Below are 115343 nucleotides of genomic sequence, written 5' to 3' on the forward strand. Positions count from 1 at the left end.
GACACAGAACTATTCAATTCTCCGAGCGATACTTGACTAGAAATACCACGACGATGAAAACTATCCATGATCAAACTATTAGTTGTTAGACTATGATGACCCACTTGGGTATAGAATCGACCGGTTTGCGCTGCAATTAAGAATTCGCCCATATCGACTGATTTACCGCGTGCGGTAAATTCTTTTTCGCTAGTATAGAGTAAGTCCATCTGACCAGTAAGTTCCCAATCGTCTCCCTTAATTGCGGTGGCTAGCACGCTGCTTCCTTGTGCTTGTGTTCGATAAGGAAGGTCCATGAGGTTTCTCTGTGCAATGCGATGGTCAATATTTAAATCAACCTGTGCTTGAAAACTTGCCTCTCGATAAAGAGTCGATTGGCGCACTTCAAATTGCCAATTTCCAATTTCTTCTATTTCGCCATCGGACTTGAATTGGGTAACAGTAATTTGATTATTGCCATACGCCAGCGGTTGAATCGGATTAAACTTAATAACGAGGGGCGCGCTTTCATTAAACTCAATCATTGCGGTGATATCGATATCGTTCAGTTCAAAAACGAGTTCTTGAAACTGTTCCGTATTAAGCGAACCGATTACTTTAAACTCAAGTACATCTGAAGGGGTTTGGAATGATTGATTGTTTGCATTTTCAAACTTAAGCGTGAGATCATTTGCTTGCGCGTACGGAATACTCATAATCGCAATTGAAGAAAGTAAACAATTGCGACCTCCTGCTAACAACCGTTTTTGCCACTGTACTTTCCGAGCCATGCTACTTATCCATCGTTATAGCGTTAGACGCTTAGCCATCTTACGCATTTAATTGTCAGTTTATAGTCAGTCATAAGACATACAGCTTTGATTTATTGTATATCAATGCCGGTTAGTCGCAAAGCGGCAATCAATGGTTCAAAAAAATTTTCACTGATTGAATGGTTCGCGAAAATGATTGATTTTTAAGAATAAAGATTGAACCTCATGTCCGTTTGACTCGACACAAGAATATTAATACCAGAGCTTAATAGGACCAGACAATGAAAATATCTCAATGCTTAATACTTACGACTTGTTTATTGGCCTCAGTTTCACAGCCTATCTCTGCTGATACTATCGATGTCAAAATTCCCACTGCCTTAGTAATTGGTGCGATGAACAATCAACTGATGGGTACCCAAGTAAATATCGATACTTATGGGAAAAGAAAAGGTACTAGCTGGTACCACGCCAATAGCTATGTTTTGACGCCCGATGGTAAAAAGCATTTAATTAACCTGGGAGAGGCTACGGTAAAATTGAAAACCAAAAAAGGTAAAACGATGCGGATGTGGCGCGGGTATGTCAATGATTTTGCTTCCTCTGAGTTGAGCGTCAAAGCAAACGGAAATCAGTTGCTTTTTAATGCCAACTTTGAAAGTCAAGGCAAGGAAATTATTATTAAGTGTATTAATGCTTTTGGTAAACAATGCGTCAAGATAAAACGCGACGGTGAAGTGAATAATGCGCAGGTCAAAGCAACATTAATTCCGACGATATTAGATAATTCAATTAGCTTTAAAAAAGATCCAAAGGTCGAATTCAAGGCTGATTTTAAGATAAATGGTGCTTGTAGCAAACTAGGTGGTTTGTGTCAGAAGATCTTTGACTATAAAAAAGCGATTAGAAAAACCGTGCAAAAACAGCTGAAAAGTTCGTTAAATCAAAATAGAAAGAAGATCGCCCAAGCCGTTAAAAAAGTCGTTCAAGATAGCGTGGGTAAAGTTATTAATACTAATCAATGGAAGCTAAAATCGATTAAACAGCAAGGCGGAAACTATATTGTGAGCGTCGAGTACCCTGATCCCATTAATGCTTCTACTGTTGAGGTGAAAGGATTTAAAGTGACTAAGAAGTTTGCTCAGTCAAACTGTCCAACCAAGATTAAGTTTGATGCGACTATCCAGACGAAATATGCAGTTGCGGGTAAAGTTTGGCTTGAATATGAAGATGGTACACGAAGTAAAAAACACAATTGGCAAAACGGAAAAAATAAAACAACGACTTCATCCTTTTATCGCACATGGAATAAGAAATCTGGTAAGAAATACACTGGCTGGAGTAAAATGATGATTAGTTGGAAAGATCACAAAGGGAAAACATTTTCTAAATCGTCAAAGAGTTCTCCATTTAGCAGAACCTGTGTAAAGCCTAACCCAACCAAGACGTTTAAAACTGGTGGATGAAAAGAAGGGAAAAAAACTGCCCCTTAAAGTCCTATCATTGATAGGGTGGGGCAGTGGTTCAAGTACATTGAACGCTAGCGAAAAAAACTAACAAAGTTAACCATAGCCTTAATTGATAATCTGTTTCATATTGGTCATATAACGCCGTAATGTCGCGCCAATCGTCTCAACGGGATGGTTTCGAATAGCATGATTGATAGCGACTAATTTTTGATTGTCTACTGAGTGAGATTTTATTTCTAGTCCACCGCCGATATCTTCGGTTGTAACATTATTCATGAGTTCTTTTTGCAGCAATGGGATAGCGGCATTAGCGAATAAATAATTGCCATACTCTGCCGTGTCTGAGATAACAACATTCATTTCATAAAGGCGTTTACGGGCTATTGTATTGGCGATAAGCGGTGTTTCATGAAGCGACTCGTAGTATGCTGACTCCGGTAAAATGCCCGCTTCAGTCATAACTTCAAACGCTAGTTCGACGCCAGCTTTTACCATGGCGACAATTAAGATTCCTTGATCAAAGTAAGTCTGCTCATCTATATCATTATCGCTTAGTGGCGCTTTTTCAAAACCCGTTTCGGCAGTTTCCTGGCGCCACTTTAATAGGTTCTGGTCGCCATTTTGCCAGTCTTCCATCATGCCTTTGGAAAACTCGCCCGAAATGATGTCATCCATATGTTTCTCGAAAAGTGGGCGAGTTAAGGTTTTTATGTTTTCCGATAACTCATATGCCCTTAATTTCGCTGGGTTAGAAAGGCGATCCATCATGTGAGTTATTCCACCAATTTTAAGCGCCTCTGTGATTGTCTCCATGCCTTGCTGAACCAGTTTACCGGCGTAGCTTTCATCAATACCTTCGGCGGTCATTTTGTCATAGGACAATATTGAAGCGGTTTGCAGCATGCCGCAAAGAATAGTTTGTTCGCCCATTAAGTCCGATTTAACTTCAGCGACAAAAGAAGATGCTAAGACACCTGCGCGGTCACCACCGGTCGCCGATGCCAGCGCTTTAGCAATCTTAAAACCATCACCTTGCGGATCATTTTCTGGGTGAACCGCGATTAATGTTGGCACTCCAAAACCGCGTTTGTATTCTTCGCGAACTTCAGTGCCAGGACACTTTGGGGCACACATGACGACAGTAATATCAGAACGAATTTGTTGGCCTTCCTCGACGATATTAAAACCATGAGAATAGGCGAGTGTTGAGCCGATTTTCATCAACGGCATCACTTTCTCAACGACGGCAGCATGCTGTTTGTCAGGTGTTAAGTTATAAACCAGATCGGCAGTCGGTAAAAGCTGCTCAAAGGTACCAACGTTAAAACCAGCATCAGTCGCTTTTTGCCACGATGGACGTTTTTCCTCGATGGCCGCTGCTCTTAGTGCATAACTTACATCCAACCCTGAGTCACGCATGTTCAGTCCTTGGTTAAACCCTTGCGCCCCGCAGCCCAAAATAACGATCTTTTTTCCTCTAAGAAATTCACACCCGTCATCGAATTCTGATTTCTGCATAAACCGGCAAACGCCCAGTTGAGCGAGTTGTTGTCGTAAGTTGAGACGGTTGAAGTAGTTAGCCATGTGAATTTCCTAATTAATATGGTCAATATTTCATTAGTGATTACTATAAATGGGTAAAATAGTTGCGTAAATTGACATATGTTGTATATAGTGTTGCAAAAAGTGAAACAATAAGGTCGGCAACTGAAATAACAAGACTTGGAGTTGGCACACCAGTTTAAATGGAACAGCATTAAACCCTTGAAGCAACATTGATGAATATCAGAAACTTACAAATATATCTGCATCTCAGTCAGAGCCTCCACTTTAATAAAACCGCAGTCGCGATGCATACCAGCCCCTCTACGTTAAGCCGTATTATTCAGCGTCTTGAATCAGAAGTAGGGCAGCCATTATTTGAACGGGATAATCGTCACGTGGCCTTAACCCGTGCGGGTAACCGGTTTGCCGAGTTTGCCAGTAATGTCATTTCACAGTGGCAATCGCTCAAGAATGAACTTGACTCGCAAAGTAGTGAATTAGCCGGAGAAATTGTCATTTACTGTACGGTAACTGCGGCCCATCTATATTTGCCAGACCTACTAGAGAAATTCAGAGCGCTGTATCCGAAAGTCGAAATTACTTTGGAAACAGGGGACGTCGCTTACGCCTATAAAAAGGTGGCTGACAAATCAATCGATTTTGCCTTTGCTGTCGCTGAGGACCAAATAGAGCAAAAGTTTGCATTTCAGCACTTGCATCATATTCCGTTCAAGTTTATTGCACCGAGACAACAAACTCATTTCAGCCGTTTCTTAAACCAAGGCAAGGTCGACTGGGGTAAATTGCCTTTTGTCATGCCTGAGTCAGGGCCTGCTCAACAACGATTAAAAGACTGGTTTCTACGGATGAATATTGATCCACCAATACAAGCACAAGTTTCAGGCCATGAAGCGATTGTGAGTATGACTGCCCTTGGGTGTGGGGTAAGTGCGGTCCCTCTGCCGGTTCTCGAAAATAGTCCGGTGAAAGATAAGGTGCAGGTTATCGCGACACCGTTGCCGCTAAAAGCCTTTGATTTAGGGATGCTGACATTACAAAAAAGACTTGAGACTCCGCTGATGAAGGCCTTTTGGGCGATAGTAACGGAGTAATTTTGTGGCTAATTCAGCGATTAAAAAAGGATACCAAGATCTAGTCGCTGCTGTTACTGGGATTTGATTGATGTTGACGGTTTAGCAACTCAATCGCAGTGTAATATCCCAAATAAGCGGCAACCAACAGAACCCAAAATGAAGCCCCATCGAGCTCTTTCATCCAAAATAACGGCCAAGTGACCGCCTCAATGATGTTCATAATTGATTGAATGATAAATTGGACGAATAAGCTGATAATGGTTTGAATGACACCGCCATTGAACCCCTGGAAGTTGGCAATAATATCAGTGATCTCTCGATATTCGCTAACCGCATAAGTCAGTAATCCCACCATGCCATAAAATCCGCCGCCAAAAGTCATCCACTTTTCTTGGAGTTTGTTTTCTTTGTCCTTGGGCAAGTCTTTTAACCCATCAAGCTCGAAATCATCGCCCAAAATGGGCGCTTTACCTTTCTTTATATGACGCCGGTTAATCCATAGAAGAACTAAGTAGGTGAAGAGAAAGAGTGGCAATGCTGCGACAACAAGGGAATAGATGATTTCGGTGACCATTGCCAATTGCTAATTTTGTGGTTGTTTGAATTCGTACTTTAATTGAAGTTTGCACTTGATAAAAGCTACTTAAATGAGTAGTATTTGCTTGGATAGTCAATTATGTTAATTCACAGGAGCAAATCCGATGGCAGTGGTGACCTTATTTATGTCTGATAGAGATAAAAGCAAAACCTTTACCGATAAAAAAGAAGCGGATAATTACGACAAGATGTTGGAACTCGCCGAGAGTGTTAGCATCTGGATGGAAAAAGAAATTGAAGGACTCAATGAATCGCAAATTGAGAGTATTGGTCTGTTGTTAGCCAAAAATAAAGACAACTTACTTAAAGCACTTAAAGGCAAACCGGAATTACTGCTGGAGAAGAGCGACTCTGAAGATTCAGAAAATGTTACCCCCATCAGTGCTAGCGCTTAGGACTGTTTCACTCGAATTCAAAGCGTTGTGCTAGTCGATTTCGAAACGTCACAAGTTTACATTTGGTATTGACCAAACCTGAAGTTTCCAGTCTACAAAAGCTCTATCGTTGATAGGGCTTTTTTTGCGACTTAAACTGACTGGCAAGGCTTATACGCAACATCCAGTGCGTTGCAAAACTAAAAGGTTTATACTCGAATGCAAGGATAAAACGCTTTGAGGTTAACTTATGCTAGTCAAGAAATTACTAATCACTTTTTTAATTACCTTTTCGAGTGTTTGCTGTGCAAACAGTGTGACAGTTGGTAATGCCCAACATCTTCCGAAATATGTTTTAAATGAGTTGGAAAAGATCGTACAAGAATCTGGCGAAGAATATGTAGAAATATCCAGTAAACAACGAAGCGTTAAAAAGCAAGTTGAAATAATGTTGGATTATTACATCGAATGCACGAAAGCTTCAGCAAAAAGTAAACAACAAGGTTGCGGTATCGAGCGAGCTAAAAGAGTTTACTCCCAAGATTGTCACGGTGGCTTTGAGTTATATCGCGCAGATTTAACACGAACAGAAAATATTCAAAATATGACCAAAGGACTTAAAGCGGCATTGATTAAACTGGGAGATGAACGAACTTGCATGAATCATGTCGTTATTCCTGGGATGCGTACCGCGTTAATTGCGGTTGATATCAAACCATCCTCGGTCAAAAACCGTGTGCGCTTTTATGAGGCGATAAAGTCGAATCCTAATGTAGTGAAATTTTATTATCCGCACGTAACAGGAAAGCCCAAGTCAGCAGTTTACGATGATGCTTTTCATATCGAGTTTAAACGCCAGTGAACAGTGAGCTTAATACAGATAGCCGACTTTTTGTTTATGGAACGTTAGCACCTGGTCGAGCAAACCAGCATGTTTTGGCGAATTTAGCAGGAGAATGGCATCCAGCCAGAGTCAAAGGAAAGCTTGTCGAAAAAGGTTGGGGAGCAGCTCAAGGTTACCCTGGAATTATTCTTGATGAGCGTGCTGGTTCGGTTTCTGGTTTTCTGTTTCAGTCTGCCTCATTGATCGACCACTGGCAGGTTCTTGATGACTTTGAAGGCGCAGGATACCAGAGAGTGAAAAACAATGTTTGGCTTGAAGATGGATCGGTTTTACAAGCATTTGTTTACGAGCTTAGCGAATCTTAAAGGATTTGTCTCCTTTTGACCGATTGTAAGATCGGTTAAACCGCTCCACTGAGAAATTCTGAGTGGGTCAGAATAAAGCGCTAGGTGATAATGTTCGATAACAATGATAGTAGAGAGTTGTAATATTCGTTGTTCGATCTAAGCACAGCGATGTTCATAAGACACTTCGTTTTCTTCATCGACACCACGTAAGAAAGCGCGTCGAACGCAACGGGATATCAGGTGATAGAAACCGGCGTTTTCAGTATCAATCAGATCACTGCATTTGATGGCTGTTCTTGCTCTTTAGTAAATGAATTTAAATTATCGGGAATGAGAGCCAGTAAATGAAGGCGAGAACAACACCAAGGCCGCTCAGAGATTGGAGATTGGAGATTGGAGATTGGAGATTGAAGATTGAAGATTGAAGATTGAAGATTGAAGATTGAAGATTGATTGATTGTCGATATAGTGATTGTCAATATGAGTTAGTCAGTATTAGTTAGCCAGTATTAGTTAGATTTTCCATCGACTAAAATCTAATTTGCCAGATTGCATCTTCACAATTTCAATTTAACTTATCTTAATTCTTACTACCTTCATATATTCAAACTCGAGTCCCGCGACACTTTCAATCACCGGGTAATAGGTCATGTTGACCCTTTGACCTTTGCCCAAGGTTTTGTACTTTTGTTTTCGGTTGAATTTAAAAGGAACATCGCAACCTTCGATCATGACACTATTGATAAACCATTCACCTTTTTCACGTTGGTTATGACTAATAACCTTCATATTATCGGAATGCGTTAGTTTTTGATGCTTCTTTGTGAGTTTATCGGGATCGGTTTGCATGTTGAATTTATTAATTTACGGACTAATTAAGTTTTAAGTTGCGAGCTTTAGAAGTGACCAAAAAAGAAGGGGGTAATAGTAAGATAAAGGACAACACCAATAAATAGAATCACCGCAGTATACTTAATGGGGTGCTTGAGGATACTCTCTAACCAAGAGGCGGTTTCACCGTTTTCTTGAGCGACTCTTCTCGCCTCGACAGCCTTGGAATATCGTTTCTCTTGGTATTCGTCGACAATTTTTTTGGCAGTTTCAAATTGAGACTCATCTTTCAACCAAATACCGGCAAAGGACAGTCCCCACATACCAGCACTGGTTTCATAAAAGTCTATTTCACTATGTTCAAGCACTTCGCGAACTTCTTCCGCCTCATCATCGGGAACGCCATTGAGTTTAAAGAGTAACTTTGCCATTAATCAATTCTTTAGGTTAAAAGAGAAAGTAGTTATTCCTGTTATTGTATCAGGACGGACGACAGAGGTGAAAGGTTAAAATTTTCCGTTGTTTCAGAAGAGTGACTTGAAAGTTGATTAACTGATTAATTAATTGAATTGGCCTTCGGCGTGAGCGACCTTAGCAAATATCAGCGAAATATATCAGTTTAGTTTTTTAGGGGGCAGCGCTAAGAACTAAGAACTAAGAACTAAGAACTAAGAATTAATTTGTTCGTGCTAATGCTTAAAAGTTGCAACTAACTCTTTCAATTCTGCTGCTAATCTCGCCTGATCATTTGAAGCTTGCGACGTTTGCTCTGAATTATTTGTGTTTTGCACCGCTCGATCATTAATATCCACAATTTTCACATTGATTTCCTCTGATACCGAGTTCTGCTCTTCAGCAGCAGTTGCTATCTGAGTACTCATATTATTAATCTGTTCCACCTTGCCGGTGACCACATTCAGCGCATCGCCTGCTTGCTTGGCTTGTAGCATTGTTTCTGATACTTGAGATTGACTTTGCTCCATGACTTCGACAGCCATTGTCGAGTTAGATTGTAACCTTTCGATGATTTGATTGATCTCTTCTGTCGATTGTTGAGTTCTTCCTGCCAAAGTTCTCACTTCGTCGGCAACTACTGCAAACCCTCGACCCTGTTCTCCGGCGCGAGCGGCTTCAATTGCCGCGTTGAGAGCGAGTAAATTCGTTTGTTCTGCAACGCCTCGAATAACCTCCAATACTTTGCTCACATCATCGCTATCTTTGTCGAGTTCATCTTGAATTTTTTTGGCTTTGTCGATTTTATCGACAAGCTGCTCGACTGCTGCAACTGCATTTGCGACTGTCGTTTTGGCGGTTGCTGTCTCCTTGTAAGCTTCGTCAGCATTCTCTGAAGTCTCAGAAATATTATTTGCGACCTCTTGAACCGATACTGACATTTGATTGACTGCGGTTGCGACTTGTTCAATCAAGTTTTGCTGTTCTCTTAGGTTTTCGGCAGAGCTTTGATTAATATGAGAAAGTTCGTTTGATGCGGATGAAACTTGCTCGGAAGCTCTGTCTATTCGCTCTAATACTTGCGAAAAACTTTGCATCATTGAGTCAAATACCGCGGCAAGTTGTGCTATTTCATGTCGACCTTGCATATTACAGCGGATGCTAACATCCTTATTTTCGCTTGCTCGACGCATAATTTCAGTCAGCCTTTGAAGCGGGTCATAGACGGAGCGGTAAGCCATGTAAATCATTAGCATCATTACCAGTACCACGATAGTCGCTAAAATAATATATTGCCGATTAGCGTCCTCTATTTCGCTGGTTATAAAGACTTTTAAATCATCTGAAGTGGCTTTGAGTAATGTTTCACTTTGGTGAATGGTTTCTCGCATATTTCCGAGTTCACCGGAATTCGAATCTAATCCAAGTTGTTGAGACAATTCTGCAAACTTTGAGAATTCACTTGAATAGTTTTGCATCGCTTGGTTAATTTGAGATTTAGTCGAACTATCAATTGATGAGGCATTAAGCGCTTGATTGAATGCGTTTAAGTCTTTGTTAAAACTTTCGAGATACTTCAAATCCCAGCGGAGCATAAAGTCCTTTTCACGGCGTCGTAGCATCAAAATGTCAGCGAGCAACTCCCAATTTTGTTGCGCTTTTACCAATGATTCAGCTTCATGAACTGCAGCGCGCAAACTTCCATAGGCTCCCGTTTTAGCGGTCAATCCTTTTTGTACTTTAAGTGAAGCAACCCTTGAAAATTGGTCGTTATAGCTTTGAAAAGTGGGTAACAATTTAGCAGTGAACCCATTATCGTTAAAACCAATATCCTCAACTTGTTGAACCAACTCTTGTGTCATTTGAGTGAGTTGTTGGTAGTTCCCCTGAAAACGCTCGACATATTTAGTGTCGTTACGCGCCAAAAAGTCTTTTTCATTTCGCCGTAGTTGCAGCATCATGGCATTGATTTGAGTGGTGAGTTGAAGGGTTTTATTCGCGGTGTCAATTTGATTCGCCACATTAATTTTTAATAAAACCATCAACACTACGCTAACAAACGCAACCACTGACATAGCGAGGAGTTTTTGCTTGATCGTGAAGCTATTTAATAATTCACCCATGCTTTTTGCATCCGAATAAAGGTTAACTCAATCCTGTACCTCTCCTGAGAATAGTACATTTTTAGGGTTTGTACACAATTTATACGGCGAGCTATCTTTCTAAGTTATTGATTTGTATAGGCTGTAAAGTGCAATGTCGTGAATTGATGATAAATCGAATTTAGAGCAGAAGATAACTGGCGATAGAGAATCGCCAGTCACAACGAACAGCCGGTTTTTAACTCACTAGATAAAATGCTTTGGTTGAAGCAGTGCCTGCTGCTCTTTTAGCGCTAGAACTTGTTCTTCCCAATAACGAGTCGTATTAAACCAAGGAAAGTTAAATTGAAAGCTGGGGTCGGTCCAGCGGCGTGCCAACCATGCGCTGTAATGAAGCATTCGCATTGCGCGTAAGGGTTCAACCAATGTGAGTTCTCGATCGTCAAATTCGCGAAAGTCTTCGTAACCTTCTAACAATAAATTCCATTGGTGACGGTTTTCTGTCTCGGTTACCAGCATCCACAAGTCCTGCACCGCAGGTCCCATCCGACTGTCATCAAAGTCAACAAAGTGAGGACCATCATCGGTCCACATTACATTGCTTGGATGACAATCGCCATGCAGCCTAAGCAAGTTGAGCGGTCCAAAGTTTTCAAAGGCCGCAGAACAGTATTCGACGATCAAGTTGGCGGTTGTTTGATAAGATTCTTGAATGTGAGCCGGTATAAAGTTTTCTCGAATTAAATAGTCGACACTGTCGCGAGCAAAATTTTCCCAGGTGAGAGTGGGCCTAGATTGATAGGCGGACGCTTCGCCCAACATATGAATCCTGCCAATAAACCTGCCCAACCAGATTAGCGTGTCTTCGTCGTCTAAGTTAGGCGTGCGGCCCCCTTTGTTTTCGAAGACGGCAAAGCGAAAGTTATCAAATTTGAAAAGCGTTTCCCCGCCAATTTGTAATGGCGCAACGACCGGAATTTCAGACTCCGCGAGTTGTAAACTGAATTCATGCTCTTCGAGGATTTGTTGATCACTCCAACGATGCGGCCGATAAAACTTAACTACATATTTTTGTTCTTGGTAATCGCGGAATTGATAGACACGATTTTCATAACTGTTTAGCGCGAGCAAGGCTGCTTGCGGTTCGAGATCAACCGATTCAAGTGCATCGAGCACTTCATCGGGGGTCAGCTGATAAAAATCTTTCGCATGATCTTCAATCATTGGAGAGAACACCTAGTGCATTTTAATCTCAGCCCAGCGTCTTTGTTGCCAGAGCCGAGCAAACCAAAATGTTTGGCCAAGTCGATACAACCCTTGAGTCAACCAAATGGCGGTTAATCCCATTCCCATATACGGGCCGATTACCCAAGCAATTGGCAAAAAGATTAACCATTGGCAAACAATCCCAACGATCATGGTTGTTTTAGTGTCACCTGCGCCCTGCAATGAAGACATTAAGACTAAGTTAACCGCATCAATAATGATTGCGATGCCCACGAGTTGTAATGGTACTTTGGCGACGTCGATTACTTCTTGTTCATGAAGAAATATACTTAACAGCAATTCAGGAACAAAAAACATCGGGATGCTGATCAAAGAAACGCCGACGATGGCAATTTTAGAAGTATCCCATGCCCATTGATGAGCATCGTCAACATCCTTTCGCCCCAGCGCTTGGCCCACCAAAGTGGCGGAGCTCATTCCAAAAGCGATTGATGGCAAAATTGCTACGAGAGTTAAAGTCGTTAATACATTGGCGGCGGCTAACTCGGCAGTACCTATTTGGCCAACGATCCAGAATAAAATCGTAAAACCTAATGCAAAAAATAATTGTTGTGCCGAGGATGGTAGGGAAATCCGAATCACACTGTAGAAGGTTTCTTTGTGCGGTAAGTGCAAACCAAAACCATACTTTGAGGTGTAGCGCATAGTAAGGTAGAAGTACATTAAAGTCCCACCAAACATTGATAAGCTAGTGCCTAGTCCTGCGCCTTCAGTGCCCAGTTCTGGAAAGCCCCAGTTACCGAAAATCAGTAAATAGTTCAGCAAAATATTGAGGCTATGCATAATTAATAGCGTCTTAAAATAATAACTGGTCATTTTTATCGCGCTTAAGTAGCCACGAAAACTAAAGTTCATACCGACTGCCATAATGCCAATGAGACGCGCGTCGAGATATTGAACGCCGTGCTTAACGACTTCAGGGTCGTCATTTAACATCGCCATGATGGGTTCCGAGAGCCAGGTTAGAATGATGGTCAATGGAATTGCCGCAACGAAAATTGTCAGAAGTGCGCCGTTTAAGGGATTGGCGGCCTCGCTTTCTCTTCCTTCTCCGACCCGTCTAGCAACCATTGCTTGGACACCGGAAGCCATTCCCATGAACACAGCAGCAGCAACAAAGTTCATAAAACTGGCCAGACCCACGGCTGCAAGTGGTGTAGAGCCGAGTTGGCCAACCATCGCCGCATCAACAATATTTAAAATGTTTTGCGACATCATTCCACCGATTATCGGTAGTGCGATTTGAAAGATTTGAGATGAGCGATCGCGTGAAACCAAATGAACTCCAAGAACCTAAAATAATTCGAAGGTAACCCTTCATAAGGGCGACAGTGTATCACTTTATCTGTGATTAATATCGGGAAACTTCTCCCAATGTGTTACAGCATTTAACGTTATTTGTTGTTGCTTGTTTAAGTTTAGTTGCGGTTTTTCGCGTTAGTATGAATAAGCGCGGGCAACAGTCCAGACATCGACACGAGCAATGCCAGCTTTCAATAAACAGCGGGTCAATTCAGTAACCGTTTTGCCGGTTGTCATAACATCATCAACCAGGGCGACGTGGCTCGCATCAATTGCTCTAACCCTAAATGCGCCCTTCAAGTTCTTCGCTCGTTCAGCGGCATCCAAGCCAACTTGCGGCTGGGTGGCTTTTTGCCTGTCGAGCCCCTGCCGGTGTAAGGGAATTTGTAACTGTTTTGAGAGCTTAGCGGCAATGAGCTGAGCCTGATTAAAACCTCGTTGTTTTAGTCTGCTATGGTGCAGCGGTATCGGCAATATTGCATGCGGTAACAGGTCCGATTTATAGGCTAAAGTGATTTTTTGGCTCAAATAATCGCTCATCAAGTTAAGGGATTGTGTTTGATGATGAAACTTTAGCTCGGTGATAAAGTCACTGATTGGCGATTCGTAATGAAAGGCCGATACGGTTTTTTCAAACGGGGGACTAGAGGTTAAACACTCTCCACACCTAAAGCGGCTTGAATTAATGCGAGGGTTTGTCATTGGCATGGCGCATATGTCACATGCGCTTTCGACAATGGGCAGCCGTTTGTGACAATCAGGGCAAATAAGGGGAGCTTGAGAATTGTTTGTGGCATTTCTAACATTGACCAAGCTGCCACATAGCAAGCAATCTGAAAAGAGTATCATAATTTCAGTTGATTGATTAAAATGTAGCCAGTTGTAAACTTTTGGGCGTCTGTTTGCTTGACAAACGTTTGACCCCCATTAAGATCCCTGCGTAACGAGGATATGGCGATTTAAGTGAAAATCGGTCGATGGCGGTAGCGGTTATTAACCTAAAGCGTTGATTTGTATCGATTATTCGATAGGTAAAGTCCATTTCAGTTGTCCCAGGCAGTGAAAGTAAATCTCTGATTACAAAATTAAATCCGAATCGCCGAATTAAGCCACAACTAATCCTTTAGTTGGGGATAAACGATTAAAATATGTGAGTTATTATGCAAGAAAAAGCTTCTGTGTCCAGTTTGAGTCAATCAGCGGAGCTTCGTCATGACTGGACGGTAGCTGAGATTCAATCGCTTTATGATATGCCATTTAATGATCTGCTATTCAGGGCGCAAGCCGTCCACCGGCAGCATTTTGAACCGAACCTGGTTCAAACTTCGACGTTAATGAGTATCAAAACAGGTGCCTGTCCAGAAGATTGTGCTTATTGTCCGCAAAGCGGCCACTATAATACCGGACTTTCTAAAGAGCAGTTGGTCGCCATAGATGAGGTCGTTAAATCGGCCAAAAATGCAAAACGCACAGGAGCTACTCGTTTTTGTATGGGAGCTGCATGGCGAAGTCCTCGTGGAAAAGATTTTCCAGTCGTGCTCGAAATGATAAAAGCCGTCAAGAACCTCGGTATGGAAACTTGTGTCACATTAGGAATGTTGAACGACGAACAAGCAGACCAACTCAAAGATGCCGGGTTAGACTATTACAATCATAATTTGGATACCTCAGCAGAATATTACGATCAAATTATCACCACCCGTACTTTTCAAGATAGACTTGATACCTTAGCTAGAGTCCGCGATGCTGGCATTAATGTGTGTGCAGGTGGCATTCTGGGGATGGGGGAAACTCTTAACGATCGACTCGGGCTAATCAAAGAACTCGCTAATTTGCCGGAACATCCACAGAGTGTGCCGATTAATCAACTCATTGCGGTCAAGGGCACGCCACTTGAAGATGCTAAACAACTTGATCCTTTCGAGTTTATTCGAATGATTGCGGTTGCGCGTATCGTGATGCCCAAATCTTATGTTCGTCTCTCTGCTGGTCGAGAAGACATGTCTGATGAAATGCAGGCGATGTGCTTCTTTGCAGGCGCCAATTCGATTTTCTATGGTGAAAAACTGCTTACCACTGAAAATCCGGATATGAATCATGACTTGGAACTATTCGCTCGTCTGGGTATTGAGCCAGAGGGGGGGACGCCAGAAACCAATCCTTGTCCCCGGAAGTTAGCGGAAGAGCAAGCGCAAATAGAGCAAGCAGTCAGTAACCAACAAGGTAAAAAAGCCGCGCCGCTTTTTTATGACGCTGCAAACTAGTCTCAGGCAAAACGAGCAAAAACGAGCAAAATGGCTGCGCAGCAAAATAAACTTGATTTGCTCAACCTGGAGCAAGTGTTAAGCCAACGCCAGCAGAACGATATGTGGCGAGAGCGGAGTGAGATCCATTCGGCTTGTTCGACTGAAGTTAAGTTAGTGAAGCAAGGGCTCAACCACTTTGAGGGAGTTAACTTTGCCAGCAATGATTATTTGGGATTGGCAAATAGCGACGAAGCCAAATCTGCGGTTGGCCGATTAGTTAACCAACTTGGTTTTGGGTCGGGAGCATCTCACTTAATTTGTGGGCATCACCTTGCGCACGAACAACTCGAAAAAGCCTTAGCTGAATTTTTACAAAGAGAGTCGGCGCTAACCTTTTCGTCAGGGTACGTTGCTAATCTCTCAATCCTGCAAACTTTGGCGAAAAAGGGTGACTTAATTGTTGCCGACAAACTGAATCATGCTTCGCTTATTGATGGGGTCCGATTAAGTGACGCTCAATCCAGTCGCTATCCTCATGGCGACTTATCGGTTTTAGAGTCTCGTTTAAAAAAAGCCGCAGCTAATAAATTTGTTGTCACTGATAGTGTTTTTAGTATGGATGGCGACATTGCACCGCTAAAAGCGATCGCAGAAGTGTGCCAAAAATATGATGCGATTTTGATTGTTGATGATGCACATGGATTTGGCGTTCTTGGAAAGCACGGGCGAGGATGCTGCGAACATTTTGACCTCAACCAAAATCAAATTCCCATATTAATGACAACTTTAGGTAAATCGTTAGGAGGTGTTGGCGCTTGTGTTTCGGGGAAAAAGTTGTTGGTCGACTATTTAATCCAGTTCGCACGCCCGTACATTTATACGACAGCGATACCGGCGATAAATGCGATTGGAAACTTAGCGAACCTATCTTTGTTAGAGGGAACCCCTGAACTGATTCATAAACTACATAAAAATATCGAACTCTTTAAAGCTGCATGTGATAAAAAAAATATTCCTTTATTAGCGTCTTCAACAGCAATACAACCGATACACATCGGTGACCACAAGCGATTAATGAGCGTTAACAAAGCATTAATGAATAAGGGCTTTTTAGTTGGAGCGATACGTCCACCGACGGTTCCAGTTAATGGCGCAAGGTTGAGAGTGACACTCAGTGCGGCACACACAGAAAAACAAATCGCCGGTTTAGTGATCGCTTTAGCACAAGTGCTTTAGTATGACCGAATCGAGAAGTTAAACTTAAACAATAGCGAATTGAAACCAAAAATGAGCTTAAAACCCTACGTCTTCACATCTGGCAAAGGCCCCAACCTAGTATTAATTCACGGTTGGGGATTGCACGGTGGTATATGGGAAACCGTATTACCTATGCTAGAAGAAAGTTTCACCATACATAATATTGATTTACCGGGATTTGGTCGCAGTCCTGTTCATAATGGTGAGTACACTTTAGATTATTTGGTGGAAGCGGTTGCTGAAGTGATGCCAGACGACGCCAATGTTATTGGTTGGTCTTTAGGAGGTTTAGTGGCTACTGGCATTGCGCTTGATATACCTAAGAAAGTCAATCGTTTGATTACTGTTGCGTCCAATCCTTGTTTTGTGGCGACCGATGATTGGCAGTATGGTATGCAGGCTAAAATATTGGAATCATTTATTGATTATCTAGAAGAAGATTATGAAACAACGTTAATACGGTTTTTAGGTATTCAAACTATGGGAAGTGCAACTCAAAAAGAGGATATTAAAAAGCTCAAGGAAGCGGTTTTTTTACATGGACAGCCATCAAAAAAAGCGTTACGAGGTGGTCTTCAAATTTTACATGATATGAATTTGATTGGACGCTTAGCTCAATTAACCCAACCTGTGCTTAGGATGTATGGAAGGCTAGATTCGCTTGTCCCCGCAAAAGTGGCCGATGATGTTGCTGGATACTTGCCAGAAAGTCAGTCAATTGTTTATCGCAAAGCTGCCCATGCTCCCTTTTTGTCAGCCAGCGATGATTTTGTTGACGATGTAAAAAAGTTCTTTACAAAAGACTCAGCTGGTGACGTTCAATGACCCTCTCTAAAAAATTAATTGCGGAATCGTTTAGTAAGGCGGCTACCAGTTATGATGCAGCTGCATTTCTTCAAAAGGAAGTAGCAGATAGAGTATTTGAGCGCTTGGATCTAATGCGTGTCGATCCTAAATTAATTCTCGATGTAGGATGTGGGACGGGCTATTGTTCTCGCGAACTAAGAGATCGTTTTTCGCGTGCTAAAGTCTACGGGATCGATATCGCCCCTGGAATGATAAAAGTTGCCAAAAATCAACAAAATTTGTTTAGAAAAATTAACTATCAAGTTGCTGATGTTGATCAATTACCTTTTGAAGATAATCAATTCGATCTCGTTTTCTCTAGTTTGACGATTCAGTGGCTAACCGATTTAAAACATACTTTTAAAGAGTTAAATAGAGTGTTAAAACCTGGTGGACTGGTTATTTTTTCAACCTTGGGACCTGACACGTTATACGAATTACGAGATAGCTGGCGTGAGGTTGATCAGGGTGTTCACGTCAATGAATTTATTGACATGCATATCGTTGGAGACCATGTTTACAATAGCCATTTTGATAATACCGTAATGGACCGCGATGTTATTACGATGACTTATCAAACCATGATTGGCTTGATGCGAGACTTAAAAGCGATCGGCGCGCATAATATTGATAGTAACCGCGCACGGGGAATGCTGGGAAAAACGAAGTTCAAATTGCTCGAAAAAGCGTATGACAAATTCCGTTGGAAATCAGGGGAACTTCCCGCTACCTATGAAGTTGTTTACGGACACGCATGGAAAAAACACGGTGAACCATCAGGCGATTATCATACCTATAAAGTCGATCCAAACAGGCTTTAGCTCAATACCATTGTCGATAGTTCAGGCTTGTGATTAATCGTCCAAAACCAAAGTCGGCGGATGGCGAGTTATTCAATCAGTTCAACGCGTCAGTCAAAATCGATATCTAAAATCGACCTTTAAAATTCAAGCGAAAGACTGACGGCGCTTTTATAGAAGTCAGTCTATCCGAGTAAAAGTTAATAGAGCTCGCACAGACACAACAAAGCTTTAGGTTATCGGTTAATTTTCGGGCCGTCGATTAGCAGTCAATTTATCGAGCGCTTCTCTTTTTATCGTTTATTGCTTGCGTAAAAATACCAGGCTGTCGTCAGTACTGGATTTTTTGTCAAATTTATAGCCATCGAGATTAAACGCCTTTAACCCTTCAGGATCATCGATTTGATTTTGGATAATAAATCGAGTCATCAGTCCTCGTGCTTTTTTCGCGAAGAAGCTTAATATTTTGTATTGGCCGTTTTTGAAATCTTTAAAAACTGGCGTGATAATACGGTAAGGCATGTCTTTTTCTTTTACCGCTTTGAAGTACTCGTTAGAGGCTAAATTCACGATAATGGGTTGTGCTTGTTTCTTGAGTTCTTTTTGAAGGTGATTGTTTAGCGTATCTCCCCAAAACTCATACAAATTTTTACCAGCATCATTAGCAAACTTGGTTCCCATTTCTAATCGATAGGGTTGTATTAAATCCAGTGGTTTCAAAATACCGTAAAGACCAGACAGTATTCGCAAATGTTTTTGCGCGTATTTAAAGTCATCACTCGACAGTGTATCTGCATCTAATCCTTGGTATACGTCCCCTCGAAAAGCGAGTAGCGCTTGACGAGCATTCTCAGGGGTGAAGGGCGGTTTGAAAGATTGAAAACGGTCAAAATTTAACGTCGCTAGTTTGTCGCTAAGCTTCATTAAACTGGCGATTTCTTGAGGTGCGAGTTTTTTCAATTGAGCAACCAATTGCTGAGATTCAGACAAGTACTTGGGTTGCGACTTCTGCTTGGTTGCAAGCGGACCTTCAAAATCTAGACTTTTGGCAGGAGAGATTACTGTAATCATAGATGGCTTCGTATCAATTAAGGTTGGTGTATAAAATCATTAAATAGCGTCGGGGCGTAAGAATAACAAAAAAAGCCCGTGCCCGCGCTGGGTGTCGAACTTTTTTTTAGGTTTGATTAATCTTTAAACAGATTCGGAATGTTTGCCCACCGGAAGCTTTCGCAAAAGTCCCGCGATACCTTGGTTTAGCTGCTGCTGAGTTTCGTTTAAATCTGCTGTTTTCCTCGCGGCACTAATTCGATAAATCGGCTTTTCTGCTTCTCTATCGATAACATTAATGGTTAGGTGCGCTTGCTCTTTAGTATCATTGATGAACTCTGTCGGTTTACTCCGACCTTCCATTGATTCTAACTTGAGGCCTTCTTCAGCTTGGTAGCTCAAGACAAACTGAATCTCAATATCCGCGTCGCGAATTTTAAATTCCAATCCGCGTTGATTCATGGCTGCCATAATCGCAGCGGTCAACTTCTTCTGTGCGTCGGGAGTTTTTGATTTAACTTTGAGAGGATTAATTGTGTAAGTGTGGTAATGATCAAAAGGTGCAGCATGATCCACTGCGACGTCTCCACCGCCGACATTAGATTCTGATTTATCACCATCTTCTAATCTAAATCGTAGCGCTAAATTGTTCGCAGAATCAGCTTTTCTCAGGGCTTCTTTGCGGGAAACTTTACCATCTTTTACGAGTAGGTACAGAGCATCGTCAAATGTCTGATTAATTTTACCTTTCGAGCGAGTCATCGCTTCCTTGATATCTTCAATTTTTCCTTTCTCAATTAACTGCGCGATAAAGGGGGTATTAACCATTATCTCAACGGCAGCAACGCGTTTTTCCTCTAGACCAATACAAAGTCGTTGCGCAATTATTGCATTTAAATTGAGAGCAATATCCTGGAGAATGATTTTATGCACTTCCTCTGGAAAAAAATTAACTATTCGCTCAAGAGCAAGGTTCGCATTGTTGGCATGCATGGTAGCAAGACATAGATGACCCGTTTCGGCATAGGTCAGTGCTTGACGCATCGTCTCCTGGTCACGAATTTCGCCGATAAGAATAACGTCGGGTGCTTCGCGCATCGCGTTTTTTAAAGCGATTTCAAATGAATCGGTGTCAACGCCAACTTCTCTTTGGTTGACCAATGATTTTTTGTTTTTATGAACAAATTCAATGGGGTCTTCTATCGTCAAAATATGACCGCCGTGGTTTTCATTCCGATAATCAATCATCGACGCGAGCGTGGTCGATTTTCCGGTGCCTGTGGCGCCTACCAAGAGAACAAGACCCCTTTCTTTACAAATGAGTTCTTTAAGAACTTTGGGTAATCCGAGGTCGTCTATTGATGGAATTTTCTTCTTGATATAACGCACAACCATCGCTGGCTCGCCGCTTTGTTGGAACACATTGACTCTGAAGCGACCAACCCCTTCGAGTTTTAGTGCGATATTGAGTTCTTTTGTTGCTTTAAACTCGGCAATTTCTTGTTCTTTTAAGATCGAGTAAATGAGCGAATGGTTGTCTTCACTGGTGAGCCGATGATCCCTTACAGGTTTGATTTTCCCTTCAACTTTGATTAAGGGAGGGGAATCGACGCTGATAAATAAGTCAGACGCTTGATTGACTACCATTGCACCGAGCAATTCCACCATATCCATAGATAAGCCCCATGATTTGTTATTATTGAGCGGTTATAAAAGAGATAATAGCGAGTTTTAGTGCAAAAAACATCCGGTGCGAAGCTAACTTTGTATAGTAAATATCTATAAAATAGATATTTATGAGGCATTTGGATACAGATTCCTTTGATTCTTCTGATTGAATTCTCATTATTTGCGGCTTATATTAGTTAATATAGATATAGGTTTCCACGTGTTGAAACCGAAAAGTTCTTTGCTTTTATTCATGATCTGTCAGGGAGAAAGCTGTGATAGATAAAAACTCAATCGCAGAGACCTTGAAAGAAGTATTGCCGCCAGGTGCTGAAGTCGAGTTTGATTTTCAAGGTGACGATTTTGTCGCGAGCTTTTGTTGGTTACTCAACAATGATCCTAAGCGACCTTTTAAACGGTCGAAACGGGTCGAGTTTGTGGTGTCACCAGAAGCCCTTGAAGACTTCAGTAATGTCGGCAACAAGAAAGAAGCTCGCCTACAAATGAACCTGGAAATGTATTTAAATCATATGCTTGATGAGTTCGAACCGGACCATCAGGCACCCGAAGGCTTCGCCGAGCCTACCGAGAAATGGCGAATAGACTCAATGTATTTTCTTGAAACACTCGAGTCTATCCCTGGGATTAAACGCCGCTTGTTTTAGCTCATCTATCAAGTATCCTTAACGCTTATTGTTGCCTGCCCCAGGTGGGCTCAGAGATGCTGGGCTCAGAGGTGCTGGGCTCAGAAATACAGAGGTTCAGAAATGGCGCTAGTTTGTTTTAGTCACGGAAAAGACAGTGCTCCCAAAGCAACTAAAATATCAGCACTCAGCGAGGTAGCAAGAAGTGCAGGGCATCACTCCTTGAGTGTTGATTATCGCGGTATTGATGATCCGCAAACTCGAGTTGATAAACTTGAGAAAACCCTACAGTCGCCGGATTACCGTTCGGCAGAGCTGGTTTTAGTTGGTTCGAGTATGGGCGCTTATGTCAGCTTGTTTGCAAGTACTCACTTCAAGCCTGTTGGTTTATATTTAATGGCTCCTGCTGTTTTTATGCCTGGCTATGAACAAGTGCCGAAAGCCCCCGAAGCTTGTTTAACCCAAATTGTTCACGGGTGGTCCGATGAAATTGTGCCGGTGGAAAATGCTATCCGCTTCGGCCAGGAAAACAACGCCGAAACCTTATTGCTGGATGACGACCACCGCTTGAGTCATTCGTTGCCTGTGTTAGAGTCGCACTTTGCAGCGTTTTTAGCGAGGCTATCCATCTAACCGAGTTAACCCATAGAACTAATTCCTTCCCTAACAAAGCCTTCCTTTCAAAAAAAGCGGAAAAACCGCTAAATAACTACCAGCTATTTTCCATTTGACGGTAGCTTGATTACTATATGGACGTTTAGACGTCTATATGGTTTTGGTTATGCCTTTAGTGGCTTTTAATAATTTGCCGACATACGCTCGCTTGAAAGCGGAGCATCATGATGTTATCGAGCGTGAAAGAGCGGAACATCAGGATATTCGAGAGTTGCATATTGGCTTGTATAACCTAATGCCGGATGCCAGCTTGCAAGCAACTGAACGCCAATTTATGCGGTTGGTTGGAGATTGTAATCAAATCGTACAATTCTATGTTCATTTGTTTACCGCAAGGAGGATACAGCGGGGACATGCTGCCCAGCAGTGGATTGACGAATACTATACGGACTTTGAGTCGATTAAAAAGCACGGCTTGGATGCACTGATTATTTCCGGCGCTAATCCAGAACGAGCACAACTCGACCAAGAGGATTTTTGGCCGGAGCTCACTCAAGTCATTGATTGGGCGAGCGAAAACGTTACCTCTAGTTTGTGTGCCTGTTTAGCGACCCACGCGACGTTAAAATATTTATATGGTATTGACCGACGGCCCCTTGAAACAAAGCGTTGGGGGGTTTTCTCTCATAGAGCTAATAAAACGGCTCACCCGCTCACCCGACATACTAATACGCGCTATGACGTGCCACATTCGCGAAACAACGAGGTCAGCGCCGCTCAGCTAGAATCGCATGGTTTAAAGCCTTTGGTAGAAAGTGAACAAGGCGGTATTCATCTGGCTGTGAGTCCCGATGGAATTCGATTTGTTTATTTTCAGGGTCATCCAGAGTACGATGCAGTCAGTCTGTTGAAAGAATACAAACGAGAAATTGATCGCTGGTTTAGCAATCAACGAAATGACTATCCGCCGTTTCCAGAGAATTACTTCAATGAGGAGTTGCAAGCATTTTTGGACAATTTCAAAAAACAATGTGAATTGGCAAAAAGTAGCCCGGGCGCAATGCCAAATTGGCCTGCGACTTGGATTGAAGAGCGTTTGGAAAATACTTGGCGGGATACCGCCTTGTCAACATTTAATAATTGGCTTGGACTAGTTTATCAGTTGACTCACTTGGAGAGAAAGTTGCCTTTTATGTCTGGGGTCGATACCGACAATCCACTGATCGCAGTCACTAATTAAGCGAAATTGTCGTCTCGGGGGCTTGTTCACAAGCGAGCAATGCACTAACCTTGAAATCAATATCCGCTTAATTTGTGAGATTTCAGTCGAATTCAGGGAGACCGCATGAATAAGCAACAGATGCTTGATATTCTCAATGAACTTAAGGTAGAGCTTGCTGAAAATCAACAGCTTGATACTCATCAAAAGCAAACTACTGAGGCATTGATTGAGGAAATTTGGGCACAAGTTAGTGCACCAGAAAACCAGTTGAGTGGTGATCAATATTTACTCAACAAGTTTAAAAATGTTACTGAAGAGTTTGAAATCAACCATCCGAAGTTGACTGATATTTTTGGTCGTTTGTCGGATTTGTTATCGCGTATGGGGCTGTAATACTGCAGGTTGAGGTGTTCTCCTACGCATGTGTGAGCTTTGTCTCACAGTACAAGGTGGTTTTGGATTACAATACATCCGCTAATCACAGTGTATGATGCGCAAGCATCAACAATGCGTTATTTTTAGGGAAGCGAATATGCGCAAAGAAGATCCTTACTTTAAAATTTATGATCGATCAGACAGGCTGTATCAAACAGAGTCAGGATGGTTTTTCTCGGTTCGTCAGGGAGCGGCTTTTGGGCCATACGAGTCTCAGCAAAATGCTAAAAAGAATTTAGCGAGTTTTGTTGAAATCATTCAAGATCAATCAATCGCAGGCTACGGAAGCTAACGAAACGTTAGTAGCCTCGCGCTATCAAGACTGCAATCGGCAGTCGTCAACTTTAAAGTCCCCGAATTAACCAGGGTAGGTTTTTGTCGCTGTGTTATAATCGGGGTTTTTAATCTAAAGAGTTTAATTTAATGAGTAATGAATTTGTAAGCCATGAGCAAAAGGCGAGTTACGGTGTTGGTCTCAATATGGGCGCTCAACTTTTACAGCAAACATTTGATGGACTAGATATCGACGCTGTCGCCGCTGGAGTAAAAGACGCTTTTACTCGTTCTCAACTGGCAGTGCCCCAGGAAGAAATTCAAGCGGCATTCGAGGTTATCAGTAAAGTGATGGAAAAGAAACAAGCAGAGCTTTCAAAACAACAAGCGGAAGCTGGGCGTGTTTTCTTAGAGGAAAACGAAAAGAAAGAAGGTGTCCAAGTTACCGAGTCAGGCTTGCAATATGAGATCATTACCGAAGGCGCCGGTGATAAACCCACTGCCACATCGACCGTTCGCACCCATTACCATGGTACTTTAGTGGACGGTACCGTTTTTGACAGCTCTTATGAGCGTGGTCAACCAGCTGAGTTTGCCGTTAATGGTGTGATCAAAGGTTGGACTGAGGCGTTGCAAATGATGCCTGTGGGATCTAAGTGGAGATTAACGATCCCCTATGAACTGGCTTATGGCGAACAAGGTGCTGGCGGAGCGATTGCTCCTTACTCGACCTTAGTGTTTGACGTTGAGCTATTGGAAATCGTTAGCTAAGGATTAATGGCCAAGCGTCAAGCGCGAGTAACCACGTGCCAAAACAAGTACTTGGTTTGGTTTACCCAAAAAGGGCACTAATAAGTGCCCTTTTTTGTGCAAACCAATGAGTCCTATGGGTTAATCATATAACTTCTCACGCAGTTTCAACTTATTCTGGCAGTAGCCATTTCTCTAGCTCGCTTCGATTGGTAACCACTAGCTGCTGTGCCGCAGGAATAGGATGCAATTCTGACTTGTCAATTCTCAAGAGTTGAAGATAATAGGTCACAAGCGGCGCGCGAGTTTTGATTATCATTTGACCGTTCATCATAGCAAAGTCATGCTCGATGACTTTCTGTTGGGCGTTATTCAGTCGCTTGTCCGGTTCTACAATTATTTCGACAAATTGATTCCAATCCTCGTCATCTGCTTCTGACTGCTGAGCTTTGAGAGTGATCTCAGAAATGTCCGTCATTCTTGAAAGGAGAAAATCCTTGAACATATTTGTTTCTTCACAAAATGCTCTGACATGCCAGCGATAACCGTTAAACACCAGTGTGTGAGGAGCTATCATACGATCTCTCGGTTCGGGTTTTGATAGAGAGGTGTATTGGATTTCGACGCGCATTCTGTCTCGCGCAGCTTCAATGATTGGGCGAACGAATTCTGGTTTTACGTTTCTGAGCGGTGGTGAGATACTAGTGATGTTCGCCTGGCTAATATCCAGGTATTCGATTTTTGAACTCAAGTCCTGTCGACTGGCCAATAAATAGAGATATTCATTGATATCGCCTTTGGTCACTACGCAAGAAAAGCTTTCAGATGGACGGTAGCCTTTCAATTTGGTGTCATATTCTAAGTTGTTAGGGGCTATTTCCGAATTATAGAAATTGATATCTTTGCTTGCTTGTTGACGCCCGATTCCAAATGCTTGCCTGAGATGGTTTGTGGTTAACCGTCCTTCCCACAAAGCAATGGTTTCGATTAAGCGATATCTTAACAGTAAATCCCAACGTTGAGACCAGTCCGTGTCGCTAGACTGTCTTGCCATATTCTGAGCCTTTAAGCATTAAACAATTTATTAACCGCAACCCATAAAACGAATGTTTTTTATCGATTTTATTCGGTTTCCTAGACATGTTGTTAAAGGCTACATAAGATAGTCATCATAAACAAGCAAAACCATTTTGGTTTTTTCTATCATCGCTAATAATAAAACCGTTAACGCCATGAGTGACTCCAAGCCTAACAAAATTCAATGTCCCAATTGCAATACTTCGATTGATGTTAATCAGGTACTTGCTCAGCAACTCTCTGAAGAACTACGCAGTCAGTATGAGGCCAAGGCAGAAAAAGACCGTAAACAACTGAATGCAAGTTTAAATGCGATAGAAGTTGAGAAGCAAAAGCTCAACGAAGAGAAGCAACGCCATCAGCAAGCGGTTGAAGCGGAAGTTAAACAACAACTTAAATTTCAAACTGATAAAATCCGCCGTGAAATTATTTCAGAGGTTACTGAAGAGCAGGGCGAACGCTTAAAACTGCTCCAGCAAGAGCTGAATACTAAGTCAGAACAACTGAAGGCTTTTAATAAAGCGAAAGCTGAAATCGAAAAATTGAAGCGAGAAAAGGATGAGCTTAAAGACAGTGTTGAAGCGGAAGCAGCTAGAAAATTAAATGATCAATTAGCGGTAGAAAGACAAAAGATAATTAAAGCCGAGAGTGAACGAAGCCAATTAAATTTGTCTGAAAAAGAAAAAGTGATTGAGCAGCTAAAAGAGCAATTAGATATTGCTAAACGAAAAGCCGAACAAGGTTCAACCCAACTTCAAGGTGAAGTACAAGAGTTAGCGATAGAGCAGTGGTTGGTCGAGCATTTTCCACTTGATTCGATCGAAGAAATTAAAAAAGGTGCGCGGGGTGCAGATTGTCTCCAGGTTGTTAATACTCATTCACGACATAATTGTGGGACGATTTATTACGAGTCAAAGCGCACGCAAAATTTCCAACCCAGTTGGATTGAAAAATTTAAGAATGATATTCGAGAGAAAGGTGCCGACATTGGTGTTTTAGTAACTGAGGCGATGCCTAATGACATGCAACGAATGGGAATGAAAGATGGTATTTGGATTTGTACATTCGATGAGTTTAAGGGGCTATGTTTGGTGCTTAGGGAGTCGGTTATTCGAATGAGTCGAGCGATTGCTGTGCAAGATAATAAAGGCGATAAGATGGCTATGCTATACGATTTTCTTACTGGAAATGAGTTTCGTATGCAGGTCGAAGCAATTGTTGAAGGATTTACCCAAATGCAAGAAGATTTGGTTAAGGAAAAGCGCGCTATGAGCGGAATTTGGAAAAAGCGCGAAAAACAAATAGAAAAGGTATTATTAAATACGACCCATATGTATTCGTCGGTCCAGGGAATTGCGGGTTCGGCAGTAAAATCTTTACCAATGTTAGAATTAGGAGACGATGAAGCGCTCGACTGACTGGTTCACTTATTTCCGGTAATAAGAATTTAATTTTGTTATTCCTCTGAGTAATGTAAACGTGATCGGTTGCAAAATACCGACAATTTCTGTGTTTTTCACTATTGTGCAAAATCTATTCAACCTGTATCATCCGCGTCAATTTTAGGGCTTGATTAATTCAAGCCAATAACCAACGCATAATCAACCACTTGCATTGTACACAATGTTTAAACCCGGTTTTGGTTAGGTCGTCGGTTAGAATCATCTGGCTCGGTTTGATCGACAGGAAAGACTGCAGTACCGGCCACCGAATAACTCAATAAGAGGTAAAAGTAAGGTATGTCGCAAACTTATAGCGTTGTCTTTGCAGGAGAGTTAATCGAAGGATTTGAAGTTGAATCAGTCAAAAAAGCATTTGCTGATATCTTTCAAGTAAAAGATGAAAACGTTCAAAAGTATTTCTCTGGTAAACCTCGTGTTGTTAAGAGAAATTTAGATGAAGAAACTGCTGCACGATATCAGCGAGTTTTTGCCAAATATGGTGCTAATGTCGAAGTACTCAAAAGCGTTAACCAAGCCGTTGCAAAAGACATAGAAAGTATCAAACGTCCTGTAACGAATGAAGCCACAGCGACTAAAACTGCAGTGAATAAGACTGCAGCAACTGGGACTGCAGCGACTAGGACTGCAGCGACTAGGACTGCTGCGTCTAAAATGCCCGCACCGAAAAAAGTGACCCGCTCTAAGCTTGACAAAAAAGCCGTCGAAAACACGATTCAAAAGTTTCATGCACCAGTCGACCCGAGTGCTAATCTAATCGCCCAAGGTAGAGAACGTCAAGCAGCTAAAATGAGCCGAATTGAAATCGCCGAGGAATCTCGAAGTACTTCAATTTTTTATGCAGGTCTAGCGGCAATTGGCTTCGGCTTAGTTGATGGAGCGATGACTTATTTGGGGGGCAGTTTTGAGGTTTTAGAATTATGGACCTCGGTTCTTGCAGTAACCATCGGTAGCATTATGTTGTTTTCAAGTAACGCCAAATAATCATTTCATCTCGTTCTAAGCGCCGAGTTAATACTCGGCGTTTTTATTTCCCCATGGCTATAAATTGATCTAGATCTAAATTCCGCGTTCGAATGGTCACAATTTGTTCATATTTGGATTACACTGGTCGCATAATCGGAGGGAACATGGCAGCGCTTGATACTGATACTGGGGTGATCACTGAGCTTCTCGATAGGTTTAATCATCTCCATTTACCGCGAGTAATGGAAATTAAAGACCGACTCGATGAGGGTCAATTACTCCTAGAAACTGATATCGAGTTTCTTACGGTTGTCCTTACTGATTCGCAAAACATGCGAGGCTATATTGAACGAAACCCTGACTTTAAGCCTTTGGCGGCTAAAATTTCTCATTTTTATTACCAAATAATTGAAATCGCAACCGAAAATGAGCATCAGGGTAAATACGCTGATTATTAGTCTTATTGAACGATATTCACGGTGAAAGGAATACCAGGCCACAATTCAAATTGAAGGTCGACGCGCCAGTTCTCCAATAAGTTATTCATCTCTTTAAGTTGGCTAAAGTTTGAGACCGAGTCGAAAGAGAGCTTAACGTTTCTTGAGCCGCCCGAAGGAATCTCAAAACCACTCAAATCAACCGTTGAGATGAGAACGTCATCTTTCTCAATAAAAATCTGACTTTGCTCAATGACAATATCGTAGTCAGTGGGATTTTTAATGGTTAAATCTACTGAGAACTTAGCGACGGAATCGCCTTCAAATATTGCCTTAAAAGAGGGGAGTTGATAGTCAAATGAAGACCAATCGACTGAATACTCGGCTTTAAGTATTTGGCTCTTATAGTGCAAACTCGAGATCAGTCGTCCGTGCAGAAAAAGCATCACGAAACAAGTTATGAGAACAGCGCTATAAAACCTAATTTTATTTTTCTTTTGTGGAACCAATGTGCGTCCAACGATTGGCAAAAGCTGTGATGCAATGCGAGTACCAGCTGGAATCGATAAGGTCAAGAAAACAAGGTTAGTAAAAAATAAAATGGCCGAAATTTTAATCAGATCGAGAGATTCGAGCGTAAATACAAAATGACTAATCACTATGGCGGGTAAACTAAATAGCGCCCCAAAGCTCAATACTAGAATCGGTTTTTGGGCCAAAACCTTTAAAACAAGACTATAGCGAGTTCGATGTCTTTGCAAAGTTGGAGAAATAAAGTCGACACCAAAAGTAAAAAATAAAAATAGGTAACTTAGGATAATTGCGACAATATTTGTCCAAGCATATGGGTAATAACCAATCCACAAGATAACCAGTTGACTGGTCATATAAAAGATAAGTAGTTTGGTTTCTTCCCAGGCTTGCATCCATAATGGAAACTCGCGAACTTCGCCATTTTGGTACCCAGCCTCAAATTCAAATTTTGCAGAGTAGGTTTCCTTGATAGGAAACAGAAACATCGAAGCAATAACGAGTGATGCACCGAGAATCATATTGCCGATAACTATTTTTGCTTGAGACTCAAAAAGAAAGTTTGTTAACTGTTCGGATACTTGGTGCCAAGAAGAAGGAAAAAAGTGGTCGAGTACTAACTGTTTTAACGCTTCTTGGTTCTCGATGAGCAGCCATATAAACAGTCCGAAAATGGTTAAACCAGTCACGAGATAAATACACATCCATTTAAATGACTGCTTACGGATGTGTCGAAGTGATAAAGGGGCGCGATACAAAGATTCTGTTAGCTGCTGAATAAGGGTCATTGATTCACTTATTGGTTTATAGAGTTATTAATGTCGTTTATGCACTAAAAATAGTTTGGTCTATGGCGCCTAGAATGACTGGGACTAACTCGCCGTAAATTACCCAATATGGCGTTGCTGTCTCAATGATCTTTTATGCTGACTCGCACTATCTCGCTTATCGCTGGCAATTAATACGAGACCTTTAAAGTTGCCTTTAAGTTTTGAGGCTACGTAGTCTTTTTCGATTGCCAAGATTAGTTTTTCATGACGATCTGGAAATAACACTTCTACTGCTTGTGCGACATACTCATACAGCTTTTTCAAGTTTATTTGGTGGGTTTGCCCGGTGAGTTCAAAAATCCAATCAGTAATCGCCATAAAGTCATCGAATGGATTGTCGATCAGTAATAATGGTAAAGCATGCTTAAATCGTCCGGAATTTCCAATCATATCCCAATAACGTGCAAATCGATTAACGCGTTGCATGGTGACAAAATCAACGCGGTCATTGCTAAGAATATTGAATGGGGGCAATGGATTAAACCGTAAATCATACTCCTCAGTGTGACGAATAATGGGACTTCCTTTTAATCTTTTTAAGATTCCCATTTGAATTTCATGTGGGCGGCAAGCATACAACTCATTAAAGCTTGATTTAAATGTTGCTAAAGTCTCTCCGGGTAAACCAAAGATTAGATCCGCATGAATGTGTGCAGTAGTATTATTTCTTAACCAGAGTAAATTATTTTTTGAGCGCTCGTTATTTTGTTTTCTGCTAATGAGCGTCTGAACTTCACTATTGAAGGTTTGGATGCCGACTTCAAATTGTAAGCTTCCCTCCGGAAATTTAACCAATGTTTCTTTTAGTTTTTCAGGTAAATGATCCGGGATAACCTCGAAATGGAGGAATAAATTTTCGTCCATCCGATCGAGAAAAAAGTTCATTATTGCAAGAGTGGTAGAAACTTTGAGATTAAACGTACGATCAACAAATTTGAAATGTCTAGCGCCTCGTTGATAAAGAATATCCATCTCACTGAGAAATCGCTGCAATTCAAATGGATAGGAAGTTTTATCAAGCGCAGACAAACAAAACTCACACTTAAATGGACATCCCCGCGATGCTTCTACATACAGTAGCCGATGCTTAAGGTCTTCGTCAGTATAATATTGATACGGTAGTTGAAGCGCCTTGAGCTCAACCGGTTTTGAGCGAAGTATTTTTTTCTCAGGTAATTGATGACTTAAGATATCCTCACACAGTTTATGGAAGCTCAGATCGGCTGCGCCCGTTACGACATAATCAGCAAATTTAAAAATAGATTGCGTTTCGGTTTCATAACTCACTTCAGGTCCGCCGAGTACGATCTTAATCTCTGGAGCGATGGTTTTAAGTTGACTGACAACATCTAAAGTTTCAACAGCGTTCCAAATATAAACTCCAAAGCCGATGATACTCGGTTTACTCTCAAGCAGTTGCTCCACAATATCAATTGCCCGAGTTTTGATGGTAAATTCTTTAATTTCAGTTTGCGCTTGCAAGCCCTGCATATTGGCATAGAGATAACGCAAACCCATACTGGCATGGATGTATTTAGCGTTAAGTGTTGCGAGAATTATTTGTGCCACGACAATTAACCAAACCTGTTAGTCTTCGACTCTCACGCCCCAAAGGTCGTGATCGTCAGAATGAATAATTTGTACCCAAACCTTATCACCTGGCTCAACGTCAAACTCATCAGTTAGATGTACGACTCCATCAATTTCAGGGGCGTCAGCATAGGTGCGGCCAATAGCTCCGTCTGGCGTTACTTCATCAATTAGAATTTGATACTCGTTACCGATTTTTGCTTTTAATTTGTTAGCGCTTATTTCTGCTTGTACCGCCATAAACCGAGCTAGGCGCTCTTCTTTAATCGGTTCATCAACCGGGTCTGGTAATTCATTGGCTGTCGCACCTTCAACTGGTGAGTACTTAAAACAGCCCACTCTATCCAGTTGAGCCTCTCTAAGGAAGTCAAGAAGCTCCTCGAATTCAGTTTCGGTTTCTCCGGGGAAGCCGACAATAAATGTCGAACGAATAACAAGTTCTGGGCAAATTTTTCGCCATTTTTTTATTCTTTCTAATGTCTTATCGATATTTCCTGGCCGTTTCATCAGTTTCAAAATTCGCGGACTCGCGTGCTGAAAGGGAATATCTAAATAAGGCAGAATTTTGCCTTCGGCCATTAGCGGAATGACATCGTCAACGTGTGGATAAGGATATACATAATGTAAGCGAACCCAGACACCCATCTTTGCGAGCTGCTCGCAAAGCGATAGCATTTTAGTTTTCACCGGCATACCTTCCCAAAAACCGGTACGGTATTTTATGTCGACACCATAGGCTGAAGTATCCTGAGAAATGACCAGTAGCTCTTTGACGCCGGCGTTAACCAATCGCTGTGCTTCACTTAATACATCACCGATTGGCCTAGAGTCTAAATCTCCGCGCATTGAAGGAATGATGCAAAAAGTGCAGCGATGATTACAACCTTCCGAAATTTTCAAATAAGCAAAATGTTTTGGGGTCAGTTTAACGCCATGATCGGGAATAAGATCGGTAAACGGATTATGAGCAGGTTTGTCCACATGGTCGTGAACTTGATTGAGGACCTCTTCGTAGGCGTGAGGGCCAGTTATCCCGAGAACATTGGGATGAATTTCACGAATTTCATTTTCTTTAACACCGAGACAACCGGTAACCAGTACTTTGCCGTTTTCAGCCAATGCTTCGCCAATCGTATCAAGAGATTCTTGGACTGCCGAATCAATAAAGCCGCAGGTATTGACGATTACTAATTGCGCATCATCATAACTCGGTACAACTTCGTAGCCTTCAGTGCGTAGTTGGGTCAGGATCCGCTCTGAATCCACCAGATTTTTGGGGCAGCCCAAAGAAATGAAGCCAACACGCGAGGTGTTGTTTGCAACGGCTTTCTTCTCATTATCTGTTTGATTTAATTGAGAATTTGGATCGAAAGTTTCGACGCTCATAGTGACTTTTCTGATTTTAACCACAAACAAAAAATTGGTCGCGGATTATACTGGAAAAGGCCTTATAATTCACCCTCAGGCTAGATTGTGATTATGCGAATAGTGTGCGGGGCAGTGATTCAATGACAGGAAGGCACGAACAAGCCCAGCTTAAACACTCAGCTTATTCGTGATTGATGGGGTAACGCGATATTAGAATTCGTATGAAATGCCTGCAGAGAGTGTCCGCCCCGGTTGGGTAAATTGGTTAAGATCGGAACCTGCTGCTTGCCCCGCAATACTCTCATAGGGAACGTATTCCTTATCTAGCGCATTTTCGAGTCCCGCTGTGACAGTCCAACTTCCGGTATTGTAGTAAGCAAATAAGTCGACTAAGCCATAGCCTGAACTTGTTACCAGGTTATTACCTGAATCGTCCGTTGGTACATCTGTCATTGCATCGACTCCTCTCAAGGCTAAGGCAAAATCCCACTCCCTGACACCGTAGTTAAGGATCAAGCTTGCTTGGAGTGGGCTGATTGAGGTTAAGGGCTGATTAGTGGCTTTATTTTCACCATCGGTGTAGGCCACGCTTGTTGTAATGTTAACTGCATCAGTCAAGTAAATCGTCGCGACTAATTCTGACCCCTTAACAGTTGCTTTTTCGAGGTTTTGAAATTGGAAAAACGATTGTTCTACGCCAGGAATAAAAGTAGGTTCTGTGCGGACTAGAACGGTCTCAATAAAGTTATCAAAGTCAGCGGAGAATACATTGAACTGCAATCTCAAGTTATCATTACGCAAGCGGAATCCAATTTCATATGAGTCACTTTCTTCTGGCTCTAAATCAGCATTAGGCAATATTTGATAAAAAGGGGCGACACCATGGCTTTGGTAAGCTTGGTCATGTGGCGGAATTTTAAAACCACTGACATACTGGAGATAGCCAGACAAGTTATCGTTAAATTGATAACGCATCGCAACTTTGGGTGAAAACGCTGACTCATCAATATTGTCCATTAATGTGTCGTCGTAGAGCGGATCCGACTTCGCTTCAAGACGGTAATAGTCTAATCGAGTGCCGAGAGCGAAAGACCACTTGCTGTTTGCAATGTCGATGTTATCTTGAATAAATAATCCCGCAAGCGTGGTGTCAGCACCTGGAAAGGCTCTTTGGGCTTGATTTTCGAATGCGATACTCGAATCTGCATTAATGCGTGTTTTTAACCTCGGACGAACCGTATCGTATTGATCAAGGTCGATCCCATAAACGAGTTGGTGGGTTATCCCGGCGCCTGTGATTGATTTAGAAAATAAACTTCGAATGCCGACAATGTCTTGTTCGAATCGATAATCATTGAAGTCGACGTATCCTAATGCGTTTTCTCGCACTTGGTCACTGGCTTGTTCATAGCTTGAAAAATAGGTTTGTGCATGCCAACTATCGTACCATCCCGTTGACTCATCTGAGTCATAATCGAGACTAACAGCCCAACTGGTATCTTTGTCTTCGGTCTCATTGGAGCCTACTTCGATCACTTGCGAGTTTTCTTGTCCAAAATAGTCCAAAGTTAACTTCATTGTTTGCGTACTGCTAATTGTGTTTTCTGCTTTAAGCAAAATCGCTGCTGAATTGGCCGAGTATCCGGGCAGCGATTCATCAAAGTTTTGAACTTCAGAACCGTCTCTGAGCGTTGCGACTCCACTAACGGCCCAATTATTCAATCTGTTGGCACCGGTCACGCCCAGTTTTGCTTGGCTACTTGTCCCGGTATAACCGGCATCTTGCTGGATATAGGTATCTTCTCCGCTCAAATAGTCGGATGGATCTTTCGTGCTGATTACGACGATTCCGCCAAGACCATCCGACCCATAAAGCGAGGAGGCCGCACCTTTGGCAACCTCAACTTGCTGGATACTATCCGTGTCGAAATACCCACGCCCCACAATAAAGCCGCCGCCTCCAGCGTAGCCGTCGTTAACGCGTCTCCCATCTTTTACATAGACCAATCGATTGCCGCCGATACCGCGAACGGTCAGCGTTTGCGGATCTGCGCCGCTGCCTGTTGTTGTGATACTGGGATCATAGCGAAACATGTCTTTTAAATTTGAGGCGAGCTGCTTTTTAATCTGTTCATCGGTAATGATTGAGACGCTACCGATTACATCTTCAAGTTTTTGTTCAATTCGCGAGCCAGTCACCACTAAACGTTGATCTTGTTCTTGTGCAGCACTCGTTAATGGGTGCAATAAAGCGGCTGGAAGCAGCAGCTTCATCAATATTGCGGTTTTATTTGTCGGCCGGTTAATCCCGCTAAGGGGGTGAGTGATAATTTTCATAGTACCCTCAATGATAATGATTCTCATTTGTGTTGTTGGAAGCGCGCATTAAAGCAATGTCAAATCTAAATGTCAATACAAATGATAATTGTTATCATTCGCATAAAGGTGTAAGATGTTCACCATCAAATAATCACTCAAGGTAAAAATAAACATGCGGATTTTTATAGCAGTTGTGCTGGCTATCTTTTTGGCTTTTGTTGTTTTGCCAGCAAAAGCGGTTAGCAAGTTAGTGACAGCCGGTGGAACGGTTACCGAAATCGTTTTTGCTCTCGGTGCTGGTGAGCAGGTCGTTGCCACTGATCAGTCATCAACTTTTCCAGAGGCGACTCAATCATTGCCTTCTGTTGGTTACTATAGGGACATGGCGGCTGAAGGAATCTTGTCCACTGGCTTAGACACATTGCTGGTTTTAGAGGGGGGTGGCCGCAGTGAAGCGCTCAAACAGGTGGAAGCTGCTGGTGTGAAAGTTATTCGCTATTCCAAGCCAAATACTATCCAAGGTTTGCTCAATCTGGTCAGTAGCATCGGCAAGGATATTGGAAAAGACAGTGAAGCAAAGGCGCTGATTCAAACAATCCAATCAACCTTGCCCGAAGCGGCATTAAACACGACTTCCCGTGCTTTGTTTCTTTTATCAGCGGGAGATAGGGGGCTAATTGCTGCCGGTAGTGAAACTGTTCCACAATTATTGTTTGACTATGTGGGCGTTAAGAATGTCGCAAGCCATGCCGGGTTTAAAACGGTCGGATTAGAATCGCTGGCTGTTTCGCAACCGGATATCTTGATAGCGCCGGCGCACAGCGTTGCAGGGATCGGCGGTCCGAAAGCTTTTTGCAAGCAACCCGCATTAGCATTACTAGAAGCTGCCAAGCGCTGTCGTTTACTGGTGATGGATAGTTTGCTGGCGCTTGGTATGACACCGAGAGTCGCTAGCGCGATTAAGCAACTCGACAGTTTTATCAAGGAAAACCCATGATAGCAGCAGTCGATTATTTCGCTCATCGAAAACAAAATTCGCTCCGTTGGCAAAGCCTGTTTGCCGTATTGGTTTTTACCTTTGCGATCATTACATTGGGTTTTGGCCCGGCGGGATGGGATTGGCGATTAGCGTTTGCTTGGCTGCTTCCAGAACATTTTACCCAGTTTTCTGAGCTACAACTCAATGTGGTTACTCATATTCGCTTACCGCGATTTTGTCTTGCGCTAATTGTTGGGGCAGTTCTCGCGCAGACGGGTGCTGCAACGCAAGCGTTGTGTCGCAATCCGCTTGCCGATCCGTCCATCATTGGGGTCAGCGCCGGAGCCGCAGTCATGGCAGTCGCAGTGATCGCACTCGCCCCCAAAATAGGATTCAATCCGGATGTCTGGCTGCCTTACGCCGCTTTTTCTGGCGCATTGCTCGTGACTTTCTTGGTTTACCATATGGCTCAGCAAAATCAAGAAATCAGTGTCACGAGTTTGATTTTAGTTGGCGTTGCACTTAATGCATTGTCTTTCGCATTGATTGGATTATTCAGTTTTTATGCAGACGATAGTTCGTTGAGGTTGATTAATTACTGGACCATGGGGTCTTTGGCTGGCGCTGGCTGGTCTGGGCTCTTACAGTCTTTACCGTTAATTTTAATGAGTTTTGTCGGCCTCTATTCAAAACGGGCAGAGCTTAATTTGCTGCTATTAGGAGAATCCGAGGCACGATATTTAGGTGTCAATATTCAGCGGCTAAAAATGCAAATTGTAATCTATGTAGCACTTGGTGTTGGGGCTGTCGTGGCGATGACTGGCATGATTGGTTTTGTTGGCTTAGTCGTCCCTCATATGACTCGCTTACTAGTCGGCGCAAACATGCGCTATATGCTGAGTGTTTGTGCTTTGTTGGGGAGCGTGGTGTTACTGTTTTCTGACTGGTTAGCAAAAATTGTGGTCGCACCGACAGAACTACCCATTGGAATTATCACTGCGCTTATTGGCGCACCAGTTTTTATTTATTTATTACAGAAAAACCGCATGAGAGGGCACCATGCTTAATTTTTCCAAACTAACAGTTTCTCTCGGTAAAAGACAAATTTTTAGCAACCTGAATGGCCAATGTGAGGGTGGTCAATTTGTCGCACTCGTTGGCGAGAACGGTGCTGGAAAATCAACGTTATTGCATACACTCGCTGGGGAAAGGCCTTATTCTGGTGAGGTTATTTTTAAGAATAAATCAATTGATCTGTGGGATATTGATCAACTTGCGACTCAACGAGCAGTACTTACTCAGCACCACAACAGTGCATTTGCTTTCGCAATTCCAGACATCATTGCCATGGGACGGCACCAACTCTCCGAAACTCGCCAAGCCTGCGTAGATAAGGTGCAACAATATATTCAATTGATGACACTTGAGGGTTTACTTGATCGCAACATTCAACAGTTGTCAGGGGGGGAGTTGCAACGTGTTTTTATGGCCAAATGTTTAGCTCAGTTAGATGCGTTTAGCGAAGGTAGTCGTAACAAACTGATGTTACTCGATGAACCCACTTCAGCACTCGATTTAAGGCATCAACATCGGTTGCTGCAGATTGTAAAGTCATTTACCCAACAAGGTAACACTGCCATCGTAGCGATTCACGATTTAAATTTAGCGGCCTTATATGCTGATAGTGTTTTATTACTGCATGAGGGTCGTTTGCAGGCCTATGGTGAACCTAAAACCGTATTTCAGCAATCAATATTGGAAAGGGTTTATCGATCACCGATGCATATCAGCTCTCATCCCACTCTTAATCATCCAATGATTTTTTCAGAACCTCAGGAGTTAACTCATGAAATCAAAAGCTTTAATAGAGGCTAAGTTACTTGTCAGACAATCCGATGTCGGTGTTATTTCGACAATTTCGAAGAAAATTGACGGTTATCCTTTTGGGTCGGTGACACCATTTATTTCTGATAGTGAAGGCAAACTTTATCTGTACATAAGTGATATCGCGCAACATTCCATTAACTTGACTGCCAATAATAAAATGAGCGTCACGATTTTTAACCAGGGTAAGTCTGGCGATCAAAATGAAAACGCAAGAATCACGATTGTTGGAGACTGTACAAAGGTTGCTGAACAAATGCAGGAGGAGATGCTAAGAAAGTACATCCTTCGTTTTCCTGATGCTAAAACATATCAAAAAGCTCACGTGTTTTATATGTGGGAAGTCAAGGTAGAACGAGTTCGTTACATTGGAGGCTTCGGAAAAATTTTCTGGATCAAAAAGGAAGATTGGACTGGTCAGCCTGTACCTTGGGACAAAGTTGCGGAATCCGCTATGATTAGCCACATGAACGATGATCATCAAGATGCGATGGAATTGATTCTGCATCAGCATTATGCGATTAAAGATCCAAAAGTTATGATGTCCGGAATCATTACTGAAGGATGTTATTTGTACAGTAATTCTAAAAATTATTTTGTGCCTTTCAATGATATATGTAGTGAACAGAGTGATGTTCGCAAGCAGTTAGTCGCGCTAACCAAAGCGGCGCGCGCGGCATAACGTCAACGACGACTGCAACAATGGTTGCAGTCATACAACACCTCATCGACTGATTAAATATTGCTCAGCAAATTGGCACTTACCATGCCTATAGGACGATAATCCTAAATGTAAAAAAATATAATTTGTTAAGTTTCGGTTCATTTACAAAATGTAAGATGCCCATCAAGAAGTAATTAGGAACATCTTGTTTCATTCTTAGCTTGAGTTTCTGAATGCTTTCATTACAATGCGCCGGCAGTACACGACGTACTGTTGTTAGAAATAAACAACTAACAGATTTTGATTAATCGAAGGAAATTAAAATGAAATTCAATTCAAAAGCGATTGTTTTAGGGTTAGGTCTTGCAAGTTCTGCTGCATTTGCCAATGACTTTAATGGTGAAGTTGGTCTTGTGTATGCGGATGTTGAAGGTCTTGATGTTATTCAAGTAACCGGTACTTACTATTTTGATAGTGTCGATCTGTCTAACACAGCCTGGGCTGAGGCTGAATTTATGGGAAGAAACAGTAATGTTTCTGTCCAGTATACTGATTTCGATAGCGACGTTGACGCAATGGGAATTAACTTAGAATTCTTCGGCGAAGGCAACAATAACCTTTACGGTGCAATCGGCTTTGTTAGCATTGATACACCATTTGGTAGTGACGATGTAGTGGTTGGTGAGTTAGGTTATTTTGTCGATGACAACTGGTTGGTGTCGATTCAAGCGACTGACGACAGTGATAATCCGATTTTCTTAAAAACTAAGTACGTCGGCGATTTGGGTGATGGTCAGTTTTTCAATGTTGAAGCAAGCATTGACGATGAAGAAAATGACTTAGAAGTTTCAGCTGACTACTACTTTACCAATGCATCAAGTTTTGGTCTCCAGCTTTCACAGGCTGAAGGTTTTGACTACGGTTTAAACTTTAAGCACTTCTTCAATAAGCAATTTGCGCTTGAAGTGACTTATGCTTCAACCGATTTTGGTGATGAAACTGGTATCGGTATTACCGCTCGTTTCTAAGCTAAATAAGGTTTCAAAAGTAACCGCTTAAAAGCCTCTTTTTAGAGGCTTTTTTGATCTTAAGTAACCTAAATTATGACTAAACATTAGGGCGTAAAATGCGCTCAAGACACAATAATTCGTCAATCGCGTCTAATAACGGTTACAATGTGCTGTATAAAATAACAGCATCTTTTAAAAGCGCAGAGAAAGTTCCGAGTAATTGTTCAAGGATTGCGAATTTGCATGATTTCTCAGTTTTAAATAATTATTGCAATAAGCGAGCTTTTTTAACGTTGGTTTACTATGTTCTTTAATGAGGGTAATACAAAGGGGTTTCCATATGCAGTGTCCAAAGTGTAAAAATTCAGATCTCAAACCAACGAAAATTGATGAAGGTTTATCTGCGATGGGGTGCGGTCGCTGTAATGGTGCCTTTATTTCGTTATTGTATTACCGTGATTGGGCGGAGCACGCGGGAGAGATGCACGATGCGCCAACAGTAGAATTGTTAAAAGGTTTTGAAAGTGAAGACTCTGCCGCGGCGTTATCGTGTCCCAAATGTAGCCGTTTAATGACCAAATATCGAATATCAGGCTGTTCTAATAATCGCTTAGATTTGTGTACTTCTTGCGATGAAGCTTGGTTAGATGGTGGGGAGTGGGAATTGCTAAAGGCGCTAGAGCTGAGTACCGAGATGCCGATGGTTTTCTCGGAGCAATGGCAGCGTCAAGTGAGAGATACGGTTTCTGAGGAAGCGCGTCGAGAACGTTTTACTCGGATACTAGGGGCTGACGATTTAGAAAAAGCACACGAATTCAGACAATGGATAAAAGATCATCCTAAACGAAATGATATTATGTTTTACGTCAATCATGAATGATGAATACCCAAGCGAAACTGCGACGTAGTTCGCAATGAACGTTAACCCAATAAAAATTTAAATATCCGAGAAAAACATGTCTTCAGAAGATTACACGCTTGCCAGCTTATTGCGCTTTTTACGCCAATCCACGATCGAAGGACTACTTAACCCTGCAGTAGCCAAAAGCCGTATTAAAGCCGTCGAAGAACTTCAAGTTGAATTAACGGATGCGGAAAAAGCTGATATTAAGCTAATTAATGTAGACCTGCTGTGCGCCCGGTTTCATAAGCTGCATGACTCGAGTATCCGTCCGGAGGTTTTGGAGCTTTACAATAAAAGGGTCAACGCTGCGTTAGTGGATTATTTGGCTTGGTTGGATAATCCAAAGTCTTTTTTCTCAATTGGTGGCGACACTATCCGCAAAGACAAGCGTTATAAAATGTCAGAAAAAGAAGTGTCTTTTGAAGAAAAAGCACTAGAAGAAATTACTCTCACGACTGCGGACCAACACAAAGATATTTTTTCTATTCCCTTGCGTGATGATGTGACGGTATTTGTTCAGAACCTACCCCTTGATCTCACTAAAGCTGAAGCTAAAAAAATTGCCAATGTAGTTAAAGCGCTTGCAATCAATGGAGAGGATCAATAATGATAACGAGTAGTCGCACTTTACTGATTGCACCGCTAGCGATTTTCGGCTTATCAGGTATCTCGCTCTATGCGTATTTTGTTTTATTTCCCTCCGAAACCCCCTTTCATGACAACCTCCTACCAGAGCTCATAGGGTTTTGCTTAGAAGGTTTTTTCCTCGTGGGTTTATTATCATTAATTCAGTCGGCACGTGAGCGAGCTAGAAGGAAAGAATTGTGGCTGAGTCTCCGCGGTGTAATGCGCGGAATGTTATCCAATTTAGATATCGCATTTTTATCACCGAATACAGAACCGACGGATACGAAAGAGTTAGAGCAAAGTGTTGAAATAGTTAATCGATTCATGAAAGAACTGGAAGACAATCGGTTAAACCTCCGTAGTATGACCTCATTAAAAAAAGAAAGTATTCGAACACTTTCGATGGCGAGAGACATGATCCCGGTTGCGGCACAATTAAGCGCGGTTCATATGCGCTGGTGGATTGCGATTGTTGATAGTATTCGCCAATTATCTAAAGCTTGTAATCGTGATGAAGTTGAGCAGAATGTTTATCTGATGTTAGAGAATATGAACGAGTTTGATCAATTAGGTTACTAAGCTTAGGATTTTATTTATGAATTAAAAAAGCCCTCAAAAAGAGGGCTTTTTGTTTAATCAATACGATTGATTAATTAGGTAGACTCTCATAACCCATGTTGTACAGAGTGAAACCGAAGATATCGGCATACTGCTCAACAATTTTGGAAACCGGAGTACCTGCACCATGGCCCGCTTTTGTTTCAATACGGATTAAAGTAGGTGCATCGCCAGCCTGTTTCGCTTGAAGTTCAGCCGCAAACTTAAAGGAGTGTGCTGGAACGACGCGGTCATCATGATCGCCAGTGGTGACCAAAGTTGCTGGGTAAGCAACGCCTTCTTTGACATTATGAACCGGCGAGTAGGCTTTAAGATATTCAAACATTTCCTGGCTCTGCTCAGATGTACCATAGTCATACGCCCAACCTGCGCCTGCAGTGAATGTGTGATAGCGGAGCATATCTAAAACACCCACCGCTGGTAATGCGACTTTAATCAAATCTGGGCGTTGAGTCATTACTGCACCCACGAGCAAGCCGCCATTGGAGCCACCGCGGATTGCCAAGTAATCGCTTGAGGTGTATTTTTCAGCGATTAAGTACTCTGCAGCCGCAATAAAGTCGTCAAACACATTTTGTTTTTGCATTTGTGTGCCGGCTTTGTGCCATTCTTTGCCATACTCACCACCACCGCGAAGGTTAGCGACGGCGTAGATGCCTCCTTTCTCTAACCAAACTGCATTAGCGATACTGAAGCGAGGTTGCAAGCTAATGTTAAATCCACCATAGCCGTAGAGGATAGTCGGGTTCTTACCGTTAAGTTGAGTACCTTTTTTATAGGTGATGATCATTGGTACTTTGGTGCCGTCTTTTGAAGCGTAAAAGACTTGTTTTGACTCGTAGTCATCTGGGTTAAATTTAGCGCCAGATTTTCGGTAAACGGTTGATTCACCTTTTGCCGGGTCGTACGAATAAATCGTACCAGGCGTTTTATAGTTGGTGAAGGAATAGTAAAGTGTTGTTTCTTCGCGCTTGCCGGACATTGCGGTCGCAGTACCAACCCCTGGAAGCTCGATTTCTCGGACTTTATTTCCTTCATAGTCATACTGGTAGACTTTAGAGATCGCATCAACCATATAATTTGCGAAGATATAACCACCACCGGAAGAAACTCTCAAAACATTCTTGGTTTCAGGAATAAAATCTTTCCAGTTTTCAACCGATGGGTTGCTTGCATCAACGGTGACGACTCTCTGATTCGGACTATCCAGATTGGTAACCAAGTAAAGCTTTGAGCCAACGTTATCAAGTAAACTTGTGTCAGAGTTAAAGTTATCAAGAATGGTGACAAGTGGGCTGTCAGGCTTAGTTAAATCTTTGATATAAAGATCATTGCCAGAGGTCGAAGTAGCGCCAGAAATTAACAGATAACGATCATCTTCAGTGACGCCACCAAAGACATAACGTCTTTTCTGTTCTTCAGTTCCGCCAAAGACGACTTGGTCTTTAGACTGAGGTTCGCCTAACTTGTGATAGTAAAGCTTATGCTGATCGGTTTTAGCAGACAATTCGGAACCGTCAGGCTTGTCGTAACTTGAATAGTAAAAACCTTCGTTCCCTTTCCATGAAATGCCAGAAAATTTGACATCAACCAATGGCTCTTCTAAGACTGCTTTTGTCTCAGTATCAATGATGATAATTTTGCGCCAGTCGCTGCCTCCCTCGGAAATCGCGTAGGCGGCCTTAGAACCATCCTTTGAAAAGCTCAGCGTTGCCAAAGAAGTTGTGCCGTCTTCGCTAAACGTATTGGGATCGAGAAAGACTTCAGGTTCTCCACCGTCTAGTTGCCGATAGATAACAAATTGATTTTGTAAGCCGTCATTTTTTCTGAAGTAAGTGTATTTACCTTCTTTAAACGGTGCGCCGACTTTTTCGTAATTCCACAGGTTTTCGAGTCGCTCTTTCAATTCTTGTCGATAAGGAATTTTTTCTAGGTAGCCAAAGGTGACTTTATTCTGGGTTTTGACCCATTCACCGGTTTCTAAACTACGGTCATCTTCCAACCAGCGATATGGATCGGCGATCTCTGTCCCAAAGTAGGTATCAACCACATCCCCTTTCTTAGTTTGCGGATAAGTTACGGGGGAAACTGCTCTCTCGATTGCAGGCTTGACCTCAGCTTTGTCTGTCGCCTTCTGTGCAGATTCTGGTGCATCCCCAGAGCAGGCAACTAATATCCCTGAAATCAACAATGCCGTTAATTTTTTCATTGTAAGTATCTCTCTTTATGTCGTTATTCGGCGTAATGTTCGATTTAAAATGGTAAATCAATCGAGGAGTGTATCAAAGAAGCTTAAAGCTGACTAATATTAGCCAGCCATCGCTAAGTTGGAATTTGTAAGAGAGTGCAAATCGTCCGATGATCTATCAGATTTTGTTGATATTTCAGTTATTTATCAGGTTGTCACCTATCCGAATAACAGCTTCAACTAAGCCATCAACTTGGTACATTTCTGCTCTCGCACCAACAAAGCAAGGACGCAGAGCTAGCTGCCCATTAATCCTGGTAGTACTGGGCATATAAGTGTTCTCTCGGATGAGCTGTCGATGAAGTCGCTGATTAAATTGATCAAGGTCTTTAATTTCTGGGGCACGATAGCGAAAGCAACAAATGCTCAGCGTTGGCGTGTCTAATAGCTCTAGTTTGGGGTGATCTCGAGCTATGTCGGCCAGTCGATATGCCATATCGTTGTGGCGGACGATCCTGTCGCGCATTCCCGCAACACCAATTTCTTTAATCATGGCCCAGACAACAATGCCACGGCAAGGCGCGCTCAGTTCAACACCGTAATCAAAATAAGGAATTCCAAAATCATCGAGTGAGTGTTCGATTTTAGTTTTCTCCTCACTGATATCAACTGCGGAGCCTTCAAGGTAGTCAGCGGGTTCCTGAGTGAAGGCTCGATTAAGAATTTCTCGGTCACGAACAAATGTTGCGGCAACCCCAACAGAAGCGCCCAACCATTTATGTGGGTCGACGATTACCGAATCCGCCATTTCAATCCCTTGGTAATGATCCGCTAGGCGTTCATCGAGGATCCCGGGTAGTCCGAATGCGCCATCTACATGAAACCAAATTTGATACTGTTGAGCGATTTTGCCGATATCGCTAAGGGGATCGATAGCCCCCGTGTTTGTGCTGCCGGCATTAGCGACAATCGCCACTGGCAGGATACCTTCGCGCAAGTCAGACTCGATAGCTTCAACTAGTGGCTCCGTTTGCATGCGACCGCCAGCATCGCAGGGGATAGCTTTAATCGCCCTTCTACCTAATCCAAGTACCCCGCCAGAGCGCTGGATGGTGTGATGACATTCGTGACTGGCATAGATTCGAGTTGCGCGATCAATGCCATGAAGTGCCGGGTCATGACCTTGTTTTTCGAAAGCCCATTGCCTGGCACCGCCCAAAGCCACCAAGTTAGCCACTGAACCGCCACTTGAGTAAATTCCTTGAAGATGCTTTACGCCGCACATCTCTGCCAGCCAATGAAGGGACAACTCTTCGACATAGTTGAATGCTGTTCTTAAATAGCGCTGTGGTGAAGCGATGCTTGATGCGGTTGAAGCTAGCGTAGAAGCGGTGGTAGCGCCGGTTGTGATAAATGAAGTAAATCCAGGATTTGGGACCGGTGAACCATTTGGGATAATCGTGTCAGTCAAAATTTTTAAAACCTCATCGATGCCAACGCCTGTTTGTGGCAGCGCCTCATCGAGTTTAGTTTGCCACTCATTGATAGAAAAGTAAGCGTCTGGATGTTCAAATTTTAGATAGTTGTCGAGTGCGGCACCCAATTTATTTAGGTGAGGTTGTAGATTACCCGTTTCAGCGTGATCTTTAGACATATAAAGCCTTATCCGTAGTCGTGTTGAGGCAAAAAATGAGAGACTAACCCTATTCTTTAGCTCCTCATAATAGACCCTGTTTTAGACCTTGTCATGTTGTTGTGCAGTGTAGAGTCGCGTTAGCGATACGGTAGACTTGATTACCACCTGATAACTGTAGCTCATTGCTTAGTTGAAAAGATCTGGCGATAATATCAGGCGCATAATACTGGGTAGATATTATTGGATGCTGGGTGTGGTTAGTGGAAGTACGATTTTGAGCGCATAAAAATGATTACGTATTGGAGCTGGGTTTGAAAACAACAGGGCGAGGTTTTTTGCTTTCTCGTCACAGTTATGACCGTCAGGATTCGACCCAAATTGATTTGTGGTTGGCAACTGACGACGGGCCAGTAAAGTTATCAGTTACAAACGAAAAGCCTGTATTTTTTATTCGTCGCAAAGATGCCGACAATGCCAAAGCATTATTAGTAGGTTGGAGTGAGCAGTACATCACTCAACTACTGTCATTAAAAACTTTTCAGCATGACTCAGTCACCGGGTTTTATTTTAATTCCTTGCGGAGTTTTTATGATGCACGAGAGCATCTTTTAGAAAACAATATCGAGTTGTTTGAAAGCAATATTCGTCTAGCAGATCGATATTTAATGGAAAGGTTTACACGCGGAGGAGTCGCTTATATCGGTGACTCTTTGGGTGAAAAAAATTTTTCTTCGATCGCCAATGTCAAGATAAAACCAACCGAATATATACCTCACTTAAAAGTATTGTCACTGGATATCGAGTGCAATGTTAATGGCGAATTATTTAGTATTGGCTTGTATGGTGTTGCCAAGGGAAAAGTTTATCAAAGGGTTTTAATGATCGGCAATCCAGAGAACGTATCGTCTGAGCAAAGCTATATTCAATGGGTGGATAATGAGGTAACGCTACTAAAGGCATTTGAAAGAATTTCGCTTGATTACGATCCTGACGTCTATATTGGCTGGAGCGTCGTTAATTTCGACTTTCGTATTTTGTGTCAAAGAGCAGATTTTCATGGTTTAAAAATCAACATCGGTCGTAACAAGACAGCAATGCGTTGGAGAAATAACCAAACTGAGCCGGGGCAAGGTTTTGTTACCATCGAAGGGCGCGTGGTTATCGACGGTATAACGGCGCTGAAAGCAGAAGCTTATATGTTACCAAGGTATAGCTTAGAATATGTCGCTCAACATTTTTTAAAAAAGGGAAAAGAAACTGAGGATGTCGATAACCGACTTGCAACCATTCTTCATGATTTCAAGTTTAACAAACCTAAGTTAGCCGCTTATAACTTACAAGATTGTGTTTTAGTTTGGGAGATTTTTGAAAAAGCAAACCTACTCGATTTTTTAATATTCAGGAGTCATTTGACTGGCTTAGAGCTGGACCGAGCGGGCGGCTCAGTCGCTGCTTTTGTCAATCTCTATTTACCGAAACTTCATCGCCATGGTTATGTGTCACCTAACCTACCAAAGGATGGCGGACTTGCCAGTCCAGGTGGCTATGTTATGGACTCCATTCCAGGACTTTATAAAAATGTACTCGTCCTAGATTTTAAGAGTCTATATCCATCAATTATCAGAACTTATAAAATCGATCCACTAGGCCTTGTCGAAGGTCTAAAGCATTCCGAGTCTGCGATTCCTGGATTTAAAGGCGCCGTTTTTGATCGAGAGAAAAATCTGTTACCCGACATTATCACTGAGCTGTGGAAACTCAGAGATCAAGCGAAGGCCGATAATGATTCTGCTCGATCCCAAGCCATCAAAATTTTAATGAATTCTTTTTACGGTGTATTGGGTTCCGGCGGTTGTCCTTTCTACGACACGCGATTAGCGAGCTCTATCACTTTGCGAGGTCATGACATTATGCAGCAAACTGCTCAATGGATTGAAGCGAGAGGCTTGCAAGTTATTTATGGTGATACGGATTCGACCTTTGTTCACTTAGATGAGTCGCTTTCCGCTGAGCAAGCGCGACAAATCGGCAAAGATTTAGCGGCCTATATTAATGCTGAATGGGCATTAAAGATAAAACAAGAATTAGGCCTAGAAAGTCAGTTGGAGATAGAGTTTGAGACTCATTTTTCTCGATTTTTAATGCCCACAATTAGAGGTTCTGAAAAGGGCAGTAAGAAGCGCTACGCTGGACTCATCAAAAATCATGGTCAAGAAGATAAGCTTGTTTTTAAAGGACTTGAAAATGTTCGTACCGACTGGACTGAGCTTGCCAAACAATTTCAGGAAAGGCTCTATGCGATGTTGTTCCGCGAGGAAGACCCTTGTGATTTTATAAAGCGTACAGTGAGTGATACTTTAGCAGGCAAACAAGATGCATTATTAGTTTATCGAAAACGGCTAAGAAGACCACTTGATAGCTATATCAAAAATATACCACCACATGTCAAGGCGGCAAGGTTAGCTGACGAAAAGAATAAACAACAAGGAAAGCAAATAAAATATCAGCGACGTGGTTGGATTTCCTATGTGATTACCACGCAGGGACCACAACCGACTGAGTATCAAACGGCATCGATTGACTATCAACACTATATCGATAAACAAATAGAACCCGTTGCTGATGCGATATTGCCGTTTGTTGGAATGTCATTTAAAGAAATCACCGATGCGCAACTCGGTTTGTTCTAACGGTTAATTGACTCCTTCTGCCGCTTGTCTGATTTTGATTTTTATGACTGGCTTTTAATCGAGAATAGCGCCTTAAATTTTGTTACTAAGTACCCATCGAAGTATTCTAAATATCTCTCCAACGTATGTGCAACTGCAAAATAATATTCCTTTTTTCCAAGTAAATCCGCTTATCCTTATCCATTTTTGAGTTTTGTATTGGATAAATTACAGCATGTTAGCACCACAAAGTATGAAGTCTTGCACTAAAGAACTATAGAAAAAATTGAGGGTAAGTGTTTAGTGGGCTGACTTGTAGAAAAAATTCGCGATGATAAACATAGTTAAACATGAGAATAGTGCAGAAAAAGTAATGTCAAATTAAAACGGCGAAACACAATTAGACAATAAAGCAGTGAAATAAAAGAGAAAGTCTATCACGGTATTTTTCCGAGGTTGATTCCGTCAAAACATACTATAAATTGAGGCGTTTAATATGAAAAAAATTGGCTTAATATTTATCTTATTAGTGATTTCCGAATTATCATTTGCCGCTTGTCGAGATGCGGTTGTTTTAGTTCATGGCAATGGCGGATATCCCTCTAACTTTGATGACACGTACAATCTACTCAGGTCCAAAGGGTATGCAACCAATGAAATATTTAGACCCAATTGGGGCAGTAAGTTTTGCGTCGCGTGTAATAATCACTCTGGCTCAGAGGAAACACCTGTTAGAAATTCGATTAATGCGGCAATTTCAGGTTCGTGTACTGGAAAGATCGACGTGATCGGCCATTCAATGGGGGTAACACTCGCTGCAAAGCAAATTTTAACCATGGGGGTGGTTAGTAAAGTTGATACTTTCGTTGGAATCGCGGGTGGCTACAGAGGACTCTGGTCTTGTGGCACTTATCCTTTTAACGTTCCTAACTCTACTTGCGGGAGCCAAGGGTTGTCTGTCAATAGTCCATTAGTCAACTCTCTCAAAGGTCGAATACTTGCTAATAAAACTTACTCAATTAAGAGTTGGGTTGATCAAGTTGTGTGTTCCACGGGGATCTGTACGGTCGGAGGCCGCCATACCAGCCAAATTGACACTGAAAACGCAACATTTACTTATAGTTATGGACATTTTGGATTGCTCACTAAAACAGAAAATAAGCAATACGAACTTATTCAGTGAAACAGTCTAAATCAGTGAATTAGGCTCAATGCGTCAGCAAAAAAACAATTAAAAACGATAGTTGAGAGACTAACGCGCTCGATCATGACGCTGGATAAATAGCGTTTTAGTTTACTGGAGAGATTAGTGTTCAGCAGTGGATTCTTTTGATTTGTCCAACTGTTCGATCTAAGATAGTCAAGTGGTTGAAAAAGCGTGAAGGATAATATTGCCTTCTGCGGAGGGAAAACTATGCAAAACGTTACCTTTGCTCAATGGAAGTATCTTGGTTTCTTAACTGTCCCATTAGTCGGCTTCGTCTCTCTATATGGCGAAGGGGCTTGGACCTATGGCATCGTCTTTTATGCATTTGGTCTTGTACCACTATTAGAGCTTTGGTTTAAGCCATCAACCGCAAACCTAAATGAAGAGCAACTGAAGCGCTTCAAAAGCAATCCTTTCTTTAACCGACTCGTGTTTTCAGTGGTACCTTTATATGTCATTTTATTGAGTTTGTTTTTAACTCGATTATCGACAACAGATCTCACTCCGCTTGAATACAGTGGGGTTGTCATTAGTTTTGGTATTGTATGTGGAGTGATCGCTATCAATATTGGTCATGAGCTTGGTCATCGGCACAATCAGTTTGAGAGAACACTTGGCGAAATTTTATTGGTGCTAGCGCTTCAAGCACACTTTTTACCCTATCATAATCATGGTCATCATCGAAATGTCGCCACACCTGTTGATCCGGCAACCGCCCGGCGAAATGAACCGATCTATCTATTTTGGTTTCGATCCCAGATTGGAAGTTACCTTAGTGCATGGAGAATTGAGTACCGACGATTGACCAATAAGCAAAGGAATCCTTTCAGTTTTGGCAACCGTATGATTCGTTATACGGTGATGGAAGCGACTATTGTTTTTATGATTTATCAGTGGTTTGGTCTCGAAACGCTAATCGCTTATTTCTTGATCTGTTTTATCGGGATGCTACTACTGGAAACCGTCAATTATATCGAACATTATGGCTTGCTGAGAAAAAAAATCTCTGCTGACAAATATGAACGTGTTTCGCCAAAGCATTCATGGAATTCAGATCACCTACTAGGGCGTATTCTGTTATTTGAGCTATCTCGCCACTCCGATCATCATGCCAATCCGACGAAACCATACCAATGTCTCGAGTCTTATCAAGAGAGTCCTCAGATGCCTACTGGGTATCCGGGCATGATGCTATTATCGCTTTTACCACCGTTGTGGTTTAGGGTGATGAACCGCAAGTTAGCGACATTAGAAAAGTAGCTCGCTAAATTTGCAGAAAAGCGACAATCGACTAAAATCATTAACTAATGAGTGTACATTTGGACACGCAAAAACGATCTAATTTCATTAAATACGAATCTGTAGAATAGCTTGAAAAATGATATCTCAAAATTAATTGAGTCCATTGTCGATAGGTTTTTATAGGGATATATGAAAGAAAAAGAAAGCCGTGATTACTATACCGATAACTTAGCGCAAGTCAGCAAATCTAATTCGGTTATTGCATCAGAAAATATTTACAACGAGAAAGGTGCGTTAATCGTACCGGCTGGTGCTAGTATTAGCGCCGATGTAGCCGAAAAAATTGCTTCTCACAAGTTGTCTAAACCGATTGAGGAAACAGTCTCCTTGGAAAGGAGTGTTTCTAGTCAAGTTATTATTGCTCACTTCAAAAAGATGCCTGACCATCCAGAAATTCAAGCCATATTTACTAGTGAAAAACTATTAGCGCACTTTGAGGAAGCATGTAAGGGAATTGATCGTTATCCGCTTATCAATCAAAAATTGACGGTGATGGCTGAGCGTTTTCCTGCTATCTATAAAAAAGCCGTTTTTGGCGCTTTTTTGAGTATGTTACTGTGTCGAGAATTAGATTTTACTGAACAGCAACGGCACGCGATATTTATAGGCGCTTTAGCGAGAGATATTGGAATGCTGCATATCGATCCGAAAATTGTCTCTAAGTCTGGGCGGTTTAATGCGCAGGAGTGGCGTCTCATTCAGGGCCATGTTGCTATCAGTTTTCACTTCCTAAACTTAGTTCCCAATGTGTCGCAAAATACAAAAGTTGCTGTACTTGAGCATCATGAACGAACCGATGGCTTTGGTTACCCCAGAAGAAAACTAGAGTTCGAGTTGTCGCGAGAAGGGCAGGTTATTGCCTTTTCCGATATGTTGATTGCGTTATTTAATAAATACGTGATTGAACTGGGATATTCGATGTTAGCACTAGAACCGATTTTGCAAATTAACGCGAGTCGACATAAATATGAAAACGCGCAAGCTGCAATCCGTATTTTTAAGAGTTTAGTCGCGCCGATGAAACCAAAGCATCAAGGTAAGAAAATTGGCGAGTTAGTGAGTCGACTTAGCCGAGCACATCCGCTTTTTAATCTGCTGTTCTTACAAATGCAAGAATTTAATGAGCTTTTAACAAAAGCGAATTTTGGAATTGATTTAAAGCCAACGACCCATTCGCTGAGTGCCCTACAAAGTATTATGATTACTTCGGGAATATCCGATGAGTCGATTCTCCGTTGGATAGATAGCCTCAAGATCGACTCAATGCTTGATCAAGATATACTGGAAATAGAAAAATATGGTTTGATGATCAATGAGGGATTTTGGCGATTTAATGAATTAATGAAACGGTTTGAAGTTATGTTAGCCAGTAATCAAATCCCAGCAGAAAAACAAGAGGAATATAGTCGTTATTTTGCGCAGGTTAAAAAGACTTATAGTTTACTTGCATCGTTACTTACGGTTAAGAGTTAGCTATCAATTTCGATAAATTGAAATATGCATTCGAGTTTGTCATTTGGACTATAAGTCTATCTCACTGGCCGGAACCGGTTTACCAAACAAATAACCTTGATACTCTTCACAGTTGGCCTCTTTTAAAAAGTCGAGTTGCGGCTGCTGTTCTATCCCCTCTGCGATGACTTGTAAATTCAAGCTGTGTGCCATATTGATAATGGCTTTACATAATCTTGCTGATTTAGAAGAACCAGGAATTTGATTAATAAAAGAACGATCAATTTTGAGCGAGTCGATCGGGAGTTGTTGCAGATAAGAGAGCGACGAGTAACCTGTACCAAAATCATCCAGCGCGATTTTTATACCAATTCGCTTCAGTCTGAGAATAATATTTTTGGTTCGGTTGATGTCTTTTATCAGTGTGCCCTCGGTGATTTCGAGTTCCAAACATTCTGGCGGTAAGTCTGAAAGATTTAAGGCATTCTCGACGCTGGAAACAAGGTCGACTTGCTGAAACTGAAGTGCTGCGATGTTGATGGAAATAAATCCACGCCAGCCTCTGATGTACCATTGAGCAGCCTGTTTACATGCATCTCTTAAAATCCAATCACCGAGTTCTAAGATTTGGCCTGTGTCTTCTGCCACCGGAATAAACTCAGCAGGAGAAATTAGTCCGCGTTCTGGGTGACGCCAGCGAATGAGTGCTTCAAATCCGGCTACTTGGTTGGTTTCTACTGATACGCGGGGTTGAAAGTGTGTTTCAAACTGGTCATGGACAATTGCGCTCTTAAGCTCATTGGAAAGCTCTAAGCGTTTCACTAATAGTGCATTCATTTCGCGGTCATAAAAACGGTAAGTTTTCTTGCCGGCCCGTTTTGCTTCATACATCGCAATATCAGCATGTTTTAGTAAGTTAGCCGGATCTTTTCCGTGCTCTGGATAAATTGAAACACCAACGCTAATTGAGGTGGTGACGGTTTGATCACTCAGTGCATAAGGTCGAGAGATATCTTCAAGTAATCGATTGAGTGTTGGAAGTGTTTCGTCTTTATCTTTGAGACGTTCAATGATTACTGCAAACTCGTCGCCACCCAGTCTTGCGCAGCTATCAGTTGTGCGCAATATTCTGGTTAAGCGTAATGCGACTCTTTGCAACAACTGATCACCGACTGCATGGCCGAGGGAATCGTTAACATCTTTAAAGCCGTCTAGGTCAAAAAATAAAACTGCCAATTTTTCTTCAAATCTTTCAGCAATCGCAATAGCATGAAGTAAGTGCTCTTGGAATAAAGCGCGATTGGGTAGACGCGTCAGTTGATCATAGTTTGCCAAAAAACGTAGCTGCTTTTCGGTCTTCTTTAAGTCTTCGATATTTTTTCGAGTGCCTGCTAAGACTACTGGGTTACCGTCATTATCGCGCTCTACGATTCGACCTCTCGACATGACCCACTGCCAATCTTGTGAGGCATCATCAAGTACCCGAAATTGCGCTTCATAGTAACCTTGTTCACCTTTTAGGTGACGATCTATCATATCTTGAACGATCGCTTGGTCATTGGGGTTGATTGTTTTTAAGAACTCTTCAAAACTCGATTTTTCTTCATGAGTGTCTTTCTTCATTCCCGCGTTGTCAGTGGTTGTTATCAAGTTAGTTCTTAAGTCCCATCGCCACAATACATCACCGCTTCCCCATAAAACATCTTTTAGTTTGGCTTCACTTTCTTTAATCGATAATAATGCACTGAGTTCTAACTGACGCGCTTTACGTTTGCGAGCATAATGCTGAGCAATAACGCCAGCCACAATTAAAAAGTAAATTAAATATGCATACCAAGTTCGCCAAAGTGGTGGGTGTACGACGACGGTCATCGTCGCGGTTTGGTCGCTCCATACTCCATCGCGATTGGTTCCCTGAACTTTCAGCAGGTATTGTCCCGGTGGTAGTTGAGTGAAGCTTGCCTTTGGCTCATTACCTGGGGTCAGCCAGTTTTTATCATAGCCCTCCAGCTGATAACGGTAGCGATTTGAAACGGTGTCCGCAAAATCTAAACTGGTAAAATGAAAAGTGACTAGCGAATCTTCAGGTTGAACTTCGAATTTTAATTTGGGTTGGAGAGGGTTGAAATTGTTATCGGTTTGGTGAAGACGGCTCACACCGGAAAATTTTATCTTAGGATTAAACTCTGTCGCGACCATATCTTTAGGGTGAAATTTAATCACTTCTGAGCCACCGATGTAGATATTACCGAGCGGGTCGACCAAGGTAGAACCTTCGACAAAAATTCGATCATATCCGCCGATAACCGAGTAATTAGTAATTGTTTGTGTTTTTAAGTCAAACTTACCAACTTGGCTTTGCGTGCTAAACCACAGAGAGTTATCATCATAAGGGATTAAGTTGAATATTTGGTTTGAGGGTAAACCATCGTTTTTATTGAGGTAGCTGACATTGACGATTTGATGTCCTTGATACTCAATCTGATTAATACCTCCGGTCGATGTCGCAACCCAGATGCGCCCATCGTTGTCTTCAAATAAATCATATACCAAATTACCCGAGAGCTTAAACTGACTATCGTTTACATTCAGTTTGTTAATTAATTGATAGGTTGGGTCAAGTTGGTAGACGCCGGTGGTTGAACCAACCCATAGACTTCTGTCGTTTGCTAGCAACAGCTTTGTGATGTACTCCATTTCTACGGTTTCTTCGCTATCGCTGGAATCGAATATCAACTCTGATTGGCCGGTTGTTGGATTCAAACGATGGATGGTCGAAGCGCTGCTGGCTACAAAATACCAGCCATCACTGTCTTCGGTCACCGCATAAAAAGCAACATTAAGCGCTTTGTCATTACGTGTTTTTAATTCACTAAAATGGACGATTTCTTCAGACTGTAAATTATATCGGACCATTCCTCGATCGGTCGCAAGCAAGAGATTGTTTTCATCAATCATATGAACTTGCCAAACAGAACCTAATGGCTTTTGGGTACTGGATATTGTTAAGTGGGTCAATTGCTCAATTTGATCGGTTTTGGTATTCCACTTTTGCAAACCGCCGATTGAACCTAACCAGGTCGTTTCATCATTCTGTCTCAAAAAGTAGACGACATGTGAGTCATTGATGGTATTTTTGGCATCAGGATCATGCTGCAGTGAAGATATCGCGAAAGTGGCTTGATCGAAAACTGCCAAGCCGCCATTTGTTGCAATCCAAATTAATCCAGAGTCATCTTCATAAACTTGTTCGATGGAGTTCGCTGGCAATGAATTGATATTGTGACTTTGCGAGCCGATCCGAAAAGACTTATCGGTGTTAAGATCAAACGCGCTTGCTCCCTGGTTCCAGTAGCCTACCCAAACGACATCATTGCTTGCTTTTCGAAGTGACCACACATTATTCGACATTAATTCAAATCGAGACCAGCTTTCTTTGCGGTAGTTTTTAAATTCTCGGGTCTTTAGGTTAAATTCAAAAATGCCATTAATATCGGAACCAAACCAGAGCGTTTCGTCATCGATATAGGTTGCAGAGGTTATATAGGCGGTGCCAACTTTTCCAGTGGCTCTTTTCAGCTCATCATTAGTTAAATTAATAGAGAAAAGTCCTTGAGTTGAACCGACCCATATATAATTGTTTTCTTCGATTAGCTTGAAAATTCGTCCAAAATAATCTTTGCTTTGTGACTTATTGTTCACATTTAAGTAATGTTTAAACTGATTGGTTTTAGGGTTGAGTCGAGAAACCCCTTTGAGTGTTCCAAACCACAGATCTCCGCGACTATCCTCAAGGATAGCTCTGACATTATTATTGGTGATCGAGTTAGTATCTTGTGGATTGTGGGAAATCTTTTTTAAGTCGGTTTGATTGTGATATAGAACAAACAGTCCACGATCGGTTGCAAACCAAAGGTTGCCATTGGAGTCTTGCAAACTTTGATAAATACGACTATTGAGCGGCGAGTCGGGATTAAGCGAGTTTTTAGTAATAGGAATGTAACGATAACCGTCATATAAGCGGGCACCTGCATCAGTACTAACTAACATGTAGCCGCTATCGAGTTGGTCGATATCAAGAATGTAGTTAGAAGGAATCGTTGGATTGTCGTTGAGTCGTTTAACCTTGAGAAACTCAGCTTTGGCAACAAGCGGCAAATTCAGTACTAAAATTAAAATAAAGATGCGCCTGATTAACACGATTTCCCCTAATCTGCCTTTCTCGTAGTCTTTTGCGGAAGTTTATTCTTGCTCAATGAGCCTGTTTGTCTCGCGATGCGGTTAATCTTAAAAGTATAGAACACAACTTGCGCTATCAGCTTGGAATTTAAGGAAATTTTTACCTGAGTTTAGGGGTATTTGCTGGGCGAATCTCGGCTTAGCTAGTGATCTCAATGAATAACGGTCGAATTAAGGCCATTGGCGGGATACAATAGCGCCCAATATTGCTTTTCACTGCTTGGTTTCATGTCCTTTAAACAGTTAAATCTCATTCAACCGATAATCGAGGCTGTCAATAAAGCCGGGTATTCCCAGCCGTCACCTATCCAAACTCAAGCTATCCCGGCTATCCTAGCCGGTAAAGATGTGATGGCTGCCGCGCAAACCGGAACCGGAAAAACCGCGGGATTTACCTTGCCGATGTTACAACGGCTATCAACTGGCGAAAAAGCACTCGCCAATAGCACTCGAGCGTTGATTCTGGTTCCGACACGAGAATTAGCGGCGCAGGTTGCAGAGAGCGTACAATCCTATGCTGCTAACTTGCCCATCTCCAGTTTTATGGTGTTTGGAGGCGTCAAAATAAATCCGCAAATGATGCGCCTTCGGCGAGGTGTTGATGTCCTTGTTGCGACTCCTGGGCGTTTATTAGATTTACTCGAGAGACGTGCGATTAAGCTCAACAAAGTTGAGTTCTTAGTCCTCGATGAAGCGGACAGAATGCTCGACATGGGTTTCTTGCCAGATATTAAAAAGGTTATAAACAAACTGCCAGCGGAGCGACAAAACCTGCTATTTTCGGCGACATTTTCTGAGGATATTAAAGCGCTCTGCCATACGCTGCTCAATGATCCCATACAAATCTCAGTCAATCCGCAAAACTCGACCGCAAAGACGGTTAAACAATGGGCCCATCCAGTCGATAAGAAACGAAAATCAGCGCTGCTGAGTTATTTAATTGGTCATCATCGCTGGCAACAGGTTTTGGTGTTTGTAAAGACTCGTAAGGGCGCAAACAAGGTTGCTTATGATCTTCAAAAGAGCGGCATACAAGCCGATGCGATCCATGGAGATAAGTCTCAAGGTGCTCGAACACGGGTATTAAAGTCTTTTAAAGCCAAAGAGTTAGACGTATTGGTCGCTACTGATATCGCCGCGCGAGGGCTTGATATTGAGCAATTGCCACAGGTCATTAACTTCGATCTACCGAAAGTGGCAGAAGACTACGTCCATAGAATTGGTCGTACTGGGCGTGCAGGCGCCGAAGGGCAAGCGATTTCACTCATTAGTGCCGATGAAGTGGACAGTTTACAGGCTATTGAAAATCTAATTCGACAGAAGCTTCAACGTCGATTGGTCGATGGTTTTGAACCAAATCATACTGTACCCGAAACGCATTTAAGTGCCAAAATAGCCAAGAAAAAGCCGCACAAGAAAAAACTGGCAAAGTTAAAAGCAAAACAAGATAGTTCACCTTCCTCCCAGCGAGGCAAGAACAGTCGCCCTAAGTCAAATTCGCGTCCAAGTGCTAAGAAAAAAACATCAAATAAGCCGTCAAGTAAACGAAAAAACAGTGCTAACAAAAATGCTGCAGCGAGAAAAAATCAATCGCGTAATAAAACCAGTCGCGCCGCTGGCACAAGCTCTCGAAGGGCCACATAAGGCTAATTGAAGTACAAAAACGTTAAAAACTCGATACTGGCCATTGATTAGCTTAAGATCATTGAAGGCGATAGCGTAACATTATCGAGTGATCAGCAGTCTCCAGATCATCAGTTTAAGCAGCACACTAAAAATTATCGCGAAATTTTAAACAGGAGGCGCTTATCATGGCAAAACGCCGAATCAACTTGGAATTCCCTGGCTCAGATGGTCTCACGATTGCCGGGGTTTTGGAGATCCCAGAGAATACACCGCACGCATTTGCATTATTTGCGCATTGCTTTACCTGCGGAAAAGATGTTGTGGCAGCTTCTAGAATCTCTCGTTATTTAGTTGAACGTGGGTTTGCCGTCTTGCGATTTGATTTCACGGGAATTGGCAGCAGTGAAGGAGAGTTTGCGGATTCAAACTTTACGTCCAATGTTAAAGATCTTTTGTTTGCGGCGAACTTTCTGAGAGAGGATTATTTGGCACCAGCGCTATTAATTGGCCATAGCTTAGGTGGTGCGGCGGTGTTATCCGCGGCGAGTGAAATCCCCGAGGCGAAAGGTGTGGTGACGATTGGTGCACCGGCGGACCCTAACCATGTGATGAATCAATTCGTCTGCGATGTTCCAGTAATTGAAGAGCATGGAGAAGCTGTAGTCTCTCTCGCAAATCGTGACTTTACCATTAAGAAACAATTTCTCGACGATTTGAACAGTCAAAATCAAATGGAGAAAATCGCCCATTTACACAAAGCGTTGTTGGTTTTTCATTCGCCCATCGATGAAACGGTTAACATTCGCGAAGCCGAGAAAATTTACATCACCGCCAAACATCCAAAAAGTTTTGTCAGTCTAGATACCGCCGACCATTTATTGACCAGTGCTGAAGATGCTGAATACGTCGCAGCAACAATCGCAGCTTGGGCTAGTCGCTATATTGACTCAACTTATGGTGTTAAGCAGTTTGAATCTAACCTTTCGAAAGGCCACGTTAAAGTGAATGAGAAAAATCGTGCCTTTTTACGTACGGTTGTGAGTGATCATCACGCCTGGTTTGCCGATGAACCGACCTCTATGGGAGGCTCTGATTTGGGACCTGATCCCTACGAGCACCTGCTTGCCGCGCTGGGTACTTGTACATCAATGACAATCAGAATGTATGCTAACCACAAAAACATTCCGTTGGATGATATCGTGGTAGAGGTCAGTCACAATCGAGAACATGTTACAGACTGTGAAGGCTGTGCTGATTCGCCAAAAAAGATAGAAGTCTTGGAGCGGAGCATCGAATTAAAAGGAGAGCTTTCGCCGGCCCAGCGAAAACGATTGTTGGAGATTGCCGATCGCTGTCCGGTTCATCGGACCCTCGAGTCGGAGTTGCATATTCGAACTGAGTTAGTGGACTAGACGATTTGATAGGAACATCCAATGGCAATTAATTTAAAGCTTCAATTTGAAAAAAATCTTTTAGCAATCATCAGTCTGGCTGTCGCGATTGTTGCGTTGAGCTACAACTCGTGGCGAAATGAGCTGTCGGAAGATAATCGTAATATCCGCGAAGCGGGATTTGAAGTAATGCGAGAAGCGGCTAAGCTACAAGCCTATATTGATACTAAGACTTATACTGACAAAGATAACTCCGATGAGGCAATTGCCGGCTGGGTAAGTATCAACCTGATCGTGTCACTGTCAGAATTGATTTCGGTGGATATTCAGTCTGAAGCGATTAATTTAAAAACAGTTTGGACGGAGAACTGGTCAGGACTGAATGAAGATAAAGCAGCCAACCAGAAAATCACGCAAGCAAACAACCAACTAGTCAGCGCCGTACGGACTCATTTAGCGAGGCTAAAATAAACCTTAAAAATGTTAAGTACATACGTATGTAGTCTAGATTTTCTGCTGGATTAGCGGGGGCTTTTTTTGGATAATACGGTCCGTTTTTGGTGGCGGAATATCTGATGAAAAAAGAGTCTTTTGATTTAGTCATAATTGGTGCTGGTCCTGCCGGGGAGAGCGCTGCAATGAACGCAAAGAAGCATGGGCTATCAGTCGCAGTTGTCGACCTTCGCAAAAATGTCGGAGGTAACTGCACGCACAAAGGAACCATTCCGTCGAAAACGCTCCGTCATTCTGTTCATTCGATGATGAAATTTAATCGGAACCCAATGTTTCGAAACATCAGTGATCCGACTTTGCTCACATTTAGACAAGTGATGGAAACCGCTGAAGATGTGATCAAAAAGCAAGTGAATATGCGGGCGAGATTTTATAGCCGCAATGATGTGCCAATTTTTCATGGGCTTGCTAGTTTTCAAGATAACCACCATATTTTGGTTGATGGCGGACAAGACGAACAAACTATTCTTCATGCCGACAAGATCATCATTGCGACAGGAACTCGTCCTTATCAACCTGCAGACGTAGATTTTACTCATCCGAGAGTTTTTGATTCCGACAAAATCCTAACCTTAAACGAAACGCCTAAACGTATTATTATTTACGGAGCGGGAGTCATTGGTTGTGAATATGCATCGATATTTAATGGTTTGGGCTGCAAGGTTGATTTAGTCAACCCTGGCGATAAGTTGCTCAGTTACATGGATGCTGAAATTTCAGATGCGCTTAGTTATCACCTACGAAGTTTAGGCGTGCTTATTCGCCATAACGAAAGCTTTTTATCGCTAGAGCCTAATGACGACAAAGTGGTACTCAACTTAGAAAGCGGTAAGTTATTAAAAGCCGATATATTTTTATGGGCAAATGGTCGCGCGGGTAATACGGAAAAACTGAATTTAGCTGCCGCAGGCTTAACTGCCAACAAGCGAGGGCAGTTGGATGTCGATGAACTTTACCGCACAACAACGCCTAACATTTATGCCGTTGGCGACGTTATTGGACCACCAGCTCTAGCCAGCGCTTCCTATGATCAAGGGCGCTGTGCTTCTTCGCAAATCGTGGACAAAGCGCATCCATTGTTAATTGAAGATATTCCGACGGGGATATACACCATTCCAGAAATTAGTAGTGTGGGTAAAACTGAGAGTGAATTAACCGCAGCTAAGATTCCCTATGAAATCGGCAAGGCTTATTTCAAAGACACTGCGCGCGCTAAGATCACGGGTGAAGATGCGGGTATGTTAAAGCTACTGTTTCACCGCGAGACGTTGGAGTTATTGGGTATCCACTGTTTCGGTGATCAAGCTGCTGAAATCTTACACATCGGTCAGGCGATTATGGCGCAAGAAGGAAAGGGTAATACCATTGAGTACTTTGCAACCCATACGTTTAATTATCCGACTATGGCTGAAGCATATCGGGTGGCGGCGCTAAATGGACTGAATAGACTTTAATCTTGTTACGATTTGGTGATAGGTTTTTGAGTTGAGTCTTGGTAGTATCGCAGCATCTATTTTTTTCGATGGTTGAATACGCCATGGGGCAGCAATTTTCCGAACTCTCTGATAAACATATTGAATTTATCGAGAAGCAGAAGGTCTTTTTTGTCGGTACCGCGACCAACGATAGTCGAGTCAACATTTCGCCCAAAGGTATGGACTCTTTTAGAGTCATAAATAGTAATAAAATACTCTGGTTAAATGTCACTGGTAGTGGCAATGAAACCGCAGCCCACGTCCAATCAAACCCGAGAATGACCATCATGTTTATGGCGCTAGAAGGTAATCCGCTAATTCTTAGGCTCTACGGACAAGCCAAAGTCATTCATCAATCAGATGAGTTATGGAATGAGTATTTTCCATTGTTTAATCCATTGCCAGGAGCCAGACAAATTTTTGAACTAGATGTCGATCTGGTACAAAATTCTTGTGGTATGGCGGTGCCGTTTTTTGATTACGCGGGAGATAGACAACAACTGAAAGACTGGGCGGTTAAAAAAGGGGAGAGTGGTTTAAAAGACTATTGGCAGCAAAAAAATACCCAAAGTATTGATGGGCTTGATACAAATATTGTTGAGAAAAATATTAAATAATGAAAGTTAGTGGTTGTAGCTATGCACGATATGGCAGTTTCGATTAGAATTAATTATTTTGAATGCCGGCTTAATGGTTTGAGTCTCCCAACGCGACCTATTATGCCTGGCTTTATCGTGTTCAAAGTAACTTAGGACCGGTCGCTAGTAAATTAGTCCATATAGGTTTAAACTGGATTACGTCATCCGAATTCATTCTAAAAAAAGTCTTATAAGTAGCTTCCAGTGCGGTGACAAATGACTTACTTGTAACGTTTGGAAATAATCTAGCTTCTTCAAACCAATCCCAATTATTTTCCTTTGTACGCGCCCAGCAATGAATAGACAACCATCGGTCATCCCAAATATCTATTTCTAACCATGCATTTTCATTAAACGGTTGTAACTTGAGCTCAACCTTTTCGCTTCGCCCATTTTCATATTCTACGAATACTTTTTCAATCTTGGCGTTCCAAGTATTATGCTTAAGCGATTTACTTCTCTTTTTAATGCCTAATAGGATACTAGCCAAAAATTCATTTTCTGAGCTCGGGATTATTAGCATTTTAATGAAACTTCACTAACGAATTCATAATCATGACCTTCATCTAAAAGAGCTAGCGAAAAACTATCGAGTATTTTGTTCTCAATCTTTCCCAGTGCATTAACACGTTTAGCCAGTTTGAATTTACCGTTAAAAATGGACTCAACTAAGTGTAGTATACCTTTTTCTCGACTTGGCAATCCATATTCCCTGGCTTCTATGTCTCCATGGGTATGAAAGTCTCCATTGAGTAGAGATATTGAGTCTTCCCCATCTTGCCATATTTCAATGACCAAGGTATCAAAATTATAAGGTAAAGGGATATGTATCTGATCGTCGATCAACTCAAAATCAATTTCAACAAGGTTGAGTTCGGCGGTTATTTTTTCTATCGTAGTTAAATTCATAGTATTAATAGTTCAATTCGCGAAAGTGATGCACAGTCGATTTAATTACATTTCAGCTACACAATGTTGAGAGACAATATATCAAAAGTATTAAAAACCGGCTAAGTTTTAGTCTCGATGGATTTTATCCAAGCAACTAGTTCCCGATTACTACTTTCTGTTTATCAGTTAATGGCGACTTTGTTCTTCTTAAGATGACAACTTTTGCTTTTAAATTGAACTAATTGGAGTTTGTTCGAGTACCTATTCAGTGATCAAAAGCTCATCAAAAGCACCGTTATTCAAAATTAGAAAAACGAACAAGCTATGTATCTAGTGGTACGTCGTCCCAATCAAGGCTCTTGTCACAAATCCACTCTAAGGCTTTTCGTCTTTCCATGATTATACTTAAATTTACTCTGTCGTCTCGATTGTTTTTTAATTGGACATTTCTTGCATACCAATGAGCACGATAAAATTTATCTAGCTCGGTAAAAATCTTCTCTTTATCCAATAAAGTAAAACTTTTAATAAACTCATCGGCAGTTTCATTTCTCGCAAAATCGGGCAACATTGATGCCAAGGAGTCCTCAACAAATGTATTAAATGTTAAATTGTTGTGTTTACCTCCTGCCCACTGTAGCGACCAAATTGCTTCGATCGACCATTCGAGATCAATCCTATCCTGATTTGGCCACTCATCAAGACCCAATGTTAAAAGTCTCTTTTCTTTCTTAGTAAGCGCAGTGTATAGTCGATTTCGTTTAAGGTAATCTTCGATAAAATCATTTGGAGCTCCAAAGTGTAATTGAAGTAATGCAGCTAAAATTACACTTCGTATTGCCACATCTCTGTCACAACGAAATTCTGATATGTTGATATGAGGAAGCCAGTCAATCACTTTTATACCAGAACGCTGTAGGTATTTTATATTTTGCTCTTTTATCTTTTGTGGGTCCATTCTAAGTCCACTTCAATATGTGTAGTAATTATCTAAACCTATCAACTATATCACGCAGTCATTCCTTGCGACCGAACAGTTTAAGAATATTTCAGTTGATCAGTGCTCATTTCAAGCAAAGAGAACAGCGAGGACTAGTATTTCGATTAGAATTCAAATCAATAATTTTTATCCCTCTATTCCACCGCTTATCACAATTCTCTGTAGAACAATCACTTACAGCTAGTGGAGGGGCACCTCTTTGTAGACAATAGCCTTACTCACTCAGATAACGAGAACACACAATGATTACCAAATTAAGCCAATATTTCTTGCCCGACACCAGCTCATTAAGTGGTCGTCGCTACGATTTAGATTGGCTGCGAGTACTTGCCTTTGGGTTGCTGATTTTTTACCACGTTGGAATGCTCTATGTCGAAAATTGGGGGTTTCATGTTAAAAGCCAATATTTGAGCATTTCCTTAGAAGGCGTCATGTTGCTGGTAAATCCCTGGCGAATGCTAATTCTTTGGTTTATCTCTGGAGTAGCGATTCGTTTCATACTCGCCAAAGTGAGTTTAGGTCGTTTTGTCGTCATGCGTTCATACCGGCTATTACTACCGCTGTTGTTTGGTGTTTTAGTAGTTGTTCCACCGCAGTTATATTACGAAATGACCGCCAACGGCGATTTGGCGATGAACTACTGGCAGTTTTATCAAGCATTTTTCGACCTCGATAATCCGATTTTCGAAAAATATCAAGCTGGCATCTGGCCTCATATTGATGTGAATCACTTATGGTACTTGCGCGAACTATGGGTATTTTCGTTATATCTGATTGTCCTGTTACCACTATTAAATGCTAATTGGTTCGAAAGTTTGATCGATCGGTTCGAAAAAATATCCGGGATTTTTCAAATCGCAATTGCTTTAATTCCCGTCGCTTTAATTCAGTTTTTACTCGATGGTGACAGAGAAATTTTTGGTTTTTTGTTTGTTGTCTATGGTTATATTTTTGCGGGGCGAACCCTACTGTGGCAAAAACTTGCTCAAAACGCGACTCGATTATTGTTCATAGCAATCGTGACTTACTTATTGTTCGTGAGTTTTTATTACTTAGTTTGGTTAAAAACGGGAAGAGAATCGTCTAGCGGTTTACTTATATTCGGTTACCTGATTTATAGCTTTGACCGGTTGATTTGGTTGTTAGCCATTTTAGGGTTAAGTTATCGTTTTTTATCTCACAACAGTGAAAAGCTCACCTATTTGAGCGAAGCGGTTTATCCTTATTATATTCTGCATCAGACTTTTATCATTGTTTTAGGGTATGAACTGACTCAGTTAAATCTGGGCGGTACTATTGAATCTATTTTAGTACTCGTGCTCACGTTTGCGCTTTGTGGTTTAAGTTATGAAATCATTCGCCGAATAGAGTTTCTAAGGCCACTTTTTGGTTTAAAGTTACAAAAAGAATATCAGGTTGTCTGGCGCTATGCCGGTGGAACTGTGGCTGCTTTGTTGGTATTAGCAACCGGTTTGGAAATTTTAATATAGGGAGGATGTTCTCCCTTTTTTATTTTTTTGGGAAAAGTCGAGTGTGTCGATTGAGAGTAGAGCCGTTTTGTCGCTGAGAAAAATATTCCAGAGAAAATACTCCAGACCAGAAATATTCCAATATTCCAGACAGTCACGATATCCAGAATATCTCACAATTTCAATAGCATTGTTCCTACATGCTTAAGAGTCCGTCAGAGATTCGCCAAATTGTCAGTAAGCAAATGACGAAAAGGTGACTGTCTGAATTTAAGCGTCTGAATTAAAGCGGTCAGAATTTAAGAGACATTATTTAAGTTGGCTTTCGAAAATCAAACGGCGCGTTGATTGCGCCGTTAAAAGCTCCTAGTCGACCGTATTAAATTTTCATAGAGCGAGTTGTTTGTTCATTTTGTTGCTTTAAGATCGTCTTAAAGTTTCCATTAATCCACTCAGCTTCTGCTTGCCAATAATCGATACGCCTTTTGCCGTTGACAATAGCGTTAGCTGCTAAAGTTAGCATTACTGCTTGCAGCTTTTGCGATTGGTAAGATTCAATCGGTACGCCCGCCCAGTCAATAATGGTGTCTAGCGGTGTTCCTTGAAAATCCTCTCGATATGGCTCGTAAAACAGTCGATCTTTTGTTGTGAATTTACGGGTGATTTTAGGATTATACTTGTCGATAACCGTGATACTAGTTCGCAGTCGATAAACAACCGCGAAGAGAGTGGCGCCTTGTCGATTGGCTGTATCAATACTGGTTAGTAAATACTTATCATAGTCAACAACGCCGTGTTGTTTGAGGATTTTTTGTAAATAAGCGGTGGCGTGCTTCATACGCCGAAACTGTTCGTTGGTATCACCATCGACATTGATATCTTTAATTCTTTTTCCATAGGCCGCTTCGTAAGTATCATCTAAAGTAATACTTGCTTGTGCCTCAATCATGCCCTGATTAATTTTATGTAAGCCGGTACTAGCATAGTAGGGCAATGAGGCAACACCTTCTAATAATCCCGCAGCAATTTGAACGGGTGATAAAACTAAATGTGCGACACCACGAAAAAATCCACCAAGGCCATGTGACGCATTCGGGCCGCTTGGATTACTCGCGCAGCCAAGCAATAGACTTAAACTCAAGCCAGTTGCCATCGTTAATTTTTTCATTGCTTTCTCCTTGTAAACGATATTTTGAATGAATTGTTTAACGCTTGCGATTAGCAAGATGGAGTGAGCTTAATAATGACGCAATAGACCGTAAAAAAGTCTCGATTAACAATACCGCCGGTTGTTTAAAACGAGCCGTTTAAAATAGAAGAACTTTTATGTTTTTATGTTGTCGATGATTTGAGTGTTGATTGGATTATTGGATGTTGACTGAGTATTGGATGTTGACTGAGTATTAATTGTGTGTCTTGTTTTCAGAGTTACTCGCAAAGGTTAACACTTAGTTTAATAACAATAATATTTATAAGATTCGGTAAACTTAAATCTGCCAAGTAATTAGTCAGCGAATAGTTAAAAGCAAATAGTCAAAACTGATTAGTTGAGAGCAATATTTGAAAACTAGCTAGCAGAAGCTAGCTAGTCAAAGCCGAAGCCTCAAGCGTAAAGTCTCAACGCTAAGGATGAGTCGTGAAGCAGATAACCTTAAACCTCAATTCTGCTAATGCTCATAAACTCGCAATACATTCTATTTCAACTCGTGAATCTAGCGCCAGACCGCTCGCAGCTAGAGCGCTTCGTGCGGGTTTGTGATGCTTAAAATAGGTGACATAAACTTCATTCATTTTCGCCCACTCTTTTATATCCGCGAGAAACACTGTGCATTTGACTAGATGATCCATAGTCGCGCCATGGCGTTCGAGAACTGCTTTAATATTATCCATCGTTTGCCGGGTTTCTGGTTGAATGCCGCCTTTAACTAAGCCTTGTTTACCGGGTACAGTGCCAATTTTACCGGATAAAAATAAAAGATCACCAACGCGGACTGCTTCAGAAAAGGGCAGATTACGTTGTTCCGCGCCAGGTGCATTGAAGTATTCCACCGGAACTTGGCGTTCTGCAGAAGGCGCAGGTTTATTGTCCGATGCAAAGGAATAGCTTGCGATAAATAGTGTGATAAAAAATAAAGCTGTCGGTGCTAGGCGATTGATTGACATGATGACTCTCCATGGTTTTTCTTGGATAATACCCATGAAATATCCACGGATGCAAAGTTTTACTCATCAAAGGTTGAGTCTTAGTTGAGCTCGACAATCAACCAGATCCTCGAAATACATACGTATTCAGAGACAAGCCTTATAAAAGTCGCTTAAGATACCACTCTACATACAAAGCGGCCGAGTATAAGTCGGTTAAGTTGAGAAGGGTTGGTAAATGAAGTTATCTCCATTAGTAGCCGGAATGTGGCGAATGGTTGATTGGGAGCTATCAGTTAGCGAGCGGATTAATTTGATTGAGGGGTGCATAGATCTCGGAATCACCAGTTTTGATCATGCGGATATTTATGGTGACTATCAATGTGAGAGTTTATTTGGCGAAGCACTGGCGAAACGTCCAGGTTTACGAGACCAAATTCAACTCGTTTCAAAATGTGGTATTCGTTTGGTATCTCAAAACCGTCCTACGCATCAAATGAAAACTTATGATACAAGTTATCAGCACATCGTCGGTTCGGTTGAAAACTCGTTAAAAGCGTTAAACACCGAACACCTTGATGCAATTCTTATTCATCGCCCCGACCCATTAATGAATGGCGAAGAAGTTGCGCGAGCTTTTTCAGACTTAGTCGCATCAGGTAAAATATTAACCGCGGGAGTCTCGAACTTTTTACCGCATCAGTCTGCGATGCTGCAATCCTTTTGTGACTTTCCGTTAGCAATTAATCAAATCGAGATTTCAGTTTTAAATACTCATTCTTTTTATGACGGTTCGTTGGATTATTGCCAGCAACATCAAATGACGCCCATGGCCTGGTCACCATTGGCAGGAGGGCTCCTTTTTAATAGCGATTCCGAACGAGCTTTAGGCGTTAAAGAGGCATTAACGGTCGTCGGTACAGAGGTGGACGCTACGGTTGATCAAGTTGCCTTTGCTTGGTTATTAAAACATCCTGCGGGAATTAAGCCAATAATCGGCAGCGGTAATCTACAACGAATAAAAGCCGCGCAACAAGCTTTGCAGCTAGAGTTGACGGATTTGCACTGGTATCAGATATTAAAAGCTTCTGCGGGAAAAGATGTGGCATAGGTTCGCAATGGACCGAAGCGTAGCTTAGTGGCTAATCAGGTTTACGTTTCTTTTGTCGACTTTCGAGCTGTTTTCTAAATTTCTTTTTCTCGTTAGCTTCAATTTGTTTACGGATCGCATCGAGTCGGTTTTGGTGGGCTCGCTTTTCAGCCTTAATGCTTTGTATTAAGGCGAATGCGGCAAAGACCAGGGCGATAAATGTAAGCGCGTAAAACATGATGACCTTGTGTTATTGTCTAACGAGTTAATCTTGCCGGTTAAAAGTCGATTGATCAAGCGGCAATCATTTTTGCTTACACTCTAAACGGAGAAAACTAATTTAGGGGTTTTTCTAAAAATATCGCATGACCAAATTGAGGATCGAGTTGGTAGCCTTCGAATCCAAAACTGAAATAAGCGTTCTTGGCCACTAGGTTACCATCTAACACCTCGAGCGTCAGTTTACAGCAGCCGCGATTACTGGCTATTTGTTCCACCTTCTGTAGTAGCTTTTTTGCAATACCTTTGCCTCGATAGTCAACACTGACGACTAAATCATGAATATTCATGATCGGCTTACATTGAAATGTCGAAAACTCCTCGAAACAATTGGCCAGTCCCGCGGGATGCCCATCGGCATAGGCTATCACGCTTATTGCATTACCTCGATTTGCGAGCGCATGCGGCAGTTTAGATTTAACATCTTGGGCGAGAGCCTGTCCACCGCCCATTGGATCTTTGGCGTAATCATCTAACAAATTCACCAAGTCTTTGGCGTGCTGTTCATCTTCATAATCAATTGAAATACATTGAAGTTGCATGTGTGAGTTCCTTTGCAATCAAATTTGCTGTAGCAAGCATTGTCTTAGCAATTGGTGTTTTGATTCTGTCTTTATGATGAATAATTCTGTTCGCAGAATCAAAACTTTTTAATGTTTATTGATAAATCGTCTAAGCAAGAGTTGATGATTTTTTATTAACCTATTGAATCTAATTGTTATTTTTCTCGTTTTTTTATCTAGAGCTATTTTTTCTCGTTGCTTGTCAACGAAGCGCGTTTGTTTGCGTTTTAAAGCTTAAACAACCCGAGGAGAAGAATAATGTTTAAATTTGATTCGATAATTAAGACCAGCTGTTTATCAGCTTTTTTATTAACGTTAGCCGCTTGTGGCGGGGGCAGCAGTACTGATGGCGGGACTGAACCCCCGGTCGCTGAGCAACCAGAGTCAAGTCTGTGTGTTACCGGAGATGCTGAAAACACGAATAGTGATTGCGGTACCTTGTTGTTAGGGATAACCGACGCTGACGGAGATTTCCTCAACTACAGTGTAAACGTGAGCGGTATCGAGATGGTGCGCATCGATGGAACCCGAGTTGCAGTTATGCCAACGAGTGAAACTGTTAACTTTGTTGACTACATTGAGTTGAGCGAGCTGGTTACCGCGGCAACTGTACCCGCTGGCGTTTATACTTCTGGCACTATTACGGTTGATTATTCAAACGCGGATATTCAAGTAGAGAAAGACGGTGCTGCACAACCTGCAGACATGATAGATGAAGATGGCAACCCGCTTATCAGTCAAACCTTGGAACTTCAATTTGATGAAGATAATCGTTTGATCGTTGCGAGAAATCGCCCCGCTTTGCTGGAAATTGATTTTAACCTTGCTGCATCTCACACTGTTGATTTAACTGCCGAACCAATCGAAGTGATGACTGAACCCTATTTGATCGCTGAAATTGATCCGGTGGAGAGTAAAGAGTTTCGTGTGAGAGGACCGTTAATTTCGGTTGATGCAGAAGCGTCAAACTTTCGCATTGCTGTGCGTCCTTTTCATCGTCAAGCGGGGCGATTTGGCGGTGTTAATGTGCAAGTTGATGAAGAGACTAACTTTACCATCGGTGATGCTGCTTATGTCGGTGAAGAAGGTTTATTAGCGATGGCCGAGCTTGACCAAGGCACGCCTACGGTAACCTTTGGCCTGTTCGATCGCAATGCCGACAGTTTCACCGCGATTGCTGTGCTTGCTGGTTCCGCGGTTCCAGGGGCTGATAAAGACGCAGCTCGCGGAGTAATTGTAGCGCGAGATGGAAATACCTTGACGGTTAAAGGAGCTTCTTTGATTCGCCAGGACAATGACGTTACCTTTTCCGATGAAGTCCAAGTTTTGATAGCCGATACCACGAATGTATACAAACCTCGCAGACTTGCTGACGAAGTGACCATTGCCGATCTATCAGTCGGTCAAGCGGTAACGGTTTTAGGCGAGATCAGCGAAACTGACAGCGGCGCGATAATTGATGCGACAGCTGGTGCCGTGAAAATGCGAATAACCTCGGCTTCCGGGCATGCGGTGGACATGGATGGCGAGTATTTGACAATGGCATTGCAAGCAATCCAAGGTCGAAACCCTGAAGTATACAATTTTGCCGGTACTGGAATTGATGAGACATTTGATGCCACGCCTGATGCCTATGAGGTTGCGACGGACAATCTTATGATGTCTATCGCTGATGCCGGTGACCCGATAAGAGTTACGGGTTTTGTCAGCCCCTTTGGCTCCGCGCCCGCCGACTTTGATGCGGTGACAGTGATTAACTATGCAGAGTCTCGCAGCCAACTGGTCGCTAACTGGCCAACTGGTGATGACGTGGTCGCCCTTGCTGAATTATCCTCTGAGGGGCTGACACTTAATATCGTCAACACGGAGACTGAAGATGGTGTATACAAGTTAATTCAAGGCGGTATCAGAACTGACTTAGCATCGTTTGAGCAAGCTGTGCAGGTTTCTCCCTTATTTGAGCGTGGTATTTATACCTTGCGCAGCCCTGGTACAGTTCAAGCGTTTTCTGACTTTGCTGATTTCGCCGCAGAATTACAGCAAAAGCTTGATGAAGGAATGACAATCGACCTGATGCACGCAACTGGCGGTTTTTCGACCGATAGTGTGACCTTAAGTGCGCTTAAGCTGCACGTCAGATTAGACGAAGCGGCAAGTGAGTAATTGCTAAGATATTCAAGCCGGGCTCGATTTTATTGAGGCCGGTTTGATTATTTCCGTTTTTTATATTGTTTTACGATTATAGCAATTCAAATTTTGATAGGCCTGACCTTGATAGACCTGACTTTGAATATTAACTTTCTGATAGAGCCGCTTCAGTTCCACCTACGATGATATGCCTTTGACTATCAATATTTAAAAATTATTTGTCAACCCAATCTCATCTCGCTCGTTAAAATGAAATACTGAGTAGAAAAGCGCCGTTGCACCCCTGCGTCGCAATGTTGTATCCTCGAGAGCATCTTATGTTAGTAAAGTTTGACAGTAGTAATCGTGATTTTTCACAAAGTGAGAGATCGATTTGTCAACATTCGGTCAATTCGACTGCAAATAGCCAACAAGCTGCCAACACAGCCAATGCTACTGGAGGAGTCGCTCTGGGTAATTCGGGAAACAAGTCAGAATCGTCTCAGCGGACTACGACGCCACCACTGTCCATGGAGCAGTTTTTGGCGCAAGTTGAGAAGAAGGCTTATCGAATGGCTGAAATCGCGACTCAGAATCAATCCGACGCGCTTGATATTGTTCAAGACTCAATGATTAAACTCGTCGAGAAATATGCTCAAAAGCCTGCGTCAGAGTGGCGACCGTTATTTTATCGAATACTACAAAGTCGAATCACTGATTATTTTCGGCGTAAGACGATTCAACAGAAGATATTTTTCTGGAAGTCAGCGCAAAAAGAAGATGATGAAATAATTGATCCGGTAGACCAAGCAAGTGATTTCATTACACCCGAGCGAGAAATTTCCGGTCAGCGAAATATTGATCATGTACTGGTCGCTATAAAGCAGCTTCCGGTCAGACAGCAACAGTGTTTTATGTTGCGAAGTTGGGAAGGCTTTAGTGTCAGTGAAACTGCTTTGGCGATGGGCTGCAGTGAGGGAAGTGTTAAAACTCACTACTCGAGAGCAAGAGAAGCACTTGCAAAAGCGGTGCAGGAAACCATGATTTAGTTGCATAATTTTGGAGTAGGTTATGAACGATGATTCAAAAGTTGAAACGCAAATAAACCAAGCGCTTGATGATAGCGTCGAAAATTTATCACCCGATGTTCGTCGACGCTTAAACCAAATCCGCATGCGAGCCACAGAACAAAAGACAAGTGGTTTTCCTATCTGGAAAACTGCAGGTGCGGTAAGTTTTGCCGTTGTCATGGGACTGGTTTTTCAACTTGCACCTAACCAACAAGAGGCTCAAAACGAAACTTTTGCGCAAATATTGGAAGATGACTTATTGCAAGAAGATTTAGAGATGCTTGAAGAGCTTGAATTTATTTATTGGATGGCAGAGGAAAGCGATAGTGCGGTCCTTTAAGCCATGGCTTTGGTTATTAACTTCCTCAACGATAATAACGTCTGGGAATATTTTCGCGCAAGCAGTCAACCAAGAACCTGATGAAGCGTTTTTAGAGTTTCTAGCAAGCATGGAAGACGTGGATGGCGAAGTGACTGATCCACTTGATATGTTAGATATTGCTGATGAACCTGAATTGACTAAGAGTGACATAAAAACTGATAAAAAAAACACTCAACAAGAAGACCTTGAAAATGGTAAGAGTGAAATGAAAAAAGATTTAAATTTACAGAAAAAAGCGACGGAGGATAGATAATGAAACGATTGATTTTTTTCATATTCGTCTGTGTCCTATTCGTCAATGTTGCTCACGCTGAGACACAATGGCAAGAACTGTCGCCAGAAGTCCAAAAAGTACTGGCCAAATTTGAAGGGCGTTGGGCAGACTTACCTGATGAGAAAAAAACCAACCTAGTAAAAGGTGCAAACCGATGGTTGTCTATGTCTGCCGAGCAAAAACAGGTTGCAGGAGAACGCTTTAAACAGTGGCGCGCTCTTGATCCCCAGCAACAGGAAAACCTAAAAAATCGCTCTCAACGATTTAAGCAATTACCACCGGCGACTCAGCGTCGTTTAAGAGATGCATTCAAACAGTTCAAAAAGTTACCACCCGAGCAACGAAAAAAACTAAGGGAAAAGTTTAAGAATTTATCGCCTGAAAAACGCCGTCAGTTAATTAAACGCATGCAGCAACGGGCGAAGAAGCGTCGTGCTAGAAGGCAAGGCTAATATCAAAAGATATCGAAGTTGTATCGATTGGAGCCGATATTGTTTTGCCATAAGCTAGCGCGATATTCCAACCATTGTGTAAATCGAGATTAGTGGATAGATTCCAATAGCCCGAGTCGGGTATCAGAAAGCTATTGGTTATTCTGTCGTTGAAACGATTTAATAATGTGCGCCTATCGCCTCGAGTTAACAGGATTAGCGGTTCACCATCGCTAGATAACTCAAAATTCCAGCCGACCGACAATTGCGGCGTAAAAGTGATGGATTCGCTTTCAATGTCGTAGCTGATATCAAAGTCGCTAAAAAGGCTATAACTTTTTTGATTAAAGCGCGTTGCGATTGAAGTGGCTGGATCAGTAAAAAAGACTTGTAAATTATCGTTTTTACTATCGGCAAATTGTAAACCAACACTCCAACCAAAAGTCGTTTTGTCATCGCTGTAAAAATCATCATAATTGAGGGAAACAAGCTGATCATCAGTAACCGTAATCTCCGCGACAATTGGAAAGCGGATTAAAGTCCGCTCTTCGCTTTGAATATCGCTGACGGTAAACCCAAGACTGAAGTCTTCCAACAGCCAAGTTAAGCTAAGACTATGGGATTCTGACTCTGATTCTCCTCTGTCTGTAACATTAGGATTGTTCACGCCCGCTATCGGCCAAGATTCTTGTCCTTTGATTTTTCCGAAGCTATAAGCCACATCAATGGTGTCATCAAACAAATAACTTACACCAATACTTTCGCCGTCAGGTTTAAAGTCGCTTCGACCATCTCCCCAAAAATCCGAGCTGGTTTGGTTATAACCAATCCATACTAGTGCATTGTCAGCTTTGCAGGGAAAGCTAATGGCAAAACCCAGCAATATAGCCGCCGCTCTCTGTTTCGGTGCGCTCAAATGAGAAACTCTCGGATTTTGAATAACAGGTATCGCTTGATTAGCCATAAGTGACAAATTCATTTGTTGAAGATTATCTTATATCTCGTTGAATAATAAATGAATTGTTACTTTACTGAAAGCATCAGACGATAACTGGACTTATTTTGTGATGAGACTCCCATGTCTCACACCAAAATGATCAAATTGATTAAACAGACCATGCTAAGCGACTTGTTAATCGGCCCTGAAGCAATAGCTCGCTGTCAGTTTCAATGGTGACAGATAAAAGCGACAGACAAGTTTGATTTTAAGCAGTCAAACACAATTGAAAAATTGGTTGATCATTTTTCGGAAGAATTGATAATTCGTTTTAACGATAATCACTTCGTAAAGCGATTTAGCTATTCGTGAATAGCTGTTCTACAATAGGTCGTTATTGGGAGTGAGACAAATTGAATAAATTGCAATCTATTGAGTTACCGGATAATCAAGTCATGTACGAGGCTTTGGTCAATAAAGATGCTTCGTATGAAGGGATTTTTATTGTTGGCGTAAAAACCACAGGAATATTTTGTCGTCCGACATGTAATGCTCGCAAGCCAAAGCCGGAAAATGTTGAATACTTTGCTGATATCAAACAGGCGTTAAGTTTCGGCTATCGGCCATGCAAAGTCTGTCATCCAACCAGACCTTATGGAGAGTCGCCCGATTGGCTAAAAGGGTTGCTCGAGGAGCTTTCTCAATCGGGGCAACAAAAATTTAAAGATCAAGACCTTCGTCAACGAGGTCTGGATCCGGTGCGAGTAAGGCGTTGGTTCAAGAAACATCATGGTATGACTTTTCAAGCCTATTCAAGAGCGCTCAGAATCAATCGAGCTTTCGGCTTAATCAAGCATGATGATAAAGTCATTGACACGGCTTTGGACAGCGGTTATGAATCGCTAAGTGGGTTTAATCATGCTTTTCGGAAGCTCACCGGGGCGGCGCCTAGCGCAAGTAAGCGTTCCAATGTTGTTACGGTTACTCGAATATTAACACCGCTCGGCCCTATGTTTGCCGGTGCTACGGAACAGGGAATCTGTTTGCTAGAGTTTACAGATCGACGGATGCTGGAAACCCAAATTACAAGACTCAGTAAATTATTAAGGGCGCGGTTCGTTCCCGGTCAGCATCCACTATTCGTTAAGTTGAGTTTACAACTCAAAGAATACTTCGCTGGTAAAAGAACGAAGTTTTCGGTGCCGCTGGATATTCCTGGAACCGATTTTCAGCAGCGCGTTTGGCAAGCATTGATGGAAATTCCATGCGGCGAGACTCGCTCCTATCAACAACAAGCACTCACTATCGGTAACCCTGATGCGGTTCGGGCGGTAGCGAAAGCAAACGGTGATAATCGAATTAGTATTATCATTCCTTGTCATCGAGTAATCGGCAAAAATGGTAAACTCACCGGTTATGGTGGCGGCTTGTGGCGCAAGCAACGGCTACTTGATATAGAGAGTGGACGCTTAAAAACGAGCTCAGAGTAGAACTCAAATTTCAAAAGCTAAACAATATATAAGTTAAATAAAAAATACTTAACAAACAATAGCGAATTACCACGTATCTTTGCTGAAGAGCTATTAATGAGACAGCCCTAAAAAGACACCCTAAATAAAACAACCGAACTGAGACAATCGAAGGAAGAATATTGAAGTCAAGAGATTTGTTTGATCTAGTATTATTGGCAGCTTTGTGGGGAGCCTCATTTTTATTTATGCGGGTTACTGTTGCTGAGTTTGGTGCGATTCCTCTCATTGCTGTGCGTGTTGCACTTGCTGCTGTATTTCTTTTGCCTTTTGTTTTTTGGCGAAATCGTCAGAAGCAAATCATAGAAAATGTGCTGACAATTAGTGTTGTGGGAATATTAAATTCAGCGATTCCTTTCTCCTTAATTGCATTTTCCACGCTATATTTAACCGCAGGTTTTGCTTCAATATTAAATGCAGCAACACCGATGTTTACTGCGATTATCGGGTTCATTTGGCTAAGTCAGCGTTTATCAAAGTCCGCGATTGTCGGGTTGTTTATTGGCTTAATTGGCGTGATTTTACTGGTGTGGGATAAAGTCGGTTTTGCGGATCGTAATATTACGATTGCAGTAAGTGCCGGTTTGCTGGCTGCAGTTTGTTACGCGATTGCGGCAAACTACAGCAAAAAATATCTTGTTGGCATTAATCCGCTAGCACTCTCTGCTGGCAGTTTAGTGGGCGCGAGTCTATTTTTAATGCCAATGGCGATTTATTTTTGGCCGCAACAAATGCCATCATTAAACAGCTGGATTAATTTAATTATTCTGGCGATTGCTTGCACAGGGTTTGCTTACATACTCTACTTTAGGCTTATTGAACGCACCGGCCCTGCAAATGCGACTACCGTTACTTTCCTAATGCCTTTATTTGGGATGTTTTGGGGATGGATGTTTTTAGATGAGACTATTTCGATAGAAACATTGATAGCTTGTGGTGTCATATTGTTTGGTACCGGTCTAACGACGGGCATAGTCAAAACAAAGTCTCAGCAAAAGGAGACTTAATCAAAATAAAACGATCAGTGGTCACATAAAAAGGTTTAGTAGCCATGGTCGAGTGGCATAAAAGCTTTCATGATAGTTTTTAAGTGCAATCAATACTGACTAATATGAACAGGTTTGACCTGGAAAAACTGGCACTAGAGGCCATTCATCGGTATAGTGCGCGCCACGAAACTAGGCGAAATGCGTAACTTAGCCGAATTGTTTGAAATGGTTACGCTGGCAACAATTGGAGTTGGTATGTTCCTTGAAAACTTCTTTACCCAATCAGGTGACAAATATTCTTTTTCAAAGCAGCAGGGTAGCGACTTTGCCAAAGAAATCGCAGGTGATTTCAATCCGCTGCATGACCCAGACAACAACCGATTTTGTATTCCAGGTGACTTGTTGTTCTCTTTGACCTCATGCAAATATGGTATTAGTCAGAATATGACCTTTGATTTTCAAGGTATGGTGAGTGGCGATAGTCAGGTTCATTTTGTCGAGAATGAAGACCAGATAAGAGTTGAGAATGACAATCAAAAGAGCTTCCTGGCAATGACTCGGGAAGGTGACAACACTCAAGACACAGCGTTTGTCGAAGCTTTAGTGCGCTCCTATGTGGCATTTTCTGGAAAAACTTTTCCGCACATCATTGTCGAGCTGATGAAAGAAGAGGGCGTCATGGTAAATCCAGTGAAGCCAATGGTCATATACGACATGATGAAACTCGGATTTGAGAAGTTTTCTGAGCACACCCCAGAAGTTGTTCTAAAACAGTCTCGATTCGATGTAAACGGCAAGCGAGGAATGGTCATCATGGATTTTGACATTTGCGCGAATGACGAGGTCATCGGTCATGGCGAAAAGCAAATTATTATGAGTGGCCTGCGCCCCTACGACCAAGAGGGGATTGACGTTCTGGTTAATAATTACGACCAAAGTCGAGAGCGTTTTTTTGCTAACGCTTAAATTTCCCCCATATTGTGAGCCTCTTTAATGAGGCGCTTCGATTAATCACAATGTAACCAGTCAACTTCCCACCTAGGGAAACGCCTGCATGGTTACTTCGCATGAGTCGATAAAACGGAATTATCGAAAAAAGTCATAGTCCCAAAAAGTCATAGCCCCAAAAGTCATACTCCAACAGACTAATCGCCGATCAAAGTGCCGATGATTCATAAAAAGTGATCTAAATTTAACTAATTTGTAAGATTACAGCCGCTAAAATCCTCTCCTGATTCTGCAAATTCCGCTATATCTCGACCTGGTTTGGTGGAAATTTGAGCATTAAATATTTGCTTTATTATTAAAAAACTCCTAAATTATCAGGTAGATAGAACAACACCAACAAACAAATCAGTAAAGATTGTGGGAAGGCGGATCTATGACAGCTAAAATCATCTCAGTTGCACAGGCTAAGGGAGGAGTCGGCAAAAGTACTATTTGCGCTAATCTGGCTGTGACTTTTTCCCAGTCAGGTAATGTTCTGATGATCGACTGTGATCCACCGCAACATTCTCTCTCTGCGTGGTTTAAAGTTAGAAATGAGCTTTATGAGGAGACTGGTTTAGTGCTTGAGCAAGCGGCAACGCCGGCGCAGTTGTTTAATTTAATCGAAAAACACAGTAATGACTTTGACTATATAGTGATTGATGGGGCACCGCATGTTAATCCGATAGTCCGCGCGATGATGTTGGTTTCGAATTTACTCATTGTGCCACTGGCTCCTTCATCCGTTGAAATCTGGTCATTTGAAACCTTCGAGGAGCTGCTGCACAAGGCTGAAAAGTTTAATAAACACTTAAAATCTAAGATTTGCTGGAATCGAGTAAGAAAGCGCGTTAAATCTTCTGAAGAAATCATCGAGTCGGTTGGAAAAGACTCTAAATTACAAGCACTTAAGAACAAGCTTAGCTTCCGTGTAGCCTACATGGATTCGTTTTCAGAAGGGTGCAGTGTTTATGAGTGGAGCGACCCAGTAGCGAGCGCCGAAATCTGGTCCCTGAGTTCTGCGATTAAGCGGGTCATTAGTAAGGAAGAAGCGATTAAAGTCTCCAAGTCTGCTGCGGCGCAAGATTTCATCAAAAAAGGCTAATCGTAAACTAAGATATTTTCTCGATGTTGCCCAAGCCAGCTGATCAATTGAGCTTGATTGGCGCGGCGTTAACTTTCCTTTTTGCCTCTGGCCATGTTTCATAACGAAATGTGTTTAAGTGCCTGCCTTGGTAATATTACCGTTCCAAAATCACAAATCGAAACAATTTGCGACTCAATGTCGTCATTGAAAATCTTATAATAGCCAGCCTGCGACAACGCATGTCGCCGAAAACGCGACTCAACAAATACAACAAGATGGAATATTTATGAATCGATTAATTAAATACGGCTTAGTAGTGGCCGCTTCATTTGCTGTTGTGGCTTGCCAGACCGGCGGTGGCAGTGCTGATTCAAATGATACGACCGTTAAGGTCAGCCCAAATGACCAACGAGACTACGCTGCGATGACCTTAGACAATGGAATCGGCGTTATTCTGGTGTCTGACCCAACCGTCGATAAATCAGCTGCAGCGCTGAGTGTTGGTGTCGGTCTGTTACATGACCCGATGACTCAGCAAGGTATGGCGCATTATTTAGAGCATATGCTTTTCTTAGGCACAGAACGCTTCCCTGAGACTAATGGCTATAGCGACTTTATGTCAAAGAATGGCGGCTCTTCCAATGCTTACACTTGGTTAGACATCACAAACTACATGTTTGAAATCAATAACGCCGCTTATGATGAAGCGCTTGATCGATTTTCTGATTTTTTCAAAGCGCCGAAGCTATATGAAGAGTACACAGAAAAAGAAAAAAATGCGGTAAACGCAGAATGGTCAATGCGAAGAGAAATGGATTTTTTCGGCCAATTCAAATTAAATCGTTCGATGATGGGCGATCACCCGGCTAATCGTTTTTTAATTGGCAACCTAGAAACTTTAAGCGATAAGCCCGGTAGCAAACTACACACAGAAACTGTCGATTTTTACAATCAGTACTACTCAGCGAATATCATGAAAGTAGCACTAGTCAGCAATTTACCACTTGCACAAATGAAAGAGCTTGCGACTAAGCATTTTTCTAGCATCAAAGACAAAGCGATTGAAAAACCAAAAGTTTCGACAAAATTAAACTTTGACGAGATGGGTAAAAAGCGTATTCACTACGTTCCTAACCAAGATGTTAAACAACTCGTCATCGACTTTACGATCGACAATAATGTTGATGATTATAAAACCAAACCTAACTTTTTTATCAGCTATTTAATTGGTTCTGAAATGCCCGGCTCGCCAGCTTACGAATTGAAAAAAGCCGGCTTAATTTCAAACTTATCTTCAAGCGGTTCACCGGAGCAATACGGTAACTATGGCAGCATGGCAATCAGAATTGATTTGACTGACGCTGGCATGGCAAAGCGCGAAGAAATCACTGCTGTGGTAATGAATTTTATTGAAAAAATTAGAAAAGACGGCGTCGATAAAAAGTATTTCAAGGAAATTCAAACTTCGTTAAATAATGATTTTCGATTCTTAGAAAAAGGCAATGCTTTTGGATATGTTTCAAATCTAGCGGATGAAATGCAAACCTATCCAGTCACTGATGTCATCAGCGCGCCGTACACCTATAGCCGGTTTGATGCAAAGTCGATTCAAAATGTACTTGACCAGTTAACCCCCGAGAGACTGCGTATTTGGTACATTAGTAAGCAGGAACCGCACGATCAGACAATGCATTTTTATGACGGTAAATACAAAATTGTTGATATTCCGCAAAGCGAGATCGATGCTTGGAGTAAGCCGGTTAACTATGCATTAAAGCTTCCTAAAGTAAATACCTTGTTACCTGAAGGGTTTGATATTAAAACCGCTGACAAAGCGGATCAGGCTAAACCTGAAATGGTTCATGACGAAAATGGAATTAAGGTGTGGCATTATCCTTCACAGGCGTTTAAGACCCAACCGAAAGGTTTAGTGAGAGTGTTCTTCAACAGTGATGAAGATATGTCGGATATCTCTTCTCAAATTTTGTTCTCATTGTGGACCGATCTATATTCATTGAAACAAAGTGCATTAATGACCGAAGCTGATATTGCCGGTATGAGTCTTTCGCTAAGAGAGCGTAAGGGACTTGAATTGTCGGTGAGTGGATTTACCGACAAGCAGGCTGAATTACTTGCGCAAGGTCTTGGCAGCTTAGTCTTCGATACGGATTCAAAAAGCTTTGCCCAGGCAGTTGATCGTTATATCAGAAATCTGAAAAATGCGGAAAAACAGTTCCCGATTAGTCAGTTATTCGGATATATGACTAACGTTGTTACGGCGACTGGTTATGAGTCTGATGATTTAATTAAAGCCGCGCAAAAATTGACTGCTGAAGACTTAAAATCGTTTATGAATAAAGTTATGGCGAATAACCAAATTCGTGTTTTTGCATTTGGCAATTATGATGATAACGACATTAAAAAGTTTGTTGGTCAAATTGAGAGTGTATTACCAAGCGATCGTCAGGTTACCGATTACGCGAGAACCAAAATCTGGAAACCTGCGAGTAACGAGGTGATTAGCTATAAAAAAGATTTAGAAGTTGCCGATGTAGCGATTTTGGATTTGATAGTACATCCCGACCCGAGCACCAAACAAGAAGCGAGAGCGCGTGTGTTGCGCAGTCACTTACGAACGGCAACCTTTGATAAGCTTCGTACGGAAGAACAGCTTGCTTATGCCGTTACCGCGTTAACAACTCAGCTTCGCGATTACACAACGTTGGGTTTTGCAATTCAGACGCCTGTTAAAAACGTAGTGGACATGCAAAAACGTTTTGATGACTTTAAGACTGAGTACGTCGAGAAACTTAATGCGATTACTGACGCTGAATTTACCCAACTTAAGAATAGTGTTTTGGTTTCTTTAAAAGAAAAACCGAAAAACTTAAGCGAAGAACTCGGACCAATCATTGCAGACTGGTACGAAGAAAAGTGGGATTTCAGTACGCGTGCAAAGCTTATTGCTGAGGTAGAAAAGGTAACTTTAGAAGACTTGAAAACTTTCTACAAAGAAACGGCGTTAAACCCAGAGGCTAGTCGAGTATCGATTCAGCTTCGAGGGTCTAAGTTTAAAGATGGTTCTTTCGCTAACCTAAAAGGTGAGAAGGAAGTGAAGAACTTAGTTGAACTGCACAAAGCGATGCAATACCAATAACTTTTACTGATTGGTATAGATGACAAAAGCCGGCTTTATGCCGGCTTTTTATTTAAGACTGCGTTAAATTAAGTGCTAAGTGCTAAGTGCTAAGTTCATAGTGAATCCCAGTAAGGTTTTTTTCCATAGGCATTAACAAAGAAATCAATAAATGCTCTTACCTTGGGCGCTAGTTGACGATTGGTGGGATACACCGCCCATATGGCGGATTGTGAGACTAGCGGAAAGTCTTGTAGTAGGTGGATCAGTTTTCCCGAACGTAAATGTTGATGAGCAATCCAGGTTGAACAAATAGTAATCCCCATACCTTGAATACATGCGTCACGGATAGCTTCTCCATTATCTGCTTTAAATCGACCTTTACCTTTTATCGCTTGAACGCCGTCAGGGATTTTAAATTTCCACGTTTCTAGTCCATTTAATGTCAGACATTGATGCTTTAATAGGTCGTTGGGGGTTTTAGGCTCTCCATATTTTTTTACATAATCCGGGGATGCGCACAAAACGCGTTTATCCGGCGCGAGTTTGCGTGCCACAAGCGAAGAGTCTTTAAGTTCTGCATTCCTGATAGCAATATCGAATCCACCTTCAACGAGATCAACAATATTATCTGAAAACCGACAGTCTAGTTCCAACGCTGGAAATAACTTCATAAAATCATTGAGCTGAGGCATAAGGTGTATTCGCCCAAATGATGAAGGCGCGGTAATGCGTAAGGTACCCGTCGGTGATGTAATTCCAGCGCCAACGGATGCTTTAGCTGCTTCAACGCTGGCGAGGACATTTTCCGCGTGTGCTAAGAAGTCTATGCCGTCCTCTGTTAGTGAGACTTTTCGAGTTGTGCGGTGGATTAACCTTACACCAAGTTCCGTTTCAAGTTTGGTCAGGTAATTACTCGAAACAGTGGGAGATAACCCAAGCTCTTGACCCGCTCGACTGATGCTATGAGTCCTCGCGACGCGTACCAGCACTTCCAAATGTTCTAATTTCATGATTATCAATAAAATATTGAAAGAGAATTGAATTATAAAGGTATTATCAATTTTTAAAAAGGCAATATACTGGTTCTCGAATTCCAAAATAATTCGAGCATTACTAGGAGGCGTCAATGAGCTATTACTCGGTACTCGAAGTCACACCAACGTCTGACGAGTGGATAGCGGATTACATCGATTCTGCGACCCACCTTGTGACGCAATATGGTGGCAAGTATCTTGCCCGTACGGCTAACCATGAATGCCTAGAGGGGCAAAGTGATAAAGTTGGATTAAGAATCATTATTGAATGGCCGACTAAAGCCTGCGCGCTAGCATTTATGGCAGATCCGACTTACCAACCACACTTACAAGCGCGAACAAAAGGTTCTATTAGTCATCATTTTCTCATCGAAGGAAAAGATGATTTGGACTGAGAGGATATTTTTAATGAAAGCAATGATTATCGATAAATTTGGTGGTACCGAATTTTTTAAACAGGTTGAAGTGAACAAGCCGGTAGTTAAACCCGGTCATGTGGTCGTAAAAGTCAAAGCAAGCAGTGTTAATCCGGTTGATTATAAAATTCGATCGTTGGGCGATATGTTGCCATTCGCTCCCGTTCTTCCAGCGATATTGGGAATGGATTTTGCCGGTGTTATCGAAGAGGTTGGAGAAGGGGTTACTGAGTTTCAAATTGGTGATGAAGTATTCGGTTGTGCGGGTGGATTGGGAACGATTGCTGGGAGTCTTGCTGAGTATATGCTGGCAGATAGTAGGTTAATCGCAAAGAAACCTAACAATATTTCCATGCAACAAGCTGCGGCTTTGCCACTGGTTTCAATAACTGCGTATGAAGGGTTATCGCGCGCAGGCGTATCTGAGGGACAGAAGGTTCTGATTCATGGCGGTTCAGGCGGGGTTGGGCATATTGCAGTCCAACTTGCACAGTATTTTGGTGCTCAAGTTTATTCTACGGCAGGCGGAGACAAGCAGATAGCTTACCTAGAAAATCTGGGCGTCAAAGCGATCAATTATAAATCTGAACGAGTTGAAGATTACACTGAGCAATATACCGAAGGAAAGGGGTTTGATTTGATTTTTGACTCGGTGGGCGACCAAAATCTTACTCACTCTATCGAAGCAGCCAAACTGAATGGTCATATAGCGACAACAAGTTCAATGGTTGAAATGGACTTAACATTAGCTCATTTAAAAGGCTTATCTTTACATGTAATATTTATGCTTATTCCGATGATCCACAATACGGGCCGTGAGCAACATGGACGAATTCTTACAGAGATCGCACGAATTGTGGAAGCCGGTAAGCTAATGCCTTATATCTGTGAACCTGTTTTTTCTTTAGCTCAAATCGCGGATGCGCATCAATTTTTAGAGAGTGGACGCGCCATGGGTAAGGTCGTTGTAAACCATGAATAGCGGAAAAATGCCAAAGAATATACTGATAACGGGAGCTACTGACGGTATTGGATTGTTAACAGCGAAGAAATTACTGGAATTAGGCCACCATGTTTTACTTCACGGTAGAAGTCAGCAAAAGCTTGAGCGGGTTCACCAAACATTGAGCCGGATTGACGCTGGAAACGTCACCATGGTCCAAGCTGATCTCTCCAACCTCTCTGAAGTTGCGGGGCTTGCTGAAGCGATTTTGCGCAAGCAGCTTTCTCTTGATGTACTGATAAACAATGCTGGCGTATTTAAAACGAGTCACCCAACGACTCAATACAATATTGACGTTCGTTTTTTGGTTAACACTATCGCGCCTTATTATCTGACGAAACTTTTAATGCCATTATTGTCAGCTGACAGCAGGGTGATTAACGTTTCGTCAGCCGCACAGGCGCCGCTTGATTTTGAGCGCTTGTTTCATCATAAGCATTTTTCCGACGCGTTTGATGCCTATGCACAGAGCAAATTGGCTGTCGTAATGTGGACTCGTTATTTAGCGAGTCACTTATCGGGTGAAGGTCCTACGATGGTAGCCGTTAATCCGGGGTCATTACTCGCCAGCAAAATGGTAAAAGAAGGTTTTGGTGTCGCCGGAAAGGATTTAAGTATTGGTGCACAAATACTAGTCAAGGCGAGCCTAGATTTTAGCTTCGCTGAAAGCTCTGGTGAGTATTTTGATAATGATCATGGTTGCATCGCGACACCGCATGAATTTGCGTTGAGTACAGAAAACTGTCACAAGTTAATCAATCGTATGGAATTGTTTTTAGCAACCTGCTAGCAAATTGTCTTAAGAAATAAAAAAGCCAGCATTGCGCCGGCTTTTTTGTTCACTCAATGACTATTTACTTTGAATATATTTTTCAACAAAGTCTTCTAAAACCGTTAGTGGCACAGGCCCGTTGGCGAGTACAACGTCATGAAATTCGCGAATATCAAACTTATCGCCCATCTTCGCTTTGGCGTTTTCTCGTAACTCGACAATCTTATTCATGCCGATTTTATATGCGGTCGCTTGACCAGGCATGACGATATGTCGTTCGACCATTTTTACTGCGTCGGATTTAGCGTTAGGCGTATTCGTCACATAGTATTCAATTCCTTGTTCTCGGGTCCACTTTTTACTGTGAATACCAGTGTCTACAACCAGTCTACACGCGCGCCATAACTCCATGGCAAGTCGCCCAAAGTCCGAATAAGGATCTTCGTAGAGACCGATTTCTTTAGGTACCAACTCACTGTATAACCCCCAACCTTCGTTGTAGGCAGTGTAACGACCGAACTTACGGAATTTAGGAATACCCGCTAGTTCTTGTGCTAAAGCTATTTGCATGTGATGTCCTGGAACGCCCTCGTGATAAGCTAGCGCTTCCATCTGATAAATTGGCATAGCTTCCATATCGTATAAGTTGGCGTAATAAGTACCTGGTCGAGTACCATCCATTGAGGGTTGTTGGTAGAAAGCTTTACCGGCTGATTTTTCACGGAATGGTTCGACTGCTTTAACAATCAAATCCGCTTTGGGTTTGGTAATAAACAACTCATCGATACGTGCTTTCATATTATCAATGTAGGCGGTTGCTTCTTTTAGATAGCGTTTTTTTCCCTCGTCGGTATTTTCGTAGTAGAACTTGTCGCTTTCTCGCATATAAACGAAAAATTCTTGGAGCGTCCCGTCATAGTTAACGCGTTTCATAATATCGCGCATTTCATTATGTATTCGTTCTACTTCAGACAAACCAATTTGATGAATTTGCTCTGAAGTAAGGTTTGTTGTGGTAATTCGTTGTAAGCGATTGTTGAAAAAGTCACCGCCATTCGGGAATTTCCAGACGCCGTCTCGAGTATCGGCCTGATCAGATAATTTTTCTAAGTAGCCAATTAGCTGTTCATAGGCCGGTTTTACAGAACTGATTAATGCTTTATTGGCTTCACCTAAAAGCTGTTCTTTTTCACTGGCTTCTATTTCAAGTTGCTCAACCTTTCGCTTAAAGTCAGCCCATAATGTACTGTCTTCGCCTTCGCTAAAAGGCGCGCCAGAGATAATATTGCGACTGTCATCAATCACATAAGGGTACACAAATTTAGGTGCAATAATGCCTTTTTCTGCGCGCGTTTTGAGACCGTCAACTAATTGGTTAAAGAGTGTGTTCAGGTTGTTTAACCGAGCAATGTAAGCTTTAGCATCGGCTGTATCGCTGATTCTGTGCTGATTGATCAGTAACGAGGCAACGCCCGAATGCAAGCCAAACATTTGATTTACAGGGTAATTGTAATACCGCCATTGAAAGTCTTCGATTTCTTGTTGTAATCCTTCTTTCATCAGACGGTAGCTAATTTTTGTCTGTTCATCGAGCTGGCTTTCATCGATCGCTAAAATTTTCTCAAGGTTTTGTTTAGTGATTTCTAAGTCTTCCAACTGCCTCTCTTCAGATAAGTCATTCCATTTGTCTTGATCTTGTTTGATACCCAAAAACGTTTGGTACATGGGGCTACGCATCACCCCTTGCATAAAGATTTCTTCAAAAAGCTGATTGGCTTTTGCGGAAGCATCAGCTGAAACCTCTTGACTGGGATTTGCAGATGGTTCAGCTACTTTTGCCGTCTGGCTTTGTTGTTTGTCACTCTGTGATTGACTGGACGACGATTGGCTGTCTTGATTGCAGGCTGCTAGTATCAACGCAAAGCTCACTGCGGCGGCAATTTTTGAAAGTTGAGTCATATTGCTCCCCATAACATTATGATGGATTGAAATTTTTTAACGCTATAGTCTGCCTAAAACGGAGAAGGTTAACAACAATCATAATTGTTAACGGATATGTAAAAATGAAAAAAACTGCTTAATTGACTCAGTTTTATCGGCTTGGTTTGAACATGCCAATAAACTTTCTTGCTGAATGTTTAATCGGTAAAAAATAAATACCAAGCAGCGTATCATGCTCTTTGAAGTCCCGGCCGACGCCAAAGTTTACGCGTTTCACGGCGTTTGCCGTAATTAATGAGCCGGCCATTCTATCCCAAATAGCAAATGCGGAGCCTAAGTTCTGATCAAAGTGTTCGGGATTATCACTATGGTGAATTTGGTGTTGTGCTGGGCTGATAAACCACTTTTCAACCTTGGGTCCCCAGCTCAACCAAATGTGAGAATGGCGCAAGTTAGATCCTAAAAAGTTAAAGGCAAAAACAAAAACATTGGCACCAGCGATTTCAACCACTGAAAGTGTGGGGCCAAATAAGTAATAACTTATGCCAATCGCTAAACCTTGTGAAACGGCTAACCGGCTTGCAAATAGATAGTTTTCAATCGGGTGAGAGCGATAGATTGTAATGGGCGTTAGTACTTTGGCGGAATGATGAACCTTGTGAAATTCCCACAAAAATGGCACATGATGAAGGAGCCAATGGAGGACAAAACGAGACAGATCATCGAGAACGAATAACAATGTGGTGAAGCTTAGCATGATTAGCCAGCGGGTGTTACTGATTGGCGTAAGCGTACCGAAAACGGATTCCAAAACTTCAGTGACATACAAGGCTATTGGAACCATCGCAATAATCACCGGTGCTAAAAGCACACCACGAATGATTTTGTTGACCACCAAAAGTACATAGTCGTGTTTAGCCGACTGAGCGAACCAAATTTTCTTGGGAAATAGAAACTTAAAAAAAGCGTTAATCCCGCGGCCGTTATTCACGAAGTAAAAAACAGGAATGGACAATAAAAAAGCGCCCAGCAAGTAGAGGCCAAATATTCTTTGGCTTGGGTCAATTAAATATTGACTCAAATCTTCTAAACTAGCTGTTAGCGCTTCGTACCATTGCATCGTTTAATAATCGAGTGTTGCTCTAAAATTGAATTTATGTGATTAGTTAATATGACCTACCAGCGGTATTTGTAACCTAAATAAAACTGCTGTGGTTTACTCGGTCTCGCGCCGAACGGTCGACGACTAATAATATTAACTTCATCAAGAACATTTTCAGCTTTCAAATAGACTGTACCATAATCCATAAAATCGTAAGCCGCGGACAAATCGAGATTCCAGTAAGCATCAGTCATTACGCCAGATAAAGCGACATTATCACCTGCAGCTTCATTCATTTCATCAACGTAACTGATCATCAAATTAGTACGCCATTGACTCGCTTCCAGTCCGATATCAAGGGTAAGCTGGTGCTCTGGTAAGTATGGCACGGAATCTCCCGCACTGACATCTCCCCAGAGTTCAAAGTCCGAGTCAAAAGTTTCTTGAAATTCTGCACTCGTGTAGGAGTAAGTTAACATCCAAGGGACATCAATATCATTCGACAGACTGAACCGATCAGCCCAGCTTGCCTCTAGACCGAAAACTTCGGCATTTCCTGCGTTAAACTCTTGATCAATGATAGAAAAACAGCTCGATGAAGTCGACGCGGTACAACTCTCTTTCAGATTGTCAAAATCACTATAAAAGCCGACTAACTCAATTCGGTTGGCTTGATTAAAATAACGATAACCGAGCTCTAAGTTGGTACTATCTTCAATCTCGATTTCTGGTGATTGTTTTGGGCTTGTCGGAATGAATCCGCGATGCAGTCCTGCAAACACACCACTCATGTCATCGATAGAGTAAAAGGCACTAACACCCGGTAAAACGATGGTAGTACTTTTTTTCAGCCAATCATTTTCAAAACCGACTAGATTATTTTGATAATAAGAGTCGATAATCTCGCTTCTAAACCCGAAAGTGAGTTCCCATTGGTCAAGTTCCAGCGTATCTTTTAAATAGATAGACCATACTTTAGAACGTTCAGTATTGGCTGTGGTAATCGCGGTTTCGGCCCCAGTCGCGACGAGTATTCCACTAACCATATTAAAATTATCTTCCGTGTGAAAACGCTCAATTTCATCTTCATGGTAGCGAATGCCTGTTTTGATGTTGTGAGTAATATCACCCCATTCAAATTTAAGATTGAGATCGGTTTGTACCCCTTGAGAGTAAAACGTTCTATCATTGACCCCAATAAGCAATTGTTCAAATAAACCTTCACTGTCTTTTTGTCCGGTTAATACTTGGTAATAGATTGCATTGATCCCTTCGCTTGGCGCGCTGAGTATGTCTTGTAAACTGCGCTGGGTAGCAGGGTTGTTTGAGGGGCGGAAATTGTTGAGTTTTCGCCAAGCTCTTTCAAAATCGTTTCGATAGGCACGTGTTGTGATATCAAAATTTTCACCTTGCAAGAAGTGATTAAATTGAACTTGTTCATGCTGCCAATCCATTTCGCCGAGCTGTGACGCCGCATACCGTCTAAATGGCGATAGCGCAAAATCTTCGTCAGTGAGTCCGAGGTAGGTTTCATTAGAAAGCTCATCGGCATAACCTAACTTTAACTCGAATACTTGATCGAATTGTTCACCTTTCAAATCATACCGGAACTTTGTTGTGATATCTTTTTTATCAAAACCGGTATCTCCACCAGAGTCCAGGGTTTTAAAACCATCGCTTTGCAAATTAATACCTTCAATGAGTACACCGAGGTTATCGAAGTTATGGATCGCATATCCGTGAAACTTGCTGTAGGCATCGCTACCGTAAGATACATCGACCATGCCTTCATTATCTTGCGACACTTGACGAGTCAGCATGTTGAGCGTACCGGCAACGGTATTCGGTCCATATAAAATTGCGGAAGGCCCTTTATAGACTTCGACTGAAGTCATTCGACTGACCATCGGAAAATAATAAGCAGCAGGCGCAGAGTAAGGCGCTGGACCAATTAAGATACCATCCTCAAGTATGTTTATTTTCTTACTGCGTTCCGGTGTTACCCCTCGAAAACCAATGTTGGGTCGTAGGCCATAACCATCTTCTTGTCGAATATTGACACCGGGTACTTGTGCGAGTATCCGATGGATGTCGTCAAATTCGTACTTTTCAAGTTGCACCTCGTCGATAATAGTTGCCGAACCCGCTTCAGTATTGAGCGTGTTGTTTTGACCAACGATCAATAGTCGATTTTCATAGTCGCCTTTATCATCGTCAGTATTCGGTGTCTGTGATTCTTGTGCGGACAAATTAACTGCAACACTCAACCCCACCGAAAGTGCAGACATTTTGAACAGGCTTTTGATATTTTTATTCATTAATAATTCTACTTAATTTGATATCTTATTTTTAAAAGTAATATTAGTCGTTGTCACCAGCGGAACTTGCCGGAAGCTGCAAAGCTAACTGAGTGATAAAGTCGGTTTTCATTTGATCGGTGATAGCTTTTATTTGATCGTGAGTGGCTTGCACGTTGTTTGTCGAATTGACTAACGCGTCATTGAGCGTTACTTGGTAAGCATCGATATTATTGATGGCATTATCAATGGCATTACTAATATTAGTCGCGGTCGCCTCTGCACCTTCTTCGATGAGATAGTCGTCAAAGCCAGTGTTGTCGTTGCTTTGATCGGAGTTACCGGTAAAAACTGCTCGAATCGCAATTAAGTTGCTACGAATATTCTCCAAAGAGTGATTGGCAAATTGCGACTCTAGATTTTCTGGGCAAGCATTTTGTTGACAATCGTTTTCAAACAGACCCAGGGGGATAGCGAGTTTAGAGTCCTTTGTGACGGTATCTAAATAAAAAATCGCATCAGAGATTCGGTTAACCGCTTCGTGAATGTTCTCAAAATCACTGCCAGGTTGAGCTGATGCATTTAACAGAGATTGTGCATAACCAGAATCACCAGACCAAGCTGCGAGGAAGTCGTCGACATTATTGCGCAAATCATCAGTCAGCTCGACTGCAAATTGGCAACGTTGTTCGACACGTTGACGCTCGCTCAGGTTATCCCAGCCGGCCGGTGCTGTTGTCGCTGTACATGAGTGCTCTAGGTTGTCGTTAAACAATAAGTATTCCAGTGCATCTAGCCCTCGCCGGGTGACCACTCGATTGGCAACGTTGTATGGCGTACCATTGATATTACCAGCATTAAAAAATGTGACGTCTTGATCGACAGCGCAAGTGTTAGCGACTGGCCAAGAGTAGATTTTGTTTCTCAATGAGCTTTGGTTTTCGATGAGAGGTCCGATTTGCATCATTTCGACTTTTTGCCAACTCGACATGGCTGCTTTCCAGTCGTCTCTCGCTTGAGTTCTATCTGAGTCTCTCTGGTTCGCATCAATACTCCCGGTTGTGAAACCGATTTCACTCTGGCAATAAGTGATGACTGACTGATTAAGTTGACTTGCTAACTGATCAAATTCTTCGAAAGCTGGCGTGAGGATATTGTTGGTCAAATTAGTGACCAGCTTTCCTTCGTCAAATTGAGAGGGTGTACCATTGTTGTTCGCATTATCGTTAAATTGCGAGCCCGCGGTACTGCTAGTACTATCACTGCACCCTATGGTTGAAAGTGCAATGGTCATTGCCGCGGCTAACGAAGAAATTGATGCTCTATAATTCATAATTTTTTGCTCTTAAGGTCTCAATATTTTCCGATCAGCAACCGGATATTTTTCTGTTTAAGAAACGCGAAAAGGTTAAGCGATTCCGCCTAACCTTTTGTAAATCCTTTTGTATCTAAAAAGTCTTTAACAAACTGCACTACCAGTTTTCTACATGCTCTGCTTCAAAGCCATAGGCTGTCTGTAAAATTCCTCGAGCCGTAAGTAGATCAGCTTTATACTGATCAAGGTCTTGCTGCGGAGAAACCACAGGTGCATCTTGCATCAAATTGTGTAGCTGCGTGTAGTTAGCGTCTGATAAAGGTGAAAGACGATTAAATTGAAGGTTCAATGCAAAACCTTTCATCTCGGACCAGTGCTTAGCTAAGTCAGCGTAATTAAAATCATTTGTACCAAGTGCATCAAGGTCTGCGAGTGTATCGTTAATGTAATGTACAACAGTTGCAGAGATCGATTTCTCCCAATACTCCAATACGATATCTCGCTCGGCTACCAAAGCATTCATTTGTTCGGTAGTCAGTTCCGAACCAATATTATCATTGATAATTTTACGCCCATTGAGAAATGCATTGAATGCTGCGCTTGTGAAATCTGTCGGGTTAGTCAAGGCGCTTGTACCACGGTCGCGTTTCGCCGCATTGGTTGAATTGCCGAGGTTCACTTCTGACATTAAATCGAAGAAGCCATCACCGTTGCTATCATGACGACCTGAACGATATTCTTCACGTCCATCTTTTGCTGCAATTTCATCGTCGGTGTATTCAAGGTAGTCTCTAGCAGCACCGAAATAGCCAAAGCCCTCATCCCATTGATGTTCTAAAGCGGTGTAGACACTACTACCAGCAATATTAGTTGAGCGTAAACCTTTGTCATCAGTATCGTTGTCCAAGTAGTCATCGGCACCTTGAGAAAAAGCGACTGCACCGAGTAAAAACTTTTGAATAAGTTGTTTTAAATCTCGACCATCGGTCGTTAAATAAATTTGAGTGATTTCATTATTATTGAAATCCATTCGAGTGTTGCCATCGATCCATTCTTGAGCATGGTCACCTAACATTCCAAAATAAATTTGAACTAGGCCGTGTGGCGTTGTTGATCCTACAGTTCCCCAGCCCTCAAAATCGCCATTGTTCCAATCTTTGTGTTGGCCCACTTCATCACTACCTGCAATTTTGCCTAGTAAATCTTTTTGTGAAGAGGAAAGTTCACGCAGTGTGGTTTGTTCGAGCGTTTCAATAAAGTCGACTGCAAAGGTGTCAGCAATTAAGTCGTAATCTTCAGCAGAAATTTCGTAAAATGAATTGAGTTTATCAATCACGGCTTGACGAGTAGTGAGTGCGCCTGACTCTAAATCAGTCTGTAGCTCGCTACCGATATATTGATTAAGTTCGTATATCAGTGCCATTCGCGCTGTTTGGCCAGAGTAGGCAACTGTCGAGTTACCGTCGGCATCGGCAAATGTGTATGTGTCTAAAACATCGTTAACATTAATGGTGACGTTGCTCGTCGTGCTAAGGCCGCCACTATCAGTTGCGGTGATTGACACTGACTGAGAGGGCGTTTTTTCGAAGTTAAGCGCAACAGAGTCAATCAGTTTTAAGGTCGTTCCAGAGATTTCGAATAAGTCACTGGTGGTGGTAAAAGTAATCGCATCACCGTTAGGATCGGTTGCTGAAATAGTACCGACAGTCGCTCCAGCTTCATTTTCAGAAACAGTGTTTGCTGAAACAGTGATTCCAGTTGGTGCTTGATTGGTCGTACCGCCGTTGCCGTTACCACTGCTGCTACCGCCGCCACAAGCTGAAAGCAAGATTAAAGAAGAGGCTGCCAGTGCGAAGGGCAGTTTAGTCATCGCAATTCTCATTATGTTGTCCGTTAACCATTAGATGTTGTTATCATTGATGTGGCGCAAAGTTTAATTCAAATCTAAATAAGAATCAAACTCATTTGCTGTTAGATTGATAGAGATCAAAGAAAAATCTACAAATCCAGATTTTTGTCATCAGATCCCACGGACCTAGGAATGGAAGCTTACTGGTTAAAAACCATAAAACTGAGCGGGTTTTAAGTTTAACCATTTGATTTTATTGTTATTTTTTGATGATTGCCGGGTTGGGGCCAGATAGTTCGATGGACACCTTTGATTCATCTGGAATATTTTCATTGGAATAGCTGAGTAAAATACCGCTCTCATCTTGACTCGATTGAACGGTGTATCGCCAATAATGGCCACAAAACGCTTTGTCTTGCACTTGATAGGCACCATTTGGGTCAGCTTTAATGGAGACTTGCTCTGGACGAACCATGACCATCGCGGTTTCTGGGGTGGCCAATTGACCAGCGGCGATCTCGATTGTGCCAAGTGCTGTTTCTATGCTTGATGAACTCGCTTTCAGTATCGGCAAGTAGCTGGCTTTACCGATAAAGTCGGCAACATACTTCGATTGAGGACCGTAATAAAGCTCTTCTGCCGTACCTAACTGGGCTAATTGACCTTGCTGAAAAACCGCGATCTTGTCGGCGAAAGCGAAAGCCTCATCTTTGTTATGAGTAACCAACAACCCAGAAACTTTTTGTTGTTTGAGGATATTGCGAATCTCTGGCATCAATTTCTCGCGAGATTGGTTGTCGATGTTTGAAAACGGTTCATCCAAAAGAATTAATGCTGGTTGGTAGGCCAAAGCCCTGGCGATAGCGACTCGCTGTTGTTGTCCACCCGAGAGCTCGTGAGGATAGCGTTTCGCGAAATCTGCCAAGCCGACTAGTGTGAGCATTTCTATCGCTCGTTGGGCCTTGCTCGTTTTGTCACCCTGCTTAAGTCCAAAGGCAACATTTTCTTCAGCGGTCAAGTGAGGAAATAGCGCATAATCTTGAAATATCATCCCAATATTTCTGCGCTCACTCGGGATAGTGATATTTTCGCCACTAACTTGTTTCTGCGAAATAAATATTTCACCTGAACTGATTGGTTGTAATCCGGCGATCGCTTTAAGGAGCGTCGTTTTACCACAACCACTTGGGCCAAGCAGCGCGATGATCTCATTTTCGGCTAAGTCTAAAGACAGGTCTTTGAGCACAGACTGTGAGTCATATTGGCAATAGAGTGAATTGACTGATAATTGATTCATTGGCGCTTCGCGTGTTTTGAGTTGCTGGGTTGAGTGGAGTCTAAATATTTATCAAGAAAAATTAACGGAATCAGGCCGACCACAACAATGACAATTGCGGCAAGCGCGCCGAGTTCGAGTTGTTCATCGGAGACAAACTGGTAAACATAAGTCGCCAAAGACTCAAAACCAAATGGCCTGAGAAGAAGCGCTGCGGGTAACTCCTTCATTGATTCGATAAACACGAGAAGCGCGGCAACAAACAGTCCTTTACTGACCAGTGGCATGTGCACTTTAAACATGGTTTTTAGCGGAGACAGTCCCATTGTTGTACTCGCCATGTCCAATGAAGGAGGCACTTTAGCTAAACTCGCGTCGACCGAACCAACCGCGATAGCACTAAAGCGAATAACATAGCCGAAAATTATCGCAAATAAGCTTCCCGATAAAATCAATCCCGGACCGCTAGTCCCCATCGATTTAAACAGTGAGTTAACCCCAGAGTCCATCATTGTGAGTGGGATAAGTACGCCTATAGCGAGTACCGTGCCTGGCAGTGCGTACCCAGCACTGGCGAGTTTTCCCGGAACTTCGCGCGTTTTACTTTGCGACAATCTTTTGTAGTAACCGAAAATTAATCCAAACAGCAAACAAAATAAGCTGACAAGACTCGCGACTAATAGGCTGTTTAAACTGTATTCTATGAATTCCGCGTTCCACGACTCGCTAAAATAATCAAACGCAAACTCAATCAGTCTTAAGAAAGGAAACAGAAAAGCCGCAAAGAAAACAATCGAAAGAAATAGCAAGGTTATGATTTGCTGTGGACGTTTTAGTTTAGGGCGTACAATAGTCTCTTGACCCACCGCATGTTGATAGTACTTCTGTTGTCTCCTGGCATATTTTTCAATCCCAATGAGTAGAAAGATGGCAAGTAACATAATAGCGGAAATTCTCGCTGCTGCGGCTAAACTGCCATAGCCTAACCAGGTGTCATACACCGCGGTGGTGAGAGTTGAAACGGCGAAATACTTAACCACAGCAAAATCGGCAAGCGTTTCCATGGCGACTAAGGTGATTCCGACAGCTAATGCGGGGCGGGCCAACGGAAATGATAGGCGATAGAAAGTCTGCCAAGTATTACAGCCCATTACCCGAGCACTATTAATCAACGATGATGATTGTTCGTTAAAGCAAGCCCGCATCAATAAATAAATATAGGGAAACAATACAAGCGCGAGCATGAGGCTGGCTCCGCCGAGATTTCTTACCTGAAAGTAGCAGTGGGTACCCACTGTGTCGGGCTCGAGTAGTTGACGCAAGGAAGTTTGTATTGGCCCAGCACATTCGAGTAAATCTGTGTACACAAAGGCGACCACGTACGAGGGCATTGCTAAGGGTAAAATCAGGGCCCACTGGAAATAGCGTCGAAGGGGGAATTCATAATTGGCAATCAACCAGGCGCAGGGTACCCCGATTAATGTCGCAATAGCCACTACGGCAACGGTTAACGCAAACGAATTAAAAATATAGTCGGGAAGAACGGTTTGATAAAGGTGATTAAAGATATCTTGATCATTCGCAAAAGATTGCCAGACAATCGCGGCAAAGGGCGATGCAAGTGTCAGTGCTAAGAGCCAACTAAAGAAGGGCCATTTTTTGCTGATGGTTAAGTTCAAGGGGCGCTTCTCAACGACGAAGCTCAAAAGGACTTAGCGATGCCAGGTTCCCTAAGTCCGAATAAAGTTACGGTCGTTCTTGTTATGATTAAGATGACCGAAGTTTACTACAGGTCGAACTTGACTTCATCAATCAACTTCATGGCTTTTTCGCGGTTTGCAGCGATTTTGGCCATTTCGAGGTTGTCTGCTTTGTATTCACCCCAAGAGGCGACTAATGGAGAGTAAGCGACACCAGGTTTCACCGGATATTCCATATTGGCTTCTGCATAGATTTTTTGTGCGTTTGCGCTGCTCAAATATTCCATTAAGCGTATCGCTGCTTCTTTATTCGGTGCATGTTTGGTCAACGCCATACCACTAACATTCACATGAGCACCACGATCCTTTTGGTTGGGAAACAAGATATGGACTGAGTCAGCCCAAGCTTTTTGGTTTTTATCCGCAAGCATTTTGCCGAAGTAGTAACCATTACCGATGGAAATATCACATAAACCTTCTTTGATGGCTTTTACTTGTGCTCGATCATTGCCTTGAGGTTTTCTCGCAAGATTAGCTTTAACCCCTTGAAGCCATTTTTTAGTTTCTGCTTCGCCGTGATGCGAAATCATCGAAGAAACTAGGGCGACAGAATAAGGGTGTTTGCCGCTTCGCGTGCAAATTTTGCCTTTAAACTTTTCACTGGCAAGATCTTCGTAAGAAATGTCGATTTTACCGACGCGATCTTTGGACGCATAGATATTTCTTACCCGAGTGGTAAGCGCGAACCACTGATTTTTTGGGTCACGTAAATGTGCAGGGATATTTTCAAATATCGTTTTATTCTCAACGCTCTGAGTTAAACCACGGTTTGTGATCTCCATGAGTCGACTAATATCTGTCGTCATAACAACGTCGGCTTTGGTGTGTTCACCTTCACGCTCTAAACGTTCGGCAAGCCCCTGTTTCGCAAACAGCACATTCACTTTGATCCCGGTATCTTTAGTAAACTGTTCAACGACGGGGTCAACTAAAAATGCTTGTCGATACGAGTAAATATTAACGCTTTGCTGAGCGGCGACTGAAAACGATGATAGCGCAGCAAAAAGTAAAACCAGCTTTTTCATTGGGAGGTCCTAATAATAATGATTCTCATTTGGTGCAATTATAAAAGGAATTAACGCTTTCGCAAGCCCTTATTTGTGAGGATACATCGCATTTATTGCTCTGCTTGCCGCTTTTGTTCATTAAAGTTGGTTGTTCGTTAATCAAGAAGAGAAGGTTGTCTTGAGTTGACCAATCAAATTGAAGTTTGATTTATAACAAGGCTGCCGAGCCCAATTGAAAAGAGTATTTTTATCCCCATATAGATAATGAAGGAATAATACCAAAGGAGAGGACGAAATGGATACGCTACGGGCCCTTTTGGCAATGGGAGTTTTTTGCTTAAGTTGCTATCTTGTTTTCGATCTATTTAGTTCTGGGTTTAGCTGGATGATTCTTGTGGCTGCAATTGCAGGGTTTCTTTTAGTCCATTTTATCTGGCCAGAAAATAAACATCATGACGCTTGGTACGATGCCTTTGAGCTAATCTTTGATTTACCCTATCAACTAACCTCTCGCTTTTTGCGGGCAATTTTCAAGGGTGGCAAAGATAGCGATATCGATATAGGCATTGATCTTTAATGGTGATTGGCTGAGTATCACTCATTGAAAACTTGAGCTTGTGGTTTGATTTTTTTCGGTCAATTTCTTTTTTCTTAGATTGTTAGTCGCGATTGATATTTAACTTTAAAGATTCTTCAAAGCAAACCTCGCTGGGCTTAATTTTTGTGATAGGTCGTTGGGTAGTGGTGATAAATCATTTCGAATTAACGCACTCAAATGTTCAGCACAGAGTAAAGACATCAATAGTCCATGAGATCCATAGCCGGTATTTAACCAAAGCCCGGGTCGATTATATGTCCCCAAATCTTGCCACGCGATTCTACGTTGACCGAGAGCCTTGAAGCTCTCCTCAAGCTTATCGTTGTCTGGGACACCGCCGACGAGCGGGAGTCTGTCACTTGTATGGAGTCGGTATCCCACTTGTCCAGCTAGATCTTCTTTTTCTTGTGGGGGAGGAAGCGGCAACCCTAACTTGCTGCCGAGTTCGCCGAAACGTTGCCTTAATGCCGTTTGGCTATCGCGACGCAGACTTTCGTCTTCGAAATCATCGAAGGTTGAACCAAGTAAAAACTGTTGATTGCCTTGAGGAACCAAGTATTGCTGTTCGCAAATTAAGTGGTTTAACGATCGAGCCAGTTTTTCTGATTCAAATAAATAAGTTTGTCCTCGAGTCCAATGAGTAAACTTGTTCGAGAACGCTTCAAGTTGGTGACGACTCCTACCACCACAATAGACAATGTGTGAATAAGTTTTTATCGATGTCTCTTGTGAAGTGCAATTATAAACTTCTATCGCTCGCTGTGAAGTTTTTGAGTCGGATATTGATTTAACTTGGTGGCGATAAAAAATTTCAACACGTTGAGCTGGAGAAAGCGCAATGAATAATTGACATAGACTTGGGATATCAAGCGCGCAAGCGTCGGGAAAAAAGACGCTAGGTAATGTTGACTTAAAGGGTTGAATCCAGTTATCTAAAGTTAAACTTCTACTCAGTGTGAGGAGCTGGTCACGTTGGTCGTTGGTCTTTAAAACCCGCTGCAAACCTTTGTTAATGATGATACTTTGTCTTTGTCGGGCGTCTAATTCATCGAGAAAATTATTTAAGCGTAAATAAGCTTGCCAATGTATTTGACTGGTAAAGTTAAAGTCAGTGGTTAGCTGAGGATGAAAAATACCTGCGGCCGCACCAGAGGCTCCTTGTGCTAGTTCATTGTTCTCGTCATATAAATCAATAGCAATACCTTGTTGACTGAGTACAAAAGCAAGACTGCATCCGGCGATACCTGCGCCGATTATGGCTATCTTTGTTGGCTCGGGTGAATGACTCAAATCAAACCAGGGTTTATCGTACTTGAGGTTTATAAAGCCACGTCTTAAATTGTTATCGGGTGCCGCAGCGAAATCAATAGCATTGCTCTTGGCTAAACCCGAACCTAAACTTGAATCGATCTCAGTGTCATCATTCACTTGTGCAGTCAGCATTTCTCGCTTTCGGCCAAACCCTTTGCGTTTATGAATTGAAAATCCGTATTTTTTGAGTGGGGTTTTTATTGAAGCGGCGACGCTAAAGGTCGAAAGACGGGTGCCTCTTTTTGATAGCATGCGCACTTTTTTAATAACATCTTCTGCCCACATACTGGCATTTTTAGCTGGAGCAAATCCATCTAAATACCAGTGGTCAAATTTAATTTTATTGGCGTGCGACACTGATTCCATCAATAAATCGTCAAGCGCTTGCTCAACAGGCATGAAGAATAGTGTTAAGGTTAAATTGATATTAGCGAAATTAAACTGGTGTCGACCGAAAGTTGCGGAAGGGTACTGCCCAACCAATTGTTCGCTATATACTTTAAACTGAGGCCAATGTTCGCTTGCTCGTTTGAAGTCGTCGACTCGCAATGGTCGCTTTTCAAATGACACAAAGTGAAGATGTTTTTTTTCTCCAGGATTCAATTCATGTAAGAATTTTGACCACTTTTCTGCGGTAATGAAAAAATTAAGGCCAGTTCCAAAACCGAGTTCGCCAATATAAAAACTATCACCCGTTGACAAGTGCCAGTCGTCGGGCAAATGGTTTCCATCAAGGAAAACGTATTCAGACTCGGCTAAACCATCTTCAAGTGAGAAGTAAATATCATCAAACTCGGTACTAAATGGTAGGCCGTCACGCCACTCGATAGTTGCAGGTTTTATTTGGGCGAACTTGTCGAGATGCGCGCTGGACATTGTAAGTTTAAATTGAAATTTAACGAATTAAATTGAGGAATTCTGCTCGAGTTTTTGATTTTTCTCTAAACGCACCCAGCATAACAGAAGTAGTCATGGTAGAGTTTTGTTTTTCTACCCCACGCATCATCATGCACATATGCTTGGCTTCTACAATTACGCCGACTCCAGCTGCGTTGGTCACTTGCATAATGGCTTGCGCAATTTGCTTAGTCATATTCTCTTGAATTTGCAATCGGCGGCCAAACATATCAACGATTCGTGCTATCTTAGATAGACCTATTACTTTACCTGTTGGTAAGTAAGCAACGTGGCATTTGCCAATAAAAGGTAATAAATGGTGTTCACACATTGAATAAAGCTCAATATCTTTAACGATAACCATTTCATCATTATCGGATTCAAATATTGCGCCGTTGACCACCTCGTCCAAGGATTGATGATATCCCTGAGTAAGAAATTGCATGGCTTTTGCGGCCCGCTTAGGCGTATCTAACAATCCTTCTCGAGACGGATCTTCGCCGAGTTCAGTTAATATTTCAGAATAAAGTGTGGTTAATTTTTCGTTCATGTATCACTCGTTTGTTATAAAGCCCGAATAACGCGGCCTTGTTTATTGTAGTCGACCCGCTTTTAATAGCCAAGCTGGTTACGGATTCGTTAACAGACCACATTGATACTGCTCAGTGACCTAGCGCTTACCAGGTAAATCTAAAGTTAGCCCAATGCTAACCAAAGACCGACTCCAATCATTAAAGTCCCTGAGACTCGATTCATTGTTTTGACATTCGCCGTATTGGATAACAGTTGTCGCAAAGTTCTGCCACCACTTGCATACAAAGTCATGAACATGAGTTCGGACATGAGTATAATTGCAATCAAAACACTCAACTGCGGCACCATCGGATATTCGGGATTGATAAAAGGCGGGAGTAGTGAAATCGTAAATGCCCATCCTTTAGGGTTTGCGATTGCTGCAATAAACCCTTGGGTGATCAACTCTTTGGCTGATATTGATGCATAAGCATCACTATCGGTTTGAATAGCCATCCGGCCCTTCGAACGCCACATTTGCATTCCAATATAAATCAAATAGGCACCGCCGAAGTATTTGAGGACCAAAAATAGGTTAGGATATTCTAACATTATTTTTGCGACACCAATTACCGCGAGCACCGATACGATAGCGACTCCAATTAACTCGCCCCACATCATCCAAAATGTTCGGCGTAGGCCAATGGACATCCCAAGAGTCAGAGCTAAGGTCATGCACATACCTGGCGTTGCAGACACCACTAGAAAAGTTGGTATAAAGAGCGCTAACAGCGTGAAGTCTAGCATGATTGATATCGACGCAATGAAAAGTTGCGCGCATTGTACGTGAAAAAGGCGTGTTTCCAAAGTTTGATTAATAACTAATCTCTATAATATCCCAAAAAGGAGCTGTAGAGCTTACCGGTGATTATCGATAAAATGGGAATCGATTGTTGATAATGCTGGAAGTGATAGTTGATAAAAACCGAAGTGAATGTAGAAGAAAAGAAGCACATTGGTTTCTCTGACTTTAATTATCGATCGCAAAGAATTCCAGCAAACAAATTATAGTGAGCCACGTTTTAATGAATCAAAAAAAGCTAAAAGTTTTAGCCGATGAAAATATGCCGCATATCGATCGGTTATTATCGAATATAGCAACGGTTGTGAGAAAGTCAGGCCGCGAGATAGTGCGAGACGACTTAATTGACTGTGATGCGCTTCTTTGTCGCTCGATCACAATGGTCGATGAAGCATTGCTACAAGGAACATCAATTAAGTTTGTTGGCTCGGCGACGATTGGCATTGATCACCTCGATACAGAATGGCTTGATAAAAATCATATTCATTGGACCAACGCCGCAGGATGTAATGCGGCTGCAGTTGTTCAGTATGTTTTGAGTGCTATTTCGCTGTGGGTAACCAACACTCATCAATCAATAGAAGAATTGAAAGTTGGAATTGTTGGAGCGGGCAATGTTGGCAGCGGTTTAGCACGAGCATTGCAGATCTTGGGAGTTAAATATCACTTATGTGATCCGCCATTAGAAAGAGCCGGGGATAAGAGAGCGTTCACAGATTTTGAGTCAATTTTAAAGTGTGATGTGATTACTTTTCATACACCACTCTCAACCAGCGGACAGGATAAAACTTATCACTTACTCGACGAGCAACAGTTATTAAAATTAAACCGTAATCAATTAGTGATTAACGCTTCGCGAGGTGGCGTGATTGATAATCAAGCATTAAAAAATTATTTAACAAGTGAGCAAGCAGCCGCTTTTGTACTTGATGTTTTTGAAAATGAGCCGGATATCGATGTCGAGTTAGCAAAATATTGTCTATCAGCGACACCGCATATTGCAGGGCATACACTAGAGGGCAAATCAAGAGGTAGCTTTATGGTGTATCAATCGCTTTGCGAAGTGTTTGGATATAAGCATGAGACGACTGAGCAATCACTCTATCCAGTAAACAATCAGCTTGCTTTTCAAAAGTCATTCGACTTACCTTCGCTGTTGCTGGCCATTTATGATATCAAAAACGATAGTGACCGTATGAGGGAAAAGGTTGGCCTTAACGGAAAAATTTTTGATCAATTAAGAAAAGGATACCCCAATTCTCATAAAGTGTTTCCAAGGCGAGACTATTCAGGCTGGGAATTAAAAGTCAGCACGAGTGAAACCGATAAGTATGGGCTCATTGAAAAAATCCAGCGGTTGTTTTCGGACAATAAGGGCACAGCTGGCACAGCGAGAAACGTCAAAGCCTAGACTGCGAGACTTTCACGCAGTTTCGACCCGCCTCTTTGGCTTCATAAACCGCTTTGTCGGCAGCATTAATTAAATGATTTTGAATGTCTTCAGCGTTTGCTGCTTTTTGTGGATCAGGCTGCCAACTGCTAACGCCAAGAGATATCGTTATTTTGAGCGGCTGCTTATCCGATCCAATAACTTGTAATCGAGCAACCGTTTGCCGGATCCGCTCGGCTATTTCATTGGCTTGAGTGGCATCGCTATTAGGAAGTAGTACTGTAAACTCTTCACCACCAAACCTAGCTAACGTGTCCGACTTTCTTAACAGGTTATTAATCGCATCAGCAACCGCTCTTAATGCTCTATCACCAATCGAGTGACCGTGAAGATCATTGATTTTTTTAAAGTAGTCGATATCAATAAATAAGCAGGAAACGGGAAAGTTAGCGCGAGTCGCGCGAGCGATTTCTTTCGCTAGCGCTTGGAAAAAGAAGCGACGGTTTTTAGCTCTAGTCAGCATATCGACCAAACTCAAATGAACGAATCTTTCTTGGCTAATCGAGTTTTCGATGCAGACGCTGATGATTGAGCTCATGTGTTGGAGAAAGTTAGTCGCTAGTTGATGGTGAAAACGTGATGGGTCAGGACTACCCATGTGGAGGCTGCCAATCAATTTTGTACCACGCCATAGCGGTAAAACCGCGGCACTTTTACTGAGCGAAGGCTGCCCGGCAAATAGCCGTTGAATGAATTCGTCACTGTGAGTTAAGCGGGTTTCTACTTTGGATTGGTAAATTGAAGCAACTTCAGATTCATCGTCAACGTAGCGTAAGTCTTGATAATCAAGCTCGCCGTAAATTTCATCGAGTAACCGTCTTATTTCCTTATCAGGATCAATGATGACTAATTCCACTTGGCTCAAACTTAGCTTGTGCTTTAAGTCAAAAAGTACGCGATTCATTAAACTTTCAAATGTTTGAGACTCCAAAAAGAACAACTCAAGTTGATAAAACTTATCTTGCGTTTGTTGATTCTTATTGGCGCTATCGATGAGTTGGCTAAGGGTGTTTTGGAGTCGCTTATTTTTCTCGATTAGCGACAAGTGTTGGCTTGCGGAAACCCAATTTTCACTTTCGGCTGGCTCAGTAGAGTTTTTTGTTTTTCCGGCTTTATCCATAGAACTCGATGAAATCGCTATCTGGAAATTCCCAAAACCAAGGTTGTTGTTGCGGCGAATTGTTATTTTAAGCGCCGATAATGAAAGAGTGTGGCACAAAAGTACGAATAATTCTGTGAAATTCAGGCCAAATAACGACTTTATTCTTACGCACAAATAATGACCATTAATCAAGTAAATATCTCATTTTCTACCACTAATCGAAATTTATGGTATAAATGACCTATTCCCAACTATAATTGGAGAGTGCAAATGACCTCGGTCATTGCTATTCCAACACCTTAGAACACTATCACATGGCAGAACAGGACAGAGATAACGAAACCGTCGAAAAAGTCACTTGGTCGTCACACAAGTTGGACGAAAGGAGTGCCAATGACCGTCGTTCGGGGACTGATAGACGTCAGATGAAAAGCGGGCGCATGATTACTGTACCTGACATGCGGTCCGGTATTGACCGCCGTTCTGGAGAAGACCGCCGCAAAGTGCGCTTGACTATCACAGGTAGAGCGATCGACATTTAGGGCTATCGATGTCTAGAGCTATCGATGTCCAGAGTTATCGATGTCTAGAGCAGGTGTTGCGAGAGAATTCTTAATTTCAGCATTTGGCATTTATTCTAAAATACTAGTTGATCAAGTAGTAGTTGTTTTGCTAGTATCTTCCTGTTGAAGACATCGACTCGCAGTAAGATTTGATCATGACAGGATAAGTCCAGGAAAGGATTTTCATGTCACGCCCAGGCTTTTCTCCACAGAAAATTTTATCGTCACTGGGTGGGCTCTCGTCAAATCTTCTCGATAGAAGCAATTTTAAAACGAGTTTTCGTTGTGCATTGCACAGGGGTGTGGCGTTTCTTTGGGATTAATTCGAAAGAGGCAGCTGTGTTTTAGCAGTGTTTTTTTCTCCAAGAATACGATCAGTGCATTTGATTGTTTGTCGAGAGTCGTTGTTTTCAACCCTATTTAGCGCTTAATGCATTGCGTCAATATTGAGCATTTAGTTTGTATCAGTGGACACATTAATGAGCGCCAATTTGGTTTAGCCGAAACTTGAATCCTGAATCTTGAAATTTACAAACTTAAAACCTGAAATTCGAATCAAGCGACTTCGGTTTATTGTTTAACAAACGATATGCTGAATGAATAATGGACTTTTGTACTGTTGTTTCAGGCGTAAAACAGTTGTAATCGGCGTAAAATAGCGGTTAAAGGCGAGAAAACACCATGCCACAAATCGAGCAGTATATTGATCAAAATATAATCAGTTGGTTGCTATTAACCAGCGGCTTGATAATTCTGATTGGCGTCCTTTATCTCGTCTTCATTCAACGGCGAATGATTCATCAATACCGGGGACAAATCACAGACGAAGTCGCTGCGGCTAACGAAATTTTTATTCAGAATCAGCATGAAATGCTCACCATGTTGAGTCGACTAGAAGGCCACATTGATAATACGCAAAAACGAATATTCGATTCGTTGTCCCAAGATAGAGAAAGGCAGCTTGCAGCGACTGCAGCGTTGCGAGTCGAATTAGAAAAGCGTTTTGCCGATTCCAGTTTATCTCTCAACAATAATCTGCAAGAGTTTAAACACAAAATTGTCGAAAGATTTGAGCAATTAAAGGGGATAACAGAAAGCTCTCAGAGAGAGCTTAAGCAAGCCGTCATTGGACAACTCAAGCAGTTTGGTGACCAGCAGAGCGCCGCTGTTTTGCAAGAACAAAGTCAAACACGAGAGTTAATTGATTTAAAAATTCGTAACGGCTTATTAGATTTGCGAAAAGATTTAGATCGAAGTATTGAGCAACAAAACCTCACCGTAGCAAACAGTATCAAAGAACTGACTGAGAGTACCGATAATCGCTTGAAAGAAATTAGTGGGCAAGTGGAGCGGCGGCTTGCCGAAGGCTTTGATAAAACCAATCAAACCTTTACCGATGTACTAAAAAGGTTAGCGTTAATCGATGATGCACAAAAGAAAATAACGGAGTTATCTGGCAACGTCGTCAGTCTTCAGGAGGTTCTCAATGATAAGCGTTCTCGCGGTGCTTTTGGTGAAGTCCAGTTGAATGCATTAATTAGTAACGTTATTCCCAAACGGCACTACCAAATTCAGCATAAACTTTCCAATGACAAAGTCGCTGATTGCGTTCTGTTGTTGCCTCAACCCACAGGCAAAATTGCGATTGACGCGAAATTTCCGCTTGAGAGCTACCGACGAATGACGGATGTTCACTGCGCGGAAGCGGACCGGCAGTTGGCAAGCAAGCAGTTTGCTCGAGATATTAAAAAACATATTGATGATATCGCTGATAAGTATGTCCTTCCACCTGAGACTGCTGAAGGTGCGGTTATGTTTATTCCTGCCGAAAGTGTCTTTGCAGAGATCCATAGCCATTTTCCGGAACTCGTCGAGATGGCACATCGAAGGAAAGTTTGGCTGGTATCGCCAACAACCTTAATGGCGATATTAACTACCGCAGCGGCGGTCATCAAAGATGAAGCGACTCGAGAACAAGTTCATATTATTCAAGAGCACTTGAATGCGCTAGGCAAAGACTTTACTCGTTTTCAAGATAGAATGGATAAGCTTTCACGCCATATTAGTCAAGTCAGTAAGGATGTAGAGCAAGTACATGTTTCTGCACGAAAAATTACTTCGCGATTTGATAAAATTGAAAAAGTCGAAATGTCTAAAGAAATGGTTGATGACGAAAGCTTATTAGAAACTCGCTTTTTATTATCAGAGTCCAATCTTGAGATATCTGATCGCTAAATTTGTCTCAATCTTCACACTTTCATCTGCAAATAGAATTTTTGTTCACTCGCCAGATAAATATCGACTATATTTTAAATAACGGAAATGACCAATAAGGTGCAGTAATTTGAGCATCCCCAGTGCAATTATTGAACAACTCGATGAGCAATCGATTGCTTTTGAAACGATACAACTTGAAGAACCTTTAAATAACCTACTCGCAGGCCAGTTTCTCAAGGCTGACGCTGACAAGCTGTTGAGAGTGATAGCTTTGAAAGATCAATCTCGGCGTTTTTTCGCGGTATTACCTTACAACTCACTGCTAGATATGAAGGCAATCGCAAACGAGTTAAACGCTGAAGTCCAAGTACTTGAGGGCAGTGAGAGTCAGTCACTCTTCGACTCAATTGTGTCTCAACCAAGTTGCCCACCATTTTTGTCAGTGGTGAAAGCGCCCATTATCGTCGATAAAAGCGTTTTTGACATGTCACAGATGATTTTAGAGAGCGGTAATCCTAGTCTACTGATTAGAATCAAAGGGGAAGATGCGAAAGCGATATTTCAAAATTGTGAGGTTTACGACTTTGCGGCGAGCCCCGACCGAGTGTATGCAGGGAGAGATTCTCAAGCTGACTCTGGAGAACTGGATGTCAGTTTCACGCCGATAAGAATTCGCCAACGTGTTGATGATACTTTTGACTTGCCGGCTATGCCTGAAATCGCTCAGGACATTATGAAACTGAGGGTAGATCCAAGTGCGGATGCGACTAAATTAGCTCAGATTGTCAGCCGTGACCCATCTTTGGCAGCGCAGGTTATTAGTTGGGCGAGCTCTCCTTACTACGGGTATCAAGGTAAGGTCGATTCAGTTGAGACAGCAGTGGCGCGTGTGTTGGGGTTTGAGTTGGTGATGAATTTAGCGCTTGGGATTTCGATTGGAAAATCCTTGAAGGTTCCGATGGATGGCCCGCTTGGAGTACGAGAATTTTGGAAGCAAGCTATCTACTGTGCCAATCTTTCGGAAAAGCTTTGTCGTGCGATGCCGGTCAAACAGCGACCTGAGCGGGGGTTAATCTATTTGAGCGGGTTGCTTCACAATTTCGGCCATCTGCTGCTCGGGCACATTTTTCCGCCCCAATTCAACCTGATTAATTCGACTATTTTGGCTAACCCTCAGATAGCAGTGGAGGACATTGAGTTCTACGTTCTCGGTGTAACCCACGAAGAAATTGGTGCTTGGCTGATGCAAAACTGGCACATGCCGGATGAGTTGATAGTCGCAGTTCACCGCCATCATCAAGAAGAATTTTGGAGTAAGCATGCGGTCTATTCCAATTTGGTCTTGGTATCAAACCGCTTGCTCAAACGATTAAACATCGGTGATTCTCTGCACACTGTTATCCCGCAAACGACACTTGAGTTGTTGTCACTGGACATTAATGACGTTGAGAATGCGTTAAAAGACATCGAACTTGAATCCGAGACACTCGATATCATGGCGAAACAGCTGGTTGCTTAATCAGCTGTTGGTCAATTTTTCGCTTCATTATTTTGCACTCTTTTAAAAATAAGTCCTTGTTATTGGTATTTTTGCATCGCTTCTTTAATGTTGTTTGTTGCCTTTAACGCAATATCTGAGTCATCTAATTCAGTTAAAGTTCAGCTAATGAACACTATACTTTATCCATGCTAAATTGTTAGATTGGGTATCAACTAGTACATGGTTTCACTATTTCCCAATTGTAGTGAGTGTGATAGCATGCTAACAGCATGATATAACTAGATTTTTCCTACACGAGACGCCGATGAAAAAGTTCAGTTTGATGTTAATTTGTTGCTTCCTGCTTGCCGGGATAAGCGGCTTTGCTGAAGCGGCTGATAGAAATAGCGCTCGCGACAAAAAGAAAGAGTCTTGTCAATTAATATCCAGTAGTGAAGCTGCAGGAAGAGCCCAAGCACGGACCGGCGGTAAGGTCGTCAATGTCAGGTTACAGCGAGCAGGAAAACGCTCCGTTTACAAGGTCCGAGTACTGGTCGGCAAAAAAAGAATCAAAAACGTTACCATCAAAGCTTGTAGATAATCTAAAGAGACTAATGAAAGTATTAATTGTTGAGGATGAGCTTAGGCTCAGGGAAAACTTAGTGGCATCTTTCAAAGATGCTGGATTTGCGACTGAAGCTGCTGAATCTGGTGAGGACGGACTGTTTTTAGCGGAAGAGTATCCCGTGGATATTGCGGTCGTTGATATAGGTCTTCCTGGCATGTCTGGTTTAGAAATGATTTCTGCGTTGCGTGAAAAAGGCAATGCCTTGCCGGTTATTGTGCTCACCGCACGGGACTCTTGGCAAGATAAGGTCGAAGGATTGTCGACAGGTGCCGATGATTATATGGCGAAGCCCTTTCAATTTGAGGAGTTATTAGCCCGATGTAATGCGTTACTAAGACGCACTGCAGGATATGCCTCGCCGACTATAAAGTTTGCCGATATCGAGCTTGATACAATGGCTCAATCGGTCACTAAATCAGGAAAATCCATTGAATTGACGGCCTATGAATACAAAGTCATCGAATACTTATTTTTAAATCCTAAAAAAGTGGTTTCTAAAACTGAGTTAACCGAACATATCTACGAGCAAGACTTTGATAGAGATAGTAATGTTCTTGAAGTTTTTGTCGGACGTCTTAGGAAAAAAATAGATCCGAACCAATCGCTTAAAATCATTCAAACGCTTCGTGGTCAAGGTTATCGGTTGAATCCTGACTATCTCGATTAATCTATGCAGTCGCGATCAATCACAAAGCGCCTTAAGTCGTCATCCCTCGTAAAGCGAATGCAATCTTGGTCGCTCAAAAAACGCATGACCGTGGTGAGTTCGGTTATCTTGGTTGTCGCATTCTCACTAATCTATTTTATCGCCAAGTCGGCGTATACCGCAGCAAGTAAATCCCGATTACAGGAGAGCCTGGTCGCGCAGATCTATGCGTTGATGGCTGTTGCTGATGAACAGGATGGGCAAATTACCTTGCCCGAAATCATGCGGAATGATCGTCTTAATCACGTCAACTCAGGGCTGGTTGCTTATGTACTGGAAGCCGATGGCGACTTAGTTTGGCGATCTCGGTCAAGCGATTTGTTTTCGATCTTACCAGACATTTCTCAGGACTATTCATTAACCGAACTCACTGTATGGCGAATTGAGTCCTACCGAATGTTTTGGATAGGCGACACCATCATCTGGGAACATGAAGATGGTACTGAAAGTGAATATTTATTTTTGATTGGAGAAAAGCGAACGCTGTTAACGGCTGCGGTGAGAGAGTTTAAAAGAGAAATCATGTATTGGTTGTTTTTAACTGCGTTTATACTAATTGTTGTCCTCGGGTTTGCACTCAATATTTCTTTGCTTCCACTAAGAAATGCGCAACGACAAATTGAACTGATTAGCCGAGGTGATGCAGAACGAGTCGAAGGTGAGTTTCCGGCGGAGTTGGCACCATTAACCTCTAGTATTAACCGGTTTATTGAAAGTGAAATTAATCAGAAAAAGCGTTATCGAGACACGCTAGGTAATCTAGCTCATAGCCTTAAAACGCCGCTAGCGGTCGTTAAGAGCGAGATCCACCAACTGGGGGAATCGGCGAAACAAGTTGAGTTACAAAAGCAAATTGAACGCATAGATGATATCGTCAAATATCAATTGAACCGTTCCGTGGTAACGGCGGGTCAAACGATGAAACGAAAATCTTTGGTAGAGCCCGAAGTTAAAAAGATTGTTGATGCACTGAATAAAGTCCATATGTCAAAGGGACTGGAAATAACATATGAAGTCGCGGAAGACTGTTATTTCCCTGGTGAACAGGGAGATTTGATGGAGTTGGTCGGCAACCTGGCGGACAATGCCTGCAAGTGGGCAAATAAGAAAATCAATATACAGGTGAAGCATTCAAACCAAAATTTAATCATAGCCGTTGAAGATGATGGTACGGGTATCCCTGAAGAAAAAAGAGCGCTTATTTTAGATCGGGGTAAGAGACTCGATCAGCAAGCTGAGGGCCAAGGTCTTGGGCTTTCAATAGTAATGGATATAATCAAGACTTATCAAGGTCAGATAAGAATTCTTGAGAGTCAGTTGGGCGGTGCTGAATTCGAGTTAACTATACCTGTTTAAATTTTAACTTAAACTTTAATGGCGTGTCTTCCCAATCATCTAAACTAAATCAAAAAACAACAACCGAACAATTACAAAATAGCATGCAAATCCTTCAAGCAAATCTGAGCGATGCCGCTGAGATACTTAAGTTACAACGAGCAGCATATCAGTCGGAAGCGGAACTGCATAATGACTTTGATATACCGCCTTTAACCCAATCACTCAGCGAATTAGAACAAGAGTTTGCGCGTAAGAAAGTAATTAAGATAATTGACAATGAAAAGTTGATTGCTAGTGGTCAAGTTCACTTGGAAGGAGAGACTTGTTATATCGGGCGAATGGCCGTTTGGCCTGAATTACAAGGACAAGGAATTGGCTCGAAATTATTATCAGCATTAGAGTCATTTTTTCCAGAAGCGAAGCGCATCGAATTGTTTACCGGTGAAAATAGTAAATCAAATATCGCAATGTACCAGCGACGAGGCTATCAAATTTTTAAAGAGTCGCTTTTGGGTAAAACCAAAGTTCTTTTCTTTGAGCGAATTCTCACTTAAGTTCTCTCTTGTGTAAGTTTAATCTGAGGGGATTATTTACCTGAATTTTGTTATCTTTGTTTTGGGAAATGAATTGTTGCACCTTTTACACAGATAGCCATTGTATGGTTTGGTGCCTTAAGAAATCGCTTTAAATCGACACGAGCAGCCCTTTTAAATTGTATTTAGAAGTTTCCAGAGTTATACAATGAATATTAGAGAAGTAGATATAATTAATTTAGAAGATACTATATGGCTTGGAACTAAATCCATTGGTGTTCCAGCTTATGATTTTACATTCGAGCCTTTGTTTAGTTGTCGACGACCGTATCAATTCCCTAATGAACAAAACATTATTGGAAGAGTAGGTGCATTTCATGATTATCAAGATGCTTATAAAAAATTCTCAGAACTTGGTTTTATGTTGATTAACAATGTTGAACAGCACTTTCTGGCGAGCGAGTTACCTGAATGGTATCCAGTTATTGAGCAATATACTCCGAGAAGTGTTTGGTATGAAGAAGTACCAAGTGCAAAAGAAGTTGAGTCAAACTTTGATTATCCGGTTTTTATTAAAGGAGCAAGACAAACAGCTAAGCATAAAGAAAGCCTTTGTGTTGCTCGTAACAGAAAAGAATGTGAAGCTATCTTAAAAGAATACCAAAAAAACGCTATTTTACATTGGCAACAACTAGTATGTAGAGAATTTTTGGAGCTAGAACCTATAGAGGCCGCTAGTACTGAAAAGGTTTCACCATCATTTGAGTTTCGAAGCTTTTGGTATAAAAACAACCTTGTTGGAGTTGGTCATTATTGGTCCGAATTTGTACAGTATAGTTGGAACAATGAGCAAGAAGCAGAAGCTCTGAGAATAGCTTCTAAGGTGTGTGACCTGTTGAATGTTCCATTTTTAGTCATAGACCTGGCCCTTACAAAAAATGGAAATTGGGTTGTAATAGAATGTAATGATGGTCAAGAAAGCGGATATGCTGGCATAAATCCTATCTCGCTTTGGAAGAATATTGTAGATATTGAGAGCGAAAACTAAGACGCTCAATGATAGTTTATCAAGACTGGCTCTGTACATCACACTGCTGACGTTGGTGGTTTTGAAAACTGAAAATAGCATGTAAAAAAGCGGCCGCTCACCGGCCAACAATATATAGTCACTAAAGCAAATGATACCCGTAAACAAAACAGCTCAAAAGAAAATATTTTTAATGGTGATACTACCAATAATTACTGTTGTTGCCGGTTTAGAGATGTATACAGATTATAGAGAGGCTTATAATTTTTCAGCCGATGGAGTTGTGGTAGAAGCCAGCTGGAATACGCCAAATCACAATATACCTTTATTTAAAATCAAAACGGTAGATACGATAAAACAGTTTCACCATGCGCAGGTTATCTTAGAACCTGATCAGATTAAGGTAGGAGACTCCTTTAAAAAGGCGCAGGGCTCTAAAGACTGTATAATTAATGGTGATAGAGTAAAATGTGTGAAGTAGATGTTGGGCTTGGACTCAAATCATCACGTTCTTGCCCGTCACGGGTGCTAATAACAATATGGATAATAGTAAAAGCAGTCGTTCAAATTAAATAAAAAGGAAATAATGGACATCTTCGAATTAAAATACCCTTTCGCATATTTTCAGGGAACGCTAACGAGTTTTTGTAGGGGTGATGAATATACTTTGTCTTATTTCGGTGGTCCTAGTCTCAAGAAAATCCGAGGTTTAAATTATGGGCCGCGCGGCTTACATCATATTGCTACCATTAATGGAAGTGACATAGGATTGAGTCAATTTGGAATAAGCTCTGTACCATTTTACTTTGGTATGTGTTTTGATGGGTGTGAACTGGAGTATTCGACACATTATTCAGGTGATGTAAATATCGAGAAAATGGATCCAGTTGAATCATCTTCTAGTTGGCCATACCCTTCGTATCCGGATTACCTTCCTTATTTTCCTTTAACAGTTGAGTCAACTTCAGTGATATCAAAAAATGAATTCAGCGAAAGGGTATGGATGGAATTGTCAGAGGATGAACTTGTCTTTGTTGTACCTACAAATCCAGAACTAAACTTCTCTATGTGGGGGCCTGACGGTGATGCTGAGGGCGTAGAGCTAAGGTTTGTGTATAATCCTTCTAAAGAGTACATGAAAGTTAATGCTGATTGCAGTTAGGTGAGAGGCTCGAACCATCACAAAGCCGCCTCTTGTAGTGAATAAATAGCAAAATAAAAGCGGACAGTCAGCAAGTCAGACACTCTTATGATTGAGAGTGTAAAATAAGAACTAAAACTCTGTTATAAATAGGTCTACTTATGTTGCTTCGTAGAATCTACATTATGTCACTTGAACACCCTGGAATCGGTTTTGTTGGTATTCTGGGTAAAGTGGGGCTTTATCCTAGTCTCGAAGATTTAGACTTGTATGTTCGAGGTTATTCGCAATGCCTTTTAGATGCTGGTTTAGATGACTGGGACGGTGGTTGGTCCGATTTTATTGAATGGTTAAGAGAAAGAGATCATTTTCCTACAAAAGGATGGGCTGCCAAAATTATTGAGGAAAAAGGAGAT

At 42.0% G+C, this 115343-nt stretch carries 103 protein-coding genes (2 of these 103 cut by a window edge); 63 read left to right on the forward strand and 40 right to left on the reverse strand.

The features are described from left to right. Window positions 1-770, reverse strand: partial view of a hypothetical protein gene (locus FLL45_RS09365; RefSeq protein WP_142941753.1) — the start only. Its footprint begins 1291 nt before the window's first position; the window shows 770 of its 2061 coding nt (coding positions 1-770); its start codon is at window positions 768-770; its stop codon lies beyond the left edge, outside the window. Between the two features lie 263 nt (window positions 771-1033). Here FLL45_RS09365 and FLL45_RS09370 point away from each other — a divergent pair, with 263 nt between their 5' ends. Continuing rightward, window positions 1034-2218 carry a hypothetical protein gene (locus FLL45_RS09370; RefSeq protein ID WP_142941754.1) on the forward strand — a complete coding sequence of 395 codons (1185 nt, stop codon included), beginning with the start codon at window positions 1034-1036 and terminating at the stop codon, window positions 2216-2218. A 108-nt stretch (window positions 2219-2326) separates the two neighbouring features. Here FLL45_RS09370 and ilvC read toward each other — a convergent pair whose 3' ends face one another. Further along, on the reverse strand, window positions 2327-3805 hold the full coding sequence (ilvC, locus tag FLL45_RS09375) for a ketol-acid reductoisomerase (RefSeq protein WP_142941755.1): 1479 nt from the start codon (window positions 3803-3805) through the stop codon (window positions 2327-2329). Window positions 3806-3999: 194 nt separating this feature from the next. Between ilvC and ilvY the strand changes: the two genes are divergently transcribed. After that, window positions 4000-4878 (forward strand): HTH-type transcriptional activator IlvY, encoded by an 879-nt coding sequence (ilvY, locus tag FLL45_RS09380; RefSeq protein ID WP_142941756.1) that lies wholly within the window; start codon window positions 4000-4002, stop codon window positions 4876-4878. Between the two features lie 40 nt (window positions 4879-4918). Here the strand turns inward: ilvY and FLL45_RS09385 are convergent, their stop codons facing one another. Then, window positions 4919-5434: a hypothetical protein gene (locus FLL45_RS09385; RefSeq protein WP_142941757.1), complete on the reverse strand. Its 516-nt coding sequence runs from the start codon at window positions 5432-5434 to the stop codon at window positions 4919-4921. Between the two features lie 127 nt (window positions 5435-5561). On the opposite strand from FLL45_RS09385, the gene FLL45_RS09390 reads away from it, so the two are divergent. From FLL45_RS09390 to FLL45_RS09400, 3 genes are all read left to right on the forward strand, one after another. Beyond that, window positions 5562-5852, forward strand: a complete 291-nt coding sequence (locus FLL45_RS09390; protein ID WP_142941758.1) for a YebG family protein — start codon at window positions 5562-5564, stop codon at window positions 5850-5852. A 229-nt stretch (window positions 5853-6081) separates the two neighbouring features. Then, complete coding sequence (locus FLL45_RS09395; protein WP_142941759.1) at window positions 6082-6693, forward strand: hypothetical protein; 612 nt, start codon at window positions 6082-6084, stop codon at window positions 6691-6693. Beyond that, entirely contained in the window at window positions 6690-7040 is a 351-nt protein-coding gene (locus FLL45_RS09400) for a gamma-glutamylcyclotransferase family protein (RefSeq protein WP_142941760.1), read from the forward strand. The genes FLL45_RS09395 and FLL45_RS09400 overlap by 4 nt, the downstream gene beginning before the upstream one ends. Before the next feature lie 552 nt (window positions 7041-7592). Here the strand turns inward: FLL45_RS09400 and FLL45_RS09405 are convergent. From FLL45_RS09405 to FLL45_RS09430, 6 genes are all read right to left on the reverse strand, one after another. Then, entirely contained in the window at window positions 7593-7871 is a 279-nt protein-coding gene (locus FLL45_RS09405) for a hypothetical protein (RefSeq protein WP_142941761.1), read from the reverse strand. Between the two features lie 47 nt (window positions 7872-7918). Then, window positions 7919-8284: a DUF6164 family protein gene (locus FLL45_RS09410; protein ID WP_142941762.1), complete on the reverse strand. Its 366-nt coding sequence runs from the start codon at window positions 8282-8284 to the stop codon at window positions 7919-7921. 258 nt (window positions 8285-8542) lie between these two features. Beyond that, window positions 8543-10429 (reverse strand): methyl-accepting chemotaxis protein, encoded by a 1887-nt coding sequence (locus FLL45_RS09415; RefSeq protein WP_142941763.1) that lies wholly within the window; start codon window positions 10427-10429, stop codon window positions 8543-8545. 225 nt (window positions 10430-10654) lie between these two features. Then, entirely contained in the window at window positions 10655-11632 is a 978-nt protein-coding gene (locus tag FLL45_RS09420) for a serine/threonine protein kinase (protein WP_142941764.1), read from the reverse strand. A gap of 12 nt (window positions 11633-11644) precedes the next feature. Then, a complete protein-coding gene (locus tag FLL45_RS09425; RefSeq protein WP_142941765.1) occupies window positions 11645-12973 on the reverse strand; it encodes an MATE family efflux transporter in 1329 nt (442 codons plus the stop codon). A 159-nt stretch (window positions 12974-13132) separates the two neighbouring features. Beyond that, a complete protein-coding gene (locus FLL45_RS09430; protein ID WP_142941766.1) occupies window positions 13133-13846 on the reverse strand; it encodes a ComFC family protein in 714 nt (237 codons plus the stop codon). 311 nt (window positions 13847-14157) lie between these two features. On the opposite strand from FLL45_RS09430, the gene bioB reads away from it, so the two are divergent. From bioB to bioC, 4 genes are read left to right on the forward strand one after another with little or no spacing between them, the layout of a single operon-like run. After that, window positions 14158-15261 (forward strand): biotin synthase BioB, encoded by a 1104-nt coding sequence (gene bioB / locus FLL45_RS09435; protein ID WP_142941767.1) that lies wholly within the window; start codon window positions 14158-14160, stop codon window positions 15259-15261. Between the two features lie 30 nt (window positions 15262-15291). Next, on the forward strand, window positions 15292-16479 hold the full coding sequence (bioF, locus tag FLL45_RS09440; RefSeq protein ID WP_142941768.1) for an 8-amino-7-oxononanoate synthase: 1188 nt from the start codon (window positions 15292-15294) through the stop codon (window positions 16477-16479). Between the two features lie 51 nt (window positions 16480-16530). Further along, window positions 16531-17325 (forward strand): pimeloyl-ACP methyl ester esterase BioH, encoded by a 795-nt coding sequence (gene bioH / locus FLL45_RS09445; RefSeq protein WP_142941769.1) that lies wholly within the window; start codon window positions 16531-16533, stop codon window positions 17323-17325. Next, a complete protein-coding gene (gene bioC, locus FLL45_RS09450) occupies window positions 17322-18167 on the forward strand; it encodes a malonyl-ACP O-methyltransferase BioC (RefSeq protein WP_142941770.1) in 846 nt (281 codons plus the stop codon). Before bioH ends, bioC begins: the two co-directional genes overlap by 4 nt. A 279-nt stretch (window positions 18168-18446) precedes the next feature. Here bioC and yaaA read toward each other — a convergent pair whose 3' ends face one another. Both yaaA and FLL45_RS09460 read right to left on the reverse strand, forming a co-directional pair. Then, window positions 18447-19217 (reverse strand): peroxide stress protein YaaA, encoded by a 771-nt coding sequence (gene yaaA, locus FLL45_RS09455; protein ID WP_142941771.1) that lies wholly within the window; start codon window positions 19215-19217, stop codon window positions 18447-18449. 123 nt (window positions 19218-19340) lie between these two features. Next, a complete protein-coding gene (locus tag FLL45_RS09460; protein ID WP_142941772.1) occupies window positions 19341-20870 on the reverse strand; it encodes a PilT/PilU family type 4a pilus ATPase in 1530 nt (509 codons plus the stop codon). Window positions 20871-21139: 269 nt separating this feature from the next. Between FLL45_RS09460 and FLL45_RS09465 the strand changes: the two genes are divergently transcribed. The 6 genes from FLL45_RS09465 (at window position 21140) to bamJ (ending at window position 24824) form a co-directional block, all read left to right on the forward strand. Next, the gene (locus FLL45_RS09465; RefSeq protein ID WP_142941773.1) at window positions 21140-21529 is read left to right on the forward strand and encodes a hypothetical protein; all 390 of its coding nucleotides are present in this window, start codon (window positions 21140-21142) and stop codon (window positions 21527-21529) included. Between the two features lie 102 nt (window positions 21530-21631). Further along, the gene (locus FLL45_RS09470) at window positions 21632-22141 is read left to right on the forward strand and encodes a YqiA/YcfP family alpha/beta fold hydrolase (RefSeq protein WP_142941774.1); all 510 of its coding nucleotides are present in this window, start codon (window positions 21632-21634) and stop codon (window positions 22139-22141) included. Between the two features lie 148 nt (window positions 22142-22289). After that, window positions 22290-23363, forward strand: a complete 1074-nt coding sequence (metA, locus tag FLL45_RS09475; protein WP_142941775.1) for a homoserine O-succinyltransferase MetA — start codon at window positions 22290-22292, stop codon at window positions 23361-23363. Window positions 23364-23468: 105 nt separating this feature from the next. Then, window positions 23469-23738, forward strand: a complete 270-nt coding sequence (locus tag FLL45_RS09480; protein ID WP_142941776.1) for a DUF4404 family protein — start codon at window positions 23469-23471, stop codon at window positions 23736-23738. 139 nt (window positions 23739-23877) lie between these two features. Next, on the forward strand, window positions 23878-24072 hold the full coding sequence (locus FLL45_RS09485; RefSeq protein WP_142941777.1) for a DUF6316 family protein: 195 nt from the start codon (window positions 23878-23880) through the stop codon (window positions 24070-24072). 131 nt (window positions 24073-24203) lie between these two features. Next, the gene (bamJ, locus tag FLL45_RS09490) at window positions 24204-24824 is read left to right on the forward strand and encodes a BamJ family beta-barrel-assembly machinery protein (RefSeq protein WP_142941778.1); all 621 of its coding nucleotides are present in this window, start codon (window positions 24204-24206) and stop codon (window positions 24822-24824) included. 151 nt (window positions 24825-24975) lie between these two features. Here the strand turns inward: bamJ and FLL45_RS09495 are convergent, their stop codons facing one another. Then, window positions 24976-25857, reverse strand: coding sequence for a helix-turn-helix transcriptional regulator (locus tag FLL45_RS09495; protein WP_142941779.1), 882 nt, complete (start codon window positions 25855-25857; stop codon window positions 24976-24978). 178 nt (window positions 25858-26035) lie between these two features. On the opposite strand from FLL45_RS09495, the gene FLL45_RS09500 reads away from it, so the two are divergent. From FLL45_RS09500 to FLL45_RS09510, 3 genes are all read left to right on the forward strand, one after another. After that, window positions 26036-27298, forward strand: coding sequence for a DUF2130 domain-containing protein (locus FLL45_RS09500; RefSeq protein ID WP_142941780.1), 1263 nt, complete (start codon window positions 26036-26038; stop codon window positions 27296-27298). Window positions 27299-27619: 321 nt separating this feature from the next. Next, a complete protein-coding gene (locus FLL45_RS09505) occupies window positions 27620-28324 on the forward strand; it encodes a hypothetical protein (RefSeq protein ID WP_142941781.1) in 705 nt (234 codons plus the stop codon). A 146-nt stretch (window positions 28325-28470) separates the two neighbouring features. Then, window positions 28471-28764, forward strand: coding sequence for a hypothetical protein (locus FLL45_RS09510; RefSeq protein ID WP_142941782.1), 294 nt, complete (start codon window positions 28471-28473; stop codon window positions 28762-28764). Window positions 28765-28766: 2 nt separating this feature from the next. Here the strand turns inward: FLL45_RS09510 and FLL45_RS09515 are convergent, their stop codons facing one another. The 4 genes from FLL45_RS09515 to FLL45_RS09530 all read right to left on the reverse strand — a co-directional run bounded on the left by FLL45_RS09515 (window position 28767) and on the right by FLL45_RS09530 (window position 35399). Continuing rightward, complete coding sequence (locus FLL45_RS09515; protein WP_142941783.1) at window positions 28767-30062, reverse strand: LEA type 2 family protein; 1296 nt, start codon at window positions 30060-30062, stop codon at window positions 28767-28769. A 99-nt stretch (window positions 30063-30161) separates the two neighbouring features. Further along, window positions 30162-31673 carry a B12-binding domain-containing radical SAM protein gene (locus tag FLL45_RS09520; RefSeq protein WP_142941784.1) on the reverse strand — a complete coding sequence of 504 codons (1512 nt, stop codon included), beginning with the start codon at window positions 31671-31673 and terminating at the stop codon, window positions 30162-30164. A gap of 18 nt (window positions 31674-31691) precedes the next feature. Next, window positions 31692-33080 (reverse strand): 30S ribosomal protein S12 methylthiotransferase RimO, encoded by a 1389-nt coding sequence (gene rimO, locus FLL45_RS09525; protein WP_142941785.1) that lies wholly within the window; start codon window positions 33078-33080, stop codon window positions 31692-31694. Between the two features lie 192 nt (window positions 33081-33272). Further along, window positions 33273-35399 (reverse strand): TonB-dependent hemoglobin/transferrin/lactoferrin family receptor, encoded by a 2127-nt coding sequence (locus tag FLL45_RS09530; RefSeq protein ID WP_185964395.1) that lies wholly within the window; start codon window positions 35397-35399, stop codon window positions 33273-33275. A gap of 154 nt (window positions 35400-35553) precedes the next feature. Between FLL45_RS09530 and FLL45_RS09535 the strand changes: the two genes are divergently transcribed. From FLL45_RS09535 to FLL45_RS09570, 8 genes are all read left to right on the forward strand, one after another. Continuing rightward, window positions 35554-36378 carry a heme/hemin ABC transporter substrate-binding protein gene (locus FLL45_RS09535; RefSeq protein WP_142941787.1) on the forward strand — a complete coding sequence of 275 codons (825 nt, stop codon included), beginning with the start codon at window positions 35554-35556 and terminating at the stop codon, window positions 36376-36378. Beyond that, a complete protein-coding gene (locus tag FLL45_RS09540; protein ID WP_142941788.1) occupies window positions 36375-37427 on the forward strand; it encodes a FecCD family ABC transporter permease in 1053 nt (350 codons plus the stop codon). The genes FLL45_RS09535 and FLL45_RS09540 overlap by 4 nt, the downstream gene beginning before the upstream one ends. Then, window positions 37420-38235, forward strand: coding sequence for a heme ABC transporter ATP-binding protein (locus tag FLL45_RS09545; protein ID WP_142941789.1), 816 nt, complete (start codon window positions 37420-37422; stop codon window positions 38233-38235). The genes FLL45_RS09540 and FLL45_RS09545 overlap by 8 nt, the downstream gene beginning before the upstream one ends. Then, window positions 38207-38926 (forward strand): HugZ family pyridoxamine 5'-phosphate oxidase, encoded by a 720-nt coding sequence (locus FLL45_RS09550; protein ID WP_142941790.1) that lies wholly within the window; start codon window positions 38207-38209, stop codon window positions 38924-38926. Before FLL45_RS09545 ends, FLL45_RS09550 begins: the two co-directional genes overlap by 29 nt. 305 nt (window positions 38927-39231) lie before the next feature. Then, the gene (locus tag FLL45_RS09555; protein WP_142941791.1) at window positions 39232-39936 is read left to right on the forward strand and encodes a putative porin; all 705 of its coding nucleotides are present in this window, start codon (window positions 39232-39234) and stop codon (window positions 39934-39936) included. A 322-nt stretch (window positions 39937-40258) separates the two neighbouring features. Continuing rightward, complete coding sequence (locus FLL45_RS09560; RefSeq protein WP_142941792.1) at window positions 40259-40798, forward strand: TFIIB-type zinc ribbon-containing protein; 540 nt, start codon at window positions 40259-40261, stop codon at window positions 40796-40798. Between the two features lie 76 nt (window positions 40799-40874). Beyond that, window positions 40875-41429 (forward strand): hypothetical protein, encoded by a 555-nt coding sequence (locus FLL45_RS09565; RefSeq protein ID WP_142941793.1) that lies wholly within the window; start codon window positions 40875-40877, stop codon window positions 41427-41429. After that, a complete protein-coding gene (locus FLL45_RS09570; protein ID WP_142941794.1) occupies window positions 41429-42028 on the forward strand; it encodes a hypothetical protein in 600 nt (199 codons plus the stop codon). Before FLL45_RS09565 ends, FLL45_RS09570 begins: the two co-directional genes overlap by 1 nt. Before the next feature lie 70 nt (window positions 42029-42098). Here the strand turns inward: FLL45_RS09570 and FLL45_RS09575 are convergent, their stop codons facing one another. Both FLL45_RS09575 and FLL45_RS09580 read right to left on the reverse strand, forming a co-directional pair. Beyond that, window positions 42099-44276 carry a prolyl oligopeptidase family serine peptidase gene (locus FLL45_RS09575; RefSeq protein WP_142941795.1) on the reverse strand — a complete coding sequence of 726 codons (2178 nt, stop codon included), beginning with the start codon at window positions 44274-44276 and terminating at the stop codon, window positions 42099-42101. 175 nt (window positions 44277-44451) lie between these two features. Beyond that, window positions 44452-45909, reverse strand: a complete 1458-nt coding sequence (locus tag FLL45_RS09580; RefSeq protein WP_142941796.1) for a pyridoxal phosphate-dependent decarboxylase family protein — start codon at window positions 45907-45909, stop codon at window positions 44452-44454. 293 nt (window positions 45910-46202) lie between these two features. On the opposite strand from FLL45_RS09580, the gene FLL45_RS09585 reads away from it, so the two are divergent. The 4 genes from FLL45_RS09585 to FLL45_RS09600 all read left to right on the forward strand — a co-directional run bounded on the left by FLL45_RS09585 (window position 46203) and on the right by FLL45_RS09600 (window position 52542). Then, a complete protein-coding gene (locus FLL45_RS09585) occupies window positions 46203-48581 on the forward strand; it encodes a DNA polymerase II (RefSeq protein WP_142941797.1) in 2379 nt (792 codons plus the stop codon). Between the two features lie 475 nt (window positions 48582-49056). Further along, on the forward strand, window positions 49057-49743 hold the full coding sequence (locus FLL45_RS09590; protein ID WP_142941798.1) for an alpha/beta hydrolase family protein: 687 nt from the start codon (window positions 49057-49059) through the stop codon (window positions 49741-49743). Window positions 49744-49974: 231 nt separating this feature from the next. Continuing rightward, entirely contained in the window at window positions 49975-51027 is a 1053-nt protein-coding gene (locus FLL45_RS09595) for an alkane 1-monooxygenase (RefSeq protein ID WP_142941799.1), read from the forward strand. 171 nt (window positions 51028-51198) lie between these two features. After that, on the forward strand, window positions 51199-52542 hold the full coding sequence (locus tag FLL45_RS09600; protein WP_142941800.1) for an HD-GYP domain-containing protein: 1344 nt from the start codon (window positions 51199-51201) through the stop codon (window positions 52540-52542). Between the two features lie 48 nt (window positions 52543-52590). On the opposite strand, the gene FLL45_RS09605 is transcribed toward FLL45_RS09600, so the two are convergent. Then, window positions 52591-56721, reverse strand: a complete 4131-nt coding sequence (locus tag FLL45_RS09605) for an EAL domain-containing protein (RefSeq protein WP_142941801.1) — start codon at window positions 56719-56721, stop codon at window positions 52591-52593. 267 nt (window positions 56722-56988) lie between these two features. Here FLL45_RS09605 and FLL45_RS09610 point away from each other — a divergent pair, with 267 nt between their 5' ends. The 5 genes from FLL45_RS09610 (at window position 56989) to FLL45_RS09630 (ending at window position 62382) form a co-directional block, all read left to right on the forward strand. Then, a complete protein-coding gene (locus tag FLL45_RS09610) occupies window positions 56989-58404 on the forward strand; it encodes a DEAD/DEAH box helicase (RefSeq protein ID WP_142941802.1) in 1416 nt (471 codons plus the stop codon). A 167-nt stretch (window positions 58405-58571) separates the two neighbouring features. Beyond that, window positions 58572-59798, forward strand: coding sequence for a bifunctional alpha/beta hydrolase/OsmC family protein (locus FLL45_RS09615; RefSeq protein ID WP_142941803.1), 1227 nt, complete (start codon window positions 58572-58574; stop codon window positions 59796-59798). 21 nt (window positions 59799-59819) lie between these two features. Beyond that, entirely contained in the window at window positions 59820-60248 is a 429-nt protein-coding gene (locus tag FLL45_RS09620; protein ID WP_142941804.1) for a hypothetical protein, read from the forward strand. A gap of 104 nt (window positions 60249-60352) precedes the next feature. Continuing rightward, window positions 60353-61744, forward strand: a complete 1392-nt coding sequence (gene sthA / locus FLL45_RS09625; RefSeq protein WP_142941805.1) for a Si-specific NAD(P)(+) transhydrogenase — start codon at window positions 60353-60355, stop codon at window positions 61742-61744. Between the two features lie 83 nt (window positions 61745-61827). Beyond that, window positions 61828-62382, forward strand: a complete 555-nt coding sequence (locus tag FLL45_RS09630) for a pyridoxamine 5'-phosphate oxidase family protein (RefSeq protein WP_142941806.1) — start codon at window positions 61828-61830, stop codon at window positions 62380-62382. Between the two features lie 121 nt (window positions 62383-62503). Here FLL45_RS09630 and FLL45_RS09635 read toward each other — a convergent pair whose 3' ends face one another. The 3 genes from FLL45_RS09635 to FLL45_RS09645 all read right to left on the reverse strand — a co-directional run bounded on the left by FLL45_RS09635 (window position 62504) and on the right by FLL45_RS09645 (window position 64252). Continuing rightward, window positions 62504-62893, reverse strand: a complete 390-nt coding sequence (locus tag FLL45_RS09635) for a hypothetical protein (protein ID WP_185964396.1) — start codon at window positions 62891-62893, stop codon at window positions 62504-62506. A gap of 26 nt (window positions 62894-62919) precedes the next feature. Continuing rightward, complete coding sequence (locus tag FLL45_RS09640) at window positions 62920-63312, reverse strand: hypothetical protein (protein ID WP_142941808.1); 393 nt, start codon at window positions 63310-63312, stop codon at window positions 62920-62922. 304 nt (window positions 63313-63616) lie between these two features. Then, window positions 63617-64252 carry a DUF4272 domain-containing protein gene (locus FLL45_RS09645; protein ID WP_142941809.1) on the reverse strand — a complete coding sequence of 212 codons (636 nt, stop codon included), beginning with the start codon at window positions 64250-64252 and terminating at the stop codon, window positions 63617-63619. 284 nt (window positions 64253-64536) lie between these two features. Here FLL45_RS09645 and FLL45_RS09650 point away from each other — a divergent pair, with 284 nt between their 5' ends. Beyond that, window positions 64537-65784, forward strand: coding sequence for an acyltransferase family protein (locus tag FLL45_RS09650; protein WP_142941810.1), 1248 nt, complete (start codon window positions 64537-64539; stop codon window positions 65782-65784). Between the two features lie 358 nt (window positions 65785-66142). Here FLL45_RS09650 and FLL45_RS09655 read toward each other — a convergent pair whose 3' ends face one another. Further along, window positions 66143-66931, reverse strand: a complete 789-nt coding sequence (locus FLL45_RS09655; RefSeq protein ID WP_142941811.1) for a hypothetical protein — start codon at window positions 66929-66931, stop codon at window positions 66143-66145. 506 nt (window positions 66932-67437) lie between these two features. Continuing rightward, window positions 67438-67926, reverse strand: coding sequence for a RidA family protein (locus tag FLL45_RS09660; protein WP_142942248.1), 489 nt, complete (start codon window positions 67924-67926; stop codon window positions 67438-67440). A gap of 217 nt (window positions 67927-68143) precedes the next feature. Here FLL45_RS09660 and FLL45_RS09665 point away from each other — a divergent pair, with 217 nt between their 5' ends. Then, window positions 68144-69016, forward strand: a complete 873-nt coding sequence (locus FLL45_RS09665) for an aldo/keto reductase (protein WP_142941812.1) — start codon at window positions 68144-68146, stop codon at window positions 69014-69016. 31 nt (window positions 69017-69047) lie between these two features. Here FLL45_RS09665 and FLL45_RS09670 read toward each other — a convergent pair whose 3' ends face one another. Together FLL45_RS09670 and FLL45_RS09675 are read right to left on the reverse strand one after the other, a co-directional pair. Next, window positions 69048-69233 (reverse strand): hypothetical protein, encoded by a 186-nt coding sequence (locus tag FLL45_RS09670; protein ID WP_142941813.1) that lies wholly within the window; start codon window positions 69231-69233, stop codon window positions 69048-69050. Window positions 69234-69330: 97 nt separating this feature from the next. Then, a complete protein-coding gene (locus tag FLL45_RS09675) occupies window positions 69331-69816 on the reverse strand; it encodes a GNAT family N-acetyltransferase (protein ID WP_142941814.1) in 486 nt (161 codons plus the stop codon). Between the two features lie 279 nt (window positions 69817-70095). Between FLL45_RS09675 and FLL45_RS09680 the strand changes: the two genes are divergently transcribed. The 5 genes from FLL45_RS09680 to FLL45_RS09700 all read left to right on the forward strand — a co-directional run bounded on the left by FLL45_RS09680 (window position 70096) and on the right by FLL45_RS09700 (window position 74142). Beyond that, on the forward strand, window positions 70096-72000 hold the full coding sequence (locus FLL45_RS09680; RefSeq protein ID WP_142941815.1) for a DUF4382 domain-containing protein: 1905 nt from the start codon (window positions 70096-70098) through the stop codon (window positions 71998-72000). Between the two features lie 302 nt (window positions 72001-72302). Further along, window positions 72303-73013: an RNA polymerase sigma factor gene (locus tag FLL45_RS09685; protein ID WP_142941816.1), complete on the forward strand. Its 711-nt coding sequence runs from the start codon at window positions 72303-72305 to the stop codon at window positions 73011-73013. Window positions 73014-73035: 22 nt separating this feature from the next. Then, the gene (locus tag FLL45_RS09690; RefSeq protein ID WP_142941817.1) at window positions 73036-73374 is read left to right on the forward strand and encodes a DUF3619 family protein; all 339 of its coding nucleotides are present in this window, start codon (window positions 73036-73038) and stop codon (window positions 73372-73374) included. Further along, window positions 73361-73669 (forward strand): hypothetical protein, encoded by a 309-nt coding sequence (locus FLL45_RS09695; protein ID WP_142941818.1) that lies wholly within the window; start codon window positions 73361-73363, stop codon window positions 73667-73669. The genes FLL45_RS09690 and FLL45_RS09695 overlap by 14 nt, the downstream gene beginning before the upstream one ends. After that, complete coding sequence (locus FLL45_RS09700) at window positions 73669-74142, forward strand: DUF3106 domain-containing protein (RefSeq protein WP_142941819.1); 474 nt, start codon at window positions 73669-73671, stop codon at window positions 74140-74142. Before FLL45_RS09695 ends, FLL45_RS09700 begins: the two co-directional genes overlap by 1 nt. Here the strand turns inward: FLL45_RS09700 and FLL45_RS09705 are convergent. Continuing rightward, window positions 74126-75100 carry a hypothetical protein gene (locus FLL45_RS09705; protein WP_142941820.1) on the reverse strand — a complete coding sequence of 325 codons (975 nt, stop codon included), beginning with the start codon at window positions 75098-75100 and terminating at the stop codon, window positions 74126-74128. The two genes, FLL45_RS09700 and FLL45_RS09705, sit on opposite strands and share 17 nt — an antisense overlap. A gap of 371 nt (window positions 75101-75471) precedes the next feature. Between FLL45_RS09705 and FLL45_RS23105 the strand changes: the two genes are divergently transcribed. The 5 genes from FLL45_RS23105 to FLL45_RS09730 all read left to right on the forward strand — a co-directional run bounded on the left by FLL45_RS23105 (window position 75472) and on the right by FLL45_RS09730 (window position 82807). Continuing rightward, window positions 75472-76548 carry a bifunctional transcriptional activator/DNA repair enzyme AdaA gene (locus FLL45_RS23105; RefSeq protein ID WP_281282200.1) on the forward strand — a complete coding sequence of 359 codons (1077 nt, stop codon included), beginning with the start codon at window positions 75472-75474 and terminating at the stop codon, window positions 76546-76548. Between the two features lie 161 nt (window positions 76549-76709). Continuing rightward, the gene (locus tag FLL45_RS09715; RefSeq protein WP_142941821.1) at window positions 76710-77594 is read left to right on the forward strand and encodes a DMT family transporter; all 885 of its coding nucleotides are present in this window, start codon (window positions 76710-76712) and stop codon (window positions 77592-77594) included. Window positions 77595-77774: 180 nt separating this feature from the next. Continuing rightward, window positions 77775-78542, forward strand: a complete 768-nt coding sequence (locus tag FLL45_RS09720) for a DUF3581 family protein (RefSeq protein ID WP_142941822.1) — start codon at window positions 77775-77777, stop codon at window positions 78540-78542. A 415-nt stretch (window positions 78543-78957) separates the two neighbouring features. Then, the gene (locus FLL45_RS09725; RefSeq protein ID WP_142941823.1) at window positions 78958-79668 is read left to right on the forward strand and encodes a ParA family protein; all 711 of its coding nucleotides are present in this window, start codon (window positions 78958-78960) and stop codon (window positions 79666-79668) included. A 268-nt stretch (window positions 79669-79936) separates the two neighbouring features. Further along, window positions 79937-82807: an insulinase family protein gene (locus FLL45_RS09730; RefSeq protein WP_142941824.1), complete on the forward strand. Its 2871-nt coding sequence runs from the start codon at window positions 79937-79939 to the stop codon at window positions 82805-82807. A gap of 95 nt (window positions 82808-82902) precedes the next feature. Here FLL45_RS09730 and FLL45_RS09735 read toward each other — a convergent pair whose 3' ends face one another. Continuing rightward, window positions 82903-83799: a LysR family transcriptional regulator gene (locus FLL45_RS09735; protein WP_142941825.1), complete on the reverse strand. Its 897-nt coding sequence runs from the start codon at window positions 83797-83799 to the stop codon at window positions 82903-82905. Between the two features lie 116 nt (window positions 83800-83915). On the opposite strand from FLL45_RS09735, the gene FLL45_RS09740 reads away from it, so the two are divergent. The 3 genes from FLL45_RS09740 to FLL45_RS09750 are packed head-to-tail and all read left to right on the forward strand — an operon-like array spanning window position 83916 to window position 86032. Then, on the forward strand, window positions 83916-84218 hold the full coding sequence (locus tag FLL45_RS09740; protein ID WP_142941826.1) for a DUF1330 domain-containing protein: 303 nt from the start codon (window positions 83916-83918) through the stop codon (window positions 84216-84218). A 13-nt stretch (window positions 84219-84231) separates the two neighbouring features. Beyond that, complete coding sequence (locus FLL45_RS09745) at window positions 84232-85221, forward strand: zinc-dependent alcohol dehydrogenase family protein (RefSeq protein WP_142941827.1); 990 nt, start codon at window positions 84232-84234, stop codon at window positions 85219-85221. After that, window positions 85214-86032 (forward strand): SDR family NAD(P)-dependent oxidoreductase, encoded by an 819-nt coding sequence (locus FLL45_RS09750; protein ID WP_246075804.1) that lies wholly within the window; start codon window positions 85214-85216, stop codon window positions 86030-86032. Before FLL45_RS09745 ends, FLL45_RS09750 begins: the two co-directional genes overlap by 8 nt. A 60-nt stretch (window positions 86033-86092) precedes the next feature. Here the strand turns inward: FLL45_RS09750 and FLL45_RS09755 are convergent, their stop codons facing one another. The 8 genes from FLL45_RS09755 to FLL45_RS09790 all read right to left on the reverse strand — a co-directional run bounded on the left by FLL45_RS09755 (window position 86093) and on the right by FLL45_RS09790 (window position 98579). Beyond that, window positions 86093-87973, reverse strand: a complete 1881-nt coding sequence (locus tag FLL45_RS09755; RefSeq protein ID WP_142941828.1) for a DUF885 domain-containing protein — start codon at window positions 87971-87973, stop codon at window positions 86093-86095. Window positions 87974-88106: 133 nt separating this feature from the next. Next, a complete protein-coding gene (locus tag FLL45_RS09760) occupies window positions 88107-89075 on the reverse strand; it encodes a sterol desaturase family protein (RefSeq protein ID WP_142941829.1) in 969 nt (322 codons plus the stop codon). 56 nt (window positions 89076-89131) lie between these two features. Beyond that, window positions 89132-91375: a TonB-dependent receptor family protein gene (locus FLL45_RS09765; RefSeq protein ID WP_210247151.1), complete on the reverse strand. Its 2244-nt coding sequence runs from the start codon at window positions 91373-91375 to the stop codon at window positions 89132-89134. Between the two features lie 43 nt (window positions 91376-91418). Then, window positions 91419-92687 carry an imelysin family protein gene (locus FLL45_RS09770; protein WP_142941830.1) on the reverse strand — a complete coding sequence of 423 codons (1269 nt, stop codon included), beginning with the start codon at window positions 92685-92687 and terminating at the stop codon, window positions 91419-91421. A 139-nt stretch (window positions 92688-92826) separates the two neighbouring features. Continuing rightward, window positions 92827-94539: a DUF4856 domain-containing protein gene (locus FLL45_RS09775; protein ID WP_185964397.1), complete on the reverse strand. Its 1713-nt coding sequence runs from the start codon at window positions 94537-94539 to the stop codon at window positions 92827-92829. 238 nt (window positions 94540-94777) lie between these two features. Then, window positions 94778-95815 carry an ABC transporter ATP-binding protein gene (locus FLL45_RS09780; RefSeq protein WP_142941832.1) on the reverse strand — a complete coding sequence of 346 codons (1038 nt, stop codon included), beginning with the start codon at window positions 95813-95815 and terminating at the stop codon, window positions 94778-94780. Next, window positions 95812-97473, reverse strand: coding sequence for an ABC transporter permease (locus FLL45_RS09785; RefSeq protein WP_142941833.1), 1662 nt, complete (start codon window positions 97471-97473; stop codon window positions 95812-95814). The genes FLL45_RS09780 and FLL45_RS09785 overlap by 4 nt, the downstream gene beginning before the upstream one ends. A gap of 107 nt (window positions 97474-97580) precedes the next feature. Further along, entirely contained in the window at window positions 97581-98579 is a 999-nt protein-coding gene (locus tag FLL45_RS09790; protein ID WP_142941834.1) for a Fe(3+) ABC transporter substrate-binding protein, read from the reverse strand. 277 nt (window positions 98580-98856) lie between these two features. On the opposite strand from FLL45_RS09790, the gene FLL45_RS09795 reads away from it, so the two are divergent. After that, the gene (locus FLL45_RS09795) at window positions 98857-99138 is read left to right on the forward strand and encodes a hypothetical protein (RefSeq protein ID WP_142941835.1); all 282 of its coding nucleotides are present in this window, start codon (window positions 98857-98859) and stop codon (window positions 99136-99138) included. 105 nt (window positions 99139-99243) lie between these two features. Here the strand turns inward: FLL45_RS09795 and mnmC1 are convergent, their stop codons facing one another. The 3 genes from mnmC1 to FLL45_RS09810 form a co-directional block, all read right to left on the reverse strand. Continuing rightward, window positions 99244-101346 carry an FAD-dependent 5-carboxymethylaminomethyl-2-thiouridine(34) oxidoreductase MnmC1 gene (gene mnmC1 / locus FLL45_RS09800; RefSeq protein WP_142941836.1) on the reverse strand — a complete coding sequence of 701 codons (2103 nt, stop codon included), beginning with the start codon at window positions 101344-101346 and terminating at the stop codon, window positions 99244-99246. A 19-nt stretch (window positions 101347-101365) separates the two neighbouring features. Beyond that, complete coding sequence (gene folE, locus FLL45_RS09805) at window positions 101366-101917, reverse strand: GTP cyclohydrolase I FolE (RefSeq protein ID WP_142941837.1); 552 nt, start codon at window positions 101915-101917, stop codon at window positions 101366-101368. Between the two features lie 146 nt (window positions 101918-102063). Beyond that, entirely contained in the window at window positions 102064-102687 is a 624-nt protein-coding gene (locus FLL45_RS09810) for a LysE family translocator (RefSeq protein ID WP_210247152.1), read from the reverse strand. Between the two features lie 278 nt (window positions 102688-102965). Between FLL45_RS09810 and FLL45_RS09815 the strand changes: the two genes are divergently transcribed. Further along, the gene (locus FLL45_RS09815; protein ID WP_142941838.1) at window positions 102966-104153 is read left to right on the forward strand and encodes a DUF3410 domain-containing protein; all 1188 of its coding nucleotides are present in this window, start codon (window positions 102966-102968) and stop codon (window positions 104151-104153) included. On the opposite strand, the gene FLL45_RS09820 is transcribed toward FLL45_RS09815, so the two are convergent. After that, window positions 104143-105312, reverse strand: coding sequence for a DUF484 family protein (locus FLL45_RS09820; protein WP_142941839.1), 1170 nt, complete (start codon window positions 105310-105312; stop codon window positions 104143-104145). The genes FLL45_RS09815 and FLL45_RS09820 overlap by 11 nt on opposite strands. A gap of 296 nt (window positions 105313-105608) precedes the next feature. Here FLL45_RS09820 and FLL45_RS09825 point away from each other — a divergent pair, with 296 nt between their 5' ends. The 11 genes from FLL45_RS09825 to FLL45_RS09875 form a co-directional block, all read left to right on the forward strand. Next, complete coding sequence (locus tag FLL45_RS09825; protein WP_142941840.1) at window positions 105609-105836, forward strand: hypothetical protein; 228 nt, start codon at window positions 105609-105611, stop codon at window positions 105834-105836. A 702-nt stretch (window positions 105837-106538) separates the two neighbouring features. Next, window positions 106539-108092, forward strand: coding sequence for a DNA recombination protein RmuC (locus FLL45_RS09830; RefSeq protein ID WP_142941841.1), 1554 nt, complete (start codon window positions 106539-106541; stop codon window positions 108090-108092). Window positions 108093-108201: 109 nt separating this feature from the next. After that, a complete protein-coding gene (locus FLL45_RS09835) occupies window positions 108202-109593 on the forward strand; it encodes an HDOD domain-containing protein (protein WP_142941842.1) in 1392 nt (463 codons plus the stop codon). 286 nt (window positions 109594-109879) lie between these two features. Next, complete coding sequence (locus FLL45_RS09840; protein WP_142941843.1) at window positions 109880-110155, forward strand: PepSY domain-containing protein; 276 nt, start codon at window positions 109880-109882, stop codon at window positions 110153-110155. 13 nt (window positions 110156-110168) lie between these two features. Further along, a complete protein-coding gene (locus tag FLL45_RS09845; protein ID WP_142941844.1) occupies window positions 110169-110849 on the forward strand; it encodes a response regulator transcription factor in 681 nt (226 codons plus the stop codon). Window positions 110850-110906: 57 nt separating this feature from the next. Continuing rightward, entirely contained in the window at window positions 110907-112244 is a 1338-nt protein-coding gene (locus tag FLL45_RS09850; protein WP_185964398.1) for an ATP-binding protein, read from the forward strand. Between the two features lie 83 nt (window positions 112245-112327). Continuing rightward, a complete protein-coding gene (locus tag FLL45_RS09855) occupies window positions 112328-112780 on the forward strand; it encodes a GNAT family N-acetyltransferase (protein ID WP_142941846.1) in 453 nt (150 codons plus the stop codon). A 187-nt stretch (window positions 112781-112967) separates the two neighbouring features. Next, a complete protein-coding gene (locus tag FLL45_RS09860) occupies window positions 112968-113807 on the forward strand; it encodes an ATP-grasp domain-containing protein (protein ID WP_142941847.1) in 840 nt (279 codons plus the stop codon). 130 nt (window positions 113808-113937) lie between these two features. After that, the gene (locus tag FLL45_RS09865; RefSeq protein WP_142941848.1) at window positions 113938-114267 is read left to right on the forward strand and encodes a hypothetical protein; all 330 of its coding nucleotides are present in this window, start codon (window positions 113938-113940) and stop codon (window positions 114265-114267) included. A gap of 105 nt (window positions 114268-114372) precedes the next feature. After that, complete coding sequence (locus tag FLL45_RS09870; protein WP_142941849.1) at window positions 114373-114948, forward strand: hypothetical protein; 576 nt, start codon at window positions 114373-114375, stop codon at window positions 114946-114948. Between the two features lie 164 nt (window positions 114949-115112). After that, window positions 115113-115343 carry the 5' portion of a hypothetical protein gene (locus FLL45_RS09875; RefSeq protein ID WP_142941850.1) on the forward strand. 21 nt of this gene lie beyond the right edge of the window, so the window shows 231 of its 252 coding nt (coding positions 1-231); its start codon is at window positions 115113-115115; the stop codon falls past the right edge of the window.

Origin of the sequence: Aliikangiella marina, from assembly GCF_007004765.1 — a bacterium.
Taxonomy (GTDB): Bacteria; Pseudomonadota; Gammaproteobacteria; order Enterobacterales; family Kangiellaceae; genus Aliikangiella; species Aliikangiella marina.

Excerpts from the sequence above, each read along its gene's own strand:
- FLL45_RS09405 (WP_142941761.1), bottom strand. The coding sequence starts at position 7,871 with ATGCAAACCGATCCCGATAAACTCACAAAGAAGCATCAAAAACTAACG.
- FLL45_RS09675 (WP_142941814.1), bottom strand. The coding sequence starts at position 69,816 with ATGCAACTTCAATGTATTTCAATTGATTATGAAGATGAACAGCACGCC.
- FLL45_RS09480 (WP_142941776.1), top strand. The coding sequence starts at position 23,469 with ATGAATAAGCAACAGATGCTTGATATTCTCAATGAACTTAAGGTAGAG.
- FLL45_RS09460 (WP_142941772.1), bottom strand. The coding sequence starts at position 20,870 with ATGGATATGGTGGAATTGCTCGGTGCAATGGTAGTCAATCAAGCGTCT.
- FLL45_RS09590 (WP_142941798.1), top strand. The coding sequence starts at position 49,057 with ATGAAAAAAATTGGCTTAATATTTATCTTATTAGTGATTTCCGAATTA.
- FLL45_RS09565 (WP_142941793.1), top strand. The coding sequence starts at position 40,875 with ATGTCTTCAGAAGATTACACGCTTGCCAGCTTATTGCGCTTTTTACGC.
- folE (WP_142941837.1), bottom strand. The coding sequence starts at position 101,917 with ATGAACGAAAAATTAACCACACTTTATTCTGAAATATTAACTGAACTC.
- FLL45_RS09820 (WP_142941839.1), bottom strand. The coding sequence starts at position 105,312 with ATGGATAAAGCCGGAAAAACAAAAAACTCTACTGAGCCAGCCGAAAGT.
- FLL45_RS09810 (WP_210247152.1), bottom strand. The coding sequence starts at position 102,687 with ATGCTAGACTTCACGCTGTTAGCGCTCTTTATACCAACTTTTCTAGTG.
- FLL45_RS09685 (WP_142941816.1), top strand. The coding sequence starts at position 72,303 with ATGTTAGTAAAGTTTGACAGTAGTAATCGTGATTTTTCACAAAGTGAG.
- FLL45_RS09500 (WP_142941780.1), top strand. The coding sequence starts at position 26,036 with ATGAGTGACTCCAAGCCTAACAAAATTCAATGTCCCAATTGCAATACT.
- FLL45_RS09415 (WP_142941763.1), bottom strand. The coding sequence starts at position 10,429 with ATGGGTGAATTATTAAATAGCTTCACGATCAAGCAAAAACTCCTCGCT.
- FLL45_RS09845 (WP_142941844.1), top strand. The coding sequence starts at position 110,169 with ATGAAAGTATTAATTGTTGAGGATGAGCTTAGGCTCAGGGAAAACTTA.
- FLL45_RS09640 (WP_142941808.1), bottom strand. The coding sequence starts at position 63,312 with ATGAATTTAACTACGATAGAAAAAATAACCGCCGAACTCAACCTTGTT.
- FLL45_RS09870 (WP_142941849.1), top strand. The coding sequence starts at position 114,373 with ATGGACATCTTCGAATTAAAATACCCTTTCGCATATTTTCAGGGAACG.
- FLL45_RS09825 (WP_142941840.1), top strand. The coding sequence starts at position 105,609 with ATGGCAGAACAGGACAGAGATAACGAAACCGTCGAAAAAGTCACTTGG.
- FLL45_RS09725 (WP_142941823.1), top strand. The coding sequence starts at position 78,958 with ATGACAGCTAAAATCATCTCAGTTGCACAGGCTAAGGGAGGAGTCGGC.
- FLL45_RS09545 (WP_142941789.1), top strand. The coding sequence starts at position 37,420 with ATGCTTAATTTTTCCAAACTAACAGTTTCTCTCGGTAAAAGACAAATT.
- FLL45_RS09505 (WP_142941781.1), top strand. The coding sequence starts at position 27,620 with ATGTCGCAAACTTATAGCGTTGTCTTTGCAGGAGAGTTAATCGAAGGA.
- FLL45_RS09705 (WP_142941820.1), bottom strand. The coding sequence starts at position 75,100 with ATGAATTTGTCACTTATGGCTAATCAAGCGATACCTGTTATTCAAAAT.
- FLL45_RS09745 (WP_142941827.1), top strand. The coding sequence starts at position 84,232 with ATGAAAGCAATGATTATCGATAAATTTGGTGGTACCGAATTTTTTAAA.
- FLL45_RS09765 (WP_210247151.1), bottom strand. The coding sequence starts at position 91,375 with ATGAATAAAAATATCAAAAGCCTGTTCAAAATGTCTGCACTTTCGGTG.
- FLL45_RS09700 (WP_142941819.1), top strand. The coding sequence starts at position 73,669 with ATGAAACGATTGATTTTTTTCATATTCGTCTGTGTCCTATTCGTCAAT.
- rimO (WP_142941785.1), bottom strand. The coding sequence starts at position 33,080 with ATGAGCGTCGAAACTTTCGATCCAAATTCTCAATTAAATCAAACAGAT.
- FLL45_RS09540 (WP_142941788.1), top strand. The coding sequence starts at position 36,375 with ATGATAGCAGCAGTCGATTATTTCGCTCATCGAAAACAAAATTCGCTC.
- FLL45_RS09620 (WP_142941804.1), top strand. The coding sequence starts at position 59,820 with ATGGCAATTAATTTAAAGCTTCAATTTGAAAAAAATCTTTTAGCAATC.
- FLL45_RS09655 (WP_142941811.1), bottom strand. The coding sequence starts at position 66,931 with ATGAAAAAATTAACGATGGCAACTGGCTTGAGTTTAAGTCTATTGCTT.
- bioF (WP_142941768.1), top strand. The coding sequence starts at position 15,292 with ATGGCTGCGCAGCAAAATAAACTTGATTTGCTCAACCTGGAGCAAGTG.
- FLL45_RS09630 (WP_142941806.1), top strand. The coding sequence starts at position 61,828 with ATGGGGCAGCAATTTTCCGAACTCTCTGATAAACATATTGAATTTATC.
- FLL45_RS09420 (WP_142941764.1), bottom strand. The coding sequence starts at position 11,632 with ATGATTGAAGATCATGCGAAAGATTTTTATCAGCTGACCCCCGATGAA.
- FLL45_RS09485 (WP_142941777.1), top strand. The coding sequence starts at position 23,878 with ATGCGCAAAGAAGATCCTTACTTTAAAATTTATGATCGATCAGACAGG.
- FLL45_RS09595 (WP_142941799.1), top strand. The coding sequence starts at position 49,975 with ATGCAAAACGTTACCTTTGCTCAATGGAAGTATCTTGGTTTCTTAACT.
- FLL45_RS09865 (WP_142941848.1), top strand. The coding sequence starts at position 113,938 with ATGATACCCGTAAACAAAACAGCTCAAAAGAAAATATTTTTAATGGTG.
- FLL45_RS09665 (WP_142941812.1), top strand. The coding sequence starts at position 68,144 with ATGAAGTTATCTCCATTAGTAGCCGGAATGTGGCGAATGGTTGATTGG.
- FLL45_RS09600 (WP_142941800.1), top strand. The coding sequence starts at position 51,199 with ATGAAAGAAAAAGAAAGCCGTGATTACTATACCGATAACTTAGCGCAA.
- FLL45_RS09830 (WP_142941841.1), top strand. The coding sequence starts at position 106,539 with ATGCCACAAATCGAGCAGTATATTGATCAAAATATAATCAGTTGGTTG.
- FLL45_RS09580 (WP_142941796.1), bottom strand. The coding sequence starts at position 45,909 with ATGTCTAAAGATCACGCTGAAACGGGTAATCTACAACCTCACCTAAAT.
- FLL45_RS09650 (WP_142941810.1), top strand. The coding sequence starts at position 64,537 with ATGATTACCAAATTAAGCCAATATTTCTTGCCCGACACCAGCTCATTA.
- ilvY (WP_142941756.1), top strand. The coding sequence starts at position 4,000 with ATGAATATCAGAAACTTACAAATATATCTGCATCTCAGTCAGAGCCTC.
- FLL45_RS09410 (WP_142941762.1), bottom strand. The coding sequence starts at position 8,284 with ATGGCAAAGTTACTCTTTAAACTCAATGGCGTTCCCGATGATGAGGCG.
- mnmC1 (WP_142941836.1), bottom strand. The coding sequence starts at position 101,346 with ATGTCCAGCGCGCATCTCGACAAGTTCGCCCAAATAAAACCTGCAACT.
- FLL45_RS09770 (WP_142941830.1), bottom strand. The coding sequence starts at position 92,687 with ATGAATTATAGAGCATCAATTTCTTCGTTAGCCGCGGCAATGACCATT.
- bioH (WP_142941769.1), top strand. The coding sequence starts at position 16,531 with ATGAGCTTAAAACCCTACGTCTTCACATCTGGCAAAGGCCCCAACCTA.
- FLL45_RS09735 (WP_142941825.1), bottom strand. The coding sequence starts at position 83,799 with ATGAAATTAGAACATTTGGAAGTGCTGGTACGCGTCGCGAGGACTCAT.
- FLL45_RS09645 (WP_142941809.1), bottom strand. The coding sequence starts at position 64,252 with ATGGACCCACAAAAGATAAAAGAGCAAAATATAAAATACCTACAGCGT.
- FLL45_RS09840 (WP_142941843.1), top strand. The coding sequence starts at position 109,880 with ATGAAAAAGTTCAGTTTGATGTTAATTTGTTGCTTCCTGCTTGCCGGG.
- FLL45_RS09615 (WP_142941803.1), top strand. The coding sequence starts at position 58,572 with ATGGCAAAACGCCGAATCAACTTGGAATTCCCTGGCTCAGATGGTCTC.
- FLL45_RS09575 (WP_142941795.1), bottom strand. The coding sequence starts at position 44,276 with ATGAAAAAATTAACGGCATTGTTGATTTCAGGGATATTAGTTGCCTGC.
- FLL45_RS09370 (WP_142941754.1), top strand. The coding sequence starts at position 1,034 with ATGAAAATATCTCAATGCTTAATACTTACGACTTGTTTATTGGCCTCA.
- FLL45_RS09780 (WP_142941832.1), bottom strand. The coding sequence starts at position 95,815 with ATGAATCAATTATCAGTCAATTCACTCTATTGCCAATATGACTCACAG.
- FLL45_RS09550 (WP_142941790.1), top strand. The coding sequence starts at position 38,207 with ATGAAATCAAAAGCTTTAATAGAGGCTAAGTTACTTGTCAGACAATCC.
- FLL45_RS09740 (WP_142941826.1), top strand. The coding sequence starts at position 83,916 with ATGAGCTATTACTCGGTACTCGAAGTCACACCAACGTCTGACGAGTGG.
- FLL45_RS09470 (WP_142941774.1), top strand. The coding sequence starts at position 21,632 with ATGGCGCTAGTTTGTTTTAGTCACGGAAAAGACAGTGCTCCCAAAGCA.
- FLL45_RS09430 (WP_142941766.1), bottom strand. The coding sequence starts at position 13,846 with ATGATACTCTTTTCAGATTGCTTGCTATGTGGCAGCTTGGTCAATGTT.
- FLL45_RS09390 (WP_142941758.1), top strand. The coding sequence starts at position 5,562 with ATGGCAGTGGTGACCTTATTTATGTCTGATAGAGATAAAAGCAAAACC.
- FLL45_RS09660 (WP_142942248.1), bottom strand. The coding sequence starts at position 67,926 with ATGTCAATCAATCGCCTAGCACCGACAGCTTTATTTTTTATCACACTA.
- sthA (WP_142941805.1), top strand. The coding sequence starts at position 60,353 with ATGAAAAAAGAGTCTTTTGATTTAGTCATAATTGGTGCTGGTCCTGCC.
- bamJ (WP_142941778.1), top strand. The coding sequence starts at position 24,204 with ATGAGTAATGAATTTGTAAGCCATGAGCAAAAGGCGAGTTACGGTGTT.
- FLL45_RS09775 (WP_185964397.1), bottom strand. The coding sequence starts at position 94,539 with ATGACTAAACTGCCCTTCGCACTGGCAGCCTCTTCTTTAATCTTGCTT.
- FLL45_RS09670 (WP_142941813.1), bottom strand. The coding sequence starts at position 69,233 with ATGTTTTACGCGCTTACATTTATCGCCCTGGTCTTTGCCGCATTCGCC.
- FLL45_RS09560 (WP_142941792.1), top strand. The coding sequence starts at position 40,259 with ATGCAGTGTCCAAAGTGTAAAAATTCAGATCTCAAACCAACGAAAATT.
- FLL45_RS09510 (WP_142941782.1), top strand. The coding sequence starts at position 28,471 with ATGGCAGCGCTTGATACTGATACTGGGGTGATCACTGAGCTTCTCGAT.
- FLL45_RS09680 (WP_142941815.1), top strand. The coding sequence starts at position 70,096 with ATGTTTAAATTTGATTCGATAATTAAGACCAGCTGTTTATCAGCTTTT.
- FLL45_RS09535 (WP_142941787.1), top strand. The coding sequence starts at position 35,554 with ATGCGGATTTTTATAGCAGTTGTGCTGGCTATCTTTTTGGCTTTTGTT.
- FLL45_RS09395 (WP_142941759.1), top strand. The coding sequence starts at position 6,082 with ATGCTAGTCAAGAAATTACTAATCACTTTTTTAATTACCTTTTCGAGT.
- FLL45_RS09750 (WP_246075804.1), top strand. The coding sequence starts at position 85,214 with ATGAATAGCGGAAAAATGCCAAAGAATATACTGATAACGGGAGCTACT.
- FLL45_RS09860 (WP_142941847.1), top strand. The coding sequence starts at position 112,968 with ATGAATATTAGAGAAGTAGATATAATTAATTTAGAAGATACTATATGG.
- metA (WP_142941775.1), top strand. The coding sequence starts at position 22,290 with ATGCCTTTAGTGGCTTTTAATAATTTGCCGACATACGCTCGCTTGAAA.
- FLL45_RS09790 (WP_142941834.1), bottom strand. The coding sequence starts at position 98,579 with ATGAAAAAGCTGGTTTTACTTTTTGCTGCGCTATCATCGTTTTCAGTC.
- FLL45_RS09730 (WP_142941824.1), top strand. The coding sequence starts at position 79,937 with ATGAATCGATTAATTAAATACGGCTTAGTAGTGGCCGCTTCATTTGCT.
- FLL45_RS09755 (WP_142941828.1), bottom strand. The coding sequence starts at position 87,973 with ATGACTCAACTTTCAAAAATTGCCGCCGCAGTGAGCTTTGCGTTGATA.
- FLL45_RS09555 (WP_142941791.1), top strand. The coding sequence starts at position 39,232 with ATGAAATTCAATTCAAAAGCGATTGTTTTAGGGTTAGGTCTTGCAAGT.
- FLL45_RS09495 (WP_142941779.1), bottom strand. The coding sequence starts at position 25,857 with ATGGCAAGACAGTCTAGCGACACGGACTGGTCTCAACGTTGGGATTTA.
- yaaA (WP_142941771.1), bottom strand. The coding sequence starts at position 19,217 with ATGATTACAGTAATCTCTCCTGCCAAAAGTCTAGATTTTGAAGGTCCG.
- FLL45_RS09760 (WP_142941829.1), bottom strand. The coding sequence starts at position 89,075 with ATGCAATGGTACGAAGCGCTAACAGCTAGTTTAGAAGATTTGAGTCAA.
- FLL45_RS09570 (WP_142941794.1), top strand. The coding sequence starts at position 41,429 with ATGATAACGAGTAGTCGCACTTTACTGATTGCACCGCTAGCGATTTTC.
- FLL45_RS09515 (WP_142941783.1), bottom strand. The coding sequence starts at position 30,062 with ATGACCCTTATTCAGCAGCTAACAGAATCTTTGTATCGCGCCCCTTTA.
- FLL45_RS09855 (WP_142941846.1), top strand. The coding sequence starts at position 112,328 with ATGCAAATCCTTCAAGCAAATCTGAGCGATGCCGCTGAGATACTTAAG.
- FLL45_RS09690 (WP_142941817.1), top strand. The coding sequence starts at position 73,036 with ATGAACGATGATTCAAAAGTTGAAACGCAAATAAACCAAGCGCTTGAT.
- FLL45_RS09530 (WP_185964395.1), bottom strand. The coding sequence starts at position 35,399 with ATGAAAATTATCACTCACCCCCTTAGCGGGATTAACCGGCCGACAAAT.
- bioB (WP_142941767.1), top strand. The coding sequence starts at position 14,158 with ATGCAAGAAAAAGCTTCTGTGTCCAGTTTGAGTCAATCAGCGGAGCTT.
- FLL45_RS09795 (WP_142941835.1), top strand. The coding sequence starts at position 98,857 with ATGGATACGCTACGGGCCCTTTTGGCAATGGGAGTTTTTTGCTTAAGT.
- ilvC (WP_142941755.1), bottom strand. The coding sequence starts at position 3,805 with ATGGCTAACTACTTCAACCGTCTCAACTTACGACAACAACTCGCTCAA.
- bioC (WP_142941770.1), top strand. The coding sequence starts at position 17,322 with ATGACCCTCTCTAAAAAATTAATTGCGGAATCGTTTAGTAAGGCGGCT.
- FLL45_RS09610 (WP_142941802.1), top strand. The coding sequence starts at position 56,989 with ATGTCCTTTAAACAGTTAAATCTCATTCAACCGATAATCGAGGCTGTC.
- FLL45_RS09850 (WP_185964398.1), top strand. The coding sequence starts at position 110,907 with ATGCAATCTTGGTCGCTCAAAAAACGCATGACCGTGGTGAGTTCGGTT.
- FLL45_RS09815 (WP_142941838.1), top strand. The coding sequence starts at position 102,966 with ATGAATCAAAAAAAGCTAAAAGTTTTAGCCGATGAAAATATGCCGCAT.
- FLL45_RS09720 (WP_142941822.1), top strand. The coding sequence starts at position 77,775 with ATGCGTAACTTAGCCGAATTGTTTGAAATGGTTACGCTGGCAACAATT.
- FLL45_RS09385 (WP_142941757.1), bottom strand. The coding sequence starts at position 5,434 with ATGGTCACCGAAATCATCTATTCCCTTGTTGTCGCAGCATTGCCACTC.